Genomic DNA, 93,830 nt, shown 5'->3' with positions numbered 1-93,830 from the left:
CCGGGGCCGAGTCCATCCACGACCGGCTCACGCTCGCGCAGAAGCCGTCGGTATCGACGATCTGGCGGATCCTGCGAGGCGAGGGCAAGGTCGTCCCTGATCCGCCCTGGGTTTGGTTCCGCTTCTTTTGGGAGGATGGACCATGCCTCGTCAGTTCCCGCCGGAGTTCCGGCAGCGTGCGCTCCGGATGTTGGAGGAGTCGCTTCCTGATCATCAGACCGAGTACGCCGCGATCCGTCATGTCGCCGGCCGGCTCGGTGTCGGGCCGGAGTCGCTGCGGAAGTGGCGCCGGCAGGCCGAGGTCGACTCTGGTGCCCGGCCGGGGATGACCTCGACCGAGCATGCCGAGGTCAAGCGACTGAAGAAGGAGGTCGCCGAGCTGCGGCGGGCGAATGAGATCCTCCGGGCGGCGTCGGCGTTTTTCGCCGCCGAGCTCGACCGCCCCACGCCGAGATGATCGCCTTCATCGACCAGTGGAGGGATCGTTTCGGGGTCGAGACACCCGATCCGAGACGGGGTCAAGTCATGCTGCCGTCGCGCGCATGGGTTGGTCGCCGAAGGCGGTGATTTCGTCGTAGAGGTGGCCGCTTCGGAGGCAGTGATGGAGTTGGCCCAGGAAGCGGTTGTACAGGTTGCGGAGCGCGGCTGCGTGACCGTCGCCGCGTGCTCGTCGTCTGTCGTAGTGGGCTCTGGCGCCGGGTGAGTGAGTCAGGGCGGCGAAGGCCCAGTTGTAGCCGGCCGATGCGAGCCGGTGGTTCTTGACGCGTCGATGCAGCACGAGGTGGCTCTTGCCGGAGGCTCGGGTGACGGGTGCCGCGCCGGCGTAGGCCTTCAGGTCACGGGCTGTCTCGAACCGGTCCGCGTCGTCACCGACCTCGGCGAGAACTCGTGCGCCGCCGAGTGGGCCGAGGCCTGGGAAGCTGGTGATGATCGCCGCGGCCGGGTGCTGATGGAAGACGAGCTCGGTGGCCTGCTGCAGATCGGCGGCGGCAATTGCGGCTGCGTCGAGTCGTTTCAGGATCGCCAGGGCAGCGACGCCGTAGGCGTCCTCGACCTGAGCTGGGTGGCGCAGCGCCTTTGTGCGGAAGATCTCGTGCACCCGCTCAACCCAGGTCTCGAGGTTGCGTCGGCGACCGGCCTTGATCAACAACGATCGCAGGCGCGCCTTGGTCAGTGTGGCGGCTGCCGCGGGTGTGGGCGCGGCCGCCAACACCGTTCTGGCCTCAGCGCTGGCCAGACCGATGTGCTTGACCTGGAACGCTGTCAGGGCGGCCGGGAAGTACTCGCGCAGCAAGGACCGGAGCTGGTTCGTGGCCTGCTGGCGCTGCCAGACGGCGTCTTGGCCAGCGCGGGCCAACACCGCGACCGAGCGGACCAGCTCGCTGTCCTTGGGAAGCGGCCGGTGAGCATGCCGGTCCGTGCGCAGCACGTTCGCGAGCATCAACGCGTCGGCGGCGTCGGATTTGGTCCGGGTGACGGCGGTGCGTTCGCGATAACGCGCCGCCGCCATTGGGTTGATCACCACAACGTCGCGGCCGGTTGCGAGCATGCAGGCCACGAACAGTCCGCGGCCGGTCTCGATCGCGACTGGGATCTGATCTTCGGCGCAGTCGCCGTGCTCAGCGAGCACTTGGAGCAGCTCCTCGAAGCCGGCCAGATCATCGCTGATCCGGCGTTTGGCCAGCATGGTGCCGCCTTCGTCGACGAGCGCAAGATCATGGTGGGCTTCAGCCCAGTCGATGCCGCAATACGCGGTCATAGCGCAATCCTTTCCTCGAGAGTGCGGGGACGCTGCCCGTTGCCTGTCAGGACCACACGGCGTGCTAATGGAAGGGCTCGATGGCCCGACACCCGATGAGTCGTTCGTGGTCCCAGATCACCTCAGCGGTCTCGCATTCATGGAGGACTCCACGGCCCGGTCGATTACCAGAGATGCCCGCTGCGGTCAGCTCGGACAACGACATGCTCAACGACCAGCAGGTGATCGTCACGAAGGTCGGGAGCGGGTGTCGCCGGTCTCGACTGAGGACTACGCGACCTGCCGATTTCTGAAGGCATCCACCCGCTCCCACCGGCCATTAGCCGATCTGCCGCGTCCTGGGCGCGACGGAGGGTGGGTTCCTGACCGCACGCGGGTACCGGGCCGCCAAGACGCGCCCGCCATCCGCGCGGGCTCTGTCCGACGAACTCCTCGGCAGCGAGATTGCCCGGCTGCACGCGGAGAACTACAGCGTCTACGGCGTGCGGAAGATGCACGCGGCGATGCGGCGGGCCGGCTGGCAGATCGGCCGGGACCAGACCGGCCGGATCATGCGCCGGCTCGGGCTGGCCGGGGTGCGGCGTTCGAAGAAGGTGTTCACCACCCGCCCCGACCCGGCGGCCGAGCGGCCGAAGGACCTGGTCAAACGGGACTTCACCGCGCCGGCTCCACGGCGGCTGTGGGTCGCGGACGTGACGTATGTGCGGACCTGGCAGGGCTTCGCCTACGTCGCGTTCGTCACCGACGCGTTCTCCCGGAAGATCGTGGGCTGGAACGTCGCCGGCACCCTGAAGGCCGACCTCCTGCCGCTGCAGGCGCTGGACATGGCCGCCTGGCACGCAGGCGGTGACCTGACCGGACTGGTCCATCACGCCGACCACGGCTCGAACTACCTGTCGGTGGTCTACACCGACCGGATCGTCGAGCTCGGCGCGAAGCCCTCGACCGGGACCGTGGGCGACTCGTATGACAACGCTCTCGCCGAGGCGGTCAACGGCCTGTACAAGACCGAGCTGATCCGCCTCCAGGGCCCGTGGCGCACGATCGAGGAGGTCGAGCTCGCGACCCTGGAATGGGTCTGGTGGTGGAACCACCGCCGGCTCCACGGCGAACTCGACATGCGCACCCCGACCGAGGTCGAGGCCGCCTACTACGCTCACCACAACCCGCCCGAGCTGGCGACCGCCAGCCTCGGAAACCACTAGGAACGAAACCCAGGGCGGATCACCCGGCCAAGGACTACCAGAGCAAGATCAACCCGACACCGGAACCATGACCCGACACACCCCGCCCAACAGCGGAACGATGACCCGACACACACAGCCAGCAAAAACAAAGAAGTGCCGGGACACCGAGTGAACGATGTCCCGACACTTCACAAGGGTCGGGCTGGCGGGATTTGAACCCACGACCCCTGCACCCCCAGTGCAGTGCGCTACCAAGCTGCGCCACAGCCCGTGACCCGTCCGGCTGACGCCGAAACGGCCTGCTCGATGCTACCCCAGCGCGGCGGACGCCCTCGAATCGACGTGCTGTGACGACGGGCACGGCTGATGCGTCTCCGAACTGGCACACCCGGGATGCGTCGCCGCGTCAGGCGGGCGCTGCATGATCGCGTTCCAGCCGGTGCTTCTCCGCGGCGACCACGCCCAGGGTGGCCAGGGCGAGAAGGAGACAGGCGGTGGCCGGCCAGGGGGCGATCCGGAAGAGACCGACCTGGGTGATCAGCAGGTTCACGAGCACGCCGCGCCGCAACCATTGGACGGCCGCGTACCGGTCCGACCGGAGTATCGTCCAGGCGCGCACGCAGGCGGCCAGCGACAGCACCACGGAGGCGGCGACGACGATCTCCGCCCACACCGGTCCGGCGCCGAACGTGGCGGCCGCCGTGGTCGCGGTTCCGGCGGCGACGAGAACCAGCAGGACGGACGTGACCACGGTCGCTCGCCGCTCGGTGGCTACCGCCTGGAAGAGATGGCGCAGGCGATACACCGCGGCGGTCACGGGATCGGGGACCTCGTCCTCGTCGGGCGGGATCGCCGCGAGCAACGCCTCGACCTCGGCACGTCCGCGTGCGTGCGCACCTCGGGCGAGCAGGTCTTCCGCCGTCGCCCGTCGCTGTGCCGACAGGCCACCTGCGACGCCAGCCACCGCGTGGTCGGCCGCGGCGGCGACGTACTCGGTTCCGTGGTGCGGGCGGCGACCGTGCAACGCGTCGACCGCGACCATGAGCACGACGACCGTGGCGTACATGATCATCGGTGCCGGTGCGAAGAAGTAGTCGTTGTCCGAGGTGAGGAACTTGCCCACCTCGTCGATGAACAGGCCGAAGCCCACACCACCGACGAACGCGACCCACGGCCGCACCAGCGGACCGGCGAAGGACAGCGCGAGGACGACCGCCACCGCCATGAGCAGCCCGCCCCACAGCACGTGCGCGACGTGCAGGGAGTCCCCACCGACCTGCGGGAAGCCGGTGGCAGCCAGGAGAGCCCGGGTCACGGCGACGGTCAGCACGGTCACCACGACGAAGGTCAGGATGTTCTCCGTGGCCCGCGGTGTCCGTGGCAACCCCCATCTCAGCAGGCGGTGCCGCGGGTTCCTCGCGCTCATCGCCGCCGCCGTCGCTCCCGCACCCGGACGCTGATCTCGATGGGCGTGCCGGTGAACTCGAACTGCTCACGCAACCGGTTCTCGATGAACCGGCGGTAACCGGCCTCGATGAACCCGGTGGCAAAGATGACGAATCGCGGCGGCCGGCTCGACGGCTGCGTGGCGAACAGGATCCGCGGCTGCTTGCCGCCGCGGACGGGATGCGGATGCGCCGCGGTGAGCTCGCCGAGGAACGCGTTCAGGCGCCCGGTCGGAATACGGGTGTCCCACGACGACAGTGCCGTCTCCAGCGCCCGGGTGAGACGGTTCGTGTGCCACCCGGTCCGCGCCGAGAGGTTGACGCGCGGCGCCCACTGCACCTGGACGAGGTCCAGATCGATCTCCCGCTCGAGGTAGGGGCGCCGGTCCTCATCCATGAGGTCCCACTTGTTGTAGGCGATCACCAGGGCCCGGCCGGCGTCGATGACCTGCTGGATGACCCGGGTGTCCTGCTCCGTCAGGGGCACGGATGCGTCGATGAGCACGACGCCGACCTCGGCCTTCTCGAGCGCCGCGCGAGTGCGCAAGGACGCGTAGAAGTCGGCGCCGTGGGTCTGATGCACCCGCCGCCGGATGCCGGCCGTGTCGACGAACCACCAGGGCGTGCCGTCCAGCTCCACCAGCTCGTCCACCGGGTCGCGGGTGGTCCCGGCGACCTCGTCGACCACCACGCGCTCGCTGCCCGCGAGCGTGTTGAGCAACGAGGACTTGCCCACGTTCGGTCGGCCGACCAGCGCCACGCGTCGCGGTCCGCCCGTCGCGATCGTCTCTGCGACGGCCGAGACCTCGGGCAGCACTCGCATCGCCTCGTCGAGGACGTCACCACTCCCCCGCCCGTGCAACGCCGAGACGGGCCAGGGCTGACCGAGCCCGAGCGACCAGAGCGAGGCGGCGTCCGCCTCCTGCGCCGGGGAGTCGACCTTGTTGGCCACCAGCACGACGGGCTTGCCCGAGCGGCGGAGCAGGCGCACCACCTGCTCGTCGGTCGCCGTCGGGCCCACGACGGCGTCGACGACGAACATCACGGCGTCGGACATGCGGATCGCGACCTCCGCCTGCTGTGCCACCGAGGCGTCCAGGCCGGCCACATCGACCTCCCAGCCGCCGGTGTCGACGAGCGTGAACTCCCGTCCGGCCCACTCGGCCGGGTAACTGACCCGGTCGCGAGTCACCCCGGGCGTGTCCTGGACAACAGCTTCCCGGCGACCCAGCACCCGGTTGACGAGCGTCGACTTGCCCACGTTCGGGCGCCCGACGACGGCGAGTACCGGCAGGGGCGCGACGGCGTGGTCTTCGGGTTCGGCGTCGCCGGCCTCGAGCAGGGCGAGATCCTCCTCCTCGAGGACGTAGTCCTCGAGGCCGGCGCGCAAGGCCTCGGCGTGCCGCTCGTCGCTTCCGGTGCCGGCCGGAGCAGGGTTGTCGGTGTTCATCCGCCGATTGTCTCAGCCAGGGCCGTCGGGTCCGCACCGCCCTGTCGGGCGCATTCAGCCGCCGAGACCGAGCTCACTGTCCGCGGGCAGATCCACCCCGGTCATCGCGATCGCCTGCTCGACGTGGGTCTTCATCCCCTCCCCGATGGCGGTCATCGCGGTCGCCATCGCCTGCCGCCCGGTGAGGTCACTGACCTCGAGCCGGATCGGCTCACCGAGCACCACGTGCAGGCGGCTGCGCGGGCCGGGCACGTGGCCGCGCTTGTCCCCGGTCCGGCGCGTGCCGAGGATGGCTGCGGGGACCACCGGAGCGCGTGACTGGAGCGCAAGCCAGGCGACCCCCGCCCGGACCGAGGAGACGTCGCCCCTGCCGCGCGTGCCTTCGGGGAAGATCCCGACGACCCGTCCCTCCTCGAGCATCTGCTTGCCGACAGTCAGGGCGGCGCGCCCGGACTTCCGATCCACCGGGATCTGCCCGGCCCACGTCATGAGGAATCCGATCGTGGAGTCGAAGAACTCCTGCTTGACGAGGATGTGGCTGCCCCGCGGCAGCGCACCGTGCAGCAACGGGCCGTCGATGATGCCGGTGTGGTTCGAGGCCACGATGGCCGGCCCGGAGGCCGGTAGATGGTCCGCACCGTGTACACGGGTGTTCCACCACACGTGGTCGAGGAACCATCCCACACGGCGGGACCATGTCGGGCCCCAGCGGTAGATGTCCTCGGCGCGGACACGTTGGCCACGGCTCGGCTCGGTCATCGCCGTCCTTCCTGGGTCGAGGTGATCACGGACAGCACGGCGGCCACCGTCTCCTCGATGCCCAGGGCGCTGGAGTCGATGGTCACCACGCCATCGGCGGCGGTGTGGAACGAGGAGACGGTCGAATCGTCGGCGTCGCGTCGCAGCACCTCGTCGCGGGTCGCGGCGAGGGCGGTCTCGTCCGCGGCGCCGTGCCGTTCGCGGGCGCGGCGAGCCAGCCGGGCCTGTTCGTCCGCGACAAGTAGGATGCGCACGTCCGCGTCCGGAGCCACAACCGTGGTGATGTCCCGGCCCTCGGCCACCACGCCCGGGCCGGCGGCGACGGCGGTGGCGATGAGGTCGCGCTGGCGGCGCTTGAGCTCGGTACGCACCTCGAGGTTGGTGGCCACCTTGGACACGACGGCAGTCAGCCCGGCCTCTCGGATCGCGGCCGTGATGTCGACGCCGTCGCAGATGACGCCCGGCGCGGCCGGGTCGGTCACCATCCGCAACGGCATCCGGCGGACCGCGTCCGCAGCGGCCGGCTGATCATCCAGGTCGGCGCCCGAGCGCCGGCACCACCAGGTCGCCGCCCGGTACATCGCGCCGGTGTCCAGGTAGTCCATGCCCAGCCGACCGGCCACCTCCCGCGAGACGGTCGACTTACCCGACCCGGACGGCCCGTCGACCGCGACGACGACGCCCCGTCGGGTGTCCACGTTCTCCACTGCTCTCCTCCTGCGGCGCCGTGCGCCTGTTCGATCTCTCCGCTCGGTGCGGTCAGTCCCGTCCGCTGGTCCGGCTCGCGCCTCAGCGTGCGACGAGGCGCCAGCCCTTCTCGGTGAGTGCCTCCTCCAACGGTGCGGCCGCGGAGGGCAGGACCGAGACCACCGCCAGGCCGACGCGTTGGCCGGCGGAGTGCTCGAGCTGCACGTCCTCGATGTTGACTCCTGCCTCGCCGACGTCCCCGAAGAGCCGGGCCAGCGCGCCCGGTTCGTCCGGGATGAGGACGGTGACCTCGGCGTAGCGGCGCGGCGCTCCCCCGTGCTTACCCGGGATGCGGCTGACCCCGCTGTTGCCGGCTGCGACGACGGCGGCGAGCGGGCCGGTCGAGCCCGGTGCGTCCGGCCCGTCGGCGGCCGCCCTCTCCAGCGCCTCGAGCACGGTGTCGATCTCGGCCCGCATCTCGCGCAACGCGTGAGCGACCGGTCCGGCGTTGCCGACCAGGATCGTCGCCCACAGCTGCGGGTCGGAGGCGGCGATGCGGGTGACGTCGCGCAGCCCCTGTCCGGCAAGGCCCAGCGCCGACTCCGGTGCTCCGCGCAACCGGGACGCCACCAGCGAGGCGGCCAGTTGCGGCAGGTGCGAGACCAGGGCGACGGCGTCGTCGTGCTCGGCCGCACCGAGCGTGAGCGGCGCACCGCCGACGTCGGCCGCCAGCTGACGCACGGCGAGAACCGCGTCAGCACGCGAGGACTCGAGCGGGACGATGACCCAGGGCCGTCCCGCGAACAGGTCGCCGTGGGCGGCCGCCGCTCCGGAACGCTCCCGGCCCGCCATGGGATGGGAACCGACGTACCGCGCCGCATTCTCGCCGGCCTTCTGCACGATCTCGGCGACCACCGGCACCTTCACGCTGGCGACGTCGGTCACTACCGCCTCGGGGTGCGCGTGGAGCTGCTCGCGGACCACCTCGGCGGTGACGTCGGGCGGGGCGGCGACCACGACGAGCGCCGGTTCCGGGCCGCCCGGGCACGCAGGCGTCCCGGCGCCGAGGTCGCGCGCCAGTGCCAGAGCGGACGGCGAACTGTCGGCGAGTTGGACTCGAATCCCGGCGGCACTGAGCGCGAGGCCGAGACTGGCCCCGAGCAGTCCGGTGCCGACGATCTTCACCGGGCCGACGGTGGCGACGGGATTCTCGGGGAGGCTCACAGGTCCACGGCCTTCATCAGGGCGCCCAGTTCCCGTCCGGCCACCGGTCGCGTCCGGCCCTCCTTGAGGGTGCCGAGCGTGACCGGGCCGACCCGCGTGCGGGACAGACGCGTGACGGGATGCCCGACCTCGGCCAGCAGCCGGCGCACGATGTGGTTGCGCCCTTCATGGAGGGTGATCTCCACGAGTGACGCGCCGCCGGCGGTGTCCTTGACCGTGAACCTGTCGACCGTGACGGGGCCGTCCTCGAGTTCGATCCCGCGCGCGAGCCGCTTGCCCAGGCCGCGCGGGACCTGCCCCTCGACGGCGGCGAGGTACGTCTTGAGCACCTCGTAGGACGGGTGCGCGAGCCGGTGAGCCAGCTCGCCGTCGTTCGTCAGCAGGATCAGGCCCGAGGTCTCGGCGTCGAGGCGGCCGACGTGGAAGAGACGCTCCGGACGGTCGGTGACGAACTGGGCGAGGGAGGGCCGCCCGCTCTCGTCCTTCATCGTCGAGACGACACCCACCGGCTTGTTGAGTGCGAGCGTGACGAGTGAGTCGTCCAGTTGCACCCGCATGTCGTCCACCCGGATCACCGCACGATCCGGATCCACGCGTGTGCCGAGTTCGGTCACTACGGTGCCGTCGACACTGACCCGGCCGGCCGTGATCAGGCCCTCGCAGGCGCGCCGTGACCCGAGGCCGGCGCCGGCGAGCACCTTCTGCAGGCGCACGCCCTCGTCGGCGCGTTCGCTCATCGCAGCTCTCCGTCGTCCAAGGTGGCCGTGTCGGGCAGGTACGGGGCGAGCGGCGGCAGGTCCTCGAGGGAGGACAGGCCGAGCCGCTCGAGGAAGTACCCGGACGTGCGGTAGCGCATCGCTCCGCCGTCCTCGTCCGTGCCGGCCTCCTCGATCAGCCCCCGTGCCAGCAGGGTACGCACCACGCCGTCGACGTTCACGCCACGGATCGCTGCGATCCTGCCTCGGGTGACCGGCTGACGGTACGCGATGACGGCGAGCGTCTCCAACGACGCCTGGGTCAGCCGCGCCGTCTGCCCGTCGACGACGAACGTCCCGACGACGTCGGCGTAGCGCGGGGCGCTGTAGATGCGCCATCCGCCGCCGACCTCGCGCAGGTCGAAACCGCGCGGCCGGCCACCACGCTCGCCGCGGTAGTCGGCGGCCAGCTCGGCGAGCAGCTCGGTCACCTGGCCGGTGGGCAGGCCGAGCGCCGAGGCCAGTTGGGCAGCCGGCACCGGTTCGTCGACGACCATGAGAATCGCCTCCAGGGCTCCGAGCTGCTCCTCGGGCATGGCGTCGTCGGGAACCGGCTCGTACTGCGGCTGCTCGTGCTGGGCGTCAGTCATGACTCTCCTCGGCGTCGGTCGGCTCGGCCGGTGGCCCAGCCTCGGCGTCACCGGTCCCGTCGGCGGCGTCCGCCTCGTCGTCGTCGATCTCCACGTCACCCTCGTCCTGCCCGGTCCACCGGATCGTCAGCTCCCCCAACGCTTCCGCCTGGTCGAACGAGACGGCCTGCTGCCGGTACAGCTCGAGCAGCGCCAGAAAGCGGCTCACTACGTGCGCCAGTGTCGGCGCGTCCTCGGTCAGCGTCCGGAAGCTGGCCCGGCGGTAGCGCCGCAACCGGTCGACGAGCAGGGCCGCCTGCTCGCGTACCGGCACCACGGGGTTGTGCAGGTGCGAGATCTCGACCTCCGGCTCGCCCGGTTTCGGGGCCAGCGCCCGGGCGGCGAGGCGGGCGAGGTCGTCGGGGGTGACCTGCATGACCAGCTCGGGCAGCAGCGCGGCGAACTGCGGTTCCAGGGACACACTGCGCGGGTACGTCCGGGCGCCTGTCTCCCACTGCTCCGCCAGGGACCCGGCGACCTCCTTGAACGCGCGGTACTGCAGCAGACGCGCGAACAACAGGTCGCGAGCCTCGAGGAGTTCGAGATCCTCCTCGTCCTCGACCGTTCCGCGGGGCAGCAGACGCGCCGCCTTGAGATCGAGCAAGGTCGCGCCGATGACGAGGAACTCGCTGGCCTGGGCGAGGTTCCAGTCGGTCTGCGCGCTGATGTAGGCGATGAACTCGTCCGTCACTTGCGCCAGGGCGACCTCGGTGATGTCGAGGCGATGCTTGGCGATCAGCGAGAGCAGCAGATCGAACGGCCCCTCGAAGTTCTCGAGCGTGACCGCGAACTCGCCGAGCGGCCGCGACCCGGCGGCCGTGGCGTCGGCATCCGACGCGGCCACAGCGCCAGACTCGGGCATGGCGTTCTCAGGCGGCGTCGCCGCGGGCGACCAGTTCGCGAGCGAGACGGCGGTAGGCCTCGGCTCCCGGGTGGTTGGGGGCGTAGGAGGTGATGGGCTCGGTCGCGACGGACGCGTCCGGGAACTTCACGGTCCGGGAGATCAACGTGGTGAAGACGGTGTCCCCGAACGCCTCGCGGATGCGGTCCAGCACCTCCCGCGAGTGCAGGGTCCGTAGGTCGACCATGGTCGCGAGGATGCCGTCGATGCGCAGGCGCGGGTTGATCCGCTCCTGGACCCGTTCGATGCTCTCGACGAGCAGGGCGACGCCGCGCAGCGCGAAGAACTCGGCCTCCAGCGGGATGATGACGCCGTGTGCCGCGGTCAGCGCGTTGACCGTCAGCAGCCCCAACGAGGGTTGGCAGTCGATGAGGACGACGTCGTAGTCGTCCAGAATCGGTCGGAGCACCCGGGCCAGCGCCTGTTCGCGGGCCACCTCGCTGACCAGCTGGACCTCGGCCGCGGACAGGTCGATGTTCGCCGGCGCCAGGTCGAGTCCGTCGATCCCGGTGGACATGATGATGTCGCGGATGTCCGACTTCGGTTCCATCAGCAGGTTGTAGATGGTCCGGTCGAGCTCGTGGGCGTTCACCCCGAGGCCGGCCGACGCCGCGCCCTGCGGATCGAAGTCGACGAGGAGGACCTTGCGGCCGTAGTCCGCCAGGGCGGCACCCAGATTGATGGTGGTCGTGGTCTTGCCGACCCCGCCCTTCTGGTTGCACATCGCGATGACGCGAGCGGGGCCGTGACTGCTCAGCGGCGCGGGCACCGGGAAGTCGGCGGACTCCGGTGCGCCGCCCGCTCCCGCGGCCCCGACGGCGTCCTCGGAGATCAGACTGGCCTGATCCGGCTGCTCACTGCTCACCGCCGATACGGTAGTCGACCGCTCTGCGCGGCCCTAACACCGCCCACGCGCGTCGCCGTTCCGTCCCGCCCCGATGTGCCGACTCGTCAACCCTGTGCCGAGTGGTCAAGGATCTGCCGACCGGTCAACGACGTGCGGCCCGTCCACGATGTCGGTCCGTAGGCCGCGCGCCATCTCAATCTCCTCGCCGATCTCACCGTTGAACCGGACGCCACTCGGTCGGAAGCCGCAGCGTGCGTACGCCCGCTGGGCTCGCACGTTCTCGGCGTGGACATACATCCGTGCCCGTGCGACGCCCGACGCACACGCCCATCCGAGAACGTCAGCGATGAGGTCGTCGACCATCCCCTGGCCCCGGTACTCCGCAGCCACCCACACGCCGACCACGTGGACCTGCCGGTGATCGACGGGACGCCCTTCGAAATCATCGCTGCCCGGCCCCTCGAGCAACCCCGTGGCACTGCCGACCCAGTTTCCGTCCGCGGTCTCCGCGACCGACTGAGACGCGGTTTCGCCCGCAGCGGCCCCCGCGGCGCGCTCCCGCCAGAACTCCTCGGGCCGCTCGGAGGCCGCCTCCCGGCTCTCGAGAAAGGCGATCGCGGCCGCCGGGTCCTGCAGGGCACGGAGCCGCAGGTCCCGGACCTTCCGCCATTCATCGGCGCGCACCCGCCGAACGCGGTAAGGGGGCGCACACATGCGCCAATCCTGCATCGCCGGCGCAGGAAGCCCACAGCACTTTTCTCTGGTGCCGTCTCGTCCACAGAGTCCTGTCCCCCGTGAGCCCTCAAGACGCGACCCGTCGGACAGTGCCGCCATGAGTGAGATGTTGTTGTCCGAGCCGTTCACCCGATCGGAAGCGCACGCGGCCGGTGTGTCGTCCCGGAAGCTAGCCGCGCTGATCGAATCCGGCGTCGTCGAACGTGGCGTTCGCAGGGGTCTACCTGCCCGCGGCGCTCGGCGATACGCCCGAAGTACGGATGCGCGCGATGGCGCGCCTGCTGCCTCCCGGCGCCGCGCTCGTCCGCGAGTCGGCCGCCTGGGCGCACGGGATCGACGTGCGCCCGCCGGATCGTTTCCGTGCCCGGCCCAAACTCGAGGTGGCGTCGCCGTCATCGTTCGACCTCAACGCGGTCCGCCGTGACGGTGTCCACGGGCATCTGCTGCACTTGCCGCCTTCCGACGTCACGATGGTCGCCGGCGTACCGGTCACAACGGCGGCACGGACCGCGGTAGATCTGGCGCGATACTGCGAGCCGTATATGGGCCTCGCAGCGGTCGATATGTTCTGTCATCGCGGCCTCGTGGACGTCGACGAACTCCAGGACCGGATCGCCCGCCTCGCGGGGCAGCGGTGGATCGGTCGTGCCCGACGAATCTGTCGACTGTCCGACCCACGCGCCGAGTCACCGGGCGAGTCGTGGTTGCGGTTGCGTATCAGTGAGTCTGAGTTGCCACTGCCCGACCTGCAGATCGAGCTTCGCGACGCCGGCGGCCGCCCCATCTATCGGCTCGACATGGGATACGAGGAAGCGCTGCTCGCCCTCGAGTACGACGGTATCGAGTACCACTATTCCGGGATCGAGCAGTCGGCTCGTGACACACGACGGCAACACGCGATCCGGGAACGTTGGGGTTGGCAGACGTGGTCATTCCACGCCGGGCACGTCCTCGGTCACCGACCGGTCGTCGAGGAGCTGATCATCGACAAGCTCGGCTTAGGCGTCGTACCCGCTCGGGTCCGCTGGGTTCGAGCTGCACAGGTTTGACGAGTGGGCACAGGTTTGACGAGTGGGCACAGGTTTGACGAGTGGGCGCACGGGAGACGCGGCGAGCCCGACGGTCAGGCGCGGGCGCGCGGATGTGCCGCCGCGTACACCTCGCGCATCGTCTGGACGGTGACCTGCGTGTAGATCTGCGTCGTCGTGACGGAGGCGTGCCCGAGCAGCTCCTGCACCACACGCACGTCGGCACCGCCGGCGAGTAGGTGCGTCGCGAAGCTGTGCCGCAGCGTGTGCGGGCTGAGGTGCTCGGTCAGTCCTGCGCGACCGGCCGCCGTCTGCAGCACCGCCCAGGCGCTCTGCCGGCTGAGCGGGTTCCCCCGCGTGTTGAGGAAGACGGCGGCGTTGCCCCGTCCGGCCCGCGCCAACTCGGGCCGGCCGCGTACGAGATACGCTTGCAGCGCGTCGACGGCGTAGCGGCCCACGGGCACCACGCGTTCCTTGCGCCCCTTGCCGAACAGGCGGACCGCAGCCACCTCGCCGTCCAGATCGAGATCGTCCACCGAGAGGCCCACGGCCTCGCTGATCCGGGCCCCGGTGCCGTAGAGCACCTCGAGCAGCGCCCGGTCGCGCAACGGCACCGCTCCCTCCCCCACGGACGCAGCCTCGAGCAGGGCTTCGACCTGCTCGACGGGCACTGCCTTGGGCAGACGCCGCGAGGTCGGCGGCGGCTTGACCGCGGCGCTCGGGTCCGAGGCCGTCACGCCTTCGGCGAGGGCGAACCGGTGCCAGCCGCGCACCGCGGTCACGGTCCGCGCCGCGGAGGACGGGGCTAGAACGGTTCCGCCGTCGGAACCGGTCCGGATGGCCTCGGCGAACGCGACGACGTCGGACTCGGTGACTGAGGCCATGTCGTCGCGGCCGCGTCCGGCAAGGAACTCGCAGTACCGCGTCAGGTCACGCGTGTACGCGGCGAGGGTGTGGTCACTCAGGCCGCGCTCCACCCCGAGATGGGCCAGATACTGCGCGCGGGCCTGCTCGAGCGACGTCATCGTCCCTGCCTGACGGGCTACAGCGGCAGCAGCGGGTCCAGGGCCACCGCCGCGAAGACGATCGTCAGGTAGCTGATGGAGCCGTGAAAGACCTTCATCGCGGCGAGCTTGCCGCGCTCGGGCTGCAACGCCCGCCGCAGCAGCCGGACGCACGACCCGAGGAACCACGCCCCGGCAGCCGCCGCCACCACGGCGAAGACCCATCCCAGCGCGCTGAGCGGCACGAGCGCCAGCGTGCAGGCGACCATCACGGAGGCGTAGACGAGGATCTGACGGGCCACGCGGACGTCATCCACGACCACCGGCAGCATCGGGACGCCGGCGCGCGCGTAGTCCTGGCGGAACTTCATCGACAGCGGCCAGTAGTGCGGCGGCGTCCAGAAGAAGACGACGAAGAAGAGCAGCAGCGGCGGCCACCCCACCGTGCCGGTCACGGCGGACCAACCGATGAGGACGGGCATGCACCCGGCGACGCCGCCCCAGACGATGTTCTGCGAGGTGCGGCGCTTGAGGATCATCGTGTAGAGCACGACGTAGAACAGGATCGCGGCCACCGTCAGCACCGCGGAGGCGAGGTTGACCAGCAGCCCGAACCACGCGATCGAGACCGACCCGAGCGTGGACGCGAACACCACGGCCTGACGTCCGGTGAGCTCTCCGGTGACCAACGGCCGCTGCTTCGTGCGGTTCATCACACGATCGATGTCGCGGTCGAGATACATGTTGAACGCGTTCGCCGAGCCCGCGGCGAACGCCCCGCCCACGAGCGTGGCGAGCACCAGCCATGTCCCGGGCCACCCCTCGGCCGCCAGGATCATCGTGGGCACCGTCGTGACGAGCAGCAGCTCGATGATGCGCGGCTTCGTCAGCGCCAGATAGGCGCGCCACGTCCGGCGAGGGCCCGGTGCCGTGGCCGCCGCGGCGGCATCGGCCGCCGTTGGGCGGGCATGTGTCGCTGAGGGGTCACCGGTGGGCACGGCACGAGTCTACGTGCCAGGGATCGTCCGTACCCGTCCGAGGCGTCGCGAAGTGCGGACTCGAACGGTCAGGTTGGTCACGCGCCGGTAGAGTCGCGGGCGAGATCAGCATGCCCGGTCCGGACAAGGAAAGAGGATCTGTGAACGCACCGACGTCCGCCACCACCACTCCCCTGACGTGGACCGATCTGGACCAGCGGGCGGTGGACACCGTCAGGGTGCTTGCCGCCGACGCCGTCCAGAAGATCGGCAGCGGCCATCCGGGCACGGCCATGGCCCTCGCCCCGGCGGCCTACCTGCTCTACCAGCGCGTGATGAAGCTCGACCCGGTCGACGACCAGTGGCTCGGCCGGGACCGCTTCGTCCTCTCCGCCGGCCACTCCTCGCTGACCCAGTACATCCAGCTCTACCTGGCCGGGATGGACATGGAGCTGGAGGACATCAAGGCGTTGCGCACCTGGGGTTCGAAGACCCCCGGCCACCCCGAGTACCGGCACACGAAGGGCGTGGAGATCACCACCGGCCCGCTCGGCCAGGGACTGTCCTCGGCCGTCGGGATGGCGTACGCGTCCCGGCGTGAGCGGGGCCTGCTCGACCCCGACGCCGCCGCCGGCACCAGCCCGTTCGACCACCACATCTACGTCATCGCCTCCGACGGCGACCTGCAGGAAGGAGTGGCCTCCGAGGCCTCCTCCCTGGCCGGCGTCCAGGAGCTCGGCAACCTCGTCGTCATCTACGACGACAACAAGATCTCCATCGAGGACGACACGAACATCGCTTTCACCGAGGACGTGCTAGCGCGGTACGAGGCCTACGGCTGGCACACCCAGAAGGTGGACTGGACGAACGGCGGCACCGAGTACGTCGAGGACGTCGAAGGCCTGTACGCCGCCATCGAGGCGGCCAAGGCCGAGACGGGCAAGCCCTCGATCATCTCGCTGCGCACCATCATCGGGTGGCCCGCCCCCACCAAGCAGAACACCGGCGCCGCCCACGGCTCCGCTCTGGGCGAGGAGGAGGTCGCCGCCACGAAGAAGGTCCTCGGCTTCGACCCCGACAAGACCTTCGAGGTCGCCCCCGAGGTCATCGAACACACGCGGAACAACGCCCGCGAGCGTGCGGCCGCCGCCCACGCCGAGTGGGATCGCGCCTACGACGCCTGGCGGACCGCCAACCCGGACGGAGCCGCCCTGCTGGACCGGCTCCGGGAGCGCAAGCTGCCGGAGAACTGGGCCGAGGCACTTCCGACCTTCGAGGCCGGCAAGGACGTCTCCACCCGTAAGGCCTCCGGCGCCGTGCTGTCCGCGCTCGCCGACACCCTTCCCGAACTGTGGGGCGGCTCCGCCGACCTCGCCGGGTCCAACAACACGACGATGGACGGCCAGCAGTCCTTCCTGCCGGTGGCCCGCTCGTCGAAGATGTTCCCCGGCAACGAGTACGGCCGCACTCTGCATTTCGGCGTCCGGGAGCACGGCATGGGCGCCATCCTGAACGGCATCGCCCTGCATGGCCTGACTCGCCCCTACGGCGGCACGTTCCTCACGTTCTCCGACTACATGCGCGCCGCCGTGCGTCTGGCGGCGCTCATGGGCGCGCCGTCGACCTTCGTGTGGACGCACGACTCGATCGGGCTCGGTGAGGACGGTCCGACGCACCAGCCCGTCGAGCACCTCACCGCGCTGCGCGCCATCCCCGGCCTGGACGTGGTCCGTCCGGCCGACGCCGCCGAGACGGCTTACGCCTGGCGCGGCATCCTCGAGCGGTCCGACCGGCCGGCGGGCATCATCCTCACCCGCCAGAACGTGCCCAACCCCGAGCGCGGGGACGGACCGGCCGACGGCGAGAATCTGGCCGCGGCCGAGGGAACCCTGCGGGGTGCGTACGTGCTGGCCGAGGCGGCGGGGTCGGCTCCCGACGTCCTCCTGCTCGCCACCGGTTCCGAGGTGCAGCTGGCCCTGGCGGCCCGCGAGCAGCTCGCCGGCGAAGGCATTCAGGCGCGCGTGATCTCCGTGCCGAGCCAGGAGTGGTTCGACGAGCAGGACGCGGCCTACCGCGAAGAGGTCCTGCCCTCCTCGGTGCGTGCCCGCGTGGCCGTCGAGGCCGGCATCGCGATGAGCTGGCACCACCTGATCGGAGACGCCGGCCGTGCCGTTTCGCTCGAGCACTACGGCGCCTCCGCCGACTACAAGGTGATCTACGAGAAGTTCGGCATCACCGCCGAGGCCGTGGCCGCCGCGGCCAAGGAGTCCATCGCCGCGGCGCGGGGCGACGAGCCGCCGAGCGGCGGACAGGCTCCGACCCAGGCCGGCACCGGCGACCTGCCCAAGTAGGAGGCCCACGCACGCCACGCAGGACCGGAAGGGTCAGACATGACGCACGAGACCGCCGCCCACCCCAGTGGGAACACCGGCGGTCTCGTGCGCGCTGACCTTCATGTATGAGCAGCGACCTAGGAGCAACGATGAGTGAGAACACCGACCGGCTCGGTCGGCTCAGTGAGCTCGGCGTCTCGATCTGGCTGGACGACCTGTCCCGCGAGAATCTCCGGGACGGTGGCCTGAAGAGCCTCATCGACGACAAGCACGTCGTCGGCGTGACCACGAACCCGACCATCTTCGCCAGCGCGCTCAGCAAGGGCAACGCCTACGACGAGCAGCTCGCGACCCTGACCGAGGACGGCGCCGGCGTCGACGACGCGGTGCTGGCCATCACCACGGACGACGTCCGCGAGGCCTGCGACCTGTTCTCCGACGTGTACCGGGCGACGAACGGCGAGGACGGGCGCGTCTCGATCGAGGTCGACCCGCGATTGGCGCACGACACCGAGAAGACCCTGGAGGCGGCGCGGCTGCTCTGGGAGACCGTCGACCGGCCGAACCTCTTCGTCAAGATCCCCGCGACCCAGGAGGGCCTGCCGGCGATCACCCGCGCCATCGGCGAGGGCATCAGCGTCAACGTCACACTGATCTTCTCCCTCGACCGGTACCGCGCCGTGGCCAACGCCTACCTCGACGGTCTCGAGCGTGCGCACGCCGCCGGGATCGACCTGTCGACCATCCGGTCGGTCGCGTCGTTCTTCGTCTCCCGCGTCGACAGCGAGATCGACAAGCGCCTCGACGCGATCGGCACCGATGCGGCCGCGGCGCTCAAGGGCAAGGCCGGCATCGCCAACGCCCGACTCGCCTACCAGGCGTTCGAGGAGATCTTTGCGACGCCGCGCTGGGAGGAGCTCGCGTCCCTCGGCGCCCACCCCCAGCGTCCGCTCTGGGCCTCGACCGGTGTGAAGGATCCCTCTTACTCCGACACCATGTACGTCGACGGCCTCATCGTCGGCCGGGTGGTCAACACGATGCCGGGCAAGACTCTCGACGCCGCCGCCAATCACGCCGAGGTGCCCGGGGACACCGTGCACGGCACCTACGCCGAGTCCCGGAAGATCCTCGACGACCTCGAGCGGATGGGCGTGCCCTACGTCGAGGTCACCGATCAACTCGAGCGCGAGGGCGTCGAGAAGTTCGAGGTCAGCTGGGACGAGCTGCTGCAGACCGTGCGCTCCGCCCTGGACGACACGACCGCCGGGGCGACGGCGTGAGCGAGCAGAACCCGGCCACCGGAGCCGCCACCGTCGCTTGGGCCGGCCCGGCCGGTGGCGCCCTCGTCGAGGTCAGCGCCACCGGCGACGCCGCCCGGGCGGTCGCGGAGCAGCTGCCCCGCCTCGTCGAGCACGGCGTCGCCGGACGGATCAGCCGCCAGGATCCCACCGTGTGGGGACCGGCGGCCGAGTCCGAGGCCGCCGTCCGTCTGGGGTGGACCCGGCTGCACGAGACCTCCCGGGACCTCGTCGAACCGCTGCGGGAACTCCGCGCCGAGCTCGCCGCCGAAGGCATCGACCGGGTGGTGCTGTGCGGCATGGGTGGTTCCTCGCTCGCGCCGGAGGTCGTCTCCGGGACGGCGGGGGCCCAGCTCGTCGTGCTCGACGCCACCCACCCGGATCAGATCCAGCGCGCGCTCGACGGCGACCTGGCCGCGACCGTCGTGGTCGTGTCCTCCAAGTCCGGGTCGACGGTGGAGACCGACTCCCAGCGCCGCGCCTTCGAGGCGGCGTTCACGGCAGCCGGTATCGATCCGGCGAGCCGGATCGTCGTCGTGACCGACCCGGGCTCGCCCCTCCAGCAGGCTGCGCAGGAGGCGGGCTACCGTGCCGTGTTCGAGGCGGACCCGAACGTCGGCGGACGCTTCTCGGCGTTGACCGCGTTCGGCCTGGTGCCGGCCGCCCTCGCCGGCGTGGACGTCGAGGAGCTGCTGGACGAGGCTGCCGCCGTCGCCGACGTCTTCGCCGAGGACACCGAGGCCAATCCCGCCCTGGTGCTCGGCGCGGCCTTGGCCGGCACCTCGCCGCTGCGAGACAAGATCGTCATCTCCGACGCCGGATCCGGCCTGTTCCACCTCGGTGACTGGGCCGAGCAGCTCATCGCCGAGTCGACCGGTAAGGACCAGACCGGACTGCTGCCGGTCGTCGCCGACCCGGGCGCGCCGGAACTGGCCGAGCCGGTGGCGAGCGACGTCCTGCCCGTCCTGCTCACGGCGCTGACCGACGAGCCCGAGGACGGTCAGCCGGACGAATCCGGTGGCCAGAGCACCGAGGTCACGGTTGCCGGCGCCCTCGGCGGGGTCTTCCTGCTGTGGGAGCACGCCGTGGCCGTCGCCGGGCAGCTGCTCGGGATCAACCCGTTCGACCAGCCCGACGTCGAGTCCGCCAAGGCGGCGGCGCGCGGCCTGCTGGAGTCGACCCCGACTCCCGAACCGCCTGCCTTCACCGATTCCGGCGTCGAGGTCCGGACCTCGTCCGGACCGGCGGCAGGGGCCACGTCCGTCGCCGAGGCGGTCCAGGCCCTCCTGGATGAACTGGACGGCGACCGTGGCTACCTGGCTGTCATGGCGTACCTGGACCGGGAGGGGCCGGCCTCGACCCTGCTGGCCGGCGTCCGTCCCGGGCTCGCCCGGCGCACGGGCCGGCCGGTGACCTTCGGGTGGGGACCGCGGTTCCTCCACTCGACCGGGCAGTACCACAAGGGCGGCCCGTGCGTCGGCGCGTTCCTGCAGATCACGGGGACGCCGTCGGCCGTCGTCGACGTCCCGGGACGCGAGTTCGACTTCGCCACGCTGATCGCGGCGCAGGCCGGGGGGGACGCCGGCGTGCTCGCCGAGCTCGGCCGACCGGTGCTACGACTGCACGTGACCGACCAGGACGCCCTCGCCTGGCTCGCGGGAGTGCTGACAGGGCCGGCGGCGTGAGCGAGCTCGGTAACCCTCTGCGCGACCCCAGTGACCGCCGGCTGCCGCGGATCGCCGGGCCTTCCGGCGTGGTGATCTTCGGGGTCACCGGCGACCTCGCCCGGAAGAAGCTCATGCCGGCGATCTACGACCTCGCCAACCGTGGGCTGCTGCCCCCGTCGTTCGCCCTGACCGGGTTCGGACGTCGTGAGTGGTCGGACGAGGATTTCGCCAAGGTGGTCCATGACGCCGTCCGCGCCAACGCCCGCACACCGTTCGACGAACGCGCCTGGGAGCAGCTGGCCTCCGGCTTCCGGTTCGTCCAGGGCGAGCTGGACGACGATGCGGCGTTCGACGAGCTCGCCCGGACCGTGCGGGCACTGGACGAGGAGCGCGGCACCGGCGGCAACCACGCGTTCTACCTCTCGGTGCCGCCGAACGTCTTCCCGTTGACATTGCGCCAGCTCGCCCGCTCGGGCCTGTCCGGCTCGAACGGGGACCGGTGGCGCCGCGTGATCATCGAGAAGCCGTTCGGGCACAACCTCGCCTCGGCGCGCGAGCTGGACGCCGTGGTTTCCGAGGTGTTCCCACCGGACGACGTCTTCCGGATCGACCACTACCTGGGCAAGGAGACGGTCCAGAACATTCTCGCGCTGCGGTTCGCCAACCAGCTGTTCGAGCCGATCTGGAACGCGAACTACGTCGACCACGTGCAGATCACGATGGCGGAGTCGATCGGGATCGGGTCCCGGGCCGGCTACTACGACGGGATCGGTGCCGCCCGAGATGTCATCCAGAACCACCTCTTGCAGCTCCTCGCGCTGACGGCGATGGAGGAGCCCGTCTCCTTCGATGCGGACGCACTGCGCGCCGAGAAGGAGAAGGTCCTCTCCGCCGTCCGCCTGCCCGACGACCTCGACTCCGCCACCGCGCGCGGCCAGTACGCCGCCGGCTGGCAGGGGGGCGAGGAAGTGCGCGGGTACCTCGAGGAGGACGGCATCTCGGCGGACTCGACGACCGAGTCGTACGCCGCGGTGCGCCTGGATGTCGACACTCGCCGCTGGGCCGGTGTGCCGTTCTACCTGCGTACCGGGAAGCGACTCGGGCGCCGGGTGACCGAGGTGGCCGTGGTGTTCAAGCGGGCGCCGCACCTGCCCTTCGACATGACCGCCACGCAGGAGCTGGGCGAGAACGCCCTGGTCATCCGCGTCCAGCCGGACGAGGGCGTGACCATCCGCTTCGGCGCCAAGGTCCCGGGCACCGCTATGGAGGTCCGTGACGTCACGATGGACTTCGGGTACGGCCACGCTTTCACCCAGGACTCCCCCGAGGCGTACGAACGCCTGATCCTCGACGTCCTGCTCGGCGACCCGCCGTTGTTCCCGCGCCAGCGGGAGGTGGAGCTGTCGTGGAAGATCCTCGATCCGGTGCTGGACCACTGGGCCGCGGGCGGCCGCCCGGAACAGTACGCACCGGGCTCGTGGGGGCCGGCTTCGGCCGACCGGATGCTGGCCCGCGACGGGCGCACCTGGCGCCGGCCGTGACCGCAGGACGGAGAGAAGGAACGCCATGATCGTCACCCTGCGCAACACGAACTCCGCGGAGGTCGGCTCCCGGCTCGTCTCGCTGCGGGACGAGGGCGGCGCCGTCGCGCTCGGCCGGGTGCTGACCCTCGTCGTCCGGCCGGATGACGAGGCCGCCAGCGAACGCGCCATCCGCACCGCCAACGGCGCCTCGCACGAGCACCCGATGCGCGTCATCGTGGTGCTTCCCGACGAGGAAGAGGGGCCGGCCGGCCTGGATGCGGAGATCCGCGTGGGCGGGCACGCCGGCGCCTCCGAGGTCGTGGTGCTGCGCCCACGGGGCGGTGCGGGCCGTGACCCGGGAAGCCTCGTCATGGCGCTGCTGCTGCCGGACGCCCCCATCGTGACGTGGTGGCCCTCGACGCCGCCGGACAAACCCGCGCAGGACCCGCTCGGTGCGATGGCCCAACGCCGGATCAGCGAGTCGGTCCGCACCCCGGACCCGATCGCGACGCTCCACCGGCTCCGCTCGGGCTACACCCCCGGGGACACCGACCTCGCGTGGGGCGCGCTCACCCTCTGGCGGGCCCTGCTCGCGGCGGCCGTGGACGAGTCTCCGGCGGAGGAGATCACTGCCGCCATGGTGACCGGCGCTGAGGGCAACCCCTCGGTCGAGTTGCTCGGCGCGTGGCTGCGGGTGTCCATCGGCTGCCACGTCACCGTCGAGTACAGCGGCGAGGGCGGCATGCGCGGCGTGGTGCTGGAGCGGCCCTCCGGCCCCATCAGCCTGCAGCGGCCCGAGGGGTCGACCGTGGCGACGCTCATCCGGCCGGACCGGCCGGACCAGGCCGTCAACCTGCCCCGGCGCAACACCGAGAACACGCTGATGGAGGAACTGCGCCGGCTCGACCCGGACCTGACGTACGGGCGCGCCCTCACTCAGGGGCTGGCCGCTCCTCAGCAGGTCTGACGGCCGAGCCGGTCCGCAGGGCGCGCTGGGTCTCGTCGAACTCACCGGTGATCTCGGGCCGGTCGCGGTGCGTGAGGCGCGAGACGACGACGGCGAGGACGGTGTTGAGGAGGAATCCCGGCACGATCTCGTACAGGTCGAGGATGCCGCCCTCGGCCTGCCCCCACCATCCGACGGTGACCGCACCGGCGACCATGCCGACCAGCGCGCCGGCCGTGGTCAGCCGGCGCCAGTACAGCGCGAGGAGGACGGCCGGTCCGAAGGAGGCGCCGAACCCCGCCCATGCGAATGCCACGAGGTCGAGGATGGTCGCGTTCTGCGTCCACGCCATGGCCGCGGCGATCACCGAGACGAGCAGGACGCCGGCCCGTCCGAGCATGACCTGGATTCGGTCGGGCAGCCGTTCACCGAGCATGACCTTGCTCAGATCCTCGATCAGGGCGGAGGAGGTCACGATGAGCTGGGAGGAGATCGTGCTCATGATGGCGGCGAGCACGGCGGCGAGCATGAGCCCGGCGATGAGCGGGTGGAACAGTACCTGGCCCAGGACGAGGAAGACCGTCTCCGGGTCATCCAGCTGCCGCCCGTTCTGCTGCATGTAGGCCACACCCACCAGTGCGGTGGCCGCCGCGCCGGCGACGGCGAAGATCATCCACCCGATGCCGATGCGCCGGCCTGCCTTGGCCTCCTGACCGCTGCGCAGCGCCATGAACCGGACGATGATGTGCGGCTGTCCGAAGTAGCCCAGCCCCCACGCGAGGGCGGAGACCGTCGCCATCGCCCCGGCACTGAACCACGACAGCAACGCGGGATCGACCTCACGGATCGACTCCACCGCGCTCGCCGGACCGCCGACGACGAAGAGTCCGACGAGCGGGACGGCGAGCAGGGCGAGGAACATGATGGTGCCCTGGACGAAGTCGGTGTAACTGGCCGCCTTGAACCCGCCGCCCAGCGTGTACAGCACCGTGACGCCGGCGACGAGCAGCATGCCCAGTCGGTAGTCGAGGCCGAACGACGTCGCGAAGAACACGCCTCCGGAGACCATGCCGGACGAGACGTAGAACGTGAAGAAGACCAGGATGATCAGTCCGGCGGCGATGCGCAGCACGCGCGAGCGGTCCCGTAGCCGGTTCTCCAGGAAGCTCGGGATGGTGATGGAGTTCCGCGAGACCTGGGTGTAGACCCGCAGCCGCGGGGCCACGAAGGTCCAGTTGAGCCAGGCCCCGATGGTCAGCCCGATGGCGATCCACGCCTCGGCGAGACCGGTGAGATAGATGGCGCCGGGTAGCCCGAGCAGCAGCCATCCGGACATGTCCGAGGCGCCGGCACTGAGCGCCGCGACGGGCGTGGGAAGTCCCCGGCCGCCGAGCATGTACTCGTCGAGGCTGCGGTTCTTCCGCAGGAACGACATCCCGATGGCCAGCATGGCCGCGAAGTAGATGACCAGCGCGATCGTCTGGTAGGCCTCATCGCTCATGGGCGGACCGTCCTCTCCTCCCCTGCGGCGACGCGGTCACCAACTGGTGTAGCCGCCGTCGACGACGACGTTGCTCCCGGTCATGTAGCTCGCCGCGTCCGAGGCGAGGAACCGTACCACCGAGGCCACCTCGGCGGGCTCGGCCGGACGGCCCATCGGCGTCTCCCGGAACCAGGTCTCCGTCCACTCCGGCTGGCGCTGCCGGACCTGGTCGAGGATCGCCGTCGCGGTGTACCCCGGCGAGACGCTGTTGACGCGGACACCACGGCGCGCCCACTCCCCCGCCATCGACTTGGTCAGCATGATGACGCCCGCCTTGGACGCGTTGTACGCCACTTGGGGCTGCGGATGGTTGGAGACCATCCCGGACATCGAGGCGATGTTGACGATCGCTCCCCCGCCGGAGGCGAGCATGTGCCGCCCGGCAGCGCGCGCGCAGTAGAACGTGCCGTCGAGGTTGACGGACAGGACGGTGCGCCAGTCGTCGTCGGTCATCTCCTCGGCGGGAGCGTTCGCGGCGATACCGGCGTTGTTGACCCAGACGTCGAGGCGGCCGCGTTCGGTGACCACACGCTCGACCGCCTCGTCCACGGAGGCCGAGTCGGTGACGTCGAGCGCCAGAGAGCTCCCGCCGAGGTCGGCAGCTGTGGCTGCCGCGGCCTGCGCGTTGCGGTCCGCGATGACGATGTCCGCCCCGCCGTCCCGGAGCGCCTGGGCGATGGCCTGCCCGATTCCCTGCGCCCCGCCGGTGACGACGGCGACCTTGCCCGTCAGATCCAGGGTGTCCGCGCCCATCGTTGGTCCTTTCCCGTCGGCGGATGATGACCGGCGGTACTTTACGCGGTTGTGCCGACGCCGAGCGCCGAGCTCACGTCGACTGCGGCGCTGCCGGTGGACACACCCTGCCGCCGTACTCGGCGGCGTCGCGTTCGAAGGTCCGGACAGCCATCCGGCCGGCCTGGTCCTTGACCTCCACACCGCTGAGGTCATAGCAGGCGCGGTGGCCGACGGCCTCGCCGAGGTGGTGCACGAGCTGGGTGAACTCGGTCGCGGTGTGCAGGTCGAGCGGTCCGGCGATGTGGACCTGCGGGACCCCGCCCTCATCGACCATCCGTACCGTGAAGCGCACCGACACCTCCCGAACCACTCGGCGACACAGCGACGGTAAGGCGGTTCGGCCGATGCGGCGACTCGAGAGCGGCCGACGGGGCCGACGCGGGGTCAGAGCGGGACCCGGCCGGCTGCGATCGCCTGCTCGCACCCGAGGAGCAGGACGCCGGCGCTCCAGGCGTGCGAGAGGGTGAGGAGCATGCCTTTCGGCTGGAAGCAGCGGGTCTGGTAGTACCGCTCCGTCACCATCCCGCGGTAGCCGTTGAGCTCACCGTCGACCCGAGGCAGCATCTGCCGGAAGCAGGCCAGGTGCTCCAGCGCGCGCTCGGCGTAGTACTCCTCACCGGTGGCCGCGGCGAGCTCGAACATCTCCCCCGTGCACACCAGGCCGTAGGCATGCAGGTGCTGGTTGGGCGGCGAGGCCTGATCCGCGCCGCGGGTGGTGAAGCGGTGCCGTCCCAGGGTGGTGCGGGCGTCGAAGGTGACGTCGTAGGTGTAACGGAAGGTGAGCATCCAGTCTGCGGCGCGCCGGGCCAGATCCAGCCAACGCTCCTCGCCGGTCCTGCGGTGCAGCGCCACATACGCCATGACCGCCGCGTACCCGTCCTCCGACGACGGCGCGAGGTCGACGTCCTCCGGCGCACCGTGGACGAACTCCGCCTCGACGAACCGCGCGTAGTACTCCCCGGCGCGGCGGGCGGCCGCCAGGTAGCGGCCGTCGTCGAGGTCGGCCGCCTCGCACAGTGCGGCGACCGACGTAAGCCCCGCCGCCCCGGTCCAGGACAGCACCTCACCCGTCACCGCATGATGCGCCGCCCCGAGGTTGCCGTCCGTGCGCTGGCGGCTCGCGATGTGGTCGAGGTTGCCTCGTGCGGCACGGACCCAGGCGGGGTGCGCCGCCCCGGCGCCGTCGCCGAGCGCGAGGGCGCGCAGCAGGAACAACGTCGCCTCGCCGAGGGTGCGGGCGTGCAGCGCACCGGCGAGAGGTGTCCAACTCTGCGTCCACCCGCGCTCGCGGTCCCAGCGCCCCCAGAACGTCCCGCAGGGGGCCAGGTTGTCGCACACCAGGTCGACGACCCTCGTACCGGCCTCGCGATACCGCGCGGCCGTGGCCGGCTCGGCGTCGGTGAGGCGGCGGGCATGGGCGAGCAGGGCGTACGCCCACGGAATGCCGCTGACCCAGCCGACGTGCATGGCCTGCCGGTCCAGGGTCCGGGCCCGGTCGTCGTGGACGCCACGGTCGAAGGCCACCGTCTCCAGTAGGACGCCCGGATCCGGGTCGTAGTGCCAGCGGTGCAGCCCGTACGCGGCGAGGTCGGCCGCCTCGGGCACGCCGACCCAGGGACGGATCGACCCGGCGCGCCTGCCCCGGGCGTGGGCCCTGCGCAGGATGGGTGCGTAGCCGTGCCGGTCGGCGGTGAGCGTATGGGCCTGCAGGCAGACCGTTGTCGACTGCCCGGGGTGCCACGTCCAGGTGGACGCCTCGGCCGGCGCCGGGGTGGCGCTGCCGTCGTAGACAACCGGTTCCTCGCGGTACGGGAAGGTCACGTGGACCTCGGCGGTGGGGTCGCCGTCCTCGTCGTGGTGGGTGAAGCCGAGCCCACTCATCCCGAGCTCGGAGGTCTCCTCGGTGACGAGGGCCATGCCGGCGTGCCCGCCCCATCCGAACACGGCCGGCGTGGCGGCACGGTCGGCCCGGAAGGACCACGCGTTGCTGACCATGGTCTGCGGATCGGCCGGCTCCGTGGCTGCGAAGCGCGGGTAGGCGACGTCGCAGTCGACGGGCCGGTTCTCGCCGTAGAAGAGACCGGGGATCAGCCACCACGGCTCGGCGACGCCGGACATCGCCAGACGTACCCGGATGCCCCCGGTCACCGGCCGGTCACCGGCGTTCCTGACCCGGACCGTCACCTGGGTGGCGGTCTCGTCGGACGGGTCTCGCTCCTGCCGGACGTCTGTCTCCAGCGTCTCGGTCAGCGGTGTGGTGAGCCCGTCGGGGCGGACGAACTCGACGTGCAGGGTCGGGCCTGGCAGATCAGTCATCGACGCCGCGCCCGTGCTGGCCTGGCGAGCCGCTCTGCGCCTGGTCGCGGGTGTCCGAGGCGTCGCGGTCGGTCGCCTGAGCGCGCCCCTTGACCGGGGGCAGCACGCAGCCGCGCGCGTACGGTCCGCCGGGGAGCTCATGGACCGTGACGTCGGTCGCCGGCTCGGCGAGGGGCCATTCGACCAGGTCGACCTCGACCACCGGGAGCGCGGGGTCGCGCGGCACACGGAACGTGCGGATCTGGCTGGGCCCGAACTCCGCCTCGATCGCCCGGCCGACTACGGGAAGCTCCAGTCGGGCGCGGCCCGGGCGCCCGGTGGTCTCGACCGCACGGACGACGAGGTCGGCGCGCGTGGTGGCGTCGGGCCCGTCGACGTCGTCCTCACTCGGCTTGACGGCGGTGATCATCACCTGGCCGTGTCCGTCGGAGACGGTGGTCAGAGCATCCGGCAACGGACCGGCGTGGAAGCTCTCGAGCATGGCGCGCACCGGAGAGCCCAACAGTGCCGCCCGTCGCGTCAGGTCGGCCGAGCGCCAGTCAGGACCGTGCGGGACGAGCAGGTAACGGAAATGCTGCACACCCTGGTCCTGGTAGGTGTAGATCCCGTCCGGGTCGAGCAGGCGGGGGTCGTGCCAGGAATAGACCGGGCTGCGGACGGCGGTCAGCCCGATGCTCGCACTGGCGTCGGGACCGGCGGGCGAGACGTCGTAGCCGTGCTTGACGTCGGTCACCAGCGCAAGACCGGCACGGACCGGTGCGCTCTCGCCGTCGCGGTCGCCGTCGCCCGGGAGGGTTCCGGTGAGGTCCACCCACGACTGTGCCGGCTCCTCCGCACCGTCCACCGGGCGCTCGATGGAGCCGAACGGCACCTCGTAGGTCGCGTCCGGGTCCCGCAGTGCCGTCGGGACGCGGAGTTTGAGCAGGTGGGCACGCTCGCGCCAGTCGAGCGTGGCGCGCACCTCGAGGTGGTCGGTGTCGTGGGTGAGGATGAGCTCCTCCACGAGCGTGGACCGGCCCCACTCGCGTTCGACCCGCAGCCGAGCCCGGACCGGGCCCGCTTCGCGCAGCACCACGCGAGTGGTGCGCATCGCCTCCCCGGGCCAGGCGTACGAGACGACCCGGTGCCCCCACGTGTCGGTCGGATCCTCGCAGACCTGGAGGTGCTCGCCGCTCGCGCCGGCCACGAGGTCCTGGCCCGTGCGTTTGTCCACCAGCGAGCTCAACCACCCGGTGCCGGGGTCGATCTCGACGCGCAGCCACGCGTTCTCCAGCACGTCCGGTGTGGCGTGCAGTTCCCCCGGCGGCTCGTCGCTCCACCCCAGGCCCTCCGGTGCGGCGCCGCCTCGGAGCCGGTACAAGCGGTAGCCGAGCGGCGGGACGTGGACGGAGAAGAGCTGGGCGGCGCGTCCCTTGTCGTTGGTGGTGGCGACGGACTGGACGCGCTGGGACGGTGTCTGGCGCCCGTCTCCGTCGACCACGTGCACGCCGCCCTGCTGAGCGCCGTACTGCAGCTCGACCACGGTGGTCACCGGCCACGGGTGCGGGTTGAAAACGACGACCGGCTGCGTGCCCTCCTCGAGCGGGATCTCGAGCTGGCCGGCCAGGACGTTCTGCACCCGGGTGATGATGCGCTGGGAGATGGCGACGGCCTCGCCCAGCTCGTCGCGGGCGTCGTCGTAGGCGGACTCGATCGCCGAACCCGGAAGCACGTCGTGGAACTGGTTGAACAGGATCTGCTTCCACGCGCGTTCCAGGTCCGCCCGCGGGATGTCGAGGCCCTGCCACAGCGCGCCGAGGGCGGCCCATCGTTCGGCCGAGAGCACCTTGGCCTGCGCGCGCCGTTGCCAGGCCTTGATGCCCGAGTGGGCGGAGTAGCAGCCGGCGGCGTGGTGCTGGAGGTCCTCCCGCCACACCGGCAGGTCCGCCATGCCGTCGGTGCCGAGCCGGGCGGCCAGCTCGTCGAAGTAACGCCGTGGCGAGGACATGCTGAGCCTCCCGAAGGACCCCATGCGGTCGTAGCGGCGGATGGACTCGATATTGGCGCGCGTCGGCCCGCCGCCGTGATTGCCGACGCCGTAGAAGATCATGAGGTCGCCCAGCCGCCGGTCCGCCTGGCCGAGCGACTTGTCCGTCTGGCCGTCCACCTGTCCCGCCGGGCTGCAGTACTCGTACGGGATCCGGTAGGCGAGCACCCGGCTCCCGTCGGGTGCATGCCACCAGAAGGCGGTGGCGTCCAGCTCCGACTCGTGGGGACCGGGCCGCAGGAAGACGTAGCTGTCCATCCCCTGCCCACGCAGGATCTGCGGAAGCATCACGTTGTGCCCGAACGGGTCGACGTTCATCCCGACGTCGGCGGTGACGCCGAACTTCTCCCACAGGTACCGCTGTCCGTACAGCCCCTGTCGGACGAACGACTCGCCGGACGGCATGTTGCAGTCGGGTTCGACCCACCAGCCGCCGGTCATCACCCAGCGCCCCTCGGCCACCCGCTCGCGGATCTTCTCGAACAGCAGCGGATCCGACTCCTCCACCCAGGACAGCAGCACCATCTGGTCACAGGTGAAGACGAAGTCCGGATACTCCTCCATCCGGTGGATGGCGGACCAGAACGTCGCGCGCGCCTCTTGGTAGCCCTCCTGCCACGGCCACAGCCACACCGGGTCGAGGTGCGCGTTGCCGATCATGTGCAGCGTGCGGTCCGGCGTCGCCCGGGGCCGCTCCTCGCGGCGCAGCCCGGACGGCTGCTCCCCGGACGGCGCGTTCGCGATCGGCGCTCGGCGTGGGCTCGTACGTGAGTCGGTCATGGGTTCTCCCTCGCTGCCCACGCGTCGACCATCTCGCTGACGACGTGCAGCAGCAGCGTGTGCATCTCCTGGATCCGTGGTGTCTCCCGCGACGGGACGAGGACGGTGTGGTCCGCGTGGGCCCGCGCCGGCCCGCCGTCGTGGCCGGCGAACAGCACCGTGGTCGCACCGGCGGTCCGTGCCGCGCGCAGACCTTCGACCACGTTGGCAGACCGGCCCGACGTCGTGAAGCCCACCACCACGTCCCCCGGGCGGGCGAGCGCGGCCACCTGCCGGGCGAAGACGTCGGCATAGGCGTAGTCGTTGGCGATGCAGGAGGTGACCGTCGCGTCCGCGGTGAGGGTCACCGCCGGCAGCGGCCGCCGCTCCCGCCGGTATCGGCCGATCATCTCTCCACTCAGGTGCTGGGCGTCCGCGGCGCTGCCGCCGTTGCCGAAGGTGTAGAGCACCCCCGTCGCGGCGTAGGCCCGGCACAACAGGTCACCGACCGTCTCGGCCGAAGGCAGCACCTCCTCCAGCTCCTGCGCGAGGCTGACATGGGCGGCGACGTGCTCGCTCATCCATGCGGCGGCGGGCCTGCGGGTCAGCTCAGACACGGGCACCTGCCAGGACGTCGTGGGCGACGGCGCCCGCGCCGACGAGGCTGACGACGTCGCCGAGGTGGGCGCGCTCGACCCGCACCGCTGCGGCGGCCGGGGGCATCGCCTCCTGCATGACGGTCTCGCGCACCGGCCCCAGCAGTTGCTCGCCGGAGCGGACGACGCCACCGCCGAGCACCACCAGCTCCGGCTCCAGGGCGTTGACGAGGTCGGTCACCGCACTGCCTAGCGCGTCGACGGCGTCGCGCCAGAGTCGTCCCGCCAGCGGATCGCCGTCGCGCGCCGCGGCCGCGACATCCTCGGCCGTCGCCGACCGGGTCAGCACGCTCCGGGCCCCGGCGCTGACCTCCTGCGCGGCGCGGTCCGCGAGCGAGGAACCCGCGGCGTACGCCTCGACGCAACCGGCTCGACCGCAGCGACAGCGCCGCCCGCCACGTCGGACCACGAGATGGCCGAGCTCCCCGCCGTTGAGCGCTGATCCGCGGTGCAGTCGGCCGTCGACGACGACGCCACCACCGACGCCCGTCGAGACGGTGAGGTAGACCATGGTGGCCGCTCCCCGTCCGGCACCGAAGCGGTGCTCGGCCAGCGTGGCCGCGGTCGCGTCGTTCTCGAGGGCGGCAGGGACGTCGAACTGCTCACCGGCGAGCCGGGTCAGCGGAACGTCTCGCCAGCCCGGCAGGTGCGGCGGGGACGAGACGACGCCGAGGATCGGGTCCAGCGGTCCGCCGCACGCGATGCCGGTGCCGGCGACCCGGATGCCGGTGCTGCGTAGCACGTCGTGGCCCAGGCTCCACAGCCGGGTCAGCACCGCTTCCGGTCCCTGCTCGCGGCGGGTGGGGACGACGCGCAGGCCGTGCGGCCGGCCGTCGGCGGTGACCACGGCCGCGGCCAGCTTCGTCCCCCCGATGTCGAGCGCGAGCACCGGGAGTGAGCTATCACCCATGAGGCTTCCTCCGTGACCGGCCGCAGCCGCGCCGTTGGGGTTGGGCCAGGCCGAGATCGAGAACCTGGCATCGTTGCCACATCGGATCGTAGCCACTGCTTCTCGCTTCTGGCAACGTTGCCACATTCGGATGGGCCCGTGGCCGGGCAGGTCAGCGGCGCAGGGCGCCCGTCGAGCCGCGGACCACCAGCGGGGCAGGCAGGACCACGGTCTGGAGGTCCGCCGAGCCGTCGTCGAGACGGGTGAGCAGGCGGTCGACGGCGGCGGCGCCGACGGCGACGGCGTCCTGGACCACAGCTGTCACCTCGGGTCGGACCATGGTCATCCACGGCGCGTCGTCGAAGGAGACGAGGCTGAGGTCCTGAGGGATCGTGAGACCGGCGTCACTGGCGGCGCGCCAGGCCCCCTCGGCGAGCAGGTTGTTGGCCGCGAAGATCGCCGTCGGTCGCTGGTCGGCGGCGAGGAGTCGTTCGGTCGCGGTCTGGGCCGCAGTCACGTCCCACCCGGTGGCCACGACCAGGTCGTCGGCCACGCTGAGCCCGCGGGCCTCGAGTGCCGTACAGAAGCCGCGGTGGCGTTCCCGGCCGGTGGTCCAGTCCGTCTCGTCGATGAGCAGCGCGATACGCCGGTGGCCCAGATCGAGGAGATGGTCCGTGGCCGCGCGGGCACCGCCGTGGTTGTCGACGACGACGGCGTCGCACACGGCCGGTGCGAACTGGCGGTCCACCTCGACCACCGGCACGCCGTGCCGATCGAGGTAGTCGACCACCGCGCCCGAGACGGGGGTGGCGATCACACCGGCGACGCGCATCGCGACGAAGGCCTCCGCGGCCGCCACCTCCTCGGTCTGACCGCGTCCGAGGTCGGTGAGCGTGAGCGTGTAGCCGCGATCGCGTGCGGCCTGTCCCGCGCCGGCCGCGAGATCGGCGTAGAACGAGTTGCGCAGGTCATGGACCAGGACGCCGACGGACCGGCTCACCCGCTGCTTGAGGTGACGTGCCATGGCGTCCGGGACGTATCCCAGTCGCTCGGCCGCGTCCTGCACGCGTCGGCGTACCGGCTCGGCGGCATATCCCCGTCCCGTCAGCGCGCGCGAGGCCGTCGACTGCGAGACGCCGGCCGCTTCGGCGACGTCCCTGATCGTCGCGCGACGCCCGGGGCCGGGTCGCTCCTGGGCTGGGGTCATGAGTCAGTCCGATCCTCGACGTCGACCACGGCTTCGCAGTGCTGCCCCAGGCGCAGGTCGCCCACGCTGACGTCGACCGCCAGCCGAGAACGTCGCCGCGCCGCCTCGCCCGCGGTGACCTGGAGCGTGATCACGCGCTCCTCATCGGCGGCGAGGTCGATCTCACTGGCCTGCGGCACGCAGGACCACCCGGTCGGTAGCACAGGTACCAGCCTGGCACGCGCCGAGCGGGAGTACGGATTGCGCAGCTCGACGTCGACGGTCGTCGTGGCACCGGGAGCGACACGTTGCAGGTACGGCCGAGCGCGGGCCACAACCCCGTCGGCGCCGACGTCGAACTCCTCCCCCGGCAGCAGCTCGCGGTGGGCGAGGGCGAGCTCGTCGCCGGCCTCGGTGAGCATCTCGAGGTAGGTCTCATCCACCCACCGCGGCTCCCAGTGACCACTGACCATGAGCCCGGGCGCGACGCGACGGTACAGCTGCGCGCTGTGGCGGTAGTCGTCGACCCGGAACCGGTTCCGGTATTGGTAGTTGAGCACCTCGCGCCGCTCCCCCGGGACCCCGAGGCCGGTCTGCTGATCGCCGGTGGCCAGCACGCGTACCCCGTCGACCTCGAACTCGAAGCCGGTGTGGAACATGGTGTGCCCGGGCAGATCGTGCACGGTGATCTCGTACTCGCGCCAGGTCACTGTGCTGCCGAGCTCGAGGACCCGGTCGGTCGGCACCGGGTCGTACCACTGGCATGGCAGGTCGTACCGGAGCGGGTCCGCGAGGATCGGCGCCACGGTCTCCGCGGTCCACACCTCGGTGCCCTCGACCTCGCGCAGCAGGTTCAGCCCGGCCACGTGGTCGTCGTGGTAGTGCGTGGCCAGGGCCACCTCGACCTGGTCCACGCCGTAGTCGGCACGCAGGGCCGGCAGCGACGCGAGCCAGGGCCGCCGAGAGGCGCGGTCGCCCCCCGGCGGGAGACCGGTGGTCATGTCGTAGCCGTAGTCGATGATGAGCGCAGCCCCCGACGTCGAGAGCAGGACGTAGCTGCACGAGTTGGAGGTGCGGTTGAGCAGCAGGTGCTCCGTCACCGGAACGAACGGCGCGTGCAGTCGCGCGCGCAGCTCCCACGGGTACGGGCGGCGCGAGTCGACGTACCGCTGCATGCGCTCGGCGAGCAGCTCCAGCGCCGCCACCGGATCGTGCATCGGCTCGCCGTGCGAGGGGAGCAGCAGGTCGAGGCGCTGGCGCAGCAGAAAGTAGCAGCTCAGGACCGTCATGGCCGGCCCCTCGTTCTCGGTGTAGGACCATTGCGTGGCCGCGAGCGACCACACCTTGCCGGGGGCGTAGATCAGGTCGCCGGAGAAGGCGATCCGCGCCCCCGCCCGCTCGACGACGTAGGTCACCGACCCGGTGGTGTGTCCGGGCGTGGGGTGCACCTCGACCGACACGCCGTGGTAGTCCGCCGTCCGGTACTCCGGCACCGTACCCGTGACCGGGACTGGTTCCAGCAGGGAGAAGCGGTCCTGCCGGAGGTTGTAGTCGTTGATCAGCCCGCGCGTGCGCCACATCTCGTCGACGTCGCGGAACAGGTCCTGCTCGACCGGCGGGACGTGCACCGCGATACCGGCCGCGACGGCGCGGTCCAGTCCCTGCCCCTGGTCCCGATGGTGGTGCGTCATGAGGACGTCGGTGATCCGGTCGACGCCCATCTCCGCCAGGTGGTCGAGCACCTCGCCCGACCCGAAGTCGATGGTGATCGCCGTCTGCTCTCCGCTGCCCGCTGCGTCGTCACGCTCGGCCAGGACGACGTAGACGTGACACGTGTCCTCGATCCGGAAGATGCCGGGCGCGACCGCCTTCGGTGTGCTCATGATCGCCTGATGATATCGTTTCCACATTGGGCGCTCCAAGTCGCGTCACGGCACTGGTAACGTTGCCACACATGTCTTCGACCGTCACTGCCGACCGGTTCATCGTCGACGCCCCGGCGCCCCTCGTCCGCGCCGTGCGCCGCGCCCTGCCGGATGAGTTGCCCGCGCATACCGCCGACGCGCTGCCCACCACCCGGGACGCCGGGGCGAGCGCGAGCCTCGACGTCCGAGTCCGTACCGCGGCCGACCTGGCGGAGCAGGCCTACCGGGTCGAGGTCCGTGCCGGTCAGGACGGCGCGGGCACCGCGATCGTCTCGGGCAGGACCGAGCGGGGGCTGCGGTACGGCCTGCAGGCCCTGGCGCGCCGCGTCCGTCCCGCCAGGACCGGTCGGCGGTGGCAGCTGCCGATCGGGGTCATGGCCGACGCACCGGCGCTGGCACACCGCGGCGTGATCGAAGGGTTCTACGGCCCGCCGTGGACGCACCAGGACCGGCTGGACATTCTCGCCTTCTGCGAGCGGCACCGTCTCACCCACTACGTCTATGCGCCCAAGGACGACCCGTTCCACCGCGAGCAGTGGCGCGAGCCCTACCCGGACGAGGAGCTCGCCCGCCTCGCAGACCTGGCCGCAGCCGCCACCGAGGCCGGGGTGGAGATGGTCTACGCGCTGGCGCCCGGACTGACGATGCGCTACGCCGACGAGAGCGAGCACGCGGCGCTGGCCGCCAAGGGGCGCCAGATCCGGTCCGCCGGGATACGCGCCTTCGCCCTTCTCTTCGACGACATCCCTACCGAACTGACCGCATCTGAGGACCGCGACCGGTTCGGCGACGGCGCCGGCGCGGCCGGCGCCGCGCACGGGTGGACCTGCGCCCGATTCGCCGCCGAGGTGCTCTCGCCCCACGACCCGACCTTGGTGATGGTGCCGACGGACTACGCCGGGACGGCCCGCTCCGACTACCGCGACCGGCTCGCCGAGACTCTCCCGGACGAGATCCCCGTGTGGTGGACCGGCCGGGACATCGTCGTCGGCGACGTCACCCGGGAGGACATCGACGCCGCCGCCGCGAGCTACCGGCGGCCAGTGCTGCTGTGGGACAACTTCCCGGTCAACGACTTCGACACCTCACGGCTGTTCCTCGGGCCGCTCCTCGGCCGTACTCCGGACGTGGCCGGCAGCGCGCTCGTCGGCATCACGGCCAACCCGATGATCCAGGCGGCCCCCTCCCGGTTCGCGCTCGCGACCGTCGCCCGGTGGGCGTGGGACCCGGCCGGCTACGACCCCGAGAGGGCCGCCGAGTCCGCGCTGGCCGAGGCGGGCCCGGTCGCCGACGCGGTCCGCCCGTTGGTGTCGGTCTGCAGCTCGTGGCCGCCGAGCGCTCCCCGAGCACCTGCGTTGCAGCGCCTGTGCGACGGGGCGCTCGCGGGAGACGCGACCGCCTCCGACGCGCTCCGCGCGGCCCTGACCGAGTTCGCGGCCGTTCCGGCCGGACTCTCCGCAGCCGAGGGGCGACTGACCGAGCAGCTCATGCCGTGGGCGGAGTCCGCCGCCGCGACCGCCCGTGCCGGGATCGCCGCGCTGGACCTGCTCGCCGATCCCGACGCGCCTCAGGACGAGGTCCGAGCCCGGCTGGCCGAGGCGCAGAGCCATGAGGCAGAGGTCCTCCGACCCGTCCTGGTGCCGTTCGTCCGTGCGTGCCTCGGTGACACGCCCGCTCAGACCGAGAGGATCTGACCCGCCGCCCGCAGCGCCTCGCCCAGGTCGGTCATGTCGACGTCGTGGACGTCGGTGCCGCAGCGCGCCGCGCGCGCCGCGGCCAGCCCGGCGGCCTGCCCGAGCATCTGGTACTGGACCTCCATCCGCACCGAGGCGAAAGCGACGTGCGAGGCGGACACGCACACCGGCACCAGCAGATTCCGGCACTCGTGGCGGCGCGGCAGGAGTGCGCGGTACGGGACGGGGTACGGCGGCACCGGCAACGACAGGTACCCCTCGTTGAAGACGACCGCCTGGGGACCGTCGAACTCGTAGACCCATCGCCACGTGCGCTGCACTTCGCGGATGTCAATGTTGTACGAGCCCATCGCGACGGCGTCGGCGACCGGCCGCGGCCGGAGCAGGTCGTGCTCGGTGAGCACGTGCTCGCCCACCATCCGACGGGCCTCGCGGACGTACAGCTGGTGCGGTAGGTGACCGGTGTCGGCGAACTCCTCACGCGGCAGGCCCCACCGTGACATCTCGCGCCGGACCCGCCCCGGGACCTCCGGGTCGTGGGTGAGGAACCAGAGAAAGTCCTGGGCGTGCTGGAGGTGGTGGCGCCGGATCTCCTCGCGCCGGGGCGGCGAAGCGTCCGGGTACTCCCAGGCGGTGCCGTCGAGGACGCTCAACGACATCGGTCCCAGCGAGTTCGCGTCGCACTTCCCGACCGGCAGGTTCGGCTCGAGGCCGATCATCCACCCGGCCGTCACCTCGAACCTCTCGCGCTCCCAGCGGTGGAAGAGCCGCCGCGCCAGGTCGAAGTAGCTCTCGTCGTAGCCGGCGCGCCGCTCGAACGGGATGCGGTCCTGCGCAGTCGTCAGGCAGACCCGGTAGCCGTAGGACATGACCCCGCCGTCGCCCGTGCCGACGTCGGCCGGTGGGCCGGCCTTGATCTGCGGCAGCAGCTCGCCGACCACTCCCGGGGCCGGATCCCCCGCGAACGGCGAGATCCACGGCGGCATGGCGTGCCGGCCCGGCAGCATCTCCTGCCGCCCGGCGAGTGACTCACCGTAGGCCGCCCGGCCCTCCCGACCGACGGCGTAGCTCACGCCGGCGGCAGCCAGCAGATCCCCCTCGTAACTTGCGTCGATAACGACGTCACCGGCGAGGGCGGTGCCGTCGGTGAACCGGACGAGCTCGATCCGGCCGTCGGCGATCTCGGCACCGGCCACCGCGCGCCCGAACCGCAGTTCCACGCCCGCCTGCTCCAGCCAGCGGAGAAAGATCGACTCGGCGACGTGCGGCTCGGGACCGGCGTAGGTCCCCGGCGTCACGCCGTAATGATCGGCGACGTCCTGGCGGAACCGGGCCGCGAACCCGCCGACCACGCGCAGATCGCCCAGGTCGGTGTAGCCCAGACCGCCCGAGGTCATGCCACCGACGTGCCGGCCCGGTTCCGCCAGGGCGACCCGCGCGCCGGCCTCGGCGGCCGCGACCGCGGCGCAGACACCGCCGGAGGTGGCCCCGTAGACCAGGACGTCGTAGGAATCTGCGGTGGTGCCGGTCGATGCGTCGGTCAACGGTCCTCCCGGTAGCGGCGCCAGGTCTCGGCGACGAACGTGCGGTCCTCGTCGGTCAGGGGCTCGCCGGAGCGGTCCATGCGGTCGACGTAGTACAGGGCGGGCACGCCGAGGCCGGCTTGCGCGGCGACGTACGAGCGCCACGCGGCCCGGTCGGGCATCGGCCACTGGTCGGTGTCGACCGGATGGTGGGGCAGGGCGGCGCGGGCGACGTCCACCCGCGCGCGCAACTGGTCGGACACCGGGACGAGCCGGCCGGTCGGGTCGCGCTCGAGGACGTCGTTGGTCCGGACCATGTCGCACACATCGCCGAACGAGGGGTGCGGGGTGTGCGTGATCACCAGCGCCTCCGGCTTGGCGGCCTTCGCGGCGTCGTAGATCGTCGCCAGCAACCGGTGGAGGGCGGCGAGGCCCCACAGCGTCCGACCGGTCGGCGAGGCGGGGTCGCCGGGGTGCAGCGGACCGGCGGGCGAGCGCTGAGTGAAGTCGATCTTGAACCCGTCGGCGTCGAGACCGCCCGGTCCGAGCAGATCTCCGACCGTCGTGCGCAGGCGTTCGGCGTACGCCGGGCTGGCCGGGTCGACCGTGACGGGCGTGCCCTCCGGGTCGAGAAGGCACTCCTCGGGCGGAAGCCCGGCCGGGTCCCAGGCCTTCCACCACAGCAGCACGCGCTGGCCGCGGGCGTGCCGTCCGGCGATCCAGCCACCCAGATCCGGCCATCGGCCGGGGTGCGGACGGGCCGTGCCGTAGTGGTCCTGCCACCGGTCGTCGACGACCACGGTGCCGGGGGTCACGCCCTGTGCGGCGAGCCGGTCGAGGAGCTCGTCGTAGACGTCCTGGCGCGCCATGTCGGGCCCCGTCGGCACGCCGTCGGGAACCGCCGCCGGACCGAGGTCGTCGAGAAAGTAGGGATGGCCGGGCGTGGCACCGGGGATCGGGGCGAGCGCGCACTGGGCGCCCCAGCCGCAGAAGATCGGCTGCGACCACCAGAGGGGCTGCGGGCGCCGCGGACCGTCCGGCGCGAGGCCGCGGTCGACGAGGTCCTGCCGGTAGTCCTCGATGGCGACGGCCGGTGTGGCCGCCGGTCGCAGGACGAGCGCGGGCGTGGTGAACTCGCCGGTCACCTGCGTGTGCCCGTCGTAGTCGAGGACGATGCGGTACCCGCCGTCGCCCGGGTCGTACCGCAGCTCGGTGAAGGTCAGCCCCGAGATCGGCGCCCGCACCGACAGTCCGAGCCACTCCCCCGCCGGGACGTCCGTGGCCCCGGAGGCGGGCTCCCGCCCGAGCGCGAGACACAGCGGCGGGGGCGAGAAGATGCCGTGGAGGCGCCCGGGTGCGGCGTCGCCCAGGCCACCGAGCACGACGGCGGAGGACGCCGGTCGGACCACCTGGACCGGTTCGCTCGGGGCCGGGCTGTACACGGAGGCGTACTCGATGGAGGACCAGAAGGGGCCGCTCGCTCCTGTGCGCAGGGTGGCCCGGCCGCCGAGCAACGAGACGGTGCTCAGCATGCCGGTTCCGGTCACGGTCGCGTCCACGGCCACGTCCTCGGGCGTGCAGCGCAGCCGGATCCGTTTGGTTCGCCACGCAGTGCTCGCGGTAGTGACGGTCACCTCGACGGTCCCGTCGGGGTCGACGGCCACCTCCGGTGCGCCGACGGCGTAGGCCTCGTCGCGCCGGTCGGCACGGTCCAGAGTGGCGAGCAGACTCAGGTGGCTCCAGATCCGCCCGTCGGCGCCGGCGAGCACCGCGCGCGGTGGGTCCGCGCGTACCTCGAGGAGGTAGGTGGCGGCGGTGACGCGGACGGCGCCGGAGACCTCGGTCACCTCGAGCGTCGCCGTCGAGATCATCATGTACTCCCGGGAATGGTCGTGCGTTCGGCGGGTTCGAGCGGGGCGTGGGACGGGAGCACGCCCGAGCGTGCCACCTCGGCGTAGAAGTGCCCGGAATCCTTCACCGTCCGCTCGCCGGTCGGGTAGTGGACGTGGACGAGGCCGAAGCGCGGCCGGTAGCCCAGGGCCCATTCGAAGTTGTCCAGGAGGGACCAGTGACAGTAACCGCGCACGTCGGCGCCGGACTCGAGCGCCTCATGGACGGCGCGCAGGTGCTCATGGAGGAACCCGATGCGGCGCACGTCGTGGACCTGGCCGTCGTGCGTCGGGGCGTCGCCGAAGACGCCACCGTTTTCGCTGACGAGCAGCGGGACGCCGCCGTACTCGCGGTGCAGGCGAACGAGGAGGTCACGCAGCCCGTCGGGGTGGATCTCCGTGCCCTCGTCGGTGCGCCGGACCTCGCCCTGCGGTGGGACGACCTGCCAGGGGAAGGGCCGGTCCGGGCCGGGCTCGGCGGCCACCATGACCCGGCGCGTGTAGTAGTTCACGCCCAGGAAGTCGCTGCGCCCGGCGATGAGGGCCTCGTCGCCGTCGCGGATGACATCCAGCGGGTGTCCGAGCGCCCGCTCCCAGTGCGCCCGCATGTCGGCCGGGTAGCCGCCGCGCAGCAGCGGATCGAGATACCACCGGTTGACGTACCCGTCGGATCCGACGGTGGCTGCCCGGTCCGCCTCGCTGTCCGTGGCGGGGACACAGGGCAGCAGGTTGAGTGCCGCACCCACGCGCACCCCCGGCCTGCCGCGCAGGGTGTCCGCCGCCGCGCCGTGCCCGAGCAGCACATGGTGGCCGGCGGCGAGCGAGGCCTCGAGGTCACGCACGCCGGGGGCGTGCAGTCCGATCTGGTAGCCCAGCAGCGCGATGATCCACGGCTCGTTCTGGGTGATCCACCACTCCACCCGGTCGGCGAGCCGGTCCGCGACCGCCTCGGCGTAACACGCGAAGGCCTCGACCGTGGATCGGGCGGCCCAGCCGCCGTCGTCCATCAGTGCCTGCGGCATGTCCCAGTGGTTGAGCGTCAGCACGGGGGCGACGCCGCGTGCCAGCAGGGCGTCGACGAAGCGCTCGTAGTGATCCAGCCCCCGCGCTTCGACGCACCCACGCCCGTCGGGGACGATGCGCGACCAGCCCACCGAGAACCGGTAGGCGTTCAGCCCCAGGCCGGCCACCAGCTCGACGTCGTCGGCCCAGCGGCGGTAGCTGTCGCAGGCGATCTCCGCGGTACCGCCGCCCTCGATCGCCCCGGGCCGGCGGGCGAACTCGTCCCAGACACTGGGCCCGCGGCCGTCCGCGTGGAGGCAACCCTCGATCTGGTAGGCGGAGGTGGCCGCACCCCAGAGGAAGGCCTCGGGAAACGTGCGGGCCGCCGGTTGCTGCCCGCTCACCCCTTGGACCCGGTGGTCGCGATGCCCTCGATGAAGTGCCGCTGGCCGAGGAAGAACAGCACGATCATCGGGATGGTGGTGATGACCGAGGCGGTGACGATGATCTCCCAGTGCCAGTTGCCGCCGAAGCCGTACTGGTCGAGCAGAGCCTTCAGTCCGCGCGGGATGGTGAACGTGCTCGAGTCCCGCAGGTAGATCAGCGGCCGCATGAGGTCGGTCCAGGCCGCCTGGAACTCGAACAGCAACGTCACCACGATGGCCGGTTTGGTCAGCGGCATGGCGATGCGCCAGAAGATTCCCCAGTGGGAGGCACCGTCGATCCGCGCCGCCTCGAACGGATCGCGTGGCAGGCCGAGGAAGAACTGCCGCAGCAGGAAGATGTAGAAGGCCGACCCGAAGAGGTTCTGGGCCCACAACGGCGTCAACGTCCCGACCTGACCGAGGGCGTCCCAGATGAGGAAGGTGGGGATCATCGTCACGGCGCCGGGCAGCATCATGGTGGCCAGGACCAGGCCGAAGAGGAAGCCGCGGCCGCGGAACCGGAAGTAGGAGAAGCCCCAGGCGACCATGGCGCTGGAGATGGTCACCGTCACCGCCGCCAGCACCGTCACCAGGACGGTGTTGAAGAGCCAGAGTGCCATCGGCGCCTCGTGCCAGACGTCGACGTAGTTCTGGAGGGTGAAGGTCTCCGGGATGAGCTTGTTGTCGAACACCTGGCTGCGCGGTTTGAACGAGGCCGAGATGAGCCAGATGAACGGGTAGATGAACACGACGGTGCACGCCACGAGTGCGAGCAGCACCAAGACGCGCCGGACCGACCAGCGCCGTCGGTTCGGCGTGGGCAGGCCGCCGGCCCGGGAGACCTCGCTCGCGCGGGCGACGTCGGTCACCGGCGTGGACGCGGCGCTCATCGCTGCTCCCCCTCGTAGTAGACGAACCGTTTGGACAGCCGGAGCTGGATGAGCGTGACGATGAGGATGATGACGAACATCAGCCAGGCCATGGCCGAGGCATAGCCCATCTGCAACGACTCGAACGCCTGCCGGAAGAGATAGATCGCGAAGAACAGCGCGGCGTCGTTGCTGTAGGTGGTGTTCCCAGACCCGAAGAACGCCGTGTAGGCCTCGGTGAACGTCTGGAAACCGGCGATGGTGTTGACCACGAAGATGAAGAAGATCGGGCCGGAGATCATCGGGACCGTGATGGTCACCGTGCGCTGCCAAAAGTTCGCGCCGTCGACCCGGGCGGACTCGTAGAGCTCGTTCGGGACGTTGCGTAGCGCGGCGAGCAGGATGATCACCGACGAGCCGACCGACCACAGGCTCATGAGGATGAGTCCGGGCTTGACCCAGTTCGGGTCGGTGGTCCACGCCGGGCCGTCGATGCCGACCCAGCCGAGCACCCGGTTGATCAGTCCGTCCTGGCCGTTGAAGAGCAGCAGGAGGAGGATGCCGACGGCGACCGGTGGGGTCATCTTCGGCAGGAAGAACGCGGTGCGGAAGAACCCGGCGGCCCGGCCGGCCTGGTTGAGCAGCAGAGCGAGAGCCAGGGCCACGAGCACCTGGAGCGGAACCTGGATCGCCGTGAAGTAGAAGGTGTTCCACAGCGAGAGCCGGACCCGGGGGTCGGCGATCATCTGCTCGTAGTTCGCCAGCCCCACCCACTCGGGGTCGGTGAGCACGTCGTAGTCGGTGAACGACAGATACCCGCTGTAGAGCACCGGCCAGGCGGTGAACACGCAGAACCCGATGATCCACGGGCTCAGGAACAGCCCGACCCAGAGCAGGTTGCGACGCCGCGCAGCCTTCTGGCCGGGCCGTTCCTGGATGGTTGCGGCCAACGTCAGTCCTGCTCCTCGTCCCACTGGGCCCACGCCTCGTCGAGAGCGGCCTGGGCCTCCTCCTGGCCACGTTCGAGCGACTCCTGCGGGCTGGCCTGGCCGTTGAGCACGCGGTTGACGGCGTCCTGCCACGCGTTCTTGAAGTCGGCGTCGGCCGGGTTCGCCGGGAAGGAGAAGGTGTGGTCGTTGCCCTCGTACATCGCCTCGATGGCCGAGGCCCACGGCTCCGGGGCGTCGTGCGAGACGTACTCGTCGTAGATGCGCTCGTCCGCCTCGATGTTGCCGGTGAGCAGGCCGGTGAACAGCTCGCCCTCCTCCTCACGGATGCGGTGGCGCTCCTCGGCGGCGGCCATCCAGGCGTCCGTCTCGGTCATCTGGCGGATGAACCGGCACGCGATCGGAGCGGTGTCGGTGCCGGCCGGGATGGCCCATGCGGATCCGGAGGCGAACGCCAGCGGTTCGCCTTCCTGGTTGCGGAAGGTGTCGAAGGCCATCGGCGCGTCCGGGGAGACGTCGTTGAGGACGTTGACGTACCACTGCTCCATCGGCATCGCGCCGAGGACGTCGGTGGCGAACTGGTTGCCCTCGCCGAAGAAGTCCGCCGAGTCCCGGTAGGCCTTGACCGCGCTGAACCCGCCCTGCGCCTCGTAGATGCCGACGGCGAACTCGAGGGCCTCGACGACGGCCGGGTCGTCGAGGTTGGCGGTGCGGCCGTCGTCGGAGAGCAGGGACGCGCCGTTGGCCATCGCCCACAGCGGGATGAACTCCGGCAGCTTGCTGTCGAACCCGATGACCTGCAGGTCCCCGCCCTCGCGGACGGTCATCTGCTCGGTGGCGTTCTCGATCGCGCTCCAGTCCGAGCCGTTGACGTCGTCGATGGTCAGTCCCGCGCCCTGAAGCAGGTCGGCGTTCGCCATGGTGATCTGGACCTGGTTGAACTCCGGCACACCCCACAGCTGGTCCGCGAAGGTGATCTGATCGAGTGCGGGCTGCCGGAACACCGAGGTGTCGATGCCCTCCCCGGCGATGCACTCGTCGAGCGGGATGATCGCACCACGGGAGGCGAACGTCCCGATCTGGTCGCGGTTGGCGTAGATGAGGTCCGGGGCGTCGTCGGCGGCGACCGAGGACAGGAACTGCTGGATGTCGAGGTCGCCCTCGACCAGGGAGAAGTTGACGTCCGGCAAGGCCTCCTGCGCCCGGTTGTAGCGCACCTCGGCGACCTCGTCGTTGACGCCGAAGCCCATGATCTGGACGTCGCCGCTCAGCTCCGCCTCGGGGTCGAATTGGTTCTGTCCGCCGTCATCGTTCCCGCCAGCGTCGTCCCCACTTTCGGTCTGCCCGCGCGCACACGCCGACAGGGCCAGCGTGGCCGCGAGCCCGAACACGGCCGTGGACCGTACAACTTGCCTCATCGCTCATCTCCGCCTTCTGTGTGGCATCGTTGCCATGTGGCAACGTACCCACATCGTTCCCGGTCGTCAACACCGGCAACGTTCTCACCGCGGTCGGGGCTTGTCCTGTTGAACGACTGCGAGCAGGTCGGCGACGCCGCTGACGGGTGAGGTGAGGACCGGTACGGGCGGCTCGGCCCCCTCGAGCGCCGCCGCCATGGACGCCTGGGCCAGGACCACGACGTCGGCCGATCCGGCGACCCGCGCCACGGCATCACGCACGCGCCGGTCGTGGTCGTCGTGGTCGCCGGCGGACCGGGCGTCGGCGGCGCCGGCGACGACCTCGGGGGTGACGATGATGCCGCCGCCGGCGCGGTCGGCCTCGGCCTGTACCAGCCGGCCGGTCGGCCCCAGCGTCGAGCTGACCGTGGCCAGGACTGCGATGCGACCGCCGGCGGTGCGAGCGCGCGTGACGGCCTCGCGCGCCATGGCGGCGTCGACCCGCAGCACCGGCACACCGGCGGCCTCGGCGGCCGTGGTGACGGTCTCCCCGATCGAGGAGCACGTGACCAGAACGGCGTCGGCGCCGCAGGCGGCGAGGTGGGCCGCGTGGGAGGCGACGCGGCGGTGGAGGTCCTCGTCCACGCCGACGTCGATCGCCCGGCGGAGCAGGGACGGGTCGGCTGCGTGCACGGTCCGCACGGCGGCCGGTGCGACCAGCTGCTCGAACCGGCCGGCGAGATCCGCCACGGTGTGGATGAACCCGACGGTGGTCATGCCTGCCTCCACGGTCGTGCCTCGGCATCGACGACGGCGGCGAGCTCCTCCAGTCGGGGCCGGGAGACCTCCCGCAGCCGGGCGGGAACGTCGGCGGCGCCGACGATGTCGCTCCACAGGGCGCGCCCGGCGAGGAAGCCGCTGGCCCCGGCGCGGCACGCCGCGCCGACCGCGCGACAGAAGTCGGCTCGGTCGACGCCCTGCGAGAGGACGACCCACGGGCCGGTGATATCCCCGGCGAGTGCCTCGCACGCGCGTCGCAGCTCGGCTTCCGTACCGCGGCCGCCGAGCGGTACCTGCACCTTGTACAGGCTCTGTCCCAGCGGTGAGAGCTCGCGGGCGGCCTCGCGGATGGCGGCCTCCGTGTCGAAGTCGTTCTCCCCGGCGGCGGGCCTGACCACGGGTTCGAGGACGGAGAGCAGGCCGCGCTCCCGCGCTGCCGCGACGAACCGTCGGGCAAGATTCACCCGCGCCTCGCGGCGGTCGTCGCGGCGCCAGATGATCAGGAGCTTGAGCGCCGCGACCCCGGATAGGTCCTGGCCGAGGGCGGTCTCGTCGAGGCCGGTGTCCTCGACCGGTCCGCCCGGCTCCTGGACGAGGTCGTCGACGGCGAGGATCAGACCGGCCGAGGGCGGCAGGTCACCGCGGATCTCGTCGAAGCCGTAGTGCCGGTCGATGAGGAAGCCCGACGCCTGCGGGCCGAGGATCTCGGCGACGGCGCGCTTGAAGTCGATGAGCACCCGGTCCGGCGGACGTCCCGCGCCGGCCTGGTCGAACATGTGCCGCAGGCTCTCGCGCTGGTCCATGGCGACCATCGCGAGCCCACCGGACGGGCGGGCGAGTGCGTCGAGCGAGGGGGCGGGGGTCATCTCTCTCCTTCGGTGGCGGCACGGGTGAACGCGGTCAGCGCCGTGCGGTAGGGGTCGTTCGCCGGCGGGGGAAGATCGACGGCGGGCAGCACCGGGGCGTTGCCGAGAGCCGGGCCGGGCGGCCCGAGCAACCCGGCCCGGACGGCACCCAGGAGTCCGGCGCCGGTGGCGACCGGTTCGCGTGCCGTCACGCGGCGCAGCGGTGCCGCGGTGGCGAGCCGCTTGGTCTCGGCGACAGCCGGCTCCTCGAGCAGGCTGCCGAGCACAGTCACCGGGCCCGGTGCCGCCTCGCCGAGGCCGGCCTGCTCCTCGAGCATCCAGCGGGCCTGCAGAGCGATGCCGTCCAGGACGGAGCGGGCCACCAACGCCGGGTCGGCGCCGGCGGCGGAGCCGAGGACGCGCACGCGCGCCTGAGGGTCGGGTGCCGGCGTCTGGCGCCCCGCGAGATACGGCAGGACCATCGGACCGGCTGGGGCGCCGGTGCGGCGCACGTCGCCGGCCGCCGCGACGAGGGCGTCGGCGACCGTGGTGTCGGTGAGGTGGTCCGCCAGCCAGCCGAGCATCGCGCCGGCACTCGAGGTGCCGGCGAGCAGGGCGTCGTGGCGGCTGCTGACGGTACGGACCCAGCTCATGCCTGCCGCGGCCACGGGTGCAGGTGCCGGTGGCGCGGGCAGGACGGTCAGGACCGCCTCGGCGGTGCCGAGCGAATCGGCACGTTCCCCCGGACCGCGTGCGCCGGCCGCCCACGCGCCGACGGGGTGGTCGTGTCCGGCGACGGTGACCGGGGTGCCCGGCGCCAGGCGCCGCGTGAGTTCACCGAGCCCGAATCGGCGTAGGGCGGCGTGGCTGACGTGGGCTGCGACGTCGTCGGGTGCGGCGACGTGGGGAAGCTGGCCGGGTCGCAGTCCGGCCAGCTCGAGCAGCTCGGCGTCGAACGTCTCGGCCGGCGCCCCGCCCATGCGGTAGGCCATGGTGCGCCCGGCCAGCGTGTGGTCGGTGACGAGCACGCCGGTCAGGGCCAGGGCGACGAAGTCCGCAGCGCCGGCCCACCGGTCGAAAGCGAACCCGTGGTCCCGCAGCCACGCCCACGTGGCCAGCGGCGTCTTGCCGCTCGGTCGCACGCCGGTCGCGGCGAACAGGGCGTCGGCGCCGTAACTGTCTGCGAGCCTCGAGGCCTGTCCCGTCGCTCGTCGGGGGTCCCAGCGGAGTAGTCCGGTCGTCGGCTCGTCATGCTTGTCGAGGCAGACGCCGGTCTCGGCCATGGAGGCGATGCCGACGGTGTGCGGTCCGCCTGAGGTCTCGCCGAGGACGTCGTCGACGACCCGGGCCACCATCGCGAGCAGACCGGGCGCGTCGGACGGGGTCGGCGCGGCCGCCAGGGCGAGTTCGCGGACGCCGGTCGGGTCGACCGCGACCAGTGTCGCCTTGGTGTTGGTGGTTCCGACGTCGATTCCCAGGGCGAGGATGTCGGATGAGGTCGTCGTCACGGGCCCGCCTCCCCTAGGCCGTCGGAGCCGGGTACATCCGCGCACCGGCGGGGACGACGTCGGGCTGCCAGGAGTTTTCCCACGGCGTCGTGCCGGCGACGAGGAGACGTTCGTTCTGGCTGCGCAGCACGTCCTCGTAGAGCTGGTCGAGGTCCACACCGGTGAGGAGCAACCGGTCCAACCGGTCGACGACCCGGGCGTGATCGGGCTGGTGCGCGAGGTTGCGGGACTCGGCGGGGTCGGCGGCGAGATCGTGCAGGATCGGCGCGTGGCCGCGGACGCGTACATACTTGTGCTCGGCCTGCCGCACCATGAGCACCGGCTCGATCGTGCCTTCGCCGAGGTACTCCGCGAACACGGGGCGGTCGGGTTCCTCCCGGCCGTGGATCGCCGGCGCGAGTGAGCGGCCGTCCATGGCGGCGGTGTGCTCGGCCCGGCCGGGGACGTCGGTGAGATCGAGGAGAGTCGGGACCAGGTCCATGAGAGAGACGGGGGCGTGCCGGGTGGCGGCGGCCGGGATCCCGGGCCCGGCGACGACCAACGGCACCCGGACGGACGGATCACGGTAGCTGCGTTTGAACCACATGCCGTGCTCGCCGAGCATCTCCCCGTGGTCGCTGGTGACGACGATGACCGTGTCCTGACTCATCCCGAGCCGCTGGAGCTCGCCCAGGACGCGACCAACCGTGTCGTCGACGTAGGACACGGCGGCGTAGTACGCGCGCCGTGCGCGAAGCGTCTCATCGAGTGACAGTGGGAAGCGGTCCGCCTCGTGATGGGTCTGGATCCAGCGGTCGGCCGGATGCAGGTCCTCCAGGGGCGCCGCCGGGGAGCGCGGCGGATCGATCTCGTCCGCGGCGTACCTGTCCCAGTACGCCTCCGGCAGGACGAACGGGTCGTGCGGATGGGTGATCGAGACGCAGAGGAAGAACGGCGAGGCCTCACGGCTCGCCAGCCGGAGGCGCTCCAGCGCCCGGTGCGTGACCTCCTCGTCGTAGGAGAGCTGCCAGGTCCACGGCGCCGTCGGCGCGTAGCGCAGCCGGCGGACGCTGGTGCCGGGGTTGGCCACCGGACCGGCCGTCCAGTCCGGCGTCAGCCGGAAGTCCGTCGGTGAGGCGTCACGGGTCAGGCGCTCGGCGAAGCCGTGGTGTTGGTCCGGGCCGACGAAGTGCATCTTGCCCGCAACCGCCGTGCGGTACCCGGCACGGTTGAGGTGGTGCGCCACCGTGGGCACGCCGGCCGGGAGCTCGGACGCGTTGTCGTAGACCCGGTCCCGCCGTGGGAGTCGCCCGGTGAGCATCGCCGTGCGAGACGGCAGGCAGATCGGCGCGGCGCAATAGGCCGAGGTGAAGGTGGTGCCGCGCTCGACGAGCCGGTCCAGATGCGGCGTGCGCACCGTCGGGTGCCCGAGTGCGCCGATCGTGTCGGCGGCCCACTGGTCCGCGACGATCATGACGACGTTCGGCCCGGACATGTGCTCCCTCGCTCGTTGCCAGCTCGTAGTGACAACGTTTCCATATCGGGAGCGCTGTGGGAAGCGTCGTGCCGGTGTCGCGTTCGTCCGGCCGGTCAGTGCCGGTGCGTCGTCGGTGCGTCGTGCCGGTGGGCCTCGGTGGCCAGGCGGCGCAACTCCTCGACCTCGGCGCCAGCGTCCTCGGCCTTGTACACCGCTGAACCGGCGACGAACACGTTGGCACCGGCCTCGGCGGCGCGCCCGATCGTGTCCCGGGAGATGCCGCCGTCGACCTGGACCCACACGTCCAGCCCGGAACCGGCGATGGCGTGCCGGGTGCGTTCGATCTTCGGCAGCGTGCCGTCGATGAAGGACTGCCCGCCGAAGCCGGGTTCGACGGTCATCACGAGGATCATGTCGAACTCGCCGAGCAGGTCGAGGTACGGCTCCACCGGCGTGGCCGGGCGCAGCGCGAGTCCGGCGCGGGCGCCCTGCGCGCGCAGCTCGCGGGCCAGGCGCACCGGGGCGGCGGTGGCCTCGGCATGCACGGTCACCGAGGCGCAGCCGACCTCGGCGAACGCGGGAGCCCAGCGGTCGGGCTCGTCGATCATGAGGTGGGCGTCCACCGGCAGCGGCGAGGTGCGCAGGATGGACTCGACCACCGGCAGACCGAGGGTGAGGTTCGGGACGAAGTGGTTGTCCATGACGTCCACGTGCACGTAGTCGGCCGTGGAGATCTTCGCCAGTTCACCCGTGAGGTCGGAGAAGTCGGAGTTCAGGATGCTCGGCGAGATGAGGATGCTCACCGGGCCAATCTATCGAGGCATCGTGGATCAGGCCGTCCGGCGCAGCAGGGCGAGAAACATCGCGTCGGTGCCGTGGCGGTGCGGCCAGAGCTGGACGTACGGACCGGTCAGGTCGGGATCGGACACGGCGACGGTGCGGGTGACCTCGGAGGCGTCGAGCAGCTGAGCACCGCCCGATCTGCGCAGCGTGTCCTCCACCACGAGCCGAGTCTCGGCCACGTGCGGGGAGCACGTGACGTAGGCGACGACGCCGCCGACGCGGACCGCCTCGAGCGCAGAGGTCAGCAGGTCGCGCTGCAGGGACCCGAGCGTGGCCAGGTCGGCCGGACTGCGCCGCCACCGCGACTCGGGCCGGCGACGCAACGCACCGAGTCCGGTGCACGGTGCGTCGACGAGGACTCGGTCGAACTCGCCGGGCTGCTCCGCGCCGAGTGAGCGGCCGTCGCCGATGCGGACCTCCACGGTCCCCGCCGGGACGGCGGCGGTCGAGCCGCGGACGAGGCCGGCGCGATGCGGTGCGACCTCGTTGGCCAGGAGGCGGCAGTCCCGGCCGGCAGCGAGGGCGCCGAGGAGAGCTGCCTTGCCGCCCGGGCCCGCGCACAGGTCGAGCCACCGTTCGTCCCGCCCCTCCAGCTCGGCGGCCGCCAGGGCGAGGGCGACCAGTTGCGAGCCTTCGTCCTGGACGCCGGCAGCGCCGGCCTCGACCGCCGGGAGCCGGCCGGGGTCCCCGGCACCGGGTACGACGGCGCAGGGCGAGTAGGCGCCACGCGCCGGCCGCTGCCGGGTCTGCGCCTCGACCTGGTCGGCCAGATCGTCGGGCTCGATCAGTCCCGGGCGGGCGACCAGTGCGACACGTGGGGGACGATTGTCCGCGGCGAGCAGGGTGGCGAGCTCGCCGGTGATGTCACTCGATCGACCGGGAGCGGCCTCAAGTTCGCTCAGCAGGCTCTGCCGCATCGCTCGGGTGACCCACACGGGATGGGACTCGGCCACGGACAGGCGCGCGACGTCGTCCTCGGCCTCGGCGGCGAGCTGGTCCAGCCACGTCTGAAGCGGCGTCTCCGCGACCGTGCGCAGCACGGCGTTGACCATCCCGGTCGGTGCGGGGCCGACGACGTGTCGGGTCAGGGCCACTGTCTGGGAGACCGCGGCGTGGACCGGCACTCGCATGCCCAGGAGCTGGTGCGCGCCGAGGCGCAGCAGGTCGAGGACCTCGGGATCGAGGTCCTCGAGCGCGCGTCCGCGGGTGCAGTGCGCCAGGATCGCGTCGTAGCGGCCTTGTAGGCGTAGCGTGCCGTAGGTGAGTTCGGTCGCGAAGGCGGCGTCGCGGGCGGTGATGTCGCGCTCGCGCAGGAGACCGGGGAGGACCAGGTTGGCGTACGCATCCGACTCGGCGACCCGGCGGATCACCTCGAAGGCGGTCAGGCGTGACCGGTCCGGTCGGTGGGTCCGGTTCGACCGGTGGGCCCCGTTCGACCGGTGGGCCCGGTTCGGCCGGTGCTGGCGGCGAGGTCGCTCACCGCGGCCTTCGGGGCTCACGCCCTCTCCCCCAGGATCGTCTCCTCCGGCAGCCGGGCACCCCGGGCCCACGCGTCCGCGGGCATCCACGACTTGCCGGCGGGTGCGACCTGCCCCAGCTCGACGGCGGTCGATCCGGTCCCGACCAGCACCTGCCGGCGACCCGGGCGGACCTCGCCGGGACGCAGGTCCGTGACATCCTGGCGCGGGGAGACCGGAGCGACCTTGAGGCGAGACCCGTCGGGCAGCACCGTCCAGGCTCCGGGCGCGGGTGTGCAGCCCCGGATGACGCGGTCGACGGCCAGAGCCGGATCGCTCCAGCGGACCTGCGCCTCCGCGACGTCAAGTTTCGGTGCCGCGCTCACGCCGTCGTTCGGCTGTGGGCGGGCGTCTGCGGTGCCGGCCTCGAGCGCATCGAGCACGGTGACGAGCAGGCCGGCGCCCGATTGTGCGAGGCGGTCGAGCAGGTCGCCGGCCGTGTCCCGCGGCCGGATGTTCTCCGTCACGGTCCCGTAGACGGGGCCGGTGTCGAGACCTTCCTCGAGCCGGAAGACGCTGGCGCCGGTGACGTCGTCGCCGGCGATGAGCGCACGTTGGACAGGGGCGGCGCCGCGCCAGGCGGGCAGGAGAGAGAAGTGCACGTTGATCCAGCCGTGGCGCGGGACCTCGAGGAGCGCCGGCGGGACGAGGTTGCCGTAGGCGACGACGGGCGCGGCATCGACCTGAAGCGCGGCGATCTGCTCGGCGACCGAGTCGTCCTTGAGGCTGCGCGGCGCGAGGACGTCGACGCCGGCCTCTCGGGCGAGCTGGGCCACCGGGCTCGGGTGCAGGGTGCGTCCACGGCCCCGGCGCGCGTCCGGCCGGGTGAGCACGGCCGCGACCTCGTGATCGGAGTCGAGCAGGGCTCGCAGACTCGGCACGGCCGCGGCGGGAGTACCGGCGAAGAGCAGACGCATGAGATCCGAGTCTAGGAGTCACCGGCGCCTGTCCGAGGCGACGAGCTGCGCCCGGCTCTGTACCGGATCGCCTCAGAAGGGTGGGGGTTCGTTGTCGGTGGGATTGTCGCTTTTGTTTGTCGGCCTCGCCTGGGGCGCTCGGTGGCTCGGTCGCTGCCCGGACGGTCGGCCTGTCGTTCTTGGTCGGTATGTCGTGGCCGTTGGTCGGGGGGTGGGGGTGCGACGTCGATGAGGGTGGTGGTGCCGTCGATCTCGCGGCGGTAGGTGTGTCCGGTGGTGGTGGTCCAGATGAAGATTCCGGGTTCCGGTTGGGTCACGCGCATGGCGCCGATGGTTTTGATGAGGTGGTCGCGGCTGCAGCCGGGTCCGAGGTTCGCGTAGGCGGTGGTGCCGCCGGCGGACCAGGCGATGGTGTGGTCGATTTCGCAGTCGGTGGCGGGGACGGTGCAGCCGGGTCGGATGCAGGTGCGGTCGCGGGCGTTGACGAGATCGCGTAGTGCTTTGGGGGGCTGGTAGCGGCGGCGGCCGTGGTCGAGGACGGTGCCAGTGATCGGGTCGGTGACCAGTCGCTGGAGGGTTCCGTAGGCGGTCATGGCTTGGGCGGTGGGGTCGGTGATGGTGCCGTAGCCGTCCAGGTGGGCGGTCTCGGCCGCGGGCTGGTCGATCAGGTCCGCGATTGCCGCAGCTCCCCCACCGCTCTCGCCGACGCTCTTGCCGTTGCCGTTGCCGTTGCCGTTGCCGTTGCCGTTGCTCTGGCCGTCGCTGCTGCTGATGCCGTTGTCGCCGTTGGCGTTGTGTGGCAGGGCTACGGGGGTCAGGAGTCGGAGGGGGACGGTGACGCGCACTTGTGGGGTGGGTAGGCCGAGGCGTTCGTGTGGTTGGCGCAGGATCCGCATCAGCAGGGGGGAGATCTCGGCGAGGTCGAGCATGATCCCGGCCGGGACGTCCAGCTCGGGCACGCTGGCGTCACACTCGTCGTGCTCTCGGTTCTCGTCCGGCTGGTCCGGGCCGGTCAGGCCGGGCGGGCTATTGCCGGAACTGTCGGGCCTCGCGCCGGGCGTGTCGGTCCCGGTGGGCACACGTGTCCCCTGGCCAGTGCTCGAGGGTTTGCGTGAGGGGTGCTCGGCGCTGTCCCGCTCGCCCGGGCCGGTGAGTTCGCTGCCGCTGGACTCTGCAGCGGTGTCCGTAGCATCACGGCCGCTGGCGCGGCGACCGTCTGCGCGGAGGTTGTGGAGTGCCATAAGCAGGTCGGCACCGTCCGTGGCCCGGCCGTAGCGGCCCTGGCCGTCCTGGCCATCGCGGCTGGTGTCTCGGTCGTGCCGGTTGCTGTGGTCGTTCTGGACGTCGGTGTCGCTGTGGGCGTGGGGTTCGGGTGGGGGTCGGTGGTCTCCGGTGTGCCCGGTGTGGATGGCGGCGCGGGTCAGGGCGGTCAGGGCGTCGGCGCGTAGTTGGTCGCTGGAGCGTTCGTCGCCGCTGGCTTGGGCGGCGCGGGTGACCGCGTCCAGGGTCTGATCGACGAGGATCGTCTCTTCGCCGGGCAGCACGGCGGTCAGTGACGCCATCCCGTCGGGCAGTCGGCGGGGGCGTTGGACCCGGCGCCGTGCCCGGGCGCGTCGGTGACGGTCGGCGGCGTCGTGCGGGTCGACCGCGACCAGGGCGTGGTTGAGGTCTTCCTGGAGCTGGGGGCGGGTCCTATCGGCCGCGGCCGGTAGGACGTCGTCCTCGACGCGCCAGGCCACCGGTTCCGGGGTTTGGTCCAGGGTGGTGACCACGGTCTCGGCCTTGCGGTAGTCGATCTTCCCGGCCTCCAACGCCTCGCGGGTTTCGCGGAAGGGGCCGGCAAGGCCGCGGCCGACCCGGGCCAAGCGGGATGCTTCCGTCCGCGAGATCGCCAGTCGCATCGCGATCTCTTCCCCGGCGGCGTTGACTTTCCGGCCGGTGGTCGGGTGGTGGTAGACCGGGGCGGTCTCGGCCAGTCGGCCGGCGGCCTGAGCCGCGCGGGCCGCGATGTGTGCTTCCAGGCGTTTGTAGGCGGCCATGACCTCGACCAGCCCCGCCCGAGACAGCCCGTCCAGGTCGACCTGATCTAGGGCCGCGGCCAGACGTAACCCGGGAGCGATCCCGGCCAACTCGGCGATCCCCAGCCCCAGATCAGCGATCACCGCCTCCTCATTTAGGCGGCCGACCATCTCTGCATACCCCGTCACCGGCCCACCCGAGCCGGACCCGGAAACGCACGACGCGGCGGACGACGGAGCGGACGTGGAGCCGGCCTCGGAAGCGGAGTACGGGCCGGGAGCGGCCTCGAATGACGGACCGGACTGCGACTGGGAGGTGGAGGGCGGCCCGGAGCCGGGCCCGGCGGCGCGGGCCCGCTCCCCGACCGGCTCGGTGTGATCGGCGCGATCGTTGTGGTCGTGCTCGTCCTCGTCGCCCCGTTGGCCGTGCTGCTCGTGCTCAGCCCGCGCGGCCCGCTGTGTCTGCCGCTGCTCCTGTGCCTGGGCGAGACGCTCGGCGTGCTCGACCTCAAGCAACGCCCGCTCGATCGGAGCGGACTCGGCCTCCAACGCCCACATTACCCCCGGATCGTCCGCATCCGGATCCGCGCCCGGAGCCAACGCCGCAGGACCCCTCCGAGCCAGAGACTCCGCCGTCGCCAGCCGATCCAACCCCCGGCCCCGCGCGACCGCGGCACGCTCGGCCGCGCACGGGCCATACCCGTCCGGGCAACACGGCAGCGGCGGCAACCTCAACGACATGCTCGAACACTCGTGCGATCCACCGACACGGCCGCGCGGCTTACAGCAACCTGTGGACGAAGCACTCCGAGCCGGAGCCGTCACTGTGCTGCGGACAGCAGCCCCAGCCGGGCGAGGTCGTCGCGCAACGTCTCGGCATCGGTGAACTGCAGCGCGGTGAACTCGACAGCTTCCGCACCGGCGACGTTGACCGGCGAGTCGTCGACAAAGACGGCCCGCTCGGGATCGACGCCGTACCGGTCGACGACCACGCCGAAGATCCCCGGGTCCGGCTTGACCATCCCTTCGCGGCCGGAGACCACCACCGCCTCCAGCGTGTCGATCACCGGTGCCGCTCCGGACGCGTGGTGGAACGTCTCGGCCGACCAGTTCGTCAGGCCGAGCAGCCGCACACCGGACGCGGCGAGCTCCGCGACGATCTCGGCCGTCCCGGGAACGGGTCCGGCCAAGGTCGCCGCGAAGTTCTCGTAGTACCGGCGCAGGATGCGGCCGTGCTCGGGATCGGCGGCTGCGGCACGAGCCACCACGGCCTCGATCGGCTCGCCGGCATCGGCGGAGAGGTTCAGCGAGGGGAAGTCGGCTGCCTCGGCGAAGACGGTCCACTCCGCAGGCGTCATCTCGTCGGCCAGCGCGCGAGCCGGCTCCCACTGCACGAGCACGTTCCCGAGGTCCAGCACGACGGTGTCGTGCCCGGTGGAGTCGCTCACGGCCCAACCATAGGGTCTCCGGCCGCCACGGCCGCCACGGCCGCCACGGCCGCCACGGCCGCCACCGCCGGCGGCACCTCACCACCGGCGCCGGACCTGACCACGTGGTGTCCCGCCCTCACCACAGATCGTTCGGATCGACGCGGACGCGGACGGTCCCGGGCTCCTTGCGCGCGCTCCGCACGGCCGACGCGCGCACCAGAGCGCGAGTGAGCTCTCCGCCGACACGTCGGGGGGTGCGGACCAGCGCGCGGACGTTGTCACCCTGGTCCGCCAGGTCAACCGGACCGAGGACCTCCATCTCCGGGATCTGCCCGAGATGCCGCAGCAGGGACCGTACTGCCGGGCGCGGCCCCTGGAGCGCGGCCAGCCGCACCGCGGGCGGGAACGACAGCTCCGCCCGTTCGGCAAGCTCGCGCGCCGCGAACCCTGCCGGATCCCACCGCACGAGAGCTTGAGCCGGCACCGGCGCCGGTCGTCCGAGCAGCATCACGGTGCCGCCCTCGGCGCGGGCCCGGACCAACGCGGCCGCGCCCAGCCACCGCCGCAGCGCCTCGGCCGACGCCCACAACTCCGGGCGGGCCGTGGTCACCGACGCATCCAGCAGGAGCGCCGCCGCGTAGCCCCCGGCAGCGACCGGCTCCGCCCCGGGCGTGGCGACCACGAGCCGTGGGGTCTCATCGACCGTCTCGACGACCCCGTGTGACGCGGACGCCCCGGAGACCACTACCGGAACCGAGGGGAACGCGCGGCCGAGTTCCTCGGCGGTCCGGTCCGATCCCACGCGGACCCACCGCAGCGAGGTGCCGCCACACTCGGGGCACGCGAAGTCCACGGCATGGCGCCCGCACCAGCCGCACGCGGGCGGCGCTCCCTGCCGGTCGAGGCGCAACGGCCCGTGACAGGTCACGCAGCGGGCTGGCTCGCGGCACCGCGCACACGCGACCGCCGGGAGGTACCCCCCGCGCGCCACCTGGACCAGCACCGGCCCGTGCTCGAGTGCACGGCGGGCCGTCTCCCAGGCGGGCCGCGGAATGCGGGCCGCGGCCGCCGGGCCCTCACGTGCCAGGTCGACCTCCGACGGTGCGACCACCCGGGGGGTCGCTTCGCGCACCACCGCACGCTCCGCCTGCACCGACCGGGCCCAGCCCTGCTCGAGGAGCAGCTGCGCCTCGACGCTGCGCGCGTAGCCCCCGATCAGCAGGGCAGCCCGCTCGAGATCTGCCCGCATCGCCAGCACCTGGCGGATGTGCGGATACGGTGCATGCGGTTCCTCGAGACGGTCGTCGCCGTCGTCGAGCACGACGGCGAGCCCGAGCTCGGTCACCGGGGCGAACGCCGCCGCGCGGGTCCCGACCACCACCCGGGCCTGCCCGAGCAGCACGCGCAGAAAGCTGCGGTACCGGCGGGCTGGGCCGTCGTCGGCCACCAACCGGGCGACGGGCTCGTCGGGCAGCTCTTCCCGGATTGCGGCGACGACGTCGTCGACCTGCCGCGTCGTGGGGACGACGACGAGGACACCTCGCCCCGACGCCCGGGTCGCCCGGGCCGCCGCCGCGACCGCGGGCCCCATGGGTCCCGGCAGCGCGGACCACACCGCACGTGGGCTCTCGCCCGTTGCCAGGTGTCCGAGGAAGGCCGGTCCCCCGACGTACCGGGCCCACGCGTCCGCACGCGGCGGGCCCGGTGACGGCACTGCCGCCGCGCCCTCGTCGCCGGGGTCCTTCTCCAGCACGGACTTCTCGGTGCTCGCATGCCGGGGAGGCACGGCCAGGCGCACCACGTCCATCAACGTGCCCGCGTAACGCTCCGCCACGGCCCGGCACAGGCGCAGGACGGTGGGGGTGAGCACGGGCACCGGGGACGAAGCCCGTCGGATCGGCGTCAACGTGCCGGCATGGTCGGTCTCGCTGCCGCGTTCGAGGACGAACGCCGGCCGTTCCTGGCCAGCGAACCGGACGTGCACCCGGGCCCCCGGAACGGCGTTGTCAGCGTGCTCGGGCGGGACGAGGTAGTCGAACGGGCGGTCCAGGTGGGGCAGCGGCGTGTCCACCATGACCCGGGCCACCGGATTCGTCACGCCGCGGCCGTCGACCGTGCGCGACTCGGGTGGCAGGTCGAGGAGTGCCCCCTGCTCGGGCGTGCCGTCGTCGTCGGACATGGCGGCCACGGGCCCGTTCACCCCACGGCGGCGCGGAGCTCGTCGACCCGGTCGGTGCGCTCCCAGGTGAACTCGGGCAGCTCACGGCCGAAATGTCCGTAGGCCGAGGTGTGCCGGTAGATCGGCCGGATGAGATCGAGATCGCGGACGACAGCGGCCGGCCGCAGGTCGAAGACCTCCCGCACCGCCGCGACGATCCGCTCGTTCGGTACGGTCTCGGTGCCGAACGTCTCGACGAACAGACCGACCGGGTGCGCGCGGCCGATGGCGTAGGCCACCTGCACCTCGCACCGGGAGGCGAGACCGGCGGCGACGACGTTCTTCGCCACCCACCGCATGGCGTAGGAACCGGAGCGGTCCACCTTGGAGGGGTCCTTCCCGGAGAAGGCGCCGCCACCGTGCCGCGCCATGCCGCCGTAGGTGTCGACGATGACCTTCCGGCCGGTCAGCCCGGCGTCCCCCATCGGGCCGCCGACGACGAACTTCCCGGTCGGGTTGACCAGCAGCCTCATCTCTTCGGTCCGCAGATCGATCTCGGCGGCATCCAGGACCGGCGCGACGACCTCCTGACGGATGGCGCTGGCCAGCATGTCCGGGCGGACCCACTCATCGTGCTGGGTGGAGACGACCACCGTGTCCAGGCTGACCGCGCGCTCGCCGTCGTAGCCGATGGTCACCTGCGTCTTGCCGTCCGGGCGCAGGCCCGCCACGAGCCCTCCCTTGCGCACTTGCGCGAGCCGCTCGGCCATCCGGTGCGCGAGGAAGATCGGCAACGGCATGAGCTCGGCCGTGTCGTCGCACGCGTAGCCGAACATCAGCCCCTGGTCCCCCGCGCCCTGGGCGTCGAGCGGGTCGTGGTACTCGGCACCGGTGCGCTTCTCCTCCGAGGTGTCCACGCCGCCGGCGATGTCCGGGGACTGCTGCCCGATCGAGACCTCGACCCCGCACGAGCGCCCGTCGAAGCCGATCTCCGAGGACGTGTAGCCGATGCGGCGCACCTCGTCCCGCACGATCTGCGGGATCTCGACGTAGGCCTCCGTGGTGACCTCGCCGGCGACGTGCACCAGTCCGGTGGTGACCATCGCCTCGACGGCCACGCGTGCGGCCGGGTCCTGGGCGAGGATCGCGTCGAGGATCGAGTCCGAGATGCGGTCGCAGATCTTGTCCGGGTGGCCCTCGGTGACCGACTCGGAGGTGAACTGCCGCAGCGGTGGGCGGTCGTCTGACGAGCGCGGAGGGGTCGGCGTCGAGGTCACCGCTCGATCGTAGACGCCGGAGGCAGGCGCCGTGCCACCTGAGTCCACAGCGCGTCCGCCACCTCGGCCTTGGTCCCTGCCGCCTGCGCGACCGCCTCGCCGGCGCCGTCCAGCACCGTGACCGCGTTGGGCACGTCGCCGAAGCCGCGTGAGTCGCCGACCTCGTTGACGGCGAGCAGGTCCGCGCCCTTGCGCCGCGCCTTGGCGCGGCCGTGGGTGAGCGCGTCGCCGTCGCCGTCGCCGGTCTCGGCGGCGAAGCCGACCACCACCTGGCCGGGCCGGGGCCGGTCGGTGGCGAGTTCGGCGAGGATGTCCGGGTTCGTGGTCAGGCGGATCGGTTCCGGCTCGGCCGGCCCGGTATCGGTGTGCCGCTTCTTGATCTTCGCGCCCGCGGCCTCGACGGGTCGGAAGTCCGCGACGGCCGCAGCCATGACGACGGCGTCCGCGTCCCGGGCGGCACCGCGCACCGCGTCGCGGAGCTCGAGCGCAGTCTCGACCGGGACCACGGTGATCTGCGGATGCACCGGGAGGACGCCGTCGGAGACGTTGGCCGCGACGAGGCTGACCTGCGCTCCGCGCGCCGCAGCCGCCTCGGCGAGGGCAACCCCCTGCCGTCCCGAGGACCGGTTGCCGAGGAACCGGACGGGGTCGAGGGGCTCGCGCGTCCCACCGGCGGAGACCACGACGTGGCGCCCTGCGAGATCCTGCTCAGCGACGAGCGCCAGGGCGGCTGAGGCGATCGCTTCCGGTTCGGGCAACCGTCCCCGACCCGAGTCGGCGCCGGTGAGCCGGCCGTCGTCGGGGTCCAGCACGACCACGCCGCGCCCACGCAGTGTCGCGACGTTCGCCACCGTCGCCGGGTGCAGCCACATCTCGGTGTGCATCGCCGGTGCCAGCAGCACCGGGCACCGGGCGGTCAGCAGAGTCGCCGTCAGCAGGTCGTCCGCCAGGCCGGCGGCGGCCTCGGCGAGCAGGTTGGCGGTCGCCGGCGCGACGATGACCAGGTCCGCGCCGCGGCCGAGCGCGACGTGGTCGACGTCCTGCGCGCCGGAGAAGACGTCGGTGCGCACGGGCTGTCCGGACAACGCCTCCCACGTGGCCCGCCCGACGAACTCGAGCGCGGCCTCGGTCGGGATCACCCGGACGTCGTGGCCGGCCTCCTTGAGGAGCCGGAGCAGGTGCGCGGCCTTATAGGCCGCGATGCCTCCGGTGACCCCGAGGAGGACCCGCACCTCAGTCCTCGATGCTGGTGACGGTCAGCATGCCCTCGTTGATCTCCCGCATGGCGATCGAGAGCGCCTTGTCCTCCTGTGCGGCCGGCACCAGCGGGCCGACGAACTCGAGGAGGCCCTCCTGGAGCTGCGCGTTGTAGGTGTTGATCTGCCGGGCGCGCTTCGCCGAGTAGATGACGAGCGCGTACTTGGAGTCGACCCGCTCGAGCAGATCGTCGATGGGCGGGTCGGTGATGCCCTCAGGGGCGGCGACGGTTCCGTACAAGGTGACCTTCTCCGGGCTCGGGTGTCGGTGCCGGCGCCGCCTCACGAACGGTCGCCCTGGCACACATGCGGTCGCTCAGTCTACCGCCTCGGTGACACCCATGAGGGCGAGGACCTCGTCCGTGGCGCGTGCCACGTCGTCGTTGACGACGACGTGGTCGAACTCGTCCACGGCGGCCAGCTCCCGGCGGGCGGTGGCGAGGCGCCGTTCGCGTTCCTCGGGGCCCTCCGTGCCGCGGTGGGTCAGGCGGCGGACCAGCTCCTCCCAGCTCGGCGGCGCGAGGAAGACGAACTGGGCATCGGGCATGGCCTCGCGCACCTGGCGCGCGCCCTGCAGATCCAGCTCGAGGAACACCGGGCGGCCGGCCGCCAGTTCGCGTTCGACGGGTTCACGCAACGTGCCGTACCGGTGGCGCCCGTGCACCACTGCCCATTCGAGCATGCGGCCGGTCTCTGCCAGTTCGGTGAACCGTTCGGCGGTGAGGAAGTAGTAGTGCACGCCGTCCACCTCGCCGGCCCGCGGCGGCCGCGTGGTGGCACTGACCGAGATCCACACGTCGGGTGCCCGACGGCGCATCTCGGCCATGATCGTGCCCTTGCCGACGGCGGTCGGCCCGGACAGCACCGTGAGACGGGCGTGGCGGCGGTCCGGGAAGGGGTCGTCGGCCACACGGCTCATCCCGTCATCTTGCCAGGTCTGGACGGCGGGACATGCCCGCCGTCCGGGTGACGAACGCCGCTCAGCCGAACCGCTCGATCAGCGCCGCCGTCTGGTGCGGTCCGAGTCCCCGGACTCGGCGAGCCTCGGAGATGCCGATGTCCGCCATGACGGAGCGGGCGGTGGCCTTGCCGACGCCGGGCAACGACTCGAGCAGGGAGACGACCTTGAGCTTGCTCAGGGCCTCGTCCTTCTCGGCGGCCTTGAGGACCTCCGAGAGAGACGTCTGGGAGTACTTCAGCTTGTTCTTGACTTCCGCGCGGGTCGCACGGGCTGCGGCGGCCTTCGCCAAGGCGTCGGCTCGCTGCTGGGGCGTCAACGGCGGGAGGGGCACCTCAGTCACCTCGTCAGCTAGCGGGTATGTGGGCAGGACGCTAGCGGTCCGACGGAGTCAGGGCAACGCCTCTCACGAGGTCAGCACCGCGCTGACCTCGGATCGGAGTGCCTCGGCGGCGGCGTCGAGCCCTTCCGGACCGGCCGCGAGCACACCCCGTGAACTGCTAGCGACCACACGCTCACGAGCGGTGCTGAAGACCTCGGTCAGCTCGGCGGCACCGGCGCCCTGGGCGCCGATTCCCGGCGCCAGCAGCGGCCCGTCGACGGCGGCCAGGTCCACTCCCGCCGCACCGGCGGTCGGACCGATCGTGGCGCCGACGACGAGGCCCACCGGGCCGAGCCGAGCCCACTCGCCGGCTGCACGCGCCGCGGCGTTCTCATCGGCGGCACCGGCGGCCATCCGGGCGGCTACGGAGACACCGTCGTGCCGGGCCCGCTGGACGGCGGCCGCCTCCGGGTTGGAGGTCAGCGCGAGGATGAACGCGCCGCGCCCGGTGCGGCGCGCTAGATCGAGTGCGGGCCGGAGGGACTCGAACCCGAGGTAGGGGCTGAGGGTCACGGCATCGGCCCGCAGCGGGGAGGCGTCGTCGAGGTACGCCTCGGCGTAGCCGCCCATGGTCGAGCCGATGTCGCCGCGTTTGACGTCGAGGATCGTGAGCACGCCGGCCTCACGGGCCGCGGCGAGGACGTCCTCGAGCGCGGCGACGCCGGCGGAGCCGTGCCGTTCGAAGAACGCCGACTGCGGCTTGACCGCGGCCACCTTCCCGGCGAGGCGCTCGACCACGGCCAGCCCGAACGTTCGCAATCCGTCGCCGTCGTCGCTCAACCCCCACGCGGCGAGCAGTTCCGGGTGCGGGTCGATCCCCACGCACACCGGGCCGTTCTCGGCGCGGGCCGCGGCGAGTCGGTCCCCGAAACCGGTCACCGCGCGGCCCCCGCTCGGCGGGCGACGCGGGCGGCGTCGTGATCCTGGAGACTGCGGACCTCGAACTGCCCGTCCCGTAGCGCCTGCACAGCCTGGACGGCGGCACCGAACTCCTGGACGGTCGTGACGATCGGCCGGTCCGCGGCGGTGGTCGCGGCCCGGATCTCGTATCCGTCCGCCCGGGCGCCCTGCCCGTTCGGGGTGTTGATCACCATGTCCACGTTGCCGTCGCGGATGAGGTCGATGATCGTCGGCTCGCCGTCCGGCCCGCGGCCGTCACTCGCCTTGCGCACCACCGTCGCGCGCACGCCGTAGCGGCGCAGCACGCCCGCGGTGCCCGCGGTGGCGAGGATCTCGAACCCGAGCTCGACGAGTCGGGTGACCGGGAAGATGATCGAGCGCTTGTCCCGGTCGGCGACCGAGACGAACACCCGGCCGGTGGTGGGCAGCCCGCCGTACGCCGCGGCCTGGGACTTGGCGAACGCCGTCGGGAAGTCGGCGTCGAAGCCCATGACCTCACCCGTGGAGCGCATCTCCGGGCCGAGCAGCGTGTCCACCACGGAACCGTCCGGCGTGGCGAACCGCTTGAACGGGAGCACCGCCTCCTTGACCGCCAGCGGGTCCTCGAGGTCGACGACGGCGCCGTCGGTCGCGGGCAGCACGCCCGCCCCGCGAAGGTCTGCGATGGACTCCCCCGCCATGACCCGGGCGGCGGCACGGGCCAGCGGCACGCCGGTGGCCTTGGCGACGAACGGCACGGTGCGTGAGGCACGGGGGTTCGCCTCGATGACGTAGAGCACGTCCGAGGCGAGCGCGAACTGGACGTTGAGCAGGCCCCGCACGCCGACCCCGGCGGCGATCGCCTCGGTCGAGCGCCGGATGCGGTCGATCTCCGCGGCGGAGAGCGTCACCGGGGGCAGCACGCAGGCGGAATCGCCGGAGTGGATGCCCGCCTCCTCGATGTGCTCCATGACCCCGCCGAGGAACAGCTCGGTACCGTCGTAGAGCGCGTCGACGTCGATCTCGATCGCGTCATCCAGGAACCGGTCGATGAGCAGCGGCGCCGCCCGGTGCACGGCGTCCCCCGCGGAACCGGCGGCGGCTGCGGTGCGCTCGAGGTAGTCGCGCAGGCCGGGCTCGTCGTAGACGATCTCCATGCCGCGACCGCCGAGGACGTAGCTCGGTCGCACGAGCACGGGATAGCCGATCTCGCCGGCCACGCGCAGCGTCTCCTCGGGAGAGGTGCCGGTGCCGTAGGCGGGGGCCGGGAGGCCGGCCCGGCGCAGCACGGTGCCGAACTCGCCACGGTCCTCGGCCAGGTCGATCGACTCCGGCGAGGTCCCGAGGATCGGCACACCGGCGTCGGCGAGCCGCTGGGCGAGCGAGAGCGGCGTCTGCCCGCCGAGCTGGACGATCATGCCGGCCACCGGGCCCGCCGCGAGCTCGGCGTGGTAGACCTCGAGGACGTCCTCGAAGGTCAGCGGTTCGAAGTACAGCCGGTCGGAGATGTCGTAGTCCGTCGAGACGGTCTCCGGGTTGCAGTTGACCATGACGGTCTCGTACCGACCCGCCAGCGCGAGCGTGGCGTGCACGCAGGAGTAGTCGAACTCGATGCCCTGGCCGATCCTGTTCGGTCCCGAGCCCAGGATGATGACCGCGGGCTTCTCCCGTGGCACGACCTCCGTCTCGGTGTCGTAGGAGGAGTAGTGGTACGGGGTACGGGCGGCGAACTCTGCGGCGCAGGTGTCGACGGTCTTGTAGACCGGGCGCAGGCCGTAGGCGTGCCGGACCTCGCGCACGGCCTCCTCCCCCAGTCCGCGCAGCCGCCCGATCTGTGTGTCGGAGAAGCCGTGCTTCTTCGCCAGCCGCAGCACCGGCTCGCTCAGCGCCGGGGCCTGGGCGACCTCGGCGGCGACCTCCTCGATCAGCGCGAGCTGGTCGAGGAACCAGGGGTCGATGCCGGTGGCCTCGTACAGTTCCTCGATGCTCGCCCCGCCGCGCAGCGCCTGCTGGACGTCCACCAGCCGTGTCTCGCCGGGCGTGCGCACGCGCCGGACGAGCTCGCGGACGGCCTCGCCCTCGGGGGGCGGGGCGTCCCAGTGGAAGGCGGCGCCACGCTTGTCGATCGAGCGCATGGCCTTCTGCAGCGCCTCGGTGAAGTTGCGTCCGAGGGCCATCGACTCCCCGACCGACTTCATCGTGGTGGTCAGCGTCGGGTCGGCCGCGGGGAACTTCTCGAACGCGAACCGCGGCACCTTGACGACGACGTAGTCGAGCGTCGGCTCGAAGCTCGCCGGCGTGGAGCCCGTGATGTCGTTCGGGATCTCGTCGAGGGTGTAGCCGATCGCCAGCCGCGCGGCGATCTTGGCGATCGGGAAGCCGGTCGCCTTCGACGCCAGCGCCGAGGACCGGGAGACGCGCGGGTTCATCTCGATGACGACGACGCGGCCGGTACGCGGGTCGACCGCGAACTGGACGTTGCAGCCGCCGGTGTCGACCCCGACCTCGCGGATCACGGCGATGCCGACGTCGCGCAGCTTCTGGTACTCCCGGTCGGTGAGGGTCAGCGCAGGGGCGACGGTGATCGAGTCGCCGGTGTGCACACCTACCGGGTCGACGTTCTCGATCGAGCACACGACGACGACGTTGTCGTGTTTGTCCCGCATGAGCTCGAGCTCGAACTCCTTCCAGCCGAGGATGGATTCCTCGAGGAGCACCTCGGTCACCGGCGAGTAGTGCAGGCCGGCGCCGGCGATGCGGTCGAGATCCTCGGGGGTGTAGGCCATGCCGGATCCGAGCCCGCCCATGGTGAACGACGGCCGTACCACGAGCGGGTAGCCGAGCTCGGCCGCCACCGCGTGGCACTCCTCGAGGGAGTGGACGATCGCCGACCGCGCGGATTCGGCGCCGCAGCGTTCGACGACGCCCTTGAAGGCCTCCCGGTCCTCGGCGAGATTGATGGCCTCGATGGAGGCTCCGATGAGCTCGACGCCGTACTCGGCGAGCACGCCGTTCTGCTCCAGCGAGATCGCCGTGTTCAGCGCGGTCTGCCCGCCCAGGGTCGGCAGCAGCGCGTCCGGCCGTTCCTTCGCGATGATCGCGGCCACCGATTCTGGGGTGATGGGCTCGACGTAGGTGGCGTCGGCCATCTCGGGGTCCGTCATGATGGTCGCGGGGTTGGAGTTGACGAGGATGACGCGCAAGCCCTCCTCGCGGAGTACTCGGACCGCCTGGGTGCCGGAGTAGTCGAACTCGGCCGCCTGCCCGATGACGATCGGACCGGAGCCGATCACCATGACGCTGGAGATGTCTTCTCGTCTCGGCATCGGCTCAGCGGCCCTTCCTCTCGGTCATGACACGGATGAATCGGTCGAACAGGTGCTCGGCGTCGTGCGGGCCGGCGGCGGCCTCCGGGTGGTACTGCACCGAGAAGGCGGGGATGTCCAGGGCCCGCAAACCTTCGACAACCTGGTCGTTCAGGCCCACGTGGGAGACCTCCACCCGGCCGTAGCGGCCGCCGTCGAACGGGGCGACGGACGCCTCGCCGACCGGCGCGTCGACGGCGAAGCCGTGGTTGTGGGCGGTGATCTCCACCCGGCCGGTCTCCTTGTCCAGCACGGGCTGGTTGACACCGCGGTGACCGAACTCGAGCTTGTACGTGCCGTAGCCCAGAGCGCGGCCGAGCAGCTGGTTGCCGAAACAGATCCCGAAGAACGGCACCCCCTCGTCGAGCACCCCGCGCAGCAGGTCGACCTCGTGGCCCGCCGCCTCGGGGTCGCCGGGCCCGTTGGAGAAAAAGACGCCGTCGGGATGCAGCGCGAGTACGTCGGCGAGGGTGGAGTTCTGCGGCAGCACGTGCACGCGGGCCCCGCGCGCGGCGAGCTGCTCCGGCGTGCGCGACTTGATGCCGAGGTCGATGGCCACGACGGTCGCCACCGGATCACCCGCCGGTTCGACCACGTACGCCTCGGGAGTGGAGACCTCCCGAGCGAGGTCCGCTCCGGTCATCGGCGGGGACTCGCGCACCACGTCGAGCAGCACCTCGAGGGCCTGGTCGGTCGGGTACTCGGCGCCGGCCGGCAGCGCAGGGCCGGAGAAGATCCCGGCACGCATGACACCCCGTTCACGGAGGTGGCGGGTCAGCGCGCGGGTGTCGACGTCGCAGATGCCGACCACGCCCTGGTCGGCCAGCTCGTCCTCCAGCTCGCGGCGGGACCGCCAGTTCGAGGCTCGGCGTGCCGGGTCCCGCACGACGTACCCCGCGACCCAGATCCGGCCGGACTCCGGGTCCTCGTCGTTGACGCCGGTGTTGCCGATGTGCGGTGCCGTCATGACGACGATCTGCCGGTGGTAGGACGGGTCGGTCAGCGTCTCCTGGTAGCCGGTCATGCCGGTGGCGAAGACGATCTCACCCACCGTGCGGCCGAGGGCGGCGTACGCGCGGCCGCGCAGCACGGTGCCGTCCTCGAGGACGACCAGCGCCGGCTCGCGCTGGCCACCGCGGCGGGCCCGCGGCGCGGGTTCGGTAGCAGATTGAGCACTCATGCGGCACTCCTTTCGCCTGATCCCTGCGGTGCCTCGCTCCGGCACGTCTCGTTCCTCGCCGTACCTCCGCGGGGGCTCCTCGGAATCATGCGTTGACCTCCTCGTGCGCCACGGGGGCGCCGTCGTACACAGTGGCGCGGCCGCGCAGGAAGGTGGCGACCACACGGCCGGGCAGTTCGGTGCCGGCGAACGGGGTGTTGCGGCTCCGGGTGACCTGGGCGGCCGGCTCCACGCGGCGCCGGGCAGCCGGGTCGATGAGGGTGAGGTTGGCGGGTTCCCCGACGGCGACGGGGCGGCCCTGGCCGCTCACCCGGCCGATGCGGGCCGGTGTGGTGGACAGCACCCGTGCGACATCGGCCCACGTCAGACGACCGGTCTCGACCATCGTCGCCTGGATTACGGGTAGGGCGGTCTCCAGGCCGGTCATGCCGAACGCGCCGGCCGGCCACTCGCAGTCCTTGTCCTCGTCAGCGTGCGGAGCGTGGTCGGTGGCGACGACGTCGATCGTGCCGTCCGCGAGCCCGGCGCGGACCGCCTCGACGTCCTCGGCGGTGCGCAGCGGCGGGTTGACCTTGTAGCGGGGGTCGTAGCTGCGGGCCTGCTCGTCGGTCAGCAGCAGGTGGTGCGGTGTGACCTCGGCCGTGACGTCGATACCGCGGGCCTTCGCCCAGCGGACGATGTCCACGCTGCCGGCGGTCGAGAGGTGGCACACGTGCAGTCGCGAGCCGACATGCTCGGCGAGCAGGACGTCCCGGGCGATGATGGACTCCTCGGCGACCGCCGGCCACCCGGCCAGTCCGAGCTCGGCGGAGACGACGCCCTCGTGCATCTGCGCGCCGACCGTCAGGCGCGGTTCCTGGGCGTGCTGAGCGATGACACCGTCGAAGGACTTGACGTACTCGAGCGCCCGCCGCATGAGCACCGGGTCGTCGACGCAGTGTCCGTCGTCGGAGAAGACCCGGACCCCTGCGGCCGAGGAGGCCATGGCCCCGAGCTCGGCGAGCCGGGTGCCCTCGAGTCCCACGGAGACGGCCCCGACGGGGCGCACGTCGACGTAACCGGCGTCGATCCCCAGCCGATGGACCTGTTCGACGACGCCGGCGGTGTCCGCGACGGGCGTGGTGTTGGCCATGGCGTGCACGGCCGTGAAGCCGCCGGCCGCGGCGGCACGGCTTCCGGTGAGGACGGTCTCGGTGTCCTCACGGCCCGGCTCGCGCAGATGCGTGTGCAGATCGACCAGGCCGGGGAGGGCGAGAAGGCCGTCGGCGTCGACGGTCACCAGCTCGACGCCGTCCCGGGGGTGGGCGGTGTCCGCACCCAGCGAGGCGATGACACCGTCGCGCAGGACCAGGTCGGCCGGCTCCTCACCGAGGAGGCGGGCCCCCAGGATCAGGTAGTCGGTGCTCATGCGATTCCTTCCTCACCGGCGAGCAGCAGGTACAGGGCGGCCATCCGGACGGCGACGCCGTTGCCCACCTGTTCGACGATCGTCGAACGTGGCGAGTCGGCGGCCTCGGCGCTGATCTCCAGGCCCCGGTTCATCGGGCCCGGATGCATGACCACGCACCGCTCGGGCAGGCGCGCCAGCCGCTCGCCGTCGAGGCCGTAGCGGCGGTGGTACTCGTGCGGGGACGGGAAGAACCCGCCGGCACTGGTCATCCGCTCGCGCTGGACGCGCAGCATCATCACCGCGTCCGGTACCGCCTCCGCCAGCGCCTCGTCGAGGTCATAGCGGACCTCGCAGGGCCACGGCTCGATGCCGACCGGCAGCAGCGTGGGTGGGGCGACCACGGTGACGCGGGCGCCCAGCGTGTGCAGCAGGGACACGTTCGAGCGTGCGACCCGGGAGTGCAGCACGTCCCCGACGATGACGACCGACGCGCCGTCCAGCGCGGTGTCCTCGGGCGCCGGAGTCTCGCCGTCGGCACTGAGGTGTCGGCGCAGTGTGAACGCGTCCAACAGGGCCTGGGTGGGGTGCTGGTGCGTGCCGTCGCCTGCGTTGAGGACCGGCACGTCGATCCAGCCGGAATGGGCCAGGCGGTGCGGGGCTCCCGAGTCGTGGTGCCGGATGACGACGGCGTCGATGCCCATCGCCTGCAGCGTCAGCGCGGTGTCCTTGAGGGACTCGCCCTTGGAGACCGAGGAGCCCTTGGCGGAGAAGTTGAGGACGTCGGCGCTGAGGCGTTTGGCCGCGGCTTCGAAGGAGATCCGCGTGCGCGTGGAGTCCTCGAAGAAGAGGTTGACCACGGTCCGACCGCGCAGCGTGGGCAGCTTCTTGATGGATCGGCCCTGGGTGGCGGCCATGGCCTCGGCGGTGTCGAGGATGCGCACGGCTTCGTCCCGGGTGAGCTCCGCAGTGGAGAGCAGGTGCCGCATCAGTGTGCCTCCCCTCCCGAGATGGTGACCGCGTCCGGCACGTCGTCGATCTCGGCGAGGTGGACGTCGACGCGCTCGGTCGCCGCGGTCGGCAGATTCTTGCCGACGAAGTCGGCGCGGATCGGCAGCTCGCGGTGGCCGCGGTCGACGAGGACGGCGAGCTGGACGGCCGCCGGGCGGCCGAGGTCGCCGAGCGCGTCGAGGGCTGCGCGGATGGTCCGTCCGGAGTAGAGCACGTCGTCGACGAGGACGACGATCCGGTCATCGATCCCGGGCTCCGGCAGGTCGGTGCGCTGCAGGGTCCGGGTGGGCTGTCCGCGCAGGTCGTCGCGGTACATCGTGACGTCGAGGGAGCCGACCGGGATCTCGGCCCCGCCCTCGGTGTGCGCGAGACGTTCGCCGATGCGCCGGGCGAGCGGCACGCCGCGGGTCGGGATACCGAGCACCGTGACGCGTTCGCTGCCGTGGTTACGTTCGAGGATCTCGTGCGCGATCCGGGTGAGCGATCGCGAGATGTCCGAGGCGGTGAGTACCTCGCGGGTGGGCATGCCGGCCACAGGGGACCTCCTTCCCCGCCTCACGGGACGGGCCTTAAAGGATGTCTGTCGGGGTGATGCTACAGCCCCAGCGTGGGCTTGAGCTCCAGCAGTCGGCCGAGGATGCCGTTGACGAAGCTCGGCGAGTCGTCGGTGGACAGCTCGCCGGCGATGTGTACGGCCTCGTCGACGGCGACGGCGTCCGGGACGTCGTCGTTGTGCAGCAGCTCCCAGGCACCGAGGCGCAGGACGCAGCGGTCCACGGTGGGCATCCGCTCGAGCGTCCAACCCTGGGAGTAGGTGCTCAGGAGCTCGTCGATCTGGTCCAGATAAGCCGCCACGCCTTCGACCAGTTCGACGGCGTAGGCGGGGAAGGGCCCCTGGGCGACGGTGACGTGCTGGCGTTGGCGCAGCAGCTGGACGATCTCCTCGCCGCCGGTGAGCCCCTTCTGGTCCGCCTCGAAGAGGACGTCGAGGGCGCGGCGGCGGGCCTTGGTGCGTGCGGCCATCAGTCGTTCACGCGGCCGAGGTAGTCCCCCGACCGCGTGTCGACCTTGATCCGGGTCCCGGGCTCGAGGAACAGGGGCACCTGGACCTCGGCGCCGGTGGAGACGGTGGCCGGCTTGGTGCCCGCGGAGGACCGGTCTCCCTGCAGGCCGGGCTCGGTGTAGGTGATCTCGAGCACCACGGACGGCGGCAGCTCGACGAAGAGCACGGTGCCGTCGTGCATGGCCACGATGACGTCCTGGTTCTCCAGCATGAAGCGCGCGGCGTCACCGACGACCTCGGGCGCGATCGGGATCTGCTCGTAGGTCTCCGAGTCCATGAACACGTAGTCGGAGCCGTCGTTGTACAGGTACTGCATGTCCCGTCGGTCGACGGTGGCGGTCTCGACCTTCACGCCCGCGTTGAACGTCTTGTCGACGATCTTGCCGGAGAGGACGTTCTTGATCTTGGTACGGACGAACGCCGGCCCCTTCCCGGGCTTGACGTGCTGGAACTCGACGACAGACCAGAGCTGTCCCTCGAGGTTGAGCACCATCCCGTTCTTCAGGTCGTTCGTCGATGCCATGCGTGGGCCGTCCTTCGTCGGTGGGGGTCTACTCGCGTGCCGGCGCAGGCGGGCCTGCGCGCAGGGCGGCGGTCAGGATATCGCGCCGAGCACGATGGCGCCGGTGACGCCGAACACGCCGGCCCACACGTAGCTGGCGAGGGTGCCGATGATGAAGCGCTCCGCCGCCGGGCTACGGCGATCCGGGTGGGACTCGCGCAACTCGGGGTAGCGTCCGAGGCCCTTGATGGCCAGGACGACGGCGACCGCCTCGGGGAAGCCGGCGAGGATGGTCCCGGTGATCGCGAGCCGCTCGAGCACGCCGATCCACGTGCCGCCGCGGAGCACGCCGGGCGCCGGGTCGTCCTCCACCCGCCGCAGGATCGCGGCGACGACGGCGCTGCCGGGCAGGATCGAGAGCAGCAGGGCGCCGACCACGACGCCCGTGACGAGCAGTCCCGTCATGTCCCGCGCTTCTCCTTCCCGCCGCCGGCGCGGCGAAGCAGGCCGGCCGCGACCGGCCGTGCCCGGCGCTCCTCCTCCAGCATGGCCGACCGTACGCGCTGACTGACCGCCTGCTCGGAGATCCCCAGCGTGGCGGCCACCGACCGCTGGGTGACACCGTCGGTGAGCAGGTCGGTCACCTCCCAGCCGGCGTCCGAGCGCCGGCGGACGACGGCGCCCAGCAGTTGCAGGACGGCCGTGGCGTCGGCCGCAGCCTCGTGCCGCTCCCCCGCGGCGACGAGCGGGACCGGTTCGCCGCGTCCACGGGCCCGTTCCACCGCCTCGCGTGCGTGGACGAACGCCGGGCCGGAGCTGGCACGGGCACTCTCGCCCAACGGTTCGTCCACGTCCCCGGCGCCGAGTCCGACCGCCCACTCGCCGCGCCGGCACAGACGCAGGGCGAGGTCGACGGCGGCCTCGGCCTCGGTGAGGACGAGCTGGATCTCGTCCCCGACCGTCCGTTCGGCCGGGAGCGCCACGGTCGCGCCGTGCGTGCGGGCCCACGCGTGCAGGTCCTTCAGGACGGCCGGTACCCGGTCGCCGCGTGTGCGGCTGGCGTGCTGGTCGGCCGTGAGCACGAACCACATGGCATCAAGGCTAAAACCTTGATGCTGCATGATCAAGGTGTGGAGCTTGACCCATCTGAATGGGCGATCTCATCGAGGACGGCGTCCACCACCTCGGCCACCTCCCTGTCGGCGGTCTCGACCACGGCGGTTGCGACCGCCGCGTAGCCGGGCCGCCGTTCCTCGAGCATGGCCGAGAGCTGGGCACGCGCATTGCCCAGCGCCACGGAACGCGGCACGTTCAACCCGACCCGGGAGGCGGCCGCCGACAGGGACACGTCGAGGAACACCACAGCCGTCCCTGCCGCGGCGCACCGTTCGAGTTGCGGCCGGACCGCGGTGACGGCGCCGCCGCCGATCGCCACCACGCCCGAGGTGGTCAACGCCTCGCGGACCACCTCGGCCTCGAGCTGACGGAACCGTTCCTCGCCCAGGTCGACGAACGCCGCGCCGACGTCGTTCCCGGCACGGGCGCCGACCGCGGCATCGGTGTCCACGAACTCGACGCCCAGGCGCTCGGCGACGGCGCGGCCGACGACGGACTTGCCGGCTCCCGGCGGGCCGACGAGCACGAGGACAGGGCCGCTCACGGGCGGTTGTCCGCGTCGTCCCCGGCCACGGCGGCGAACGCCGCGGCCAGGTGTTCCGGGTCCGGGGCGCGGAGCACGGTCGGCGCGCCGACGTCGGTGAGCACGACGAACCGCAGCTCACCGCCGCGCACCTTCTTGTCCCGCGACATCGCCTCGGCGAGCTGGTCCCAGGACGCCCCGCGATAGGTCGTCGGCAAGCCCAGCGCGGTGAGGACCTGCCGGTGCCGGTCGGCGACAGCTGCGTCCAGGAGGCCGGCGGCATGGGCGAGCTCGGCCACGAACACCATGCCGACGGCGACGGCGTCACCGTGGCGCCAGGTGAAGTCCTCGACGAGCTCGAGCGCGTGGGCGAACGTGTGCCCGTAGTTGAGGATCTCGCGCATCCCGGCCTCGCGCAGGTCCTCGCCCACCACCCGTGCCTTGACGGCGACCGCGCGTTCGACCAGTTCGCGCAGGACCGGTGAGCCGACCTCGGTGGCTGCGCAGGCACCGTCGGCCTCGACGAGGCGCAGGATCTCCGGGTCGGCGATGAAGCCGCATTTGACCACCTCGGCCAGCCCCGCGCGCAGGTCGACCGGCGGCAGGGACCCGAGCGCGTCGAGGTCGCAGACCACAGCCGCAGGCGGATGGAACGAGCCGACGAGGTTCTTCCCGGCACTGGTGTTGATTCCTGTCTTGCCGCCGAGTGCGGCGTCGACCATGCCCAGAAGCGTGGTCGGCACGTTGACGACGCGGACCCCACGCAGCCACGTGGCGGCAATGAACCCGGCGACGTCCGTCGTCGCGCCGCCACCGACACCGACGACGACGTCCTCACGGCCGAACCGCTCGTCCGCGAGCCGGTCCCAGCACGCGGTGACGGTCTCGATGGTCTTGGCCCGCTCGGCGTCCGGCAGCTCATGGCCGACCACCCGGATGCCGGCGGCCTCCATCGCGTCGGTGAGCCGCTGCGCCAGGCCGGCGGTCGTCGGGGCGTGCGCGAGGAAGGCGCGTCGCGCTCCGGCGGCGGCACGGACCACCGCGCCGTCCAGCCCACGGCCGACGACGACGTCGTAGCTGTCCGGCCCCGTACCGACGGCGATCCGGTTCGGCACACGCGCGGCGATCCGGGCGGCCACCTCGTCCGCCGGCCCGCCGGCGTCCACGACGATCCGGGCGACCTCGCGGTACAGCGGTTCCCGTTCGGCACGCAGCCCGGCCAGCCGGGCGCGCGGGTCGCCCGCGAGCAACGGTCGGTCGTGCGAGCCGCCGAGCCGGTCGACGGCCTCGGCGACGTCGATCTCGAGCAGCACGACCGGGCAGGCCAGCAGGGTGCGGCGGGTGCGGGGGTCGAGGACGGCGCCGCCACCGAGGGCCAGGACGCCGTCGTGCTCGGTGAGTGCACGGGTGACGACGTCGTGCTCCAGGTCGCGGAACGCCGCCTCACCGTGCAACCGGAAGTACTCGGCGATGGTCAGGCCGGCGGCGGTCTCCACGGCGTCGTCGGTGTCGAGGAAGTCGGTGCCGAGCCGGGCGGCGAGAGCCCGGCCGACCGTCGTCTTGCCGGCGCCGGGCAGTCCGACGAGGACGGCGCGGGGCCCGGTGGGCCGGCCCGTCCGGTGCTCGCTCGTCACCGCATCGCCTCCGGGATGGCGTCCAGGTAGGCGCGCAGGTTCCGCGTGGACTCCGCGACCGAGTCGCCGCCGACCTTCTCCAGCAGCGCCTGGGCGAGCACCAGCGCCACCATCGCCTCGGCGACGACGGCTCCGGGAGGGACGGCGCACACGTCGGAGCGCTGGTGGATCGCGCGGGCCGGCTCCCCGGTCGCCACGTCCACGGTCGCCAGCGCCCGCGGGACGGTCGAGATCGGCTTGAGCGCGGCGCGCACGCGCAGCGGCTCGCCGTTGCTCATCCCGCCCTCGGTGCCGCCCGCGCGGTTGGTGGCACGGGTGAGCCGGTCGTCTGAGCGGACGATCTCGTCATGGGCGGCGGAACCGCGGCGCCCCGCCGTCCGGAAGCCGTCGCCCACCTCGACGCCCTTGACCGCCTGGATCGACATCAGCGCGCCGGCGAGGCGCCCGTCGAGTCGCCGGTCGCCGGAGACGTAGGAGCCCAGGCCGGGCGGGACACCGTAGGCGACCACCTCGACCACGCCGCCGAGGGTGTCACCGTCCTTCTGGCAGGCGTCGATCTCGGCGACCATCGCCGCCGAGGTCTCGTCGTGAAAGCAGCGCACCGGGTCGCCGTCCAGGGCTGCGACGTCGTCGGGTGAGGGCAGCGAGGCGTCCTCGGGCACGCTCACCGGGCCGATCTGGACCACGTGGGAGACCAGGCGCACCCCGGCGACCTGTTCCAGCACCCGGGCCGCAACGGTCCCGAGGGCGACCCGCGCCGCCGTCTCGCGCGCGCTGGCGCGTTCCAGTACCGGGCGGGCCTCGTCCAACGCGTACTTCTGCATTCCCACGAGGTCCGCGTGACCGGGCCGGGGCCGGGTCAGCGGCCGGTTGCGGGCGACCTCGCGCTCGTCGCCCGTACCGGCGTCGACGAGCAGTGACTCGGGCGGGACCGGGTCGGCCGCCATGACGGTCTCCCACTTGGGCCACTCGGAGTTGGCGATCTCGATCGCCACCGGACCGCCCATGGTCAGTCCGTGCCGCACGCCGCCGAGCAAGCGGACCTCGTCCTGCTCGAACCTCATCCGGGCGCCGCGTCCGTGACCGAGCCGGCGCCGGGCCAGTGCCTCCCGGATATGGGCGGAGGTCATCTCGAGACCCGCCGGGACGCCTTCGAGCACGCCCACGAGCGCCGGACCGTGCGACTCGCCTGCGGTGGTCCATCTCAGCATGACTCGATCCTGCCACGACGTCGCCGGCGTCCTGCCCCGTAGGTCAGGACCCGAGACCCGCACCGGCGGTGACCAGCGCTGCGGCGAGGATCATCCACGGGCCGAGGGCCACGTGGTCGCGCAGGCCTGCGCGCCGTGAGACGAGCAGAGTCAGGGCCCACAGCCCGCCCAGCACGAAGGTGAGGACGACACCCGCGACGGCGGCCTCCCATCCGAACAGGCCGAGCCAGGTGCCCAGCGCACCCGAGAGCTTGACGTCGCCGAGGCCGAGGCCCCCGACGCGGAGGAGCCCCAGGAGGAAGTAGCCGACCATGGTCACTGCTCCGGCTGCCAGGGCCCAGCCCAGGCGGGAGCCCGTCACGTTACCGGCCAGCACCCCCGCCACCAATGGCACCAGCAGCACCGCGTAGGCGAGCGCGACGAGCCGGTCCGGCAGCCGGTGGCTGCGTGCGTCCACGACGGCCAGGATCCCGCACACCGGGAGGAGGAGCACGCCGGCAGCGACGATCGCCACCGGCTGCGTCACGCGTCCCCCAGAGGGAGAACGGCGGGGTATTCCGGTATCGATCCCCCCGCCGCCCGACGGCCCATCTCGGCCTCGAGCGCCCGGCGCATGGTCGGCACATCGGGCATCCGCCCGGTGAACAGCCGGACCTGGGCGACGGCCTGGTGCAGCAGCATCAGCCAGCCCGGGGCGATCGCGCCTCCGGCCCCCTGCCAGGCCTGCGCGAGAGGCGTGGGCCACGGCGCGTACACGACGTCGAGCAGGACCGACCCGGCGAGATCTTGCGGGCCCAACCGTTCGGCGAGCACACCGGCGACCGCGTCCGCTGCGCCGGCCGGCACGGTCGAGACCACGACGTCCGGGCGGGCCTCGAGCAGGGCGCCGGCGCCGGCCTGCGCGTCCGGCCAGGGCCGGTGCCGGACCTCGATGCCCATCCGGTGCGCCGCGGCGACGGCCGAACCCGGACCGCCGATCCGCCGCGCGATCAGTTCCGGCGCCGGCACGCCGAGCTCCCCGAGTGCGGCGAGCGCGGAGGAGGCGGTGGCGCGGGCGCCGAGCACAGCCGCCGTTCGGGGTGCCCAACCGTCCGGGTCGCCGGCGGCCTCGCGCAGCGCCGCGACGATTCCGGCGACGTCGGTGTTGAACCCCACCAGCGGGCCCGCGGAGTCGTCGCGTCCGGGCTGCACGACGAGCGTGTTGACGGCGCCGGTCACCTCGGCCAGCGGGTCGACGACGTCGAGCAACGGGATGACAGCCTGCTTGAGCGGCATGGTCAGTGACAGCCCGGCCCATGTCGCGTCGAGCTGTGCGAGCACGGCAGGTAGCTGCTCGGCGGTCACCTCCTGCAGGCCGTACTCCCACCCGTCGAGCTCGAGCCCGGCGTAGGCGGTCCGGTGCAGTACCGGTGAGAGCGAATGCCGCACCGGATGCCCCAGCACAGCCGCCCGGCGGCGCGGCGCACCGGTCACGTCCTCGCCGACGATCGCCACCTCAGCCCTCCGAGTCCCCGCACGAGTCCGGATTCTGCTCGCACCACTCGCGCAGCCGCTCGACGTTCTCCTGCTGCTCCGCCCGGGTCGAGGCGAACAACGTCTCCCCGGTGTCGAGGTTGACGGTGACGAAGTAGAGCCAGTCCCCTTCGGCCGGGTCGAGCACCGCGTCGATGACGGCCGTGCCTGGTGAGCCGATCGGCGTCGGCGGCAGACCAGGATTCTCGTAGGTGTTGTACGGATTTTCCTCGTCGCGCAGCTGACGTTGCGTCGGAATGCCTCCGACCTCGCCGTTGCCGTACAGCACGGTCGAGTCCATCTGCAGGCGTCGGTTGGTCTCCCCGCCGCGGTCGTCGAGGCGGTTGAGGATGACGCGCGCCACCTGCGCGTGGTATTCAGGCAGGTTCACCTCACGCTCGACGATCGAGGCGATGGTGAGCACCCGGTCGCGTTCGTCCTCGGGCACCTCGCGTTCGTCGAGTCGCTCGACTGTCTGGTCGATCATCGCCGAGAGCATGGTGGTGACGTCGTCGTCCGGCTCGAACGAGTAGGTGGCCGGTGCGTACCACCCTTCAGGGTCGCCGTCGGCGGCCTCGGGGAGCCCGATCGCCTCGGTGTCCTCGGCGGCCGCCTCGACCTCCTCGAGGGAAACCCCCGCGACCGCCGCGATCCGCTCGTAGACCTGCCAGGTCGTGAAGCCTTCCGGCACCGTGATGGTGACCTCGGCGCGGTTCGCCGGGTCCAGCAGGGCCGCGACGGCGTCCGCCGCCGCCATCTCCTGCCGCAGCGTGTACGTGCCGGGCTGGATGAGGGACGCGTTCGCGTTGTCGTCGAAGGCGTCGACGAACGCGCCCGGCGTCGCCACGACATCCTCCTCGGATAGCAGGGTGGCGATCTCGCGCCCGGTGGCGCCGTCCGGGATGGTCACCTCGACCTGGCCGTGCCCGGGCCCCGGGTAGTCCGTCTCGACCGTGGGGCCGGCGGTGACCATATCCCGCACCCGCGGGTAGGCCCACAGACCGAGTCCGACGACGACCGCAACGGTCACCGTGAGGACGATGAACGTGCGGATCCGGCGGCGCCGGCGGGCGCGGCGCAGCTCGCGGCGGTGCGCCCGCCGGTCGCGCAACGGCTGCTGCTCGTGGTCCTGGCTGGTCTCGAAGAGGTCGTTCACGTGCGCTGCGTCCTCTCGACGGCCTCGCCCGCCGGCACGCCGGTGCGGCGCTCCGACTCGAGCGCCTGCTCCAGGATGAGGACGGCGGCGACCTGGTCGACCACCTCGCGGTGCCGGCGTCCGGAACGGCCGGCGGAGTGCAACGCCTGGTGCGCGGAGACCGTGGTGAGTCGCTCGTCCACCAGTCGTACCGGGACGTCGACGAGATCCGCAAGGGCGCGCGCGTACTGCCGCGCCGTCGTCGCGGCGGGTCCGTTCTTCCCGTTCAGACTGCGCGGCAGTCCGACGAGCACCTCGAGGGCGTTCTCCGCGCCCACGAGGTCGGCGATCTCACGCAGGTCCGTGTCGGGCGCGGCGTTCGAGCGCTGCACCGTGCGGACCGGGGTGGCGAGAATCCCGTCCGGGTCGCAGCGCGCGAGACCGATACGGACGCGGCCGACGTCGACTGCGATCCGGACCCCGCGTCGGAGCTGACTCATGCACCCACCAGGTTCGCGACATCCCCCCGGACGGCGGACAGCGCAGCACCGAGCGCAGCGGAGTCGGTCCCGCCGCCCTGGGCCAGATCGTCCTTTCCGCCGCCCCCGCCGCCGAGGGTGGACGCAGCGGTCTTGACGAGTGCGCCGGCACGCAGGCCGGCCTCGCGCGCCGTCCGGTTCGTCGCGACGACGACGACGGGGCGGCCCTTGGCCACACCGCCGACGGCGACGACGGCCGGGTCCGCCTCGCCCAGACGGCCGCGGACCTCGAGGACCAGGGTGCGCAGGTCGTCGGCGGAGGCCACCTCGCCGGCGTCGTGGGTGGCGACCAGCGTCCCGCTCTCTCGCGTCGCCTGCGAGGCGAGCTCGCCGGCGCGGGCGAGCAGCTGGCGCTGCCGCAGCGTGGCCAACTCCTTCTCCGCGGCCTTCAGCCGGGACATGAGGGCGTCGACGCGTTCCGGCAGCTCCTCGGGCCGAGTGCCGACCAACGAGCTGATCTGGTCCAGCAGTGCGTGCTCCTTGGCCTGGTAGTCGTAGGCGCCGGGACCGACGAGGGCGTCCACCCGGCGCACACCGGAGCCGATGGAGGCCTCGCCCAGGAGGGTCACCCGGCCGAGGTTGCCGGTACTCGGCACGTGGGTGCCCCCGCACAGCTCCTTCGACCAGTCGCCCCCGATCGAGACGACCCGGACCCGCTGGCCGTACTTCTCCCCGAAGAGCGCCATGGCGCCGGCCGCGCGTGCCTCGTCCAGGTCCATGACCTCGTCGGTGACCTCGAGGTTCTCGGCCAACCGGTCGTTGACGCGCTCCTCGATCTCGCCCAGCACGTCGCCCGGCACCGAGGAGCCGTGCCGGAAGTCGAATCGCATCCGGTTGGGCGCGTTCTCGGAGCCGGCCTGGGTGGCCTGCTCGCCGAGGTGCTCGTGCAGCGCCTTGTGCACCATGTGCGTGGCAGTGTGGGCGCGCGCGATCGCCTGGCGCCGAGCCGTGTCGATGCTGGCGACGGCCTGCTCGTCGACCGTGACGGTTCCCTCGGTGAGGCGTCCGCGGTGCACGCTCAGGCCGCGGACCGGGGACTGCACGTCCGCGACGTCGACGATGCCGCCCCCGGAGAAGGTGACGGTGCCCTGGTCGGCGAGCTGACCACCGGCTTCGGCGTAGAACGGGGTCCGGTCCAGCACTACTTCGACGTCGGCCGGTGCGGTTGCGGCCGCGGCGGGCCGGCCGTCCACCAGCAGGCCGACGAGCCTGGCCTGTGCGGTGTCGTCGGTGTAGCCGAGGAACTGCACCGGGCCGTCGAGTCGCTGCTGCAGCTCGGTGTAGAGCGAGGTGTCGACGTGGCCGGTCTTCTTCGCCAGCGCGTCGGCACGGGCGCGCTGGCGCTGCTCGGCCATGAGCGCCCGGAAGCCCTCCTCGTCGACGCTGACACCGTGCTCGGCCGCCATCTCGAGGCTCAGGTCGATCGGGAAGCCGTACGTGTCGTGCAGCGTGAAGGCATCCTCGCCGCTGAGCACCGGCTGCGAAGGCGAGGCTTGCTTGGCGCGGCCGACCGCACCCTCGAGGATGGTCGTCCCCGAGGTGAGGGTGCGACGGAAGGCCTCCTCCTCCTCGTAGGCGACCTGCGAGATGCGGTCGAAGTCGGTCTCCAGCTCGGGGTAGGAGGCCTTCATGGCGTCGCGCGAGACGGGCAGGAGCGCCGGCAGTGCCGGTTCGTCGACCCCGAGCAGCCGCATCGAGCGCACCGCGCGGCGGATAAGCCGGCGCAGCACGTAGCCGCGACCGTCGTTCGCGGGGCGGACGCCGTCGGCGACGAGCATGAGGGCGGAACGGACGTGATCGGCCACGACCCTCAGCCGCACGTCGTCCGGTGCGGTGGAGTTCCGCCCGAGGGCGTAGCGCTTGCCGGACATCTCCTCGGCGGTGGCGATGACCGGGTAGGTCTCGTCGATCTCGTACATGTTCTCCCGGCCCTGGAGCACGTAGGCGAGCCGCTCCAGTCCGAGGCCGGTGTCGATGGCGGTCTGCTCGAGGTCACCGAGCAGCGGGTAGTCCTTCCCCGTGCCCTCGCCGCGGAGGAACTGGTCGAAGACGAGGTTGTAGATCTCCAGGTAGCGGTCCCCGCCCGGGTCGACCGTGCCGCCCTCGGCGTCCGGCCCGTACTCGGGGCCGCGGTCGTAGTGGAACTCGGCGCACGGTCCGGCAGGACCGGGCTGGCCGGTGTCCCAGAAGTTCTCCTCGCGGGGCAGTCGCACGATGTGCCGCTCATCCACGCCGACCCGGCGCAGTGCGGCGGCGGCGACCTGGTCCTGGTCCCAGATCGTCACCCAGAGTCGGTCGCCGTCGAGGCCGAACCCGCCCCGGTCCTGCGGTGTCGTCAGCAGGTCCCAGGCCATCTCGACGGCGCCGTCCTTGAAGTAGTCGCCGAAGGAGAAGTTGCCGGCCATCTGGAAGAAGGTGCCGTGGCGGGTGGTCTTGCCGACGTTCTCGATGTCGTTGGTGCGGATGCACTTCTGCACGCTGACGGCCCGCGGCCAGGGCGCCTTCTCGGTGCCGACGATGTACGGGATGAACGGCACCATCCCGGCGATCGTGAACAGGATCGAGGGGTCCGGGGAGACGAGCGACGCGGACGGGACGACCTGGTGGTCGCGCTCGGCGAAGAAGTCTAGCCAGCGGGTACGGATGTCGGCGGTTCGCATGGTTCCTTCAGTCTGCCGGGAGGGGCCGGGGATATCGAAACGGTCGACGGCTCAGGACGGCCTGCGGGTGTCCTCGGGCACGAGGGCCGTGCGGAGCTCGGCCTCGCGTTCGCGGTAGGCCTCGCCGGCGCCCTGTCGGCGTGAGAGGACGCGTCGCACCGCGTAGGAGAACGCGGAAACCTTGATGAGCGGTCCGCCGACGACGGCGGAGACCAGCGTGGTCAGGGCGGAGACGTCCTCGGTCACCCGTGCCGCCGAGGCGGTGACGGTGTCGACCTTCGCGAGCTGACCGTTGGTGGACCGGATGGTCTCGACCGCCTCGTCGATGGCCGGCAGCGTGTGGTCGGTGATCCGCCGCACGGTGCCGCGGGCCTCGTCAAGGACGGCGGAGAGCTTGAGCAACGGGATCGCGACCACGACGACCAGCCCGACGAAGGCGAGCGCAGCGACGAGCCCGGCGACGTCACCGACGGACATGTGCCTCCTCCTTCTCCACGTGCCGGCGCGCACCGGCCCGGGTGAATCTACCCCGAACGACTGCGCCCCAGGCGCACCGGCATGGCCGGCTCGCCCGGGGCGCACGTACGAGGAACGAGGGTCAGCGCGAGTAGTACTCGACGACGAGCTGCTCGTTGCAGGTCACGGGGACCTCGTTGCGCTTCGGGCGACGGACCAGCTCGGCGCGCAGCTTCTCGATCTGCACGTCGAGGTAGCCCGGCACGTCCGGGAGTACGTCCCGGTGGGCGCCGGCGGCAGCCACCTGGAACGGGACCATGGCCTGCGATCGAGGCTTGACCTGGATGACCTGACCGGGCTTGACCCGGAAGGACGGGCGGTCGACGGGCTTGCCGTCGACGAGGATGTGTCGGTGCACGACGGCCTGGCGTGCCTGGGCGATCGTGCGGGCGAAGCCGGAGCGCAGCACGAGGGCATCGAGCCGCATCTCGAGCAGCTCGACCAGCGACTCACCGGTCAGGGCCTGCTCGCGGCGGGCCTCGTCGAAGACGCGCTGGAGCTGGGCCTCACGGATGCCGTACTGGGCGCGCAGGCGCTGCTTCTCCTTGAGGCGGACCGCGTAGTCCGACTCCTGGCGGCGGCGGGCGCGCCCGTGCTCACCGGGACCGTACGGGCGCTTCTCGAAGTACTTGACGGCCTTGGGGGTCAGGGCGACACCCAGAGCGCGCGAGAGACGCACCTGACGGCGCGTGCGGGAGACTGCCATAGTTGTGGTGCTTCCTGTCGTCGTAGCGTCACACCGTCGCGGCTCGGTACCGCGCGGCGTGGGGTCGACCCGTTGGCCAGGACCCCAGGTGGCCACCGAGGCGCGCGTGATCGGCGCCTGGGCAACCCCACCATGCTAGCAGCGGGCCCTAGTCACCGGCGTCGAGAATCTCCCGGATGCGCTCGAGTCGTGCTGTGATCTCGCGCTCATGTCCGTGGGTGGTCGGCCGGTAGTACCGGGTGCCGAGGAGGTCCTCCGGGAGGTACCGCTGAGCGGCGACGCCGTGCGGCTGGTCATGGGCGTAGACGTATCCGACGCCGTGCCCGAGGTCCTCCGCACGCGCGTAGTGCGCGTCCCGTAGGTGGGCGGGCACCGGGGCCACCTTTCCCGCGCGGACGTCGCCGATGGCGGCGTCGAGCGCCTGGTACGACCGATTGGATTTCGGCGCCGTGGCGACGTGGACCACCGCCTCAGCGAGGATGATCCGTCCCTCCGGCATGCCGATGAGCTGGACCGCCTGGGCGGCGGCGACGGCCGTCTGCAACGCCGTCGGGTCGGCCATGCCGACGTCCTCGGCGGCGGCGATGACGATCCGCCGGGCGATGAACCGGGGGTCCTCCCCGGCGACCACCATGCGGGCCAGGTAGTGCAGGGCGGCGTCGACGTCCGAGCCGCGCATGGACTTGATGAACGCCGAGATGACGTCGTAATGCTGGTCGCCGGCGCGGTCGTAGCGCACGGCGGCGACGTCGATGGCCCGCTCCACGGCGTCGAGGGTGATGGCTTCTTCCCCGGCGGCGACGGCCGCGCCGGCCGCGGCCTCGAGGATGGTCAGGGCCTTACGGGCGTCCGCTCCGGACAGGCGCACGAGATGGTCCTCTGCGTCCGTTTCCAGCCGGAGCGCCCCGCCGAGGCCACGGTCATCGGTCAGAGCCCGGTGGGTCAGATCGCGCACGTCCTGCTCGGACAGCGGGCGCAGGGTCAGCATGAGCGAACGGGACAGCAGCGGGGAGATGACCGAGAAGCTGGGGTTCTCGGTGGTGGCGGCGACCAGCGTGACCCACCGGTTCTCCACCGCGGGCAGCAGCGCGTCCTGCTGCGTCTTGGAGAAGCGGTGGACCTCGTCGATGAACAGGACCGTCTCCTCACCGGAGGTGACGAGCCGGCGGCGGGCGTCGTCGATGACGCCGCGGACGTCCTTCACCCCGGCGGTGACGGCGGAGAGCTCGGTGAACCGCCGACCGGAGACGTGGGCGACGAGGTACGCCAGCGTGGTCTTCCCGGTGCCCGGCGGACCCCACAGGATGACCGAGGACGCGGCGACTCGCCCGTTCTGGCCCTCCGGTGCGGGCTCGACGAGCCGGCGCAGCGGGCTGCCCGGCTCGAGCAGGTGACCCTGGCCGAGCACCTCCTCCAGCGACGCCGGCCGCATCCGGACGGCGAGCGGTGAGGACTCCCGCGCCGTGGGCACGCCTGCGGTGTCGGCGCCGGCCGCTTCGAACAGATCCACGCCCCCAGGTTAGGTCTCTTCTACGATGCAGCGGTGCCTCTGCTGCTCGACCTGACACCGTTGCGGGTCGATCCGCGGTACCGCCGGCTGTGGACGGGATTCGCACTGTCGGGCATCGGTACGCAGCTCGCCACGACCGCGATCGGGCTGCAGGTCTACGAACTCACCGGCTCGTCGTTCTCCGTCGGTCTCGTCGGGGTGTTCGCGCTGGTCCCGATCGTCGCCCTCGGACTCTACGGCGGTGCGCTGGTCGACGCGCACGACCGGCGCACCGTCGCCCTCCTCGGCGGTCTGGCACTGTGGCTGGCGGCCCTGGGCAACACGGCTCAGGCAGCGCTGGGCAACACCGACGAGTGGGTGCTCTACGGGCTGGTCGCCCTCTCGAACGCCGGGTTCGCCGTCGTGAGTCCGGCACGCTCGGCGATCTACCCGCGCCTGCTCCCAGCGCGCCTGCTACCGGCGGCGAACGCGCTGAGCGTGGTGGCGATGAACGCCGCACTGACCCTCGGACCGCTCCTAGCCGGCTTCCTCGTGGACTTGGCCGGGTACACCGTGACCTATGGGCTGGACGCGGCGTTGTTCGTCGTCGCCCTGTGGGGAATCTGGCGGCTGCCGCCGGTCCCGCCGGAGGTGGACCCGGCCACGGCCCGGCGCCGGATGCCGGGGTTGCGCAGTGTGGCGGAGGGGTTGCGGTTCCTCGGCACGCGCCCCAACGTGCGCATGACCTTCCTCGCGGACTTCTGCGCCATGGTCCTCGCGCATCCACGGGCGCTGCTGCCCGCCGTGGCGGTACTCGCGTTCGGCGGCGACGCGCAGGTGGTCGGCATCCTCTCGGCCGCGATCGCCGTCGGCGCCATGGTCGCGATGGTCGTCTCCGGGTCGCTGGGCGGGGTCGTCCGGCAGGGCCGCGCGGTGGTCCTCGCCGTCGCCGGCTGGGGCGTGGCCGTGGCCGGATTCGGGCTGGTGGTGCTCGGGACCGGCACCGTGCTGGGCACCGGACTCGCCCTGGTGCTCGCGGCGGGGGCGCTGGCGGCGGCCGGTGCGGCGGACTCGGTCTCGTCGGTGTTCCGGACCACGATCCTCCAGGCTGCGACGCCGGACCACCTACGGGGTCGGTTGCAAGGCGTGTTCGTCGTCGTGGTTGCGGGTGGGCCTCGCCTCGGTGACGTCGTCGCCGGCTCGCTCGCCGAGGTTGCCGGCGAGCCGGTGGCGATCGTGCTGGGCGGTGCGGCGTGCGTGGCGGCGGTGGCCGTGTTGGCGCGCCGGCAGCGTGGCTTCCTGGCCTATGACGCGCGCCAGCCGACGCCCTGAGCCCGTCTCACGTGAACCGGGAGGTATCCCCCGAGCCGGCGCGAACCACCTCGGGTGCACCGGAGGTCAGGTCGACCACCGTGGTCGGTTCGGCCGAGTCGACATCGCTGTCGACGATGACGTCGAGCAGGTGGTCGATCTCGTCCTGCACCACCCATCCTTCCGCGAGCGGCTCATCCTGCCCCGGGAGGATGAGGGTGGAGGACAGTAGCGGCTCGCCGAGCTCGCCGAGCAGAGCCTGTGTGGTGCGGTGCGCCGGGATCCGCACACCCACCGTGTGCTTCTTGGGGTGCATGAGGCGGCGCGGCACCTCAGAGGTCGCCGGGAGGATGAAGGTGTACGGGCCGGGGGTCAGGGACTTGACCAGCCGGAAGACCGGGTTGTCGACGTGGACGAACTGTCCCAGTTGGGCGAAGTCTCGACAGACCAGGGTGAAGTGGTGCTTGTCGTCCAGGCGGCGCAGCGACCGGATTCGGTCCAGGCCGGCCTTGTTCCCCAGAGCGCATCCGACGGCGTAGCCGGAGTCCGTCGGGTAGGCCATCAGGCCACCGTCGCGGACGACGGCGACCGCCTGGGTGACCAGCCGCGGCTGAGGGTCCTGCGGATGGATCTGCAGATACTTGGCTGCCATCCGCCCAGTCAACCAGCCGGGCGCCGGTTCATCAGCCCGCGGCGGCTGCCTCGAGGGCGGCGACCGCCTCGGATGCGGAGCCGGCGGCGTCCGGGCCGACCGGTCCGAGCCGTGCGGCCAGCTCGGCCTGGTGCTCCATCATCGCGATGACGCGGCCGGCCGCCTCGTTCACGCGGTCGCGGTCCAGGGTGCCGTCGCGCAGCGCGGCGACGACGCCGTCGTGGGCCTGGGCGTCACTCGCCGGGCCGAGGAGGAGGTCGGCGCCGGCGTCGAGTGCGGCGACGGCGATATCACCCGGATCACCGACCGGAGTGAGGGCGCCCATGTCGAGTCCGTCGGTCACGGCGACCCCGGAGAAGCCCAGCTCGTCCCGCAGCACCCGGTACGCCCCGGGTGAGACGGACGCGGCGACACCGGGGTCCCAGGTGGTGACGTCGATGTGCCCGACCATGATCATCGGCGTGCCGGCCTCGATGGCGGACTCGAACGGTGGCAGGTCCTGGGCGGCCAGCTCGTCGTCGCCGCGGGTGAGCGAAGGCAGCGTCTCGTGCGAGTCCGCGGTGAGGGACCCGTGCCCGGGAAAGTGCTTGGCGGCGGGCAGGACGGCGGCGTCGAGGAAACCGCGGGTGGCCGCGCCAACCGTCCGTGCCGCGATCGCCGGGTCGGACGAGGCGGACCGGCCGCCGATGATCGCGTCCTGGCCCGGGACCGTGACGTCGGCGACCGGGGCCCAGTCGGTGTTGATGCCCGCGCCGCGCAGCTCGCGCCCCATCGCGGTGTAGGCGTCGGTGACGGCGCCGTCGTCGTCGTTAGCGGCAGCCTGACCGGCGACGGCGAACTCCGGGAAGTCGGTCCACGGGCCGGCGGTGGAGTCGAGGCGCTGGACCGTGCCGCCCTCGTTGTCGGTGCTGACCAGCGCCGGCCAGTCGCGGCCGCTGCCGGAGTGGGCCTGCTGGACGGCGTCGGTCAGGGCGGCGACCTGCTCCATGGAGGTGACGGCCTCACCCATGAGGATGACGCCGCCGAGATGAAAGTCCTCGACGTGCGCGGCGACGACATCAGGCCGCGGATCGACGATGGTCGAGACGATCACCTGACCGGCCACCTCGTCCGCCGACATGGCGGCGGCCTCCTCGGTGGCGGCGTCGACCTCCTCCGGCGTCGGTCCCCACGGGTTCGGGTAGTCGGCCGGCTCGGAAGGGCTGGGGCTTGGGCTTGCGCTGGGATCCGGGTCCGGTTCCCCGCTCCCGGTCGCCGTCTCGGAGCCCTCGTCGGTCGGGCTCGTCGGCTCGGGCGTCGGCTCGGGCGTCGGGTCGGGCGTCGAGGGGGTGCACGCGACGAGGCCGGTCGCGGCCACGGCGGCCAGCGCGAGTGAGAGCCGACGTCGGTTCCGATCCCTCATGCCTGACCTCCGACGACGTTCTCCACGCGGTGTGCCGCGGTCAGGCCCAACCCGGTGTAGAGCCGGCGCGCCGCGTCGTTGTCCGCCCAGATCCCCAAGTGGACCAGCGCGGCGCGGGAGAGCCCCCATTCGATGGCGGCCGCTGTGAGTGCGCGGGCGAGCCCCCGGCGGCGATGGTCGGGACGGACGGCGACCGCACTGAGGCGCACTCCCCCGCCGGAATCGGGCGGGGGCGGGTCGGCCGCGAGAACGCCGGCGAGCACACCGGACGCGGTCTCCAGGCCCCACCAGGTCAGCTCAGGGTCCTCGGGCCGGGCACCTCGCTCGGGGTAGCCGGCGTCGAGGCAGTCGTGGACCCGGCGCAGCTGTCCGGACTCCGGGGACGGCGGCGCACTGAGCACGCGAACCGTCCCGGGCGCGGCGACCGGTTCCGGCGCCGTGGCGGTGGTGAGCCAGTCCCATGTGGCCTCGACCCGCAGCGCGGCTGCCGGTCCGGGCGGGAGCGCCGCGTAGGTCCCACGCGTGAGCAGGAGCCGTTCGACGCCCTCCGGTGGACCGCCGTCCAGCAGGCCGGCGTCGACCAGCAGCCGCGCGAGCGCGGGGGCCGGCCCCTCGCCGACGAGCACACGGTCAGTGCTGCGCGGTACGCGCAGCACCGCGGCGTCGTCGGACTCCCAGACCCGGTCCGGGACCCAGCGGTGGGTGTGGGCCCGCAGGAACGGCCAGGTCCGCACCAGGCGCGTGGCCGTCTGTGTCATCGACGCGCGTCCTCCGGCTCCGGCACCGCGTCGACACCTGCTTCCCTGCGCTGTTGCGGGGTGATCGGGGCGGGCGCCTGGGTGAGCGGGTCGTACCCGCCGCCGGACTTGGGGAAGGCGATGACGTCCCGGATCGAGTCCGCACCGCTCAGCAGGGCGACGATGCGGTCCCAGCCGAAGGCGATGCCACCGTGCGGGGGCGCGCCGTAGGCGAAGGCCTCGAGCAGGAAGCCGAACTTCTCCTGCGCCTCCGCCTCACCGATCCCCATGACGGAGAACACCCGTTCCTGGACGTCGCGGCGGTGGATACGGATGGAACCTCCGCCGATCTCGTTGCCGTTGCAGACGAGGTCGTAGGCGTCGGACAGCGCCTCACCCGGCTCCTCCTCGAACCGCTCCGCCCACTCGGGTTTGGGGGCCGTGAAGGCGTGATGGACAGCCGTCCACGCGCCACCTCCCACCGCGACGTCGTCGTCCTCGCCGGTGGGCTTGAACAGGGGGGCGTCGACCACCCACACGAACGACCACGCCGCCTCGTCGACCAGGCCCACGCGGCGAGCGATCTCCAGCCGGGCAGCCCCGAGCAGGGCCCGCGACGGTGTCGGGGCGCCGGCCGCGAAGAAGACGCAGTCCCCGGGCGCGGCCCCGACTGCGTCCACCAGGCCGTCCCGCTCCGCGTCGGAGAGATTCTTCGCCACCGGGCCGCCGAGCGTGCCGTCCTCGGCGACCGTGACGTAGGCCAGGCCCTTCGCGCCGCGCTGCTTGGCCCATTCCTGCCAGGCGTCGAAGGTGCGCCGCGGCTGTGACGCGCCGCCCGGCATGACGACGGCGCCGACGTACGGAGCCTGAAAGACCCGGAACGGGGTCTCGCGGAAGTAGTCGGTGAGCTCGACGAGCTCCACGCCGAAGCGCAGGTCCGGCTTGTCGGTGCCGTACTTCGCCATCGCCTCGCGGTACGTGATCCGTGGGATCGGACGCGGGATCTCGTAGCCGATGAGGCGCCAGAGCTCGCCGACGATCTCCTCGGAGAGCTCGATGACGTCATCGGCGTCGACGAAGCTGACCTCGACGTCGAGCTGGGTGAACTCCGGCTGGCGGTCGGCGCGGAAGTCTTCGTCGCGGTAGCAGCGCGCGATCTGGTAGTAGCGCTCCATGCCGGCGACCATGAGGAGCTGCTTGAACAGCTGCGGTGACTGCGGCAGCGCGTACCACGAACCCGGCGAGAGGCGCGCGGGCACGAGGAAGTCGCGGGCGCCCTCCGGGGTGGACCGGGTCAGGGTGGGCGTCTCGATCTCGACGAAGTCGTGGGCATCGAGCACGCGGCGAGCCGCCTGATTGGCCTTGGCCCGCAGCCGCATGGCCTCGGCCTGGGGCTTGCGGCGCAGGTCGAGGTACCGGTGGCGCAGCCGCGCCTCCTCCCCCACCACACCGGCGTCCTCGGCGTGCTCGGAGACCTGGAACGGGAGCGGGGCGGCGGCGTTGAGCACCACGACGTCGTCGGCGACCACCTCGACGGCACCGGTCGGCAGGTTCGGGTTCTCGTTCCCGTCCGGTCGCCGTGAGACCTCACCCGTGACCTGCAGCACGTACTCCGCACGCAGCTCGCCCGCCACGTCCTCGTCCCGGATCACCACCTGGGCGATGCCGGAGGCGTCCCGCAGATCGATGAACGCGACCCCACCGTGATCACGGCGGCGGTCGACCCAGCCGGCCAGGGTGACGGTCTGTCCGATGTCGCTGGCGCGCAGCGACCCTGCGGGGTGTGTGCGGAGCACGGGTGTCCTTCCGGTCTCGACGTCGTCCGCCGCGGGACGAGCGGACGCACCGCAGATCCTAGTTCCCGCGCCTGGCGCGTCCGCGCTCGCCGCGTTTTCGTGGGTCTGCCGTGGGCAAGGTCACCACCACTGATCGGGCCGTGCTCCGCCGGTCCCGGTAGGCTTGAAGCTCCTGGAGTGCTCGATCCCGCACCAGGCCCTTTCGCGGAAGTCTCGCAGCTCGGGCCCACGAGCGGACCGGTACTGCGCCGACCCGGCGCCGTCACCCACACTCCGCCTCGTGAGAAGAGATCCTCTGTGACCGCTGTGTCCGACCTCGCCCTGCCCACCGTGACCGACACCGTCGACGATGCGGACCTGCCCGAGGAGAGCCCGGGCGGTTTCGCCGCGCTGGGCCTGCCCGATGAGCTGCTCGCCACGGTCGAGCAGCTCGGTTTCACCACTCCGACCGACATCCAGACCGAGGCCATCCCTGTCCTGCTGGCGGGACGGGACGTCGTCGGTATCGCCCAGACCGGAACCGGCAAGACAGCGGCCTTCGGTCTGCCCCTGCTCGCCGCGGTGGACCGGCGTCGGCGCGGTGTGCAAGCCCTTGTGCTCACGCCCACCCGCGAGCTCGCGGTGCAGGTCGCCGATGCGATCGAGTCCTTCGCCGGACGTGGCGGTGCCGGCGTACTCGCCGTGTACGGCGGCGCGAGCTACGGACCTCAACTCCGCGGTCTGCGTGAGGGAGCCCAGGTCGTCGTGGGGACCCCCGGCCGTGTCATGGATCTGCTCGAGCGCGGCAGCCTGGACCTGAGCGGCGTGGCGTTCTTCGTCCTCGACGAGGCCGACGAGATGCTCCGGATGGGCTTCGCGGAGGACGTCGAGACCATCGCCGGGCACGTGCCGGACGACCGGCGCACCGCGCTGTTCTCCGCCACGATGCCTCCGGCGATCCGCCGCGTGGCGGACGCGCACCTGCACGATCCGGTCCGGGTGGCCGTCTCGCGTCCCGCCTCGACCACCGCGACCGTGCGGCAGACCTACGCCGTCGTGCCGTTCCGGCACAAGGTCGGGGCACTCGCCCGCGTGCTGGCGACCACGGACGCCGACGCCGCGATCGTCTTCGTGCGCACCAAGGCGAACGTCGAAGAGGTCTCGTTGGAGCTGAGCGCGCGCGGCGTCTCGGCGGCCGGGCTGTCCGGAGACGTGCCGCAGAAGGAGCGTGAGAAGCTCGTCGAGCGGCTGCGCGGCGGGACGTTGGACGTGCTCGTCGCGACCGACGTGGCGGCCCGCGGGCTCGATGTGGAGCGTATCGGGCTCGTCGTGAACTTCGACGTGCCCCGGGAGAACGACGCCTACGTGCACCGTATCGGGCGTACCGGCCGGGCCGGCCGCTCCGGCACCGCGCTGACCTTCCTCACCCCCCGTGAGCGGGGGCGTCTGAACCAGATCGAACGCCTCACCGGCACGCGCCTGGACGAGGTGACCATCCCGAGTCCTGCTGACGTCTCGGCCTACAAGGCCCGACGCCTCGTCGAACGAGTGGGTCGCCGCCGCGAGGCGGGCCGTCTGGACCTGTACCGCGACGTGCTCCGCGGCCACATCGAGCAGTCCGGCGCGGATCTCGAGGACGTCGCCGCGGCACTGATGGCACTGGCCGTCGGGGACGAGGGGCCGCACCCGCGCGAGGAAGGCCGCCGCGACCGCTACGAGGAGCAGACGGACGAGGACGGCTCGTTCGTGGCGGCCCGGTTCGACGAGGGGGTCAGCCCGCGTCGCGGCGCAGCCGAGCGCGGCGGGCGCCGCGCGACGCCCGCCGGTGGCGGCTCGCGGTACCGCGTGGAGGTCGGCCACAAGGACGGCGTCCAGCCGGGCGCCATCGTCGGGGCGATCACCGGCGAAGGCGGCCTGAAGGGGTCGGACCTGGGCAAGATCGACATCTACCCGAGCTTCTCGCTCGTCGAGATCCGGGCCGACCTCGCCCCCGACGTCGCCGCCCGCATCGGTGCGGCCCGGGTGGCCGGGCGACGGCTGCGGATCCGTCCCGACGCCGGCCCCGGCGGCGGGCGGGGGCCGGCACGCGGCCGGCGGGACCGACAGGGCTGACGCGCCGGGCTGACGTGCCGGGTCGACCGCCCTGCTAGCCCGCCAGCGCGGTGAGGTTGCGGCGGAACGTCGCGAACTCCTCCAGCTCGTGCTCGACGGCGGCGACCACCTGCTCGCGGACGGCCGCGTCGACCTCCGCACGGAGTCGCCGCTCCACGCGGCGAGCTCGGCGGCGTGCCCCGGCCCGTGCCGCCAGGGCCCCGAGAAGGGCGAGCAGCAGACCGGCGAGGACTCCTCCGACGAGTAGCACGGTCGGCCAGGGGAAGGGGCCGGCGGCCGGAGTCTCGGGCGCGGGCAGCTGGAGATACCCGAGCGCAGCCAGGCCGGCGAGCCACACGCCCCCGGCTACCGCGGCGAGGACGAACAGCCACTGTAGGATCCCGGCCACCGTCCACCACGCCGGTCGGCGGGCCTGTTCCAGGTCCGTCCCCGCGATCCTCCGGTCGAGGGCGTCGACGAGCACCGGGATGCGCCCCTCGACCTGCTGCAGCACGTCGTCGCGCCACGGTCCGGGAAGGTGGGCCGTCGACGAGGCGACCACCGCATGCGCGGCGGAGCGGACCGCGGCCTGCTGGACCGGCGTCGCCGCCGGCAGGGAGGTGCGCACCAGCGCGACGTCCGCGCGTTCCGCCCGGGTGAGCCCGAGGCGCCGCAACGGGTCCGGGCGGAGCCTGATGAGCCACCGCACGGGCGGCCATCCGACCCGGGCGCGCGCGGAGCGCGTATAGGACCGCCGGACCGCGGCACGCACCGCGTCCACCCCGGCCGCCTCGGCCGCGGCCCGGGACAGGCGTGCAGCCGGTTGCTCGCCGACCGTCGTCGGCGACTCGTCCCGACGACGTCTGCCCTGGTTGATGTCGGTGGCCACCTCGGCAGCCCGAAGCAGCTCGGTCGCCGTCGCGCGTACATCTGCGGCCAGGCGTAGCCGGGCCGCCCGGGTGGAGGCGGCGACGTCGGCGACTCGCCGCCACAGGTCATCGAGGCCCTCGCCGGTCCGTGCCGAGACCGGCAGGACCGGCACGCCGCTCAGCCCGTCGCGTTCAAGCACCCGTTCCAGATCGGCGAGGACCCCG

General features: G+C 72.0%; 79 protein-coding genes, 1 tRNA gene and 1 pseudogene (1 of these 81 running past the window's edge). 11 read left to right on the top strand and 70 right to left on the bottom strand.

The features are described 5' to 3' along the window. Nucleotides 1-187: 187 nt before the first annotated feature. A pseudogene (locus ACFSE6_RS15490) lies at nt 188-468 on the top strand (transposase); the annotation flags it as partial. Nucleotides 469-523: 55 nt separating this feature from the next. Here the strand turns inward: ACFSE6_RS15490 and ACFSE6_RS15485 are convergent. Then, a complete protein-coding gene (locus tag ACFSE6_RS15485) occupies nt 524-1,759 on the bottom strand; it encodes an IS110 family RNA-guided transposase (RefSeq protein WP_388009106.1) in 1,236 nt (411 codons plus the stop codon). A gap of 326 nt (nt 1,760-2,085) precedes the next feature. On the opposite strand from ACFSE6_RS15485, the gene ACFSE6_RS15480 reads away from it, so the two are divergent. After that, the gene (locus ACFSE6_RS15480) at nt 2,086-2,964 is read left to right on the top strand and encodes an IS3 family transposase (RefSeq protein WP_388009154.1); all 879 of its coding nucleotides are present in this window, start codon (nt 2,086-2,088) and stop codon (nt 2,962-2,964) included. Between the two features lie 179 nt (nt 2,965-3,143). Here the strand turns inward: ACFSE6_RS15480 and ACFSE6_RS15475 are convergent. From ACFSE6_RS15475 to ACFSE6_RS15425, 11 genes are all read right to left on the bottom strand, one after another. Further along, nucleotides 3,144-3,217: transfer RNA gene (locus ACFSE6_RS15475), tRNA-Pro, on the bottom strand. Between the two features lie 135 nt (nt 3,218-3,352). Continuing rightward, on the bottom strand, nt 3,353-4,372 hold the full coding sequence (locus ACFSE6_RS15470; protein ID WP_388009103.1) for a hypothetical protein: 1,020 nt from the start codon (nt 4,370-4,372) through the stop codon (nt 3,353-3,355). Continuing rightward, nucleotides 4,369-5,841, bottom strand: a complete 1,473-nt coding sequence (gene der, locus ACFSE6_RS15465; RefSeq protein WP_388009100.1) for a ribosome biogenesis GTPase Der — start codon at nt 5,839-5,841, stop codon at nt 4,369-4,371. The genes ACFSE6_RS15470 and der overlap by 4 nt, the downstream gene beginning before the upstream one ends. 54 nt (nt 5,842-5,895) lie before the next feature. Continuing rightward, the gene (locus ACFSE6_RS15460) at nt 5,896-6,600 is read right to left on the bottom strand and encodes a lysophospholipid acyltransferase family protein (protein ID WP_388009097.1); all 705 of its coding nucleotides are present in this window, start codon (nt 6,598-6,600) and stop codon (nt 5,896-5,898) included. Beyond that, complete coding sequence (cmk, locus tag ACFSE6_RS15455; RefSeq protein WP_388009094.1) at nt 6,597-7,307, bottom strand: (d)CMP kinase; 711 nt, start codon at nt 7,305-7,307, stop codon at nt 6,597-6,599. The genes ACFSE6_RS15460 and cmk overlap by 4 nt, the downstream gene beginning before the upstream one ends. An 82-nt stretch (nt 7,308-7,389) precedes the next feature. After that, a complete protein-coding gene (locus ACFSE6_RS15450; protein WP_388009091.1) occupies nt 7,390-8,511 on the bottom strand; it encodes a prephenate dehydrogenase in 1,122 nt (373 codons plus the stop codon). Then, nucleotides 8,508-9,248 (bottom strand): pseudouridine synthase, encoded by a 741-nt coding sequence (locus tag ACFSE6_RS15445; protein ID WP_388009088.1) that lies wholly within the window; start codon nt 9,246-9,248, stop codon nt 8,508-8,510. The genes ACFSE6_RS15450 and ACFSE6_RS15445 overlap by 4 nt, the downstream gene beginning before the upstream one ends. Beyond that, on the bottom strand, nt 9,245-9,856 hold the full coding sequence (gene scpB / locus ACFSE6_RS15440; RefSeq protein WP_388009085.1) for an SMC-Scp complex subunit ScpB: 612 nt from the start codon (nt 9,854-9,856) through the stop codon (nt 9,245-9,247). Before scpB ends, ACFSE6_RS15445 begins: the two co-directional genes overlap by 4 nt. Further along, entirely contained in the window at nt 9,849-10,757 is a 909-nt protein-coding gene (locus ACFSE6_RS15435; RefSeq protein ID WP_388009082.1) for a segregation and condensation protein A, read from the bottom strand. The genes scpB and ACFSE6_RS15435 overlap by 8 nt, the downstream gene beginning before the upstream one ends. A 7-nt stretch (nt 10,758-10,764) precedes the next feature. Next, the gene (locus ACFSE6_RS15430) at nt 10,765-11,631 is read right to left on the bottom strand and encodes a ParA family protein (RefSeq protein WP_465254168.1); all 867 of its coding nucleotides are present in this window, start codon (nt 11,629-11,631) and stop codon (nt 10,765-10,767) included. A 135-nt stretch (nt 11,632-11,766) separates the two neighbouring features. Further along, complete coding sequence (locus tag ACFSE6_RS15425; RefSeq protein ID WP_388009079.1) at nt 11,767-12,357, bottom strand: GNAT family N-acetyltransferase; 591 nt, start codon at nt 12,355-12,357, stop codon at nt 11,767-11,769. A gap of 224 nt (nt 12,358-12,581) precedes the next feature. Here ACFSE6_RS15425 and ACFSE6_RS15420 point away from each other — a divergent pair, with 224 nt between their 5' ends. Continuing rightward, nucleotides 12,582-13,427 (top strand): type IV toxin-antitoxin system AbiEi family antitoxin, encoded by an 846-nt coding sequence (locus ACFSE6_RS15420; RefSeq protein WP_388009076.1) that lies wholly within the window; start codon nt 12,582-12,584, stop codon nt 13,425-13,427. A 74-nt stretch (nt 13,428-13,501) separates the two neighbouring features. Here the strand turns inward: ACFSE6_RS15420 and xerD are convergent, their stop codons facing one another. Next, nucleotides 13,502-14,431, bottom strand: a complete 930-nt coding sequence (gene xerD, locus ACFSE6_RS15415; RefSeq protein WP_388009073.1) for a site-specific tyrosine recombinase XerD — start codon at nt 14,429-14,431, stop codon at nt 13,502-13,504. Nucleotides 14,432-14,448: 17 nt separating this feature from the next. Continuing rightward, complete coding sequence (locus ACFSE6_RS15410) at nt 14,449-15,408, bottom strand: heme o synthase (protein ID WP_388009070.1); 960 nt, start codon at nt 15,406-15,408, stop codon at nt 14,449-14,451. Between the two features lie 140 nt (nt 15,409-15,548). Here ACFSE6_RS15410 and tkt point away from each other — a divergent pair, with 140 nt between their 5' ends. The 5 genes from tkt to ACFSE6_RS15385 all read left to right on the top strand — a co-directional run bounded on the left by tkt (nt 15,549) and on the right by ACFSE6_RS15385 (nt 23,175). Next, a complete protein-coding gene (tkt, locus tag ACFSE6_RS15405; protein WP_388009067.1) occupies nt 15,549-17,738 on the top strand; it encodes a transketolase in 2,190 nt (729 codons plus the stop codon). Nucleotides 17,739-17,869: 131 nt separating this feature from the next. Then, nucleotides 17,870-19,000: a transaldolase gene (gene tal / locus ACFSE6_RS15400; RefSeq protein WP_388009064.1), complete on the top strand. Its 1,131-nt coding sequence runs from the start codon at nt 17,870-17,872 to the stop codon at nt 18,998-19,000. A gap of 113 nt (nt 19,001-19,113) precedes the next feature. Further along, on the top strand, nt 19,114-20,703 hold the full coding sequence (locus tag ACFSE6_RS15395; protein WP_388009148.1) for a glucose-6-phosphate isomerase: 1,590 nt from the start codon (nt 19,114-19,116) through the stop codon (nt 20,701-20,703). Beyond that, on the top strand, nt 20,700-22,226 hold the full coding sequence (gene zwf / locus ACFSE6_RS15390; protein ID WP_388009061.1) for a glucose-6-phosphate dehydrogenase: 1,527 nt from the start codon (nt 20,700-20,702) through the stop codon (nt 22,224-22,226). The genes ACFSE6_RS15395 and zwf overlap by 4 nt, the downstream gene beginning before the upstream one ends. A 25-nt stretch (nt 22,227-22,251) precedes the next feature. Further along, nucleotides 22,252-23,175, top strand: a complete 924-nt coding sequence (locus ACFSE6_RS15385) for a glucose-6-phosphate dehydrogenase assembly protein OpcA (RefSeq protein WP_388009058.1) — start codon at nt 22,252-22,254, stop codon at nt 23,173-23,175. Here ACFSE6_RS15385 and putP read toward each other — a convergent pair. The 9 genes from putP to ACFSE6_RS15340 form a co-directional block, all read right to left on the bottom strand. Further along, entirely contained in the window at nt 23,141-24,655 is a 1,515-nt protein-coding gene (gene putP, locus ACFSE6_RS15380) for a sodium/proline symporter PutP (RefSeq protein WP_388009055.1), read from the bottom strand. The genes ACFSE6_RS15385 and putP overlap by 35 nt on opposite strands. Nucleotides 24,656-24,691: 36 nt before the next feature. Continuing rightward, the gene (locus tag ACFSE6_RS15375; RefSeq protein WP_388009052.1) at nt 24,692-25,450 is read right to left on the bottom strand and encodes an SDR family NAD(P)-dependent oxidoreductase; all 759 of its coding nucleotides are present in this window, start codon (nt 25,448-25,450) and stop codon (nt 24,692-24,694) included. Between the two features lie 73 nt (nt 25,451-25,523). Next, nucleotides 25,524-25,784 (bottom strand): STAS domain-containing protein, encoded by a 261-nt coding sequence (locus tag ACFSE6_RS15370; protein WP_388009049.1) that lies wholly within the window; start codon nt 25,782-25,784, stop codon nt 25,524-25,526. 92 nt (nt 25,785-25,876) lie between these two features. Beyond that, nucleotides 25,877-27,808 carry a hypothetical protein gene (locus tag ACFSE6_RS15365; protein WP_388009046.1) on the bottom strand — a complete coding sequence of 644 codons (1,932 nt, stop codon included), beginning with the start codon at nt 27,806-27,808 and terminating at the stop codon, nt 25,877-25,879. Further along, nucleotides 27,801-30,614 (bottom strand): alpha-mannosidase, encoded by a 2,814-nt coding sequence (locus tag ACFSE6_RS15360; RefSeq protein WP_388009043.1) that lies wholly within the window; start codon nt 30,612-30,614, stop codon nt 27,801-27,803. Before ACFSE6_RS15360 ends, ACFSE6_RS15365 begins: the two co-directional genes overlap by 8 nt. Beyond that, the gene (locus ACFSE6_RS15355; RefSeq protein ID WP_388009040.1) at nt 30,611-31,210 is read right to left on the bottom strand and encodes a D-sedoheptulose-7-phosphate isomerase; all 600 of its coding nucleotides are present in this window, start codon (nt 31,208-31,210) and stop codon (nt 30,611-30,613) included. Before ACFSE6_RS15355 ends, ACFSE6_RS15360 begins: the two co-directional genes overlap by 4 nt. Then, nucleotides 31,203-32,159: an ROK family protein gene (locus tag ACFSE6_RS15350; RefSeq protein ID WP_388009037.1), complete on the bottom strand. Its 957-nt coding sequence runs from the start codon at nt 32,157-32,159 to the stop codon at nt 31,203-31,205. The genes ACFSE6_RS15355 and ACFSE6_RS15350 overlap by 8 nt, the downstream gene beginning before the upstream one ends. A 151-nt stretch (nt 32,160-32,310) precedes the next feature. Continuing rightward, a complete protein-coding gene (locus ACFSE6_RS15345; RefSeq protein ID WP_388009034.1) occupies nt 32,311-33,345 on the bottom strand; it encodes a LacI family DNA-binding transcriptional regulator in 1,035 nt (344 codons plus the stop codon). Beyond that, a complete protein-coding gene (locus ACFSE6_RS15340; protein WP_388009031.1) occupies nt 33,342-35,207 on the bottom strand; it encodes an MBL fold metallo-hydrolase in 1,866 nt (621 codons plus the stop codon). Before ACFSE6_RS15340 ends, ACFSE6_RS15345 begins: the two co-directional genes overlap by 4 nt. Nucleotides 35,208-35,278: 71 nt before the next feature. Here ACFSE6_RS15340 and ACFSE6_RS15335 point away from each other — a divergent pair, with 71 nt between their 5' ends. Next, nucleotides 35,279-36,943: a protein O-GlcNAcase gene (locus ACFSE6_RS15335; protein WP_388009028.1), complete on the top strand. Its 1,665-nt coding sequence runs from the start codon at nt 35,279-35,281 to the stop codon at nt 36,941-36,943. Here ACFSE6_RS15335 and ACFSE6_RS15330 read toward each other — a convergent pair. The 42 genes from ACFSE6_RS15330 to ACFSE6_RS15125 form a co-directional block, all read right to left on the bottom strand. After that, entirely contained in the window at nt 36,925-38,487 is a 1,563-nt protein-coding gene (locus tag ACFSE6_RS15330) for an FAD-dependent oxidoreductase (protein ID WP_388009025.1), read from the bottom strand. The two genes, ACFSE6_RS15335 and ACFSE6_RS15330, sit on opposite strands and share 19 nt — an antisense overlap. Further along, nucleotides 38,484-40,337, bottom strand: coding sequence for a hypothetical protein (locus ACFSE6_RS15325; protein WP_388009022.1), 1,854 nt, complete (start codon nt 40,335-40,337; stop codon nt 38,484-38,486). Before ACFSE6_RS15325 ends, ACFSE6_RS15330 begins: the two co-directional genes overlap by 4 nt. Then, nucleotides 40,337-41,761 (bottom strand): GH1 family beta-glucosidase, encoded by a 1,425-nt coding sequence (locus tag ACFSE6_RS15320; protein ID WP_388009019.1) that lies wholly within the window; start codon nt 41,759-41,761, stop codon nt 40,337-40,339. The genes ACFSE6_RS15325 and ACFSE6_RS15320 overlap by 1 nt, the downstream gene beginning before the upstream one ends. Next, nucleotides 41,758-42,672 carry a carbohydrate ABC transporter permease gene (locus tag ACFSE6_RS15315; protein WP_388009016.1) on the bottom strand — a complete coding sequence of 305 codons (915 nt, stop codon included), beginning with the start codon at nt 42,670-42,672 and terminating at the stop codon, nt 41,758-41,760. The genes ACFSE6_RS15320 and ACFSE6_RS15315 overlap by 4 nt, the downstream gene beginning before the upstream one ends. Beyond that, nucleotides 42,669-43,601: a carbohydrate ABC transporter permease gene (locus ACFSE6_RS15310; RefSeq protein ID WP_388009013.1), complete on the bottom strand. Its 933-nt coding sequence runs from the start codon at nt 43,599-43,601 to the stop codon at nt 42,669-42,671. Before ACFSE6_RS15310 ends, ACFSE6_RS15315 begins: the two co-directional genes overlap by 4 nt. Nucleotides 43,602-43,603: 2 nt before the next feature. After that, on the bottom strand, nt 43,604-44,989 hold the full coding sequence (locus ACFSE6_RS15305) for an extracellular solute-binding protein (protein WP_388009010.1): 1,386 nt from the start codon (nt 44,987-44,989) through the stop codon (nt 43,604-43,606). Nucleotides 44,990-45,100: 111 nt separating this feature from the next. Next, nucleotides 45,101-45,772: an aspartate/glutamate racemase family protein gene (locus tag ACFSE6_RS15300; protein ID WP_388009007.1), complete on the bottom strand. Its 672-nt coding sequence runs from the start codon at nt 45,770-45,772 to the stop codon at nt 45,101-45,103. Then, nucleotides 45,769-46,641, bottom strand: coding sequence for a hypothetical protein (locus ACFSE6_RS15295; protein WP_388009004.1), 873 nt, complete (start codon nt 46,639-46,641; stop codon nt 45,769-45,771). The genes ACFSE6_RS15300 and ACFSE6_RS15295 overlap by 4 nt, the downstream gene beginning before the upstream one ends. Beyond that, complete coding sequence (locus tag ACFSE6_RS15290; protein WP_388009001.1) at nt 46,638-48,128, bottom strand: FGGY-family carbohydrate kinase; 1,491 nt, start codon at nt 48,126-48,128, stop codon at nt 46,638-46,640. Before ACFSE6_RS15290 ends, ACFSE6_RS15295 begins: the two co-directional genes overlap by 4 nt. 13 nt (nt 48,129-48,141) lie before the next feature. Further along, nucleotides 48,142-49,602, bottom strand: coding sequence for a choline-sulfatase (gene betC / locus ACFSE6_RS15285; RefSeq protein ID WP_388008998.1), 1,461 nt, complete (start codon nt 49,600-49,602; stop codon nt 48,142-48,144). A gap of 95 nt (nt 49,603-49,697) precedes the next feature. Further along, nucleotides 49,698-50,387, bottom strand: a complete 690-nt coding sequence (gene rpe / locus ACFSE6_RS15280; protein WP_388008995.1) for a ribulose-phosphate 3-epimerase — start codon at nt 50,385-50,387, stop codon at nt 49,698-49,700. A gap of 27 nt (nt 50,388-50,414) precedes the next feature. Next, complete coding sequence (locus tag ACFSE6_RS15275) at nt 50,415-51,926, bottom strand: RsmB/NOP family class I SAM-dependent RNA methyltransferase (RefSeq protein ID WP_388008992.1); 1,512 nt, start codon at nt 51,924-51,926, stop codon at nt 50,415-50,417. Beyond that, nucleotides 51,923-52,861 carry a methionyl-tRNA formyltransferase gene (fmt, locus tag ACFSE6_RS15270; RefSeq protein ID WP_388008989.1) on the bottom strand — a complete coding sequence of 313 codons (939 nt, stop codon included), beginning with the start codon at nt 52,859-52,861 and terminating at the stop codon, nt 51,923-51,925. The genes ACFSE6_RS15275 and fmt overlap by 4 nt, the downstream gene beginning before the upstream one ends. Nucleotides 52,862-52,872: 11 nt before the next feature. After that, nucleotides 52,873-55,437, bottom strand: coding sequence for an HNH endonuclease signature motif containing protein (locus ACFSE6_RS15265; RefSeq protein ID WP_388008986.1), 2,565 nt, complete (start codon nt 55,435-55,437; stop codon nt 52,873-52,875). A gap of 263 nt (nt 55,438-55,700) precedes the next feature. Next, the gene (locus tag ACFSE6_RS15260) at nt 55,701-56,327 is read right to left on the bottom strand and encodes an HAD family hydrolase (protein ID WP_388008983.1); all 627 of its coding nucleotides are present in this window, start codon (nt 56,325-56,327) and stop codon (nt 55,701-55,703) included. Between the two features lie 118 nt (nt 56,328-56,445). Beyond that, nucleotides 56,446-58,488 carry a primosomal protein N' gene (locus ACFSE6_RS15255; RefSeq protein WP_388009145.1) on the bottom strand — a complete coding sequence of 681 codons (2,043 nt, stop codon included), beginning with the start codon at nt 58,486-58,488 and terminating at the stop codon, nt 56,446-56,448. A 17-nt stretch (nt 58,489-58,505) separates the two neighbouring features. Beyond that, nucleotides 58,506-59,744: a methionine adenosyltransferase gene (metK, locus tag ACFSE6_RS15250; protein ID WP_388008980.1), complete on the bottom strand. Its 1,239-nt coding sequence runs from the start codon at nt 59,742-59,744 to the stop codon at nt 58,506-58,508. Beyond that, nucleotides 59,741-60,976 carry a bifunctional phosphopantothenoylcysteine decarboxylase/phosphopantothenate--cysteine ligase CoaBC gene (coaBC, locus tag ACFSE6_RS15245; protein ID WP_388008977.1) on the bottom strand — a complete coding sequence of 412 codons (1,236 nt, stop codon included), beginning with the start codon at nt 60,974-60,976 and terminating at the stop codon, nt 59,741-59,743. Before coaBC ends, metK begins: the two co-directional genes overlap by 4 nt. A 1-nt stretch (nt 60,977) precedes the next feature. Beyond that, entirely contained in the window at nt 60,978-61,241 is a 264-nt protein-coding gene (gene rpoZ, locus ACFSE6_RS15240; protein WP_388008974.1) for a DNA-directed RNA polymerase subunit omega, read from the bottom strand. A gap of 75 nt (nt 61,242-61,316) precedes the next feature. Beyond that, nucleotides 61,317-61,919, bottom strand: a complete 603-nt coding sequence (gene gmk, locus ACFSE6_RS15235; protein ID WP_388008971.1) for a guanylate kinase — start codon at nt 61,917-61,919, stop codon at nt 61,317-61,319. Between the two features lie 61 nt (nt 61,920-61,980). Further along, nucleotides 61,981-62,292, bottom strand: coding sequence for an integration host factor, actinobacterial type (gene mihF, locus ACFSE6_RS15230; RefSeq protein ID WP_388009142.1), 312 nt, complete (start codon nt 62,290-62,292; stop codon nt 61,981-61,983). A 72-nt stretch (nt 62,293-62,364) separates the two neighbouring features. Further along, nucleotides 62,365-63,219: an orotidine-5'-phosphate decarboxylase gene (gene pyrF, locus ACFSE6_RS15225; RefSeq protein ID WP_388008968.1), complete on the bottom strand. Its 855-nt coding sequence runs from the start codon at nt 63,217-63,219 to the stop codon at nt 62,365-62,367. After that, a complete protein-coding gene (gene carB / locus ACFSE6_RS15220) occupies nt 63,216-66,545 on the bottom strand; it encodes a carbamoyl-phosphate synthase large subunit (RefSeq protein WP_388008965.1) in 3,330 nt (1,109 codons plus the stop codon). Before carB ends, pyrF begins: the two co-directional genes overlap by 4 nt. Nucleotides 66,546-66,549: 4 nt before the next feature. Further along, complete coding sequence (gene carA / locus ACFSE6_RS15215; protein ID WP_388008962.1) at nt 66,550-67,764, bottom strand: glutamine-hydrolyzing carbamoyl-phosphate synthase small subunit; 1,215 nt, start codon at nt 67,762-67,764, stop codon at nt 66,550-66,552. Between the two features lie 85 nt (nt 67,765-67,849). Next, the gene (locus ACFSE6_RS15210; RefSeq protein WP_388008959.1) at nt 67,850-69,172 is read right to left on the bottom strand and encodes a dihydroorotase; all 1,323 of its coding nucleotides are present in this window, start codon (nt 69,170-69,172) and stop codon (nt 67,850-67,852) included. Then, nucleotides 69,169-70,140, bottom strand: coding sequence for an aspartate carbamoyltransferase catalytic subunit (locus ACFSE6_RS15205; protein ID WP_388008956.1), 972 nt, complete (start codon nt 70,138-70,140; stop codon nt 69,169-69,171). The genes ACFSE6_RS15210 and ACFSE6_RS15205 overlap by 4 nt, the downstream gene beginning before the upstream one ends. Continuing rightward, nucleotides 70,140-70,688 carry a bifunctional pyr operon transcriptional regulator/uracil phosphoribosyltransferase PyrR gene (gene pyrR, locus ACFSE6_RS15200; RefSeq protein ID WP_388009139.1) on the bottom strand — a complete coding sequence of 183 codons (549 nt, stop codon included), beginning with the start codon at nt 70,686-70,688 and terminating at the stop codon, nt 70,140-70,142. Before pyrR ends, ACFSE6_RS15205 begins: the two co-directional genes overlap by 1 nt. A 68-nt stretch (nt 70,689-70,756) precedes the next feature. After that, on the bottom strand, nt 70,757-71,185 hold the full coding sequence (gene nusB, locus ACFSE6_RS15195) for a transcription antitermination factor NusB (protein WP_388008953.1): 429 nt from the start codon (nt 71,183-71,185) through the stop codon (nt 70,757-70,759). Further along, nucleotides 71,185-71,748 carry an elongation factor P gene (gene efp, locus ACFSE6_RS15190; RefSeq protein ID WP_388008950.1) on the bottom strand — a complete coding sequence of 188 codons (564 nt, stop codon included), beginning with the start codon at nt 71,746-71,748 and terminating at the stop codon, nt 71,185-71,187. The genes nusB and efp overlap by 1 nt, the downstream gene beginning before the upstream one ends. Before the next feature lie 72 nt (nt 71,749-71,820). Then, a complete protein-coding gene (locus ACFSE6_RS15185) occupies nt 71,821-72,192 on the bottom strand; it encodes a hypothetical protein (protein ID WP_388008947.1) in 372 nt (123 codons plus the stop codon). Further along, on the bottom strand, nt 72,189-72,818 hold the full coding sequence (locus ACFSE6_RS15180; RefSeq protein WP_388008944.1) for a hypothetical protein: 630 nt from the start codon (nt 72,816-72,818) through the stop codon (nt 72,189-72,191). Before ACFSE6_RS15180 ends, ACFSE6_RS15185 begins: the two co-directional genes overlap by 4 nt. A 32-nt stretch (nt 72,819-72,850) precedes the next feature. Beyond that, entirely contained in the window at nt 72,851-73,387 is a 537-nt protein-coding gene (locus ACFSE6_RS15175; protein WP_388008941.1) for a shikimate kinase, read from the bottom strand. Next, nucleotides 73,384-75,000: a 3-dehydroquinate synthase gene (gene aroB, locus ACFSE6_RS15170; protein WP_388008938.1), complete on the bottom strand. Its 1,617-nt coding sequence runs from the start codon at nt 74,998-75,000 to the stop codon at nt 73,384-73,386. The genes ACFSE6_RS15175 and aroB overlap by 4 nt, the downstream gene beginning before the upstream one ends. After that, nucleotides 74,997-76,211: a chorismate synthase gene (aroC, locus tag ACFSE6_RS15165; protein WP_388008935.1), complete on the bottom strand. Its 1,215-nt coding sequence runs from the start codon at nt 76,209-76,211 to the stop codon at nt 74,997-74,999. The genes aroB and aroC overlap by 4 nt, the downstream gene beginning before the upstream one ends. A 43-nt stretch (nt 76,212-76,254) precedes the next feature. Next, on the bottom strand, nt 76,255-76,737 hold the full coding sequence (locus ACFSE6_RS15160; RefSeq protein WP_388008932.1) for a prepilin peptidase: 483 nt from the start codon (nt 76,735-76,737) through the stop codon (nt 76,255-76,257). Then, complete coding sequence (locus ACFSE6_RS15155) at nt 76,734-77,705, bottom strand: shikimate dehydrogenase (protein ID WP_388008929.1); 972 nt, start codon at nt 77,703-77,705, stop codon at nt 76,734-76,736. The genes ACFSE6_RS15160 and ACFSE6_RS15155 overlap by 4 nt, the downstream gene beginning before the upstream one ends. Nucleotide 77,706: 1 nt before the next feature. Beyond that, nucleotides 77,707-78,879: an endolytic transglycosylase MltG gene (gene mltG, locus ACFSE6_RS15150; RefSeq protein ID WP_388008926.1), complete on the bottom strand. Its 1,173-nt coding sequence runs from the start codon at nt 78,877-78,879 to the stop codon at nt 77,707-77,709. After that, a complete protein-coding gene (gene ruvX, locus ACFSE6_RS15145) occupies nt 78,876-79,358 on the bottom strand; it encodes a Holliday junction resolvase RuvX (protein ID WP_388008923.1) in 483 nt (160 codons plus the stop codon). Before ruvX ends, mltG begins: the two co-directional genes overlap by 4 nt. Further along, the gene (gene alaS, locus ACFSE6_RS15140; protein WP_388008920.1) at nt 79,355-82,057 is read right to left on the bottom strand and encodes an alanine--tRNA ligase; all 2,703 of its coding nucleotides are present in this window, start codon (nt 82,055-82,057) and stop codon (nt 79,355-79,357) included. Before alaS ends, ruvX begins: the two co-directional genes overlap by 4 nt. A gap of 51 nt (nt 82,058-82,108) precedes the next feature. Next, nucleotides 82,109-82,534, bottom strand: coding sequence for a DUF948 domain-containing protein (locus ACFSE6_RS15135; protein WP_388008917.1), 426 nt, complete (start codon nt 82,532-82,534; stop codon nt 82,109-82,111). A gap of 121 nt (nt 82,535-82,655) precedes the next feature. After that, nucleotides 82,656-83,279, bottom strand: a complete 624-nt coding sequence (rpsD, locus tag ACFSE6_RS15130; RefSeq protein WP_388008914.1) for a 30S ribosomal protein S4 — start codon at nt 83,277-83,279, stop codon at nt 82,656-82,658. Nucleotides 83,280-83,427: 148 nt separating this feature from the next. Then, complete coding sequence (locus ACFSE6_RS15125; RefSeq protein WP_388008911.1) at nt 83,428-84,789, bottom strand: replication-associated recombination protein A; 1,362 nt, start codon at nt 84,787-84,789, stop codon at nt 83,428-83,430. A gap of 33 nt (nt 84,790-84,822) precedes the next feature. Between ACFSE6_RS15125 and ACFSE6_RS15120 the strand changes: the two genes are divergently transcribed. Continuing rightward, on the top strand, nt 84,823-86,100 hold the full coding sequence (locus ACFSE6_RS15120) for an MFS transporter (protein WP_388008908.1): 1,278 nt from the start codon (nt 84,823-84,825) through the stop codon (nt 86,098-86,100). 7 nt (nt 86,101-86,107) lie between these two features. On the opposite strand, the gene ACFSE6_RS15115 is transcribed toward ACFSE6_RS15120, so the two are convergent. From ACFSE6_RS15115 to aspS, 4 genes are read right to left on the bottom strand one after another with little or no spacing between them, the layout of a single operon-like run. Further along, nucleotides 86,108-86,731: an L-threonylcarbamoyladenylate synthase gene (locus ACFSE6_RS15115; protein ID WP_388008905.1), complete on the bottom strand. Its 624-nt coding sequence runs from the start codon at nt 86,729-86,731 to the stop codon at nt 86,108-86,110. A 31-nt stretch (nt 86,732-86,762) separates the two neighbouring features. Further along, the gene (locus ACFSE6_RS15110; RefSeq protein ID WP_388008902.1) at nt 86,763-88,133 is read right to left on the bottom strand and encodes a glycoside hydrolase family 3 N-terminal domain-containing protein; all 1,371 of its coding nucleotides are present in this window, start codon (nt 88,131-88,133) and stop codon (nt 86,763-86,765) included. Then, nucleotides 88,130-88,891 (bottom strand): GNAT family N-acetyltransferase, encoded by a 762-nt coding sequence (locus ACFSE6_RS15105; protein ID WP_388008899.1) that lies wholly within the window; start codon nt 88,889-88,891, stop codon nt 88,130-88,132. Before ACFSE6_RS15105 ends, ACFSE6_RS15110 begins: the two co-directional genes overlap by 4 nt. Then, entirely contained in the window at nt 88,888-90,666 is a 1,779-nt protein-coding gene (gene aspS / locus ACFSE6_RS15100; protein WP_388008896.1) for an aspartate--tRNA ligase, read from the bottom strand. Before aspS ends, ACFSE6_RS15105 begins: the two co-directional genes overlap by 4 nt. A gap of 297 nt (nt 90,667-90,963) precedes the next feature. Between aspS and ACFSE6_RS15095 the strand changes: the two genes are divergently transcribed. Further along, entirely contained in the window at nt 90,964-92,757 is a 1,794-nt protein-coding gene (locus ACFSE6_RS15095; RefSeq protein ID WP_465254164.1) for a DEAD/DEAH box helicase, read from the top strand. Nucleotides 92,758-92,791: 34 nt separating this feature from the next. On the opposite strand, the gene ACFSE6_RS15090 is transcribed toward ACFSE6_RS15095, so the two are convergent. Beyond that, nucleotides 92,792-93,830: the 3' portion of a GTPase gene (locus ACFSE6_RS15090; protein ID WP_388008893.1), read on the bottom strand. It continues 635 nt past the right edge of the window; 1,039 of the gene's 1,674 nt are visible here — the last part of the coding sequence; its start codon lies beyond the right edge, outside the window; the stop codon is at nt 92,792-92,794.

This window comes from Georgenia deserti (assembly GCF_042680605.1).
GTDB lineage: Bacteria > Actinomycetota > Actinomycetes > Actinomycetales > Actinomycetaceae > Allobogoriella > Allobogoriella deserti.
This window is presented reverse-complemented; position numbering and strand designations above follow the sequence as displayed.

Coding starts and splice junctions, on each gene's coding strand:
- ACFSE6_RS15485 (WP_388009106.1), bottom strand. CDS start 1,759: ATGACCGCGTATTGCGGCATCGACTGGGCTGAAGCCCACCATGATCTT.
- ACFSE6_RS15470 (WP_388009103.1), bottom strand. CDS start 4,372: ATGAGCGCGAGGAACCCGCGGCACCGCCTGCTGAGATGGGGGTTGCCA.
- der (WP_388009100.1), bottom strand. CDS start 5,841: ATGAACACCGACAACCCTGCTCCGGCCGGCACCGGAAGCGACGAGCGG.
- ACFSE6_RS15460 (WP_388009097.1), bottom strand. CDS start 6,600: ATGACCGAGCCGAGCCGTGGCCAACGTGTCCGCGCCGAGGACATCTAC.
- ACFSE6_RS15445 (WP_388009088.1), bottom strand. CDS start 9,248: ATGAGCGAACGCGCCGACGAGGGCGTGCGCCTGCAGAAGGTGCTCGCC.
- scpB (WP_388009085.1), bottom strand. CDS start 9,856: ATGACTGACGCCCAGCACGAGCAGCCGCAGTACGAGCCGGTTCCCGAC.
- ACFSE6_RS15435 (WP_388009082.1), bottom strand. CDS start 10,757: ATGCCCGAGTCTGGCGCTGTGGCCGCGTCGGATGCCGACGCCACGGCC.
- ACFSE6_RS15425 (WP_388009079.1), bottom strand. CDS start 12,357: ATGTGTGCGCCCCCTTACCGCGTTCGGCGGGTGCGCGCCGATGAATGG.
- xerD (WP_388009073.1), bottom strand. CDS start 14,431: ATGACGTCGCTCGAGCAGGCCCGCGCGCAGTATCTGGCCCATCTCGGG.
- tal (WP_388009064.1), top strand. CDS start 17,870: ATGAGTGAGAACACCGACCGGCTCGGTCGGCTCAGTGAGCTCGGCGTC.
- ACFSE6_RS15385 (WP_388009058.1), top strand. CDS start 22,252: ATGATCGTCACCCTGCGCAACACGAACTCCGCGGAGGTCGGCTCCCGG.
- putP (WP_388009055.1), bottom strand. CDS start 24,655: ATGAGCGATGAGGCCTACCAGACGATCGCGCTGGTCATCTACTTCGCG.
- ACFSE6_RS15375 (WP_388009052.1), bottom strand. CDS start 25,450: ATGGGCGCGGACACCCTGGATCTGACGGGCAAGGTCGCCGTCGTCACC.
- ACFSE6_RS15365 (WP_388009046.1), bottom strand. CDS start 27,808: ATGACTGATCTGCCAGGCCCGACCCTGCACGTCGAGTTCGTCCGCCCC.
- ACFSE6_RS15360 (WP_388009043.1), bottom strand. CDS start 30,614: ATGACCGACTCACGTACGAGCCCACGCCGAGCGCCGATCGCGAACGCG.
- ACFSE6_RS15350 (WP_388009037.1), bottom strand. CDS start 32,159: ATGGGTGATAGCTCACTCCCGGTGCTCGCGCTCGACATCGGGGGGACG.
- ACFSE6_RS15345 (WP_388009034.1), bottom strand. CDS start 33,345: ATGACCCCAGCCCAGGAGCGACCCGGCCCCGGGCGTCGCGCGACGATC.
- ACFSE6_RS15340 (WP_388009031.1), bottom strand. CDS start 35,207: ATGAGCACACCGAAGGCGGTCGCGCCCGGCATCTTCCGGATCGAGGAC.
- ACFSE6_RS15335 (WP_388009028.1), top strand. CDS start 35,279: ATGTCTTCGACCGTCACTGCCGACCGGTTCATCGTCGACGCCCCGGCG.
- ACFSE6_RS15325 (WP_388009022.1), bottom strand. CDS start 40,337: ATGATCTCGACGGCGACGCTCGAGGTGACCGAGGTCTCCGGCGCCGTC.
- ACFSE6_RS15315 (WP_388009016.1), bottom strand. CDS start 42,672: ATGAGCGCCGCGTCCACGCCGGTGACCGACGTCGCCCGCGCGAGCGAG.
- ACFSE6_RS15300 (WP_388009007.1), bottom strand. CDS start 45,772: ATGACCACCGTCGGGTTCATCCACACCGTGGCGGATCTCGCCGGCCGG.
- ACFSE6_RS15295 (WP_388009004.1), bottom strand. CDS start 46,641: ATGACCCCCGCCCCCTCGCTCGACGCACTCGCCCGCCCGTCCGGTGGG.
- betC (WP_388008998.1), bottom strand. CDS start 49,602: ATGTCCGGGCCGAACGTCGTCATGATCGTCGCGGACCAGTGGGCCGCC.
- fmt (WP_388008989.1), bottom strand. CDS start 52,861: ATGCGTCTGCTCTTCGCCGGTACTCCCGCCGCGGCCGTGCCGAGTCTG.
- ACFSE6_RS15265 (WP_388008986.1), bottom strand. CDS start 55,437: ATGTGGGCGTTGGAGGCCGAGTCCGCTCCGATCGAGCGGGCGTTGCTT.
- ACFSE6_RS15255 (WP_388009145.1), bottom strand. CDS start 58,488: ATGTCCGACGACGACGGCACGCCCGAGCAGGGGGCACTCCTCGACCTG.
- gmk (WP_388008971.1), bottom strand. CDS start 61,919: ATGAGCCGTGTGGCCGACGACCCCTTCCCGGACCGCCGCCACGCCCGT.
- carB (WP_388008965.1), bottom strand. CDS start 66,545: ATGCCGAGACGAGAAGACATCTCCAGCGTCATGGTGATCGGCTCCGGT.
- carA (WP_388008962.1), bottom strand. CDS start 67,764: ATGAGTGCTCAATCTGCTACCGAACCCGCGCCGCGGGCCCGCCGCGGT.
- ACFSE6_RS15210 (WP_388008959.1), bottom strand. CDS start 69,172: ATGAGCACCGACTACCTGATCCTGGGGGCCCGCCTCCTCGGTGAGGAG.
- ACFSE6_RS15205 (WP_388008956.1), bottom strand. CDS start 70,140: ATGCGGCACCTGCTCTCCACTGCGGAGCTCACCCGGGACGAAGCCGTG.
- pyrR (WP_388009139.1), bottom strand. CDS start 70,688: ATGCCCACCCGCGAGGTACTCACCGCCTCGGACATCTCGCGATCGCTC.
- nusB (WP_388008953.1), bottom strand. CDS start 71,185: ATGGCCGCACGCACCAAGGCCCGCCGCCGCGCCCTCGACGTCCTCTTC.
- efp (WP_388008950.1), bottom strand. CDS start 71,748: ATGGCATCGACGAACGACCTGAAGAACGGGATGGTGCTCAACCTCGAG.
- ACFSE6_RS15185 (WP_388008947.1), bottom strand. CDS start 72,192: ATGACGGGACTGCTCGTCACGGGCGTCGTGGTCGGCGCCCTGCTGCTC.
- ACFSE6_RS15180 (WP_388008944.1), bottom strand. CDS start 72,818: ATGTGGTTCGTGCTCACGGCCGACCAGCACGCCAGCCGCACACGCGGC.
- aroC (WP_388008935.1), bottom strand. CDS start 76,211: ATGCTGAGATGGACCACCGCAGGCGAGTCGCACGGTCCGGCGCTCGTG.
- ruvX (WP_388008923.1), bottom strand. CDS start 79,358: ATGAGTCAGCTCCGACGCGGGGTCCGGATCGCAGTCGACGTCGGCCGC.
- alaS (WP_388008920.1), bottom strand. CDS start 82,057: ATGCGAACCGCCGACATCCGTACCCGCTGGCTAGACTTCTTCGCCGAG.
- ACFSE6_RS15135 (WP_388008917.1), bottom strand. CDS start 82,534: ATGTCCGTCGGTGACGTCGCCGGGCTCGTCGCTGCGCTCGCCTTCGTC.
- rpsD (WP_388008914.1), bottom strand. CDS start 83,279: ATGGCAGTCTCCCGCACGCGCCGTCAGGTGCGTCTCTCGCGCGCTCTG.
- ACFSE6_RS15115 (WP_388008905.1), bottom strand. CDS start 86,731: ATGGCAGCCAAGTATCTGCAGATCCATCCGCAGGACCCTCAGCCGCGG.
- ACFSE6_RS15110 (WP_388008902.1), bottom strand. CDS start 88,133: ATGAGGGATCGGAACCGACGTCGGCTCTCACTCGCGCTGGCCGCCGTG.
- ACFSE6_RS15105 (WP_388008899.1), bottom strand. CDS start 88,891: ATGACACAGACGGCCACGCGCCTGGTGCGGACCTGGCCGTTCCTGCGG.